The sequence below is a fragment of the Acinetobacter sp. YH1901134 genome, assembly GCF_013416965.1.
Lineage (GTDB): Bacteria > Pseudomonadota > Gammaproteobacteria > Pseudomonadales > Moraxellaceae > Acinetobacter > Acinetobacter amyesii.
Window position 1 is genome coordinate 1 of sequence record NZ_VPEW01000010.1, and the last position, 89,606, is coordinate 89,606.

The 89,606-nt window shown below is 41.2% G+C and carries 85 protein-coding genes, 4 tRNA genes and 1 pseudogene; 38 read left to right on the forward strand and 52 right to left on the reverse strand.

What is annotated here, in order from left to right; translation table 11 throughout:
• From FTV50_RS11325 to FTV50_RS11335, 3 genes are all read right to left on the reverse strand, one after another.
• The coding region (locus FTV50_RS11325) for a PIN domain-containing protein (protein ID WP_257223911.1) at positions 1 to 642 on the reverse strand (642 nt) is incomplete at its 3' end.
• 25 nt (positions 643 to 667) lie between these two features.
• Positions 668 to 1,669, reverse strand: coding sequence for a hypothetical protein (locus FTV50_RS11330; protein WP_180024467.1), 1,002 nt, complete (start codon positions 1,667 to 1,669; stop codon positions 668 to 670).
• A 132-nt stretch (positions 1,670 to 1,801) separates the two neighbouring features.
• Entirely contained in the window at positions 1,802 to 2,047 is a 246-nt protein-coding gene (locus tag FTV50_RS11335; RefSeq protein WP_180024468.1) for a SlyX family protein, read from the reverse strand.
• A gap of 34 nt (positions 2,048 to 2,081) precedes the next feature.
• On the opposite strand from FTV50_RS11335, the gene FTV50_RS11340 reads away from it, so the two are divergent.
• The 4 genes from FTV50_RS11340 (at position 2,082) to FTV50_RS11355 (ending at position 7,101) form a co-directional block, all read left to right on the forward strand.
• Entirely contained in the window at positions 2,082 to 3,986 is a 1,905-nt protein-coding gene (locus tag FTV50_RS11340) for an ATP-binding cassette domain-containing protein (RefSeq protein WP_078192744.1), read from the forward strand.
• 185 nt (positions 3,987 to 4,171) lie between these two features.
• Positions 4,172 to 4,933, forward strand: a complete 762-nt coding sequence (locus FTV50_RS11345) for a 3-oxoacyl-ACP reductase (RefSeq protein ID WP_180024469.1) — start codon at positions 4,172 to 4,174, stop codon at positions 4,931 to 4,933.
• An 87-nt stretch (positions 4,934 to 5,020) separates the two neighbouring features.
• Complete coding sequence (gene lpxL / locus FTV50_RS11350) at positions 5,021 to 5,956, forward strand: LpxL/LpxP family Kdo(2)-lipid IV(A) lauroyl/palmitoleoyl acyltransferase (protein WP_180024470.1); 936 nt, start codon at positions 5,021 to 5,023, stop codon at positions 5,954 to 5,956.
• 32 nt (positions 5,957 to 5,988) lie between these two features.
• Complete coding sequence (locus tag FTV50_RS11355; RefSeq protein ID WP_180010178.1) at positions 5,989 to 7,101, forward strand: glycosyltransferase family 4 protein; 1,113 nt, start codon at positions 5,989 to 5,991, stop codon at positions 7,099 to 7,101.
• Between the two features lie 179 nt (positions 7,102 to 7,280).
• Here FTV50_RS11355 and FTV50_RS11360 read toward each other — a convergent pair whose 3' ends face one another.
• Together FTV50_RS11360 and FTV50_RS11365 are read right to left on the reverse strand one after the other, a co-directional pair.
• Positions 7,281 to 7,586, reverse strand: a complete 306-nt coding sequence (locus FTV50_RS11360; protein ID WP_180024471.1) for a hypothetical protein — start codon at positions 7,584 to 7,586, stop codon at positions 7,281 to 7,283.
• A 370-nt stretch (positions 7,587 to 7,956) separates the two neighbouring features.
• Positions 7,957 to 9,084 carry an endonuclease/exonuclease/phosphatase family protein gene (locus tag FTV50_RS11365; RefSeq protein WP_180024472.1) on the reverse strand — a complete coding sequence of 376 codons (1,128 nt, stop codon included), beginning with the start codon at positions 9,082 to 9,084 and terminating at the stop codon, positions 7,957 to 7,959.
• Between the two features lie 185 nt (positions 9,085 to 9,269).
• Here FTV50_RS11365 and asd point away from each other — a divergent pair, with 185 nt between their 5' ends.
• The 5 genes from asd to truA all read left to right on the forward strand — a co-directional run bounded on the left by asd (position 9,270) and on the right by truA (position 15,168).
• Positions 9,270 to 10,388, forward strand: a complete 1,119-nt coding sequence (gene asd, locus FTV50_RS11370) for an aspartate-semialdehyde dehydrogenase (RefSeq protein WP_180005293.1) — start codon at positions 9,270 to 9,272, stop codon at positions 10,386 to 10,388.
• A gap of 143 nt (positions 10,389 to 10,531) precedes the next feature.
• Positions 10,532 to 11,956: a hypothetical protein gene (locus FTV50_RS11375; RefSeq protein ID WP_180024473.1), complete on the forward strand. Its 1,425-nt coding sequence runs from the start codon at positions 10,532 to 10,534 to the stop codon at positions 11,954 to 11,956.
• Between the two features lie 75 nt (positions 11,957 to 12,031).
• Positions 12,032 to 13,342, forward strand: a complete 1,311-nt coding sequence (locus tag FTV50_RS11380) for a fimbrial protein FimV (protein ID WP_180024474.1) — start codon at positions 12,032 to 12,034, stop codon at positions 13,340 to 13,342.
• Between the two features lie 49 nt (positions 13,343 to 13,391).
• On the forward strand, positions 13,392 to 14,354 hold the full coding sequence (locus FTV50_RS11385) for an asparaginase domain-containing protein (RefSeq protein WP_180024510.1): 963 nt from the start codon (positions 13,392 to 13,394) through the stop codon (positions 14,352 to 14,354).
• 16 nt (positions 14,355 to 14,370) lie between these two features.
• Positions 14,371 to 15,168, forward strand: coding sequence for a tRNA pseudouridine(38-40) synthase TruA (gene truA, locus FTV50_RS11390; RefSeq protein WP_078189716.1), 798 nt, complete (start codon positions 14,371 to 14,373; stop codon positions 15,166 to 15,168).
• A gap of 131 nt (positions 15,169 to 15,299) precedes the next feature.
• On the opposite strand, the gene FTV50_RS11395 is transcribed toward truA, so the two are convergent.
• On the reverse strand, positions 15,300 to 16,307 hold the full coding sequence (locus tag FTV50_RS11395; protein ID WP_078189717.1) for an AraC family transcriptional regulator: 1,008 nt from the start codon (positions 16,305 to 16,307) through the stop codon (positions 15,300 to 15,302).
• 231 nt (positions 16,308 to 16,538) lie between these two features.
• On the opposite strand from FTV50_RS11395, the gene infA reads away from it, so the two are divergent.
• The 3 genes from infA to FTV50_RS11410 all read left to right on the forward strand — a co-directional run bounded on the left by infA (position 16,539) and on the right by FTV50_RS11410 (position 17,844).
• Entirely contained in the window at positions 16,539 to 16,760 is a 222-nt protein-coding gene (gene infA, locus FTV50_RS11400; protein WP_001284370.1) for a translation initiation factor IF-1, read from the forward strand.
• 148 nt (positions 16,761 to 16,908) lie between these two features.
• Positions 16,909 to 17,283: a hypothetical protein gene (locus FTV50_RS11405; protein ID WP_078189718.1), complete on the forward strand. Its 375-nt coding sequence runs from the start codon at positions 16,909 to 16,911 to the stop codon at positions 17,281 to 17,283.
• Between the two features lie 114 nt (positions 17,284 to 17,397).
• Positions 17,398 to 17,844 carry a hypothetical protein gene (locus FTV50_RS11410; protein WP_257223912.1) on the forward strand — a complete coding sequence of 149 codons (447 nt, stop codon included), beginning with the start codon at positions 17,398 to 17,400 and terminating at the stop codon, positions 17,842 to 17,844.
• Between the two features lie 74 nt (positions 17,845 to 17,918).
• On the opposite strand, the gene leuB is transcribed toward FTV50_RS11410, so the two are convergent.
• The 4 genes from leuB to leuC form a co-directional block, all read right to left on the reverse strand.
• Positions 17,919 to 18,998 carry a 3-isopropylmalate dehydrogenase gene (leuB, locus tag FTV50_RS11415; protein WP_078189719.1) on the reverse strand — a complete coding sequence of 360 codons (1,080 nt, stop codon included), beginning with the start codon at positions 18,996 to 18,998 and terminating at the stop codon, positions 17,919 to 17,921.
• A 41-nt stretch (positions 18,999 to 19,039) separates the two neighbouring features.
• A complete protein-coding gene (locus tag FTV50_RS11420; protein WP_180024475.1) occupies positions 19,040 to 19,603 on the reverse strand; it encodes a hypothetical protein in 564 nt (187 codons plus the stop codon).
• Between the two features lie 109 nt (positions 19,604 to 19,712).
• Positions 19,713 to 20,363, reverse strand: coding sequence for a 3-isopropylmalate dehydratase small subunit (gene leuD / locus FTV50_RS11425; RefSeq protein ID WP_078189721.1), 651 nt, complete (start codon positions 20,361 to 20,363; stop codon positions 19,713 to 19,715).
• A 99-nt stretch (positions 20,364 to 20,462) separates the two neighbouring features.
• On the reverse strand, positions 20,463 to 21,911 hold the full coding sequence (gene leuC, locus FTV50_RS11430; RefSeq protein ID WP_180024476.1) for a 3-isopropylmalate dehydratase large subunit: 1,449 nt from the start codon (positions 21,909 to 21,911) through the stop codon (positions 20,463 to 20,465).
• A 356-nt stretch (positions 21,912 to 22,267) separates the two neighbouring features.
• Here leuC and FTV50_RS11435 point away from each other — a divergent pair, with 356 nt between their 5' ends.
• A complete protein-coding gene (locus FTV50_RS11435; protein WP_111884090.1) occupies positions 22,268 to 22,504 on the forward strand; it encodes a DUF2061 domain-containing protein in 237 nt (78 codons plus the stop codon).
• A 128-nt stretch (positions 22,505 to 22,632) separates the two neighbouring features.
• Here FTV50_RS11435 and FTV50_RS11440 read toward each other — a convergent pair whose 3' ends face one another.
• The gene (locus FTV50_RS11440; RefSeq protein ID WP_180024477.1) at positions 22,633 to 22,842 is read right to left on the reverse strand and encodes a hypothetical protein; all 210 of its coding nucleotides are present in this window, start codon (positions 22,840 to 22,842) and stop codon (positions 22,633 to 22,635) included.
• A gap of 469 nt (positions 22,843 to 23,311) precedes the next feature.
• Between FTV50_RS11440 and FTV50_RS11445 the strand changes: the two genes are divergently transcribed.
• On the forward strand, positions 23,312 to 24,175 hold the full coding sequence (locus FTV50_RS11445; RefSeq protein WP_078189725.1) for a LysR family transcriptional regulator: 864 nt from the start codon (positions 23,312 to 23,314) through the stop codon (positions 24,173 to 24,175).
• A gap of 619 nt (positions 24,176 to 24,794) precedes the next feature.
• Here FTV50_RS11445 and FTV50_RS11450 read toward each other — a convergent pair.
• The 3 genes from FTV50_RS11450 to FTV50_RS11460 form a co-directional block, all read right to left on the reverse strand.
• Entirely contained in the window at positions 24,795 to 25,037 is a 243-nt protein-coding gene (locus FTV50_RS11450) for a DUF2789 family protein (RefSeq protein ID WP_078189726.1), read from the reverse strand.
• 96 nt (positions 25,038 to 25,133) lie between these two features.
• Positions 25,134 to 25,607, reverse strand: a complete 474-nt coding sequence (locus FTV50_RS11455; RefSeq protein WP_180024478.1) for a DUF2628 domain-containing protein — start codon at positions 25,605 to 25,607, stop codon at positions 25,134 to 25,136.
• Positions 25,608 to 25,697: 90 nt separating this feature from the next.
• Entirely contained in the window at positions 25,698 to 26,354 is a 657-nt protein-coding gene (locus tag FTV50_RS11460; RefSeq protein WP_111884093.1) for an HAD family phosphatase, read from the reverse strand.
• 181 nt (positions 26,355 to 26,535) lie between these two features.
• On the opposite strand from FTV50_RS11460, the gene FTV50_RS11465 reads away from it, so the two are divergent.
• Together FTV50_RS11465 and ptsP are read left to right on the forward strand one after the other, a co-directional pair.
• Positions 26,536 to 27,015, forward strand: coding sequence for an RNA pyrophosphohydrolase (locus FTV50_RS11465; protein WP_180024479.1), 480 nt, complete (start codon positions 26,536 to 26,538; stop codon positions 27,013 to 27,015).
• Between the two features lie 77 nt (positions 27,016 to 27,092).
• Positions 27,093 to 29,387 (forward strand): phosphoenolpyruvate--protein phosphotransferase, encoded by a 2,295-nt coding sequence (gene ptsP / locus FTV50_RS11470; protein WP_180024480.1) that lies wholly within the window; start codon positions 27,093 to 27,095, stop codon positions 29,385 to 29,387.
• Between the two features lies 1 nt (position 29,388).
• Here ptsP and FTV50_RS11475 read toward each other — a convergent pair whose 3' ends face one another.
• Both FTV50_RS11475 and FTV50_RS11480 read right to left on the reverse strand, forming a co-directional pair.
• Positions 29,389 to 29,574: a hypothetical protein gene (locus tag FTV50_RS11475; protein ID WP_180024481.1), complete on the reverse strand. Its 186-nt coding sequence runs from the start codon at positions 29,572 to 29,574 to the stop codon at positions 29,389 to 29,391.
• A 193-nt stretch (positions 29,575 to 29,767) separates the two neighbouring features.
• A complete protein-coding gene (locus FTV50_RS11480) occupies positions 29,768 to 31,429 on the reverse strand; it encodes an acyl-CoA dehydrogenase family protein (protein WP_180024482.1) in 1,662 nt (553 codons plus the stop codon).
• A gap of 91 nt (positions 31,430 to 31,520) precedes the next feature.
• Here FTV50_RS11480 and FTV50_RS11485 point away from each other — a divergent pair, with 91 nt between their 5' ends.
• Positions 31,521 to 32,129, forward strand: a complete 609-nt coding sequence (locus tag FTV50_RS11485) for a TetR/AcrR family transcriptional regulator (protein ID WP_180024483.1) — start codon at positions 31,521 to 31,523, stop codon at positions 32,127 to 32,129.
• A gap of 488 nt (positions 32,130 to 32,617) precedes the next feature.
• Here the strand turns inward: FTV50_RS11485 and FTV50_RS16860 are convergent, their stop codons facing one another.
• Complete coding sequence (locus FTV50_RS16860) at positions 32,618 to 33,019, reverse strand: hypothetical protein (RefSeq protein ID WP_180024484.1); 402 nt, start codon at positions 33,017 to 33,019, stop codon at positions 32,618 to 32,620.
• A gap of 1,027 nt (positions 33,020 to 34,046) precedes the next feature.
• Here FTV50_RS16860 and FTV50_RS11495 point away from each other — a divergent pair.
• Positions 34,047 to 35,567: a catalase gene (locus FTV50_RS11495; protein WP_111884100.1), complete on the forward strand. Its 1,521-nt coding sequence runs from the start codon at positions 34,047 to 34,049 to the stop codon at positions 35,565 to 35,567.
• An 81-nt stretch (positions 35,568 to 35,648) separates the two neighbouring features.
• On the opposite strand, the gene FTV50_RS11500 is transcribed toward FTV50_RS11495, so the two are convergent.
• The 9 genes from FTV50_RS11500 to hcaE all read right to left on the reverse strand — a co-directional run bounded on the left by FTV50_RS11500 (position 35,649) and on the right by hcaE (position 44,577).
• Positions 35,649 to 36,704: an MBL fold metallo-hydrolase gene (locus FTV50_RS11500; RefSeq protein WP_180024485.1), complete on the reverse strand. Its 1,056-nt coding sequence runs from the start codon at positions 36,702 to 36,704 to the stop codon at positions 35,649 to 35,651.
• Between the two features lie 60 nt (positions 36,705 to 36,764).
• On the reverse strand, positions 36,765 to 37,706 hold the full coding sequence (locus FTV50_RS11505; protein WP_180024486.1) for a cation diffusion facilitator family transporter: 942 nt from the start codon (positions 37,704 to 37,706) through the stop codon (positions 36,765 to 36,767).
• A 230-nt stretch (positions 37,707 to 37,936) separates the two neighbouring features.
• Entirely contained in the window at positions 37,937 to 38,839 is a 903-nt protein-coding gene (locus tag FTV50_RS11510) for a DMT family transporter (RefSeq protein WP_180021141.1), read from the reverse strand.
• 433 nt (positions 38,840 to 39,272) lie between these two features.
• Positions 39,273 to 40,508, reverse strand: coding sequence for a 3-phenylpropionate/cinnamic acid dioxygenase ferredoxin--NAD(+) reductase subunit (gene hcaD, locus FTV50_RS11515; RefSeq protein WP_180024487.1), 1,236 nt, complete (start codon positions 40,506 to 40,508; stop codon positions 39,273 to 39,275).
• Between the two features lie 11 nt (positions 40,509 to 40,519).
• On the reverse strand, positions 40,520 to 41,482 hold the full coding sequence (locus tag FTV50_RS11520) for a 3-carboxyethylcatechol 2,3-dioxygenase (protein ID WP_180007135.1): 963 nt from the start codon (positions 41,480 to 41,482) through the stop codon (positions 40,520 to 40,522).
• A 65-nt stretch (positions 41,483 to 41,547) separates the two neighbouring features.
• Entirely contained in the window at positions 41,548 to 42,366 is an 819-nt protein-coding gene (hcaB, locus tag FTV50_RS11525; protein WP_078192772.1) for a 3-phenylpropionate-dihydrodiol/cinnamic acid-dihydrodiol dehydrogenase, read from the reverse strand.
• A 2-nt stretch (positions 42,367 to 42,368) separates the two neighbouring features.
• Positions 42,369 to 42,695 carry a 3-phenylpropionate/cinnamic acid dioxygenase ferredoxin subunit gene (hcaC, locus tag FTV50_RS11530; protein WP_067763933.1) on the reverse strand — a complete coding sequence of 109 codons (327 nt, stop codon included), beginning with the start codon at positions 42,693 to 42,695 and terminating at the stop codon, positions 42,369 to 42,371.
• Positions 42,695 to 43,213: a 3-phenylpropionate/cinnamic acid dioxygenase subunit beta gene (gene hcaF, locus FTV50_RS11535; protein ID WP_067763936.1), complete on the reverse strand. Its 519-nt coding sequence runs from the start codon at positions 43,211 to 43,213 to the stop codon at positions 42,695 to 42,697. The genes hcaC and hcaF overlap by 1 nt, the downstream gene beginning before the upstream one ends.
• Positions 43,210 to 44,577: a 3-phenylpropionate/cinnamic acid dioxygenase subunit alpha gene (hcaE, locus tag FTV50_RS11540; protein WP_078192774.1), complete on the reverse strand. Its 1,368-nt coding sequence runs from the start codon at positions 44,575 to 44,577 to the stop codon at positions 43,210 to 43,212. The genes hcaF and hcaE overlap by 4 nt, the downstream gene beginning before the upstream one ends.
• A 278-nt stretch (positions 44,578 to 44,855) precedes the next feature.
• Here hcaE and hcaR point away from each other — a divergent pair, with 278 nt between their 5' ends.
• Positions 44,856 to 45,761, forward strand: a complete 906-nt coding sequence (gene hcaR, locus FTV50_RS11545) for a DNA-binding transcriptional regulator HcaR (RefSeq protein WP_078192775.1) — start codon at positions 44,856 to 44,858, stop codon at positions 45,759 to 45,761.
• Between the two features lie 406 nt (positions 45,762 to 46,167).
• Here hcaR and FTV50_RS11550 read toward each other — a convergent pair whose 3' ends face one another.
• The 8 genes and pseudogenes from FTV50_RS11550 to FTV50_RS16865 form a co-directional block, all read right to left on the reverse strand.
• The gene (locus FTV50_RS11550; protein WP_078192776.1) at positions 46,168 to 47,025 is read right to left on the reverse strand and encodes an alpha/beta fold hydrolase; all 858 of its coding nucleotides are present in this window, start codon (positions 47,023 to 47,025) and stop codon (positions 46,168 to 46,170) included.
• A 294-nt stretch (positions 47,026 to 47,319) separates the two neighbouring features.
• Entirely contained in the window at positions 47,320 to 48,588 is a 1,269-nt protein-coding gene (locus tag FTV50_RS11555) for an OprD family outer membrane porin (RefSeq protein WP_180024488.1), read from the reverse strand.
• Between the two features lie 546 nt (positions 48,589 to 49,134).
• Positions 49,135 to 50,154, reverse strand: a complete 1,020-nt coding sequence (gene dmpG / locus FTV50_RS11560) for a 4-hydroxy-2-oxovalerate aldolase (protein ID WP_111884105.1) — start codon at positions 50,152 to 50,154, stop codon at positions 49,135 to 49,137.
• 11 nt (positions 50,155 to 50,165) lie between these two features.
• Positions 50,166 to 51,062: an acetaldehyde dehydrogenase (acetylating) gene (locus FTV50_RS11565; protein ID WP_180024489.1), complete on the reverse strand. Its 897-nt coding sequence runs from the start codon at positions 51,060 to 51,062 to the stop codon at positions 50,166 to 50,168.
• Positions 51,063 to 51,098: 36 nt separating this feature from the next.
• Positions 51,099 to 51,896 carry a 2-keto-4-pentenoate hydratase gene (gene mhpD, locus FTV50_RS11570; RefSeq protein WP_078189749.1) on the reverse strand — a complete coding sequence of 266 codons (798 nt, stop codon included), beginning with the start codon at positions 51,894 to 51,896 and terminating at the stop codon, positions 51,099 to 51,101.
• A 688-nt stretch (positions 51,897 to 52,584) separates the two neighbouring features.
• Positions 52,585 to 53,253, reverse strand: a complete 669-nt coding sequence (locus FTV50_RS11575; protein WP_180024490.1) for an HAD-IA family hydrolase — start codon at positions 53,251 to 53,253, stop codon at positions 52,585 to 52,587.
• Positions 53,254 to 53,404: 151 nt separating this feature from the next.
• Positions 53,405 to 54,376 carry an RluA family pseudouridine synthase gene (locus tag FTV50_RS11580; RefSeq protein WP_180024491.1) on the reverse strand — a complete coding sequence of 324 codons (972 nt, stop codon included), beginning with the start codon at positions 54,374 to 54,376 and terminating at the stop codon, positions 53,405 to 53,407.
• Between the two features lie 55 nt (positions 54,377 to 54,431).
• Positions 54,432 to 54,740, reverse strand: a pseudogene (locus FTV50_RS16865) (hypothetical protein).
• A gap of 394 nt (positions 54,741 to 55,134) precedes the next feature.
• On the opposite strand from FTV50_RS16865, the gene FTV50_RS11585 reads away from it, so the two are divergent.
• The 6 genes from FTV50_RS11585 (at position 55,135) to FTV50_RS11610 (ending at position 61,366) form a co-directional block, all read left to right on the forward strand.
• Entirely contained in the window at positions 55,135 to 58,563 is a 3,429-nt protein-coding gene (locus FTV50_RS11585; RefSeq protein ID WP_180024492.1) for an Rne/Rng family ribonuclease, read from the forward strand.
• A gap of 185 nt (positions 58,564 to 58,748) precedes the next feature.
• Entirely contained in the window at positions 58,749 to 60,590 is a 1,842-nt protein-coding gene (locus FTV50_RS11590; RefSeq protein ID WP_180024493.1) for a long-chain-acyl-CoA synthetase, read from the forward strand.
• A 140-nt stretch (positions 60,591 to 60,730) separates the two neighbouring features.
• A tRNA-Lys gene (locus tag FTV50_RS11595) sits at positions 60,731 to 60,806 on the forward strand.
• Between the two features lie 21 nt (positions 60,807 to 60,827).
• Positions 60,828 to 60,903, forward strand: a tRNA-Lys gene (locus FTV50_RS11600).
• A gap of 49 nt (positions 60,904 to 60,952) precedes the next feature.
• Positions 60,953 to 61,028 (forward strand) — tRNA-Lys (locus FTV50_RS11605).
• Between the two features lie 262 nt (positions 61,029 to 61,290).
• Positions 61,291 to 61,366, forward strand: a tRNA-Lys gene (locus tag FTV50_RS11610).
• 123 nt (positions 61,367 to 61,489) lie between these two features.
• Here the strand turns inward: FTV50_RS11610 and FTV50_RS11615 are convergent.
• The gene (locus FTV50_RS11615; protein ID WP_218950739.1) at positions 61,490 to 62,143 is read right to left on the reverse strand and encodes a hypothetical protein; all 654 of its coding nucleotides are present in this window, start codon (positions 62,141 to 62,143) and stop codon (positions 61,490 to 61,492) included.
• 300 nt (positions 62,144 to 62,443) lie between these two features.
• Here FTV50_RS11615 and FTV50_RS11620 point away from each other — a divergent pair, with 300 nt between their 5' ends.
• The gene (locus FTV50_RS11620; RefSeq protein ID WP_078189754.1) at positions 62,444 to 62,701 is read left to right on the forward strand and encodes a PspC domain-containing protein; all 258 of its coding nucleotides are present in this window, start codon (positions 62,444 to 62,446) and stop codon (positions 62,699 to 62,701) included.
• A gap of 118 nt (positions 62,702 to 62,819) precedes the next feature.
• On the opposite strand, the gene FTV50_RS11625 is transcribed toward FTV50_RS11620, so the two are convergent.
• Positions 62,820 to 63,926: an HPP family protein gene (locus FTV50_RS11625; protein ID WP_180024494.1), complete on the reverse strand. Its 1,107-nt coding sequence runs from the start codon at positions 63,924 to 63,926 to the stop codon at positions 62,820 to 62,822.
• A gap of 258 nt (positions 63,927 to 64,184) precedes the next feature.
• Complete coding sequence (locus FTV50_RS11630; protein WP_180024495.1) at positions 64,185 to 64,697, reverse strand: hypothetical protein; 513 nt, start codon at positions 64,695 to 64,697, stop codon at positions 64,185 to 64,187.
• Positions 64,698 to 64,897: 200 nt separating this feature from the next.
• Between FTV50_RS11630 and glyQ the strand changes: the two genes are divergently transcribed.
• From glyQ to FTV50_RS11670, 8 genes are all read left to right on the forward strand, one after another.
• A complete protein-coding gene (gene glyQ / locus FTV50_RS11635) occupies positions 64,898 to 65,881 on the forward strand; it encodes a glycine--tRNA ligase subunit alpha (RefSeq protein ID WP_078192785.1) in 984 nt (327 codons plus the stop codon).
• Positions 65,881 to 67,950 carry a glycine--tRNA ligase subunit beta gene (gene glyS, locus FTV50_RS11640; protein WP_180024496.1) on the forward strand — a complete coding sequence of 690 codons (2,070 nt, stop codon included), beginning with the start codon at positions 65,881 to 65,883 and terminating at the stop codon, positions 67,948 to 67,950. Before glyQ ends, glyS begins: the two co-directional genes overlap by 1 nt.
• A gap of 107 nt (positions 67,951 to 68,057) precedes the next feature.
• Entirely contained in the window at positions 68,058 to 68,531 is a 474-nt protein-coding gene (locus tag FTV50_RS11645; protein ID WP_180024497.1) for a hypothetical protein, read from the forward strand.
• A gap of 129 nt (positions 68,532 to 68,660) precedes the next feature.
• A complete protein-coding gene (locus FTV50_RS11650) occupies positions 68,661 to 69,611 on the forward strand; it encodes an HrgA protein (protein WP_180024512.1) in 951 nt (316 codons plus the stop codon).
• Positions 69,612 to 69,678: 67 nt separating this feature from the next.
• Positions 69,679 to 70,068 carry a hypothetical protein gene (locus FTV50_RS11655; RefSeq protein ID WP_180024498.1) on the forward strand — a complete coding sequence of 130 codons (390 nt, stop codon included), beginning with the start codon at positions 69,679 to 69,681 and terminating at the stop codon, positions 70,066 to 70,068.
• Between the two features lie 352 nt (positions 70,069 to 70,420).
• On the forward strand, positions 70,421 to 71,068 hold the full coding sequence (locus tag FTV50_RS11660; RefSeq protein ID WP_180024499.1) for a hypothetical protein: 648 nt from the start codon (positions 70,421 to 70,423) through the stop codon (positions 71,066 to 71,068).
• Positions 71,069 to 71,329: 261 nt separating this feature from the next.
• Positions 71,330 to 71,818 carry a hypothetical protein gene (locus FTV50_RS11665; protein WP_180024513.1) on the forward strand — a complete coding sequence of 163 codons (489 nt, stop codon included), beginning with the start codon at positions 71,330 to 71,332 and terminating at the stop codon, positions 71,816 to 71,818.
• A gap of 110 nt (positions 71,819 to 71,928) precedes the next feature.
• The gene (locus FTV50_RS11670) at positions 71,929 to 72,438 is read left to right on the forward strand and encodes a hypothetical protein (RefSeq protein ID WP_180024500.1); all 510 of its coding nucleotides are present in this window, start codon (positions 71,929 to 71,931) and stop codon (positions 72,436 to 72,438) included.
• A gap of 82 nt (positions 72,439 to 72,520) precedes the next feature.
• Here the strand turns inward: FTV50_RS11670 and FTV50_RS11675 are convergent, their stop codons facing one another.
• The 4 genes from FTV50_RS11675 to FTV50_RS11690 all read right to left on the reverse strand — a co-directional run bounded on the left by FTV50_RS11675 (position 72,521) and on the right by FTV50_RS11690 (position 75,641).
• Complete coding sequence (locus FTV50_RS11675; protein ID WP_180115917.1) at positions 72,521 to 72,901, reverse strand: hypothetical protein; 381 nt, start codon at positions 72,899 to 72,901, stop codon at positions 72,521 to 72,523.
• A 101-nt stretch (positions 72,902 to 73,002) separates the two neighbouring features.
• Positions 73,003 to 73,956: a 2-hydroxyacid dehydrogenase gene (locus FTV50_RS11680; RefSeq protein ID WP_180021166.1), complete on the reverse strand. Its 954-nt coding sequence runs from the start codon at positions 73,954 to 73,956 to the stop codon at positions 73,003 to 73,005.
• Between the two features lie 97 nt (positions 73,957 to 74,053).
• A complete protein-coding gene (locus FTV50_RS11685; RefSeq protein ID WP_078189765.1) occupies positions 74,054 to 74,245 on the reverse strand; it encodes a hypothetical protein in 192 nt (63 codons plus the stop codon).
• Between the two features lie 124 nt (positions 74,246 to 74,369).
• Positions 74,370 to 75,641 (reverse strand): alpha/beta fold hydrolase, encoded by a 1,272-nt coding sequence (locus FTV50_RS11690; RefSeq protein ID WP_180024514.1) that lies wholly within the window; start codon positions 75,639 to 75,641, stop codon positions 74,370 to 74,372.
• Positions 75,642 to 75,757: 116 nt separating this feature from the next.
• On the opposite strand from FTV50_RS11690, the gene FTV50_RS11695 reads away from it, so the two are divergent.
• A complete protein-coding gene (locus FTV50_RS11695) occupies positions 75,758 to 76,534 on the forward strand; it encodes a class I SAM-dependent methyltransferase (protein WP_180024502.1) in 777 nt (258 codons plus the stop codon).
• Between the two features lie 15 nt (positions 76,535 to 76,549).
• Positions 76,550 to 77,119: a hypothetical protein gene (locus FTV50_RS11700; RefSeq protein WP_180024515.1), complete on the forward strand. Its 570-nt coding sequence runs from the start codon at positions 76,550 to 76,552 to the stop codon at positions 77,117 to 77,119.
• A gap of 139 nt (positions 77,120 to 77,258) precedes the next feature.
• Here FTV50_RS11700 and FTV50_RS11705 read toward each other — a convergent pair whose 3' ends face one another.
• From FTV50_RS11705 to FTV50_RS11715, 3 genes are all read right to left on the reverse strand, one after another.
• Positions 77,259 to 77,669: a GFA family protein gene (locus FTV50_RS11705; RefSeq protein WP_180024503.1), complete on the reverse strand. Its 411-nt coding sequence runs from the start codon at positions 77,667 to 77,669 to the stop codon at positions 77,259 to 77,261.
• A 73-nt stretch (positions 77,670 to 77,742) separates the two neighbouring features.
• Positions 77,743 to 78,948, reverse strand: a complete 1,206-nt coding sequence (locus FTV50_RS11710) for a TIGR03862 family flavoprotein (RefSeq protein WP_180024504.1) — start codon at positions 78,946 to 78,948, stop codon at positions 77,743 to 77,745.
• A gap of 6 nt (positions 78,949 to 78,954) precedes the next feature.
• Positions 78,955 to 79,605 (reverse strand): SAM-dependent methyltransferase, encoded by a 651-nt coding sequence (locus FTV50_RS11715; protein ID WP_180024516.1) that lies wholly within the window; start codon positions 79,603 to 79,605, stop codon positions 78,955 to 78,957.
• Positions 79,606 to 79,689: 84 nt separating this feature from the next.
• Here FTV50_RS11715 and FTV50_RS11720 point away from each other — a divergent pair, with 84 nt between their 5' ends.
• Positions 79,690 to 79,875: a DNA gyrase inhibitor YacG gene (locus FTV50_RS11720; protein WP_067764029.1), complete on the forward strand. Its 186-nt coding sequence runs from the start codon at positions 79,690 to 79,692 to the stop codon at positions 79,873 to 79,875.
• Between the two features lie 100 nt (positions 79,876 to 79,975).
• On the opposite strand, the gene FTV50_RS11725 is transcribed toward FTV50_RS11720, so the two are convergent.
• From FTV50_RS11725 to FTV50_RS11745, 5 genes are all read right to left on the reverse strand, one after another.
• Complete coding sequence (locus FTV50_RS11725; RefSeq protein WP_180024505.1) at positions 79,976 to 80,620, reverse strand: MBL fold metallo-hydrolase; 645 nt, start codon at positions 80,618 to 80,620, stop codon at positions 79,976 to 79,978.
• Positions 80,621 to 80,640: 20 nt separating this feature from the next.
• The gene (gene hemH, locus FTV50_RS11730; protein WP_180024506.1) at positions 80,641 to 81,654 is read right to left on the reverse strand and encodes a ferrochelatase; all 1,014 of its coding nucleotides are present in this window, start codon (positions 81,652 to 81,654) and stop codon (positions 80,641 to 80,643) included.
• A gap of 65 nt (positions 81,655 to 81,719) precedes the next feature.
• Complete coding sequence (locus FTV50_RS11735) at positions 81,720 to 82,748, reverse strand: DUF4062 domain-containing protein (RefSeq protein WP_067764038.1); 1,029 nt, start codon at positions 82,746 to 82,748, stop codon at positions 81,720 to 81,722.
• A 121-nt stretch (positions 82,749 to 82,869) separates the two neighbouring features.
• Positions 82,870 to 83,754, reverse strand: coding sequence for a glutamate racemase (murI, locus tag FTV50_RS11740; protein ID WP_180024507.1), 885 nt, complete (start codon positions 83,752 to 83,754; stop codon positions 82,870 to 82,872).
• Between the two features lie 48 nt (positions 83,755 to 83,802).
• Positions 83,803 to 84,411 carry a DUF1285 domain-containing protein gene (locus tag FTV50_RS11745; protein ID WP_078192804.1) on the reverse strand — a complete coding sequence of 203 codons (609 nt, stop codon included), beginning with the start codon at positions 84,409 to 84,411 and terminating at the stop codon, positions 83,803 to 83,805.
• Positions 84,412 to 84,605: 194 nt separating this feature from the next.
• On the opposite strand from FTV50_RS11745, the gene FTV50_RS11750 reads away from it, so the two are divergent.
• On the forward strand, positions 84,606 to 86,318 hold the full coding sequence (locus tag FTV50_RS11750) for an electron transfer flavoprotein-ubiquinone oxidoreductase (RefSeq protein WP_067764047.1): 1,713 nt from the start codon (positions 84,606 to 84,608) through the stop codon (positions 86,316 to 86,318).
• A gap of 241 nt (positions 86,319 to 86,559) precedes the next feature.
• Here FTV50_RS11750 and FTV50_RS11755 read toward each other — a convergent pair whose 3' ends face one another.
• From FTV50_RS11755 to FTV50_RS16870, 3 genes are all read right to left on the reverse strand, one after another.
• Positions 86,560 to 86,952 (reverse strand): hypothetical protein, encoded by a 393-nt coding sequence (locus FTV50_RS11755; RefSeq protein ID WP_180024508.1) that lies wholly within the window; start codon positions 86,950 to 86,952, stop codon positions 86,560 to 86,562.
• A gap of 222 nt (positions 86,953 to 87,174) precedes the next feature.
• The gene (locus FTV50_RS11760) at positions 87,175 to 88,047 is read right to left on the reverse strand and encodes a hypothetical protein (protein ID WP_180024509.1); all 873 of its coding nucleotides are present in this window, start codon (positions 88,045 to 88,047) and stop codon (positions 87,175 to 87,177) included.
• Positions 88,048 to 88,087: 40 nt separating this feature from the next.
• Positions 88,088 to 89,606, reverse strand: a 1,519-nt coding sequence (locus FTV50_RS16870) for a DUF2345 domain-containing protein (protein WP_257223914.1), incomplete at its 5' end; no start/stop codon positions are given.

The window sequence follows — 89,606 nt, forward strand, 5'->3', positions numbered from 1 at the left end:
AGTTTGTTTATTTAATTTCAAAAACTTCTGCAAACTTGGATCTTGATAAAATATTTTACTATTATCCAAGCGGATAATTTTGTGTTTTTTTAATAACTCAACTAAAACCTTGGCAACATCATCACTCACTTTAAGTATAGCTTTAAGTGAGTTTAATAAACTTTCTAACTTTGCAGGTCTAGCTGCATTTTTTGTTAAATATTCACAATATTGAAAAATTAGCTCACCCACATTTTGCTCAGCTTTCACTTCGTTAATTACATGAGCAGAAACTAGCGGCTTTTCATGAATAATTTTAGCTTCAAATTTAGCTATTTTTAATAAATCAACAACATACCCCATGGAATGATCATTAGACATAACATCAAAACTAAATTCCTTAGCCGAAACTTGTGTAGAAAGTTGGCCTGCAATAAATGTTAGTCCAAAATCAGCTGCATCCTTCCCAATCTTTGGCATTTTTAATACTTTTAGTTTGCCATTCATAATAAATGGAGAGAGCTTAACTAAACCATCCAAGCTAAAACTTATTGGAGACTTGGCGTAAACTAAATAAATAGATGAGTATTGCTTTAAATAAGTTAGCAACTCATTTTCAGTTTTATGCAAATTTTCAATATCAAGTAATAATATTTTTTTCATAGCTCACCCATTTAATTATTTTATATTAATTCAGGAACATCTCGTGGCTATACAGCACTTCGTGACCATTCCAATAGATATATCCTTTTTCGATCAACTCTTTAAGTAATAATCGAACGTCAGATTGCGGGAACATTTGCTCCAATAAATCACGTAAGGCGTAGATATCTTTTGGTTTATCTGATTTTAATTCATGCAATTTTCGGATCACTTCCATTTGCACCGGGTCAATTTTATTGAAATTTTTAAATAAGCCTTGCTGTGCAGCCTGAATCATCGACGCCGTATCATCAGTATTTGAGGTTTGTTCTTCGAGTGAAGCAGTAAATGCATTCAGGTCTGTCTTTATCGGCAATGCTGTTTCAGCAGTCGTATTTAAATCTAGCTGCACCCATTGTTTGAGTACTTTTTTACGAATCGAAATCTGCTCATCAAAGCGTTTGACGATTTTTAGATTGATCAACATACCGACCAAATGCTGAGCTTTTTCGCTAGAGACTTGCAAAATATTCATCAGCGAGTTTTTCAGTTTATCCAAACTGTTGGGCTTGCCACTGAGTTTTTCCAGACCATCACAATAGTGTTTAATCAGTAATAAATCAGGTTTATTCCGAATGGTTTCTAGGTCAGGAATTTTATACTTCACTTTATGTGAAACTTCTTGTTCTGACTGAATTTGAATGAGATGTGCGCTGAGTCCAGAGCCATCCAATTGTTCCATCAGTAATTCAATATCAGGCATCGCTGAAATCACTTCAATATGCGCATCTGGATCCATCAAGGCCATCAGTTGCCCCACAATCACCGCATATTCAAATTCTTTTTGCGGCGTTTCTGGAATATCCAAAACCACCAATTGGCCACTCGCGATCCACCCTGCAATTTCAGTCAAATCTTCAAGTGCATATTCAAATTTTCCGCTACAGCTAAATACATACAAAGTACTGTAATGTTCAATGATATTGCGCAATAGATTTGCTGTGGGCGGGTTATTTTCCAAATCTAGCAGGACAACTTTTTGACTCATGAGATGAAATAATGGGTTTCGATCAGCAGATGCGGTGCATTAGACCTGTCACGCTGCAAAAGGTCAAATAAATTTACACCAATCCACAGCTTTGGCGCTGATTCGTCATCTGCCTGTCATTCAAAATCGACATTAATAATGCGGTGGGCGGTTGGTCATCGGGTCAAATGCCGCGATGCCTTCAGATAAATCTGCCGATTCAATACGACGATACAATATCTGCATTTGTTTCTTTAAATCAGCGATTTCGGCGTTTTGACGCGCAACTTGATCATTCAGTTGGTCAACTAAATCATCTAAAAATGCAATTCGGACTTGCAAATCTTCAATGGGTGCGGAAAATGACGCCTGTTCATCAAGATTTTGTTGTGTAGTCAATTTACACTCCTCATATAAGATTTCAGGAAACATTATGGCCTATATTACTTTAAGGGACGTCCAGCTTGCATTTGGCGGACCTTCCCTACTCGACGGCGCGAACTTCAGTTTAGAACGTGGCGAGCGAGTGTGTCTAATCGGTCGTAATGGTGAAGGTAAGTCTACTTTACTTAAACTGATTGAGGGAACTTTATTGCCAGATGGCGGTGAAGTTTCATTGCAAAATGGCATTACGATTTCAATGCTTGCTCAAGATGTACCCATGGATTCGGGCAAAGTTGCTGATATTGTTGCCGATGGTGCAGGTGAAGCTGCAACTGTTCTACGTGCTTATCATGAAGCCAGCGAAGCCTGCGTACTTGGTGATATGGACGCCTGTGAGCGCATGGGTAACCTACAACATCAGATGGATCAAATGGATGGCTGGTCACTTGAAACCAAGGTGAATGCTATCCTCAGTAAAATGGGCCTAGACCCAGAAGCTGACCTTGCAGATTTGTCTGGTGGTCGTAAGCGTCGTGTTTTATTGGCACGTGCTCTCTTGACGCAGCCCGACGTATTACTACTCGACGAACCGACCAACCATTTGGACGTTGAAAGTATTGAATGGCTCGAAAAATTCCTGCTTGATCAAAACAACTTAACCCTGTTGTTTATTTCGCATGACCGTTCATTTGTCGACAGCATCGCAACCCGTATTGTGGAACTTGACCGCGGTATTTTGCGTAGCTATGAAGGTAACTATTCACGTTACCTCGAACTCAAAGCTCAGCAAATGGAAGCGGAAGAAAAGCAAAATGCACTATTCGATAAAAAACTCGCTGAAGAAGAAGTATGGATTCGTCAGGGCATTAAAGCGCGTCGTACCCGTAACGAAGGTCGTGTTCGCGCCCTAAAAGCATTGCGTGAAGAGTCTAAAGCACGTCGTTCACAACAAGGCAAAGTGAGCATGGCAACGCAAGATGCGCAGCGCTCAGGTAAAGTGGTCTTTGAAATTGAAAACTTAGCTGTGCAATTTGGCAACAGTGCGCCAATCATCAAAGACTTCTCGGCACTGGTATTACGTGGTGACCGTATCGGCTTAGTCGGTGACAACGGTGTGGGTAAAACCACTCTTATCAAAGCTATTTTGGGTGAGCAAGAACATACTGGTACAGTAAAAACAGGTACACAGCTTGAAGTTGCTTACTTTGATCAGCTTCGAAATGCACTTGATCTTGAAAAATCAGTGAAAGATAACGTCTCTGAAGGCTCAGACCATGTCGATGTCAATGGTAGCCGTCGTCACATCTACAGTTATTTACAAGACTTCTTATTCTCTCCAGAACGTGCACGTACACCTGTTAAAGCACTGTCTGGGGGTGAGCGTAACCGTATTCTGTTGGCAAAGCTTCTACTAAAACCATCGAACCTTATCGTGATGGACGAACCGACCAACGACTTGGATATGGTGACGCTTGAACTGTTGGAAGAAATGCTCAGCGCTTACAAAGGCACACTGTTACTGATTTCGCATGACCGTGCCTTTATGGACAACGTGGTGACTTCGACTTGGGTATTTGATGGTAAAGGTCAAATCGATGAATACATCGGCGGTTACCAAGACTATTTGGAACAGCGTCCTGACCAAACTGTCGTGGATCAAAAAAGCGATGTGAAAAAAGCCATGGCTAAAGCCGAAGCAGCGGCTGCCGCTGCGGTGCCTAAAAAAGTCAAGCTCAGCTATAAAGACCAACGTGCCCTAGAACAACTGCCGACTGAAATTGAAGCATTGGAACAAGAGCAAGCTGAATTGTCTGAAAAATTAGCTGACGGTTCTTGGTTCATGACTGACGCCGATGCTGCGACCAAAGCATCACAGCGTCTAGCTGAAATTGATGACGAAATGCTAGAAAAAATGGAACGTTTAGATGAGCTAGAAACGCTCGCAAAAGGCTAAGCCTACAAATATTCCACACAGAAAAAGCCGTATTTCGATACGGCTTTTTTTTGTCATATGACTCGGCTGAATTATTAGATCGGATAACTCAGTTTCAAATTGGAGTATACAGCGTCTGTAAAGATGATTCCGCTAATGCGAAAAGCTTGCTATGGTGACGTTCAATATAAGATTGAGTCACGAGCATGCAAATTTCAGATCAAATTGTCTTGGTTACAGGAGGCGCACGTGGCCTCGGTTTGGCAATTAGCCAAACTTTAATAGCTGAAGGCGCACGCGTGGTCGTGAACTATCTATCCAGTCAAACTGCGGCAGAACAGTTGGCGACCGCATTTCCTCAGCAAGTGTTTGCCTATCAAGCAGATGTCACAGATAAAGCTCAAGTAGAACAGCTTTTTGCCGCAGCAGAAGCACATTTTGGTACCGCGATCACCTCTGTCGTGAATAATGCCCTCATCCATTTTCAATTTAATGGCGATGCCCGTCCTAAAATGGAAGAACTGACCGCACAGCACTTACAGCAACAATTTGGTGGAGCAGTCGTTGCTGCTCTCAACACCACTCAAGCGGCGCTTCCCAAGATGAAAGCACAGGGTTTTGGTCGCATTGTCAATATTGGTACCAACCTGGTACAAAACCCTGTCGTGCCTTACCACGACTACACTGCAGCAAAGGCAGCTCTGTTGGCCTTCACCCGCACAGCGGCGCATGAGCTGGGTGAGTTTGGGATTAACATCAATATGCTTTCAGGTGGCTTATTACAAAGCACCGATGCCAGTAAAGCCACACCCGATGCCGTGTTTGATTTAATCGCAGCATCGACACCTTTACGCACAGTGACCACGCCTGAAGAATTTGCGGCGGCCATCATGATGTTCTTGTCCCCTTACTCACGTGCAGTCACCGGGCAGAATTTGATTGTCGATGGCGGTTTAGTCAAAGGTTAAGTCTGATGCAGCATGAGGTTGAACTTTCTCTTTCAATTCAGCTTCATGCTAAACTGAACCCTATTTTTTAATCTTTGATTTAGCCCTATGAGTCAAAAGCCAACATATCAACCCGGAAAATTCCAATGGTCTTTCTTACTTCCTCAGTATTGGGGAATATGGATAGGGATTGTATTTCTTATGATTTTGGCGATTCTTCCATGGGCAATTCAGTATCGACTTGGGCAATTCCTCGGTTCTGTCGCATTTAACAATCTTAAGTCACGTCGTAAAACCACGATTCGCAACTTGGAAGTTTGCTTTCCTGAATGGACAGCAGAACAGGTTGAGGCCAATGCACGACAGGTTTTTATCGACCAAATGATTGGCATTTTTGAAACTTTAAATGCATGGTACAGCCCGCAGTGGTTCAAAAATCGGGTGCAAATCGAAGGCTTAGAGCATATTCAAAATGCACAAGCTGAAGGCAAAGGTATTTTGCTCCTCGGCACACATTCTACCCTGCTCGATGCAGGTGGCTATTTATGCGCACAGTTCTTTGAACCGGATGTGGTTTATCGTCCGCAAAATAATCCGCTGTTGGATATGTTGATTGTGCGTTGCCGTGCCACCATCTATGCCAACCAAATCGACCATGATGATATGCGTGGCTTGATTCGCAATCTGAAAAATGGCCATGCCATTTGGTACAGTCCCGATCAAGACTTTGGTTTAAAACAAGGGGTCATGGCACCATTTTTTGGTACTCCAGCAGCCACTGTTACTGCACATCGTCGCTTATTAAAAATTTCTAAAGCCGAGGCGATCCCATTGTATTTTTATCGCGATGGCGACATCAGCAACCCTCAATATCATGTGCTGATTGAACCTGCTTTGGACAATTTCCCGAGTGAAGATGAAGTTTCGGATGCTGTTCGAACCAATAAAATTATTGAAAATCAGCTACGAATCGCACCGACACAATACATGTGGTTCCATCGCCGTTTTAAAACCCGCCCACAAGGCTATGACAAAATCTATTGAGTTCAACTCAGCACATAAAAAAGAGAAATGCTATGAAAGTAATGCAGCTTTTACCTGAATTGAACAGTGGTGGTGTCGAGCGAGGAACCTTAGAAATAGCTCGTGCTTTAGTGACCGCCGGTCATGAGTCCTTAGTGGTTTCAAATGGTGGTCGCATGGTAACTCAATTGGAAGCTGAAGGTTCAACTCACCTCACGCTCGCAATCCATAAAAAAGCCTTATCAAGCTTATGGCAAATTCGTCCTCTACGTAAACTGATTGAGCAACATCAACCAGACATCGTGCATGTGCGCTCACGTGTCCCTGCGTGGCTCACGCATTTTGCCCTCAAAGGGATTCCTGCAAACAAGCGACCTCACCTGATTTCAACTGTACATGGTTTTTATTCGATTAATCGCTATAGTCAAATCATGACGCAGGCTGAAAAAGTCATTGCGGTCTCGGATAGTGTTGTCAAATACATCACGGACAACTACAAAAACTGTCCTACCAAGGACATTGTGCGTATTTATCGTGGCATTGACCCCGCTGCTTTTCCACATGGTTATCAACCCTCAGCACAGTGGCTCAATCAAACCCTAAAAGATTTCCCTGAACTAGAAAATAAGCGTCTGATTTGCTTACCAGGCCGTATCACCCGTTTGAAAGGTCATGAAACCCTGATCCATTTAATGGAACAGCTACAAACACAGTATCCCGACGTACATGCGGTGGTGGTCGGTGGTGCAGATCCGAAAAAAGCGGCTTATTTACAAGAAATGCAAGACAGTATTGCGGCTAAAGGGCTGAGTGATCGGATTACTTTTGTCGGTCATCGTTCAGATATCCGTGAATGGTTAGCTTTTAGCGATTTGGTTTTGTCTTTGTCGAGCCAAGCGGAAACCTTTGGACGGACAGTACTTGAAGCACTGTCTGTAGGTACACCTGTAATTGGTTGGAACCGTGGTGGCGTAGCTGAAATATTATCGAATGTCTATCCGCAAGGTTTAGTCACTGTCGATGATGAAACACAATTACTCGACACCTTAAAGTTGCATTTAGACCAACCACAACACGTGCAGCCTATCAGCATGTTTAGTTTAAAAGAGATGTGTGATCAGACTTTGGAGTTGTATACGCAAGTGGTCTCTCAGCATTCAGCTTGATTGACTACACGCCATAGATCTTTGCTGCTCAGGATGAAGCTCGGAAAATATTTTTAATTCGGCAACTCAATCATCATCTAGAAAAGATATTGTGCATTTCACAATATCTTTTTTTCTATTAGGATTTTTTAACTGGCGATTTAATCCTTCCATTTCGCCCTTCAATTTCGGGCTTCCACTTAGCCCTTCCATACACGGTATCGGGACATCAACCAAAGGATTAGCGGCAACAACATGACATTCAGAATATATTTCAAACTTTGCCCTATACGCCAATAACCTCTATCTAAAATATCATGGCGTGCATTAAACAATTCCAATCCCACTGCGACGACCACAACGGTCCAAATCGCATAATGTGATTTCAATTGGCGGTGGTGGCAAAAGGCCACAAAAAAGAACAGGATTAAGCCAAGATAAATGGAAAGTGCATCTGTCGATAAGTGTGTAATCTGCAATATTTTCTGGTGCCATTCGGACAGCATAGAATGCCTCGTACTTATATTTATTGGAAATTCATCTCTTTTTTCTTGGCACACTGTATAAAGAAATTGATCATAAGAAAAGCAAAAATATGTATATCACAAAAGCAAAACCCGAGTTCTGCATCCTGCAAAACTCGGGTCTATGAGGTTGTGCTTTCACAAGTATTCTTTTTATTTTTTTATTGGCTTTCCTTTCCTGCATCTGTTCCGTGATGCTTCCATCGGCTTCGTCTTCCTTAGTGGGATGTTCCGTTCCCAGTTCCATGTGCCGATGATCAAAGAATAAGTCAATACACTTGACCTGACCATTCGTCAGAAGCCGAAAGCTGTGTAAGCTATTTCTTACACTTTTCTCTTAAATCAAACAAAATCAAGGTATCTTCGTACCATCCTTATAATCATGGGCGATTTCATCGGTCACAATCTTCTCCTCTTTCTCAGCTTTTTCTATACCCTCCTGAATTGCCTCTTGCGCTTCTTGTTCATCTTCATCTGTTTGCTCTAATTCTTCTTGGATTTGCTCAAATACCCTGCCTGTTTGCAGCACCACATAGACTGGAAAATGGTCTGAACCGATATTGGGCAAGCGTTCCATATGTACCAAGGCAAAATCTGTACTATGAAAAATATGGTCGAGCGACCAACGCAGCAGTGGATAATTGGCATGAAAGGTATTTACGAAATGACGTCCAACACGCGGGTCTAAAAGCCCACTGATTCGTTGAAAGAGTCGTGTAGTACGTGACCATGCCACATCATTCAGGTCCCCCATAACGATGCAACTTTCATCTAAATCTTTAATCTGATCGCCCACAATCAGCAATTCTGCATCGCGTAAAGTTGAATCTTTGGCTTCTGTTGGACTTGGCGGTTTGGGATGTAAACAATACAGTTGAACCTGATTTCCTGATGCTAAGGTGACTCGGGTATGGATCGAAGGAATTTCATCACTGAGAATAAATTTGACTTCAGTTTCACTAAGTTCTAACTTGCTATACAAATGCATCCCATACAAATTATCCAAAGGTACGGGTACGCGATAAGGATAATCAGCTTCAATCACTGCCAATTCATTTTGCCAAGTTTGATCGGTTTCTAGCGTGAGTACTAAGTCAGGTTGATGCTTTTGTATTTGTGCCAATAATAAGTGATATTGAGTATTCGGCGTAAGTACATTTGAGACAATGATTGAAATTTGTTTCTGTTTATCTAACTGGTCTGATCGAACTTTTTTGACTTGTTTTTTCCAAATAAAGGTATAAGGCAAAACCATTTTTAATTGATATGCCAAGGCAGCAATCAACCCAATTAAAATGATTTCACGCGCCAAGTCCCATTCAGCATTCCATAAAATTAAGCCTATGAAGGCAAATATGCCCAAAGCCAAGATTTGCAGACGCGGAAAATCTGCACCACGAAACCACCATTCATCTCGTGGTATGAGTGACCAAAATGTCAACCAAATGACGAAGCCAGCCAGTATTTCAATCCAAATCATTACGCCTCCCTTATATTCTTTATTTTTTATTGATTCATAAATTTATATCAGTTTTGCATGTAACATAAACAAGATATATTGCACAATATTATTGGTGTTTTCATTATGTAGCGCTTGCAGTTATGCGCCCTTTTGGTACACTCGAACCCCCTTTTTATTTTTTTAACGCACCGAGGCAAAGTGACATGAAAGTAGGTCTGGTCGGTTGGCGCGGGATGGTTGGTTCCGTCCTTATGCAACGTATGGTTGAAGAAAACGATTTCGCTCATTTCGAACCGTTTTACTTTTCTACCAGTAATGCAGGTGGTGAAGCCCCTGCGTTTGGTGGTAAGACTGCCCCAGCACTTATGGATGCAACGGACATTGATAGTCTGAAGCAAATGGATGTCATTATCACCTGCCAAGGTGGCGATTATACGACTGAAGTTTTTCCTAAGCTTAAAGCTGAAAACTGGAATGGTTACTGGATCGATGCTGCATCGACTTTACGTATGGATGATGAAGCGATCATCGTACTTGACCCAGTAAACATGAACGTAATCAAAGACGGCTTAGTGAAAGGTACAAAAACCTTCGTGGGCGGTAACTGTACCGTTTCATTAATGTTAATGGGTTTAGGCGGTCTATTCCAAAATAATTTAGTGGAATGGGCAACCTCAATGACTTATCAAGCAGCATCTGGTGCAGGCGCGCAAAACATGCGTGAACTGATTTCAGGTATGGGCTACTTGTACAACAATACCAAAGACTTGCTGGATGACCCACGTTCACCAATTTTAGATATCGATTCTAAAATTGCACAGTTACAACGTGGCGAAGGTTTCCCATCTGCAAACTTCGGTGTGCCTTTAGCGGGTTCTCTCATTCCTTATATCGACAAACAGCTTGAAAGCGGTCAGTCGAAAGAAGAGTGGAAAGGTCAAGTTGAAACCAACAAGATCTTAGGCAACCAGCAAATCGTTCCAATCGATGGCCACTGTGTCCGTATCGGTGCGATGCGTTGTCACTCACAAGCATTGACTTTAAAACTTCGTAAAGATGTTCCACTGGATGAAATCGAAGATATCATCGCAAGTGCCAACGATTGGTCTAAAGTGGTTCCAAATACCCGTGAAGCGTCAATGACTGATTTGACTCCTGTTGCTGTAACAGGCACCTTGTCTGTTCCAGTTGGTCGTCTCCGTAAGCTCAACATGGGTAAAGAATACCTAGGTGCATTCACTGTAGGTGACCAATTGCTTTGGGGTGCTGCTGAACCTTTACGTCGTATGCTAAGAATTCTCATTGATTATAAAAATGCTTAAGCATTTTTAAGTCTCTGAACAGGAAGCCGATCACAATTGATCGGCTTTTTTATGTAACTGTCGTGTAAATATTTTACAATTCTTTGACAACTCGCTAATCTATAATTTTCGCCATGCGACATATATTCGAGCTAAAGATTAAGATGACCGTATATAACAAATTAAAGATCGCCATTTTAGCCGTTATTGCATCTCAAAACATTCAAGCGATCAGCATTGATCCTGTACAAGTCCAGTCAGCACCCGGGGAATTGCTGTACGCTGAGATTCATTTTCGCCACTCAAACACATCTGTGCCGCTCAATGCAAGTTTAGCCACGGCAGAGGATTTGTTGAGTATGGGTACAGGGCATCAACCACCGGGACATTTAAACTTCTTTACGCGTCGTGATGGTGCAGGCAACGGGGTAATTACCATTACCTCTTCGCGTCCAGTAACCGATGCAGAACTTAATTTTATTGTTAATATTAAAGAAGGGAATGCTTCACGCCTGCAACAAATTCGTACCCCATTAAAACGCAATCCAGCGCCGTCAAATGCGACTCAAACCCGTGCCAATGAGCGTGCTTTAACACCTGTCGTGATTGTAAATGAAAAAGAAATTGCCTTAAATTTACCTGTCAGCACACTGTATACCGCAAAAGCACCCGTAGCTGCAGAACAACCCTTATTACTCAGTACCAAAGCACCGCCAAAGTTAGCACAATTAGCAACGTCAACGCCTGTTGCGATTGAACCAGTCACGCATGTGCAAAATTATAGCGTTGCACCTGCGGAGCAAAATAGCGCAAGTACTTCATCAGGTTCTGAAACATCAATTTCGCAAGTTACAAAAACCAATTCGACCGGCTCTGTCAGTTCAGAAATGCAAGCTGCAACAGCATCAACTGCAAGATCTCAAGACCCATTGGCACAAAAATTTGCTGCGGAGCAGGCAGCACAAAAACGTGAAAATCCAACAACGACAACTCAAACAGCATCTACACCAAAACCAACAAGTACTGCAGCTGCATCAACAGCAACACCAGCGGCAAAATATGTGGTTCGCTCGAATGAAAGCCTTTGGGGGATTGCTTCACGTATTGCGACAGAACAAAACCGCCCTGTTTCTGAGGTCATGCAACAGATTAAAAACAGCAACGAACATGCATTCATTCAAGGCGATGTAAACCGTCTGCGCCGTGGTGCGGCCTTAAATCTGCATGGTATGCAGCAAGCAAAACAGCCTGTAAAAGTCTCTGCTGCAGAACTTGCCAAAGTGCCTTCGAAGCAGTCAGGCAAAACCAAATACCGCCTGAATCAAGCTGAAATGAGTCTGGTGGCAGAGAAAGCGCAAGATTCGACACAATCTTCTGCCAACAGTGCAGCAGAAAAGAATAAAACTTCGAAAGAGTTGTCATTAAAAGTTATGACATCTCGTGAAAAAACCGTTAAATTACAGAGAAACGTAACTCAATTAGAATTGGCGCTAAATCAAAAGGATCACAGAATTCAATTATTAAATGCTCGTCTTGCTCAACTGCAACAACAGTTGAAAGCTCAACAAGCAGATAAAAGAAGCCAATAAACTAAAACGTTACCAATCAAGATTTTATAGGGATGAGTGCAACTTTATATCGCTCTATCTCCAAGGGGTTAAAACATGCTGATTTATGTGATTCCATTAGTGATCTTAGTGATCGTATTGGTTTTTTTAAACAAACGCCAAAAAGGTCAAGAATCAGATAAAGCCAAACCGACATCCACTAAAACCAAGAAAACGGGTGTTTCGGCCAAAGCGACTCCGAAGAAAACTCAAGTGGTTGAAAGCAGTGTCATTGAAAAAAAATCAATGACGCCATTAACGACCGATGCTCGTGGCAAAATTGAAAAATTAATTGCGGAACGTAATTTCTTTTCTGCTGAAGCGCAAATCAATCAATCATTAAAACGTGATAACTCACAACATGAGTTATATCTATATCTATTAGATATTCACATTTTACAAAAAGACGAATTTGCCATCAGCCAATTGCTGAGCCATATTCGTTCACTTGAACTCGATGAAATTTTAGAACAAGCTGAAGCAAAAAAAGTAGAGTTTGAAAATTCTCAAAATGTAAAAGATGATGCCATTAACTTTGTATCACCGATCACTGAAGAGGCTCCCTCAAAAGCTCAAAATACCTCTGATTTTGATGCTTTAATGCAAAGTTCAACTGCTGCACCTGTTGAGCCCAAAGCAGCCGAAATTAAACCACTAGATTTTAATTTCACCACTGAAACACCTGCAAAAGCAGAAATTTCTTCCCCAGTTGAAAGTGCGCCTGCTGAAAAAATACAGCCGCTTGAATTTGACACGCTTTCAATTTCACCAGAACCTGCACTTGAAGCAACACCGAAAACCGAAGAGATTGCTCAGCCATCTCCTGCCGTTGAAGAAATCAAACCGATTGATTTTGTAATGGACTTTGCCCCAAGCACTGAAGCTGCGGCTGAAACCAAAACAGAAACTGTAGAAGAAAAAATCGAGCCTTTAGATTTTTCATTTACAACAGAAACATCGGTTGTAGAAGAAAACAAAGTTGAAGCTCCAACCTTAAACTTTGACTTAGGTGCTTTTGAAACAGCAAAAACAGAAGACGCGGTTGTCGCTCCTGCAACAGAGATTAACCTTGAGTCTACGCCTGAAGATAAACCTGCCGCACCTGCTTCAAGTGGTGTGAGTTTTGACATTAGCGGTTTAGGCACACCGTCAACCCCATCTGCTACAGACCAAAACGATCCATTGGTTCAATCTTTCCCTGAACTGGTTGAAGTCAATGAAATTGAATTGAATCTTGAATTGGCAGCGCAATACATCAAACTAGGTGCTTATGACGCTGCACGTGAAATTTTAACTGAAAAAGAGGCTGAGTTTTCTTCAGCTCAGCGTCAACAAGCAGATCAGTTACTGAATCAAATCGCATCTTAAGCAAAAGCGATTTAAACTAAAGCAGTCTTTCAAGGCTGCTTTTTTTATGATGAAAAAAATTGCTCTTATTTATATGGGTGGTACCTTCGGTTGTATCGGTGAGCCTTTAAGCCCCATGCCAGCGAATGCTTTTTTACCTAAATTACAGCATGTGCTGCCACTACACCTAAACATTGAATGTTTTGTTGCACCTGTCATTCGTGACAGTAGTGCCTGTACGGCGCCCGACTGGCTGGCACTGATCCAACAAATTCAAAGTTTACAATTACAAAAATTTCAGCATTTCGTGATTATTCATGGCACAGACACGCTTAGCTATGCTAGCGCTGTACTTGCGCACTTTATGGGGCAGTCTGCTCATATCGTGCTTACAGGCAGCCAATATCCGCTGTTTAATATAGCTGGTGACAACACCCGTGAATTTACCGATGCCATCGACAATTTAAATTTTGCATTGGAATCGGTACACCAATCGAGTGTTGGGGTTTATTTGGCCTTTCATCATCAACTGATGCATGCTCAATCCGCACTAAAAGTACATACAACCGATCTGAAAGCCTTTGATGGGCTGCCAGCCACACAGCCACTTTCAATGCTTACATCGCCTTATATTGTTCAAGCCAATGATTTAGACAAAGCGGCACATTTCAATTGCCTGAATTGGATGTGGCAACCGATAACAACTAATCTACACAATCAAAATTTAGCCGCCCTGCTTACACACACGCCAGATGTTTTAATTCTGCAAGGTTTTGGCACAGGCAACATTGCCGTTGATGCTGAGTTACTCAATGTCTTGAAGACTATACAACAAAAAAATTGCAAAATTATTTTAAGTACACAGGTTGTTCATGGCGGTATAGATCAACGCTATGCTGTGAGTGACTGGGTCAAAGACAGTGGAATATTACTGAGCAATTGTTTGGGTCATGCAGATCTTTATGCCAAATGTTTGAAAATGTATTTACAATACGGCAGTGCCGCAGACTGGACTGCGCATTGGAACGATTAAGTCATTTGAGGTAACTATGCAACGTTTTGCGATTGGGATTGAGTTTTGTGGCATGCAATACAAGGGCTGGCAAACTCAGCAACCGGGCGTACCAAGCGTGCAAGAAACCATTGAAACCGTCCTCAGTAAAGTAGCCAATGAGCCGATCATGTTGCATGGCGCTGGCCGAACAGATGCCGGCGTCCATGCAACCAATATGGTGGCACATTTCGATACTCAGGCGATTCGTCCCATTCGTGGATGGTTAATGGGCAGTAATAGCCAATTACCCCGTGATATTTCCATCCAATGGATTAAGGAAATGGATCAGGACTTCCATGCCCGCTTTAAGGCGCAAGCGCGCCGTTATCGCTATGTGGTCTATAATAATCCACAACGTCCAGCTTTATTACATAAGCAAGTGACTCATGTTTATGCCAAGCTAGATGTGCTAAAAATGCAACGTGCCGCGGCCAAATTTGAAGGCACTCATAATTTCGAAAGCTTCCGTGCCGCAGCCTGTCAGTCCAATCAGCCTGTTCGTCATGTCAGCCATTGCCGTCTGATCCAACACGGATGCTACTTGGTCTTAGATATTCAGGCCGATGGTTTTTTACATCATATGGTGCGTAACATCATGGGCTGTTTATTGGAAATTGGGCAAGGTATGTATGACGTTGACCATATTGACGATATTTTTGCTGCTGAAGATCGTAAAGCAGCAGGTGTCACCGCACCACCCGATGGACTATATTTTATCCATGCAGACTATCCAGCTCAGTTTGAACTTCCTCAAGTTCCGTTAGGACCACATTGGCTAAATATGCCTGAATAAACAATCCCTCCCAACCTCACTTTCACAGTGGGAGGAGTGTCATTTTCTCCATTATTGCTAAGCTTTAAAATGAAAGTCCCCCTTTGAAAAAGGGGGGATTCTGTTTAGGGAATACTTTTAAATGTTCAACGTTAACGCTGCTTTCGTTTACGATATTCCACAGGCGTTTCATTGGTCCAGCGTTTAAATGCACGATAGAACGTACTTGGTTCAGAAAAACCCGTTAAGTACACAATGCGCTCCACACTTTCATTGGTATTGGCCAATAATTTTTTAGCCAAACGACAGCGATAGTCTGACAAAATTTGCTGAAAACTGGTATTGGCTTCTGACAACTGAGTCCGTAAACGACGCGGGGTAATGTTGAGCTGCGCAGCGACCGTTTCAAGCGTGGTTTCACCACTTTCTAGCGTTGAACCAATAGCACGGCGAACTTCACCGACCAAATCATAACGCGCCAACTCCTGAAGTTTTTCAATCGCCAACTGCTCATGCAATTGTAATAACTCAGGTTCTGCCTGCCACAATTGATACTCTAAAATAGCCGGATCAAAATACAATCGGGTTTCTTTCTGCCCTAAGCTCACAGGGCATTCATAAACACGGAAATACTCATCATCTGGCGCGCCCTGACTAAAGTTAAAGTCGATATAAATCGGCTGAAAACGCCCTTCAGTAATAAACTTAAAGAAACGCAAAACACCGGACATCGCGCATTCAGAAAAATGACGATTCACGATATTTTCTGCCCAAGGCTGATGACCATTGGTCAAATAGCAGCGGTCATCTTCAATCACCAATTGCGCATGAAAGGCATCGCTAATTAGGCGTTGATAGGCCAAAGCCCGCTTTAAACCTTCACCGAAATTCTCAGATGAAATAAATAAGTGTTCAATCACCTGCCCTCGATATAAAGGCAAATGCTCTCCCAGATGCAAACCAATATCAGGATCCTTACTGACTTCTTCTGCAGCCACCCAGAATGCAAATTGTGCATTCAATGGGGTACGGTCATTGGTTTCAACCTGATTTAATGCCACACCCGCTTTTGTTAAAATTTCTTCTGTTGGCAATCCGGCACGACGAATCGCTTGATACCCTAAACGCAACACAACAGATGCATCAGTTAGCTGACCCACTCCAGAACCTTCCTTGTATGTACTTCATTTATACCTAAAAAGATTGATTTTAGATTAACTGCGATTGACCAAACTGACAACAGTTACTGCACATTTTTTGTTGAAAATATTTAACTAAATTGTTCGCTTATTTTACTGACAGTCGATCAGTTCAAAGCCTTTTACGGCTTGTATTCTGAAAAAAAATTGACTATAATTTGCGCCTTGCTAATTTATTCATTCAGGTAGGCTATGGCCAATAAAGAGGAACTCATCGAGTTCGAAGGCGTTGTCACCGAGACGCTTCCTAATACTATGTTCCGTGTACGTTTAGAAAACGGTCATGAAGTGATTGCTCACATCTCTGGCAAAATGCGTAAACACTATATCCGTATTTTGACTGGCGACAGTGTTAAAGTAGAAATGACACCTTATGATTTGACTAAGGGTCGTATCACTTACCGTGCGCGCTAAGTTTTAGCGAAGCGAAAAAGCCACTTTATCAGTGGCTTTTTTTGTATTTATTTCAATATAATGATAAAAATTGACTGCAAATTTGCTTTACAGTTTAAAAACATAAAAATTCGATTATAAAATTCAAAATATAAGGACATAAAATCATATGAAACATCTAGGATTAGTCGGTGCTATCTTTTGTGTTGCTTGCGCCACGACAGGCCAAAAGCAACTCAATCAATCCCTACAACACTATATTGGACAGCCAGCTGATCAAGTTCGTAAAGAGCTCAACTTGAGTCAATTGGGCTATAAAGTGATGGGAGCACCCGTACAAAGCAACGAAAAACTTAGCTATACCATTTTACGCTCGATGCCAATCCCGATTGGTACACCAAATATCGGCACCAGTATAGCCATGGGCGCCCCTATCCCAACGCCGTCTAAAGGTGGTGTCACTGTCGATATGGAATGTAAAATCGAGTTCAAATTACGCAATCAAATAGTTGAATCCATTGACTATGTTGGCAGAGCTTGTTGATCCTGCATGAGAATCCTAGAGGCTAATCTTGCTCGGATGACCGTGTATCAAATGACTACAGTGTTATACAGACCGAACTGACTAAACTGAATTTATTTCGTGAGGAACTGACCCATGGAATTTATTTTAGAACATCAGGTTTACATAGATCAGCGTTTTATTCGCCCAATATTGAGCATGGGATGCGTTCTAAGCATTGTATGGTTGGCTGGTTGTACCACGACATCAACAATATCCTCCGTTGAACGTGAACGCTATTTAGCCTCATTTATTGGTCAATCGAGCCAAACGATTCAAGCAGAACTTAATCTCAGCAAACTCGGCTATCAAAGAACCTCTCCCGTAGAGGTCAGTTCAGACTACCTTCGTTATCGTGTTACACGCCCGATCAGTATTCCTTTACCGATGGCGGAAAATCCTGCGATGCGCATGGGCAGCGGCGCTGCTGTGCCGATTCCCAGTGGAAATACACGCTATGAGGTTGAATTAAACTGCCTTATTCAATTTCGCATAAAGCATAATATTGCAACTGATGTCCGATTAACTGGTCGCACCTGTTAGCGCATCAATTCTAGGATTGATAATTTCTAGGCACAAAAAAACGCAGCATAAACGCTGCGTTTTTTGATTCGCCATTAGTTCAATGCAGAAACTACAGCTTGACCCATTTCAACAGTACCGACTTGAGTACTGCCTTCTGACATGATGTCACCTGTACGTAAACCTTGATCTAAGACATTACCTACTGCATCTTCAATCGCTTTTGCCGCCGCTTCTTCACGGAAGGTATAACGTAGCATCATAGCAACAGACAGAATTGTAGCTAATGGGTTCGCAATGTTTTGACCTGCGATGTCTGGCGCTGAACCGTGGCAAGGCTCATACATACCTTTACCATTTTCATCTAAAGAAGCCGATGGCAACATGCCGATAGAACCGGTTAACATCGCCGCTTCATCAGACAAGATATCGCCGAACAAGTTACCAGTCACGATCACATCAAACTGTTTTGGCGCACGGACCAATTGCATGGCAGCATTGTCAACATACATATGAGACAAGTTAATTTCAGGATACTGCTCTTCTTTTAACGCAGTTACAGTTTGTTTCCAAAGCTCAGTCACTTCTAGTACGTTGGCTTTATCCACTGAACATACCTTACCACCACGTAAGTTCGCCATTTCAAAAGCAACTTTGGCAATACGCTTGATTTCAGATTCAGCATATACGTCAGTATTGAAACCTTGTTTTTCGCCGTTTTCGAGTTCACGAATACCACGTGGTTGACCGAAATAGATCCCGCCAGTTAACTCACGTACGATCAAAATATCCAAACCTGCTACGATTTCAGGTTTTAAGCTCGACGCATCTGCAAGCTGCGGATAAAGAATTGCTGGACGTAAATTGGCAAATAAATTTAATTCTGAACGAATTTTTAATAGGCCACGTTCTGGACGAATTGAACGCTCAATGGTATCCCACTTAGGACCACCCACTGCACCCAATAAAATCGCATCAGCAGTCTTCGCTTGTGCTGCTGTTACATCTGGATAAGGTGAACCGTGCGCATCGATCGCTGCACCACCTAAAAGACCTTGTTCCCAAGTCAAACCTAAGTTGAATTTCTCGTTTACACGTGTCAGCACTTGTTCAGCCGCTTTCACGATTTCAGGACCAATACCATCACCTGGTAAAATCAAAATATGTTTTGACATGAGTCTTTCCATTTATACGCTGGCTTGATTACCAGTCAGATTTAAAGTTTCTTTTCTACAAACTCACCAAGTCCTGTGAGGACATTGTACGGTCGGCAGAAACGTCGAATCGTTTTTGCACCTTGCTTTAAGTCTACACAGAGCGGATCAGGCGCAGATTTATCCAGTAAACTGCCTCTGTTTTTTGAACGCTCACGGTACATTTTAAAGGTGTACTCGTGTTTGGACCTAAAGTTGTGAATGACATGCAAGCGCTCTGCTTTTTCCTGAGAAATTGGATAATAGCGAATCACGACTTCATGCTGACCTGAAGGTACGGACAAATACAAAGGATTAGGCTCAGACAATGAACGACCATTCAACCGTACAATGCCTGCTTTAATCGCAGCACGTTGTACATGTTGATTATTTGGATCAACCACTTGTATTTGATCAAAACGCTCAAATTCACAGTGCGCTGTACCTGCACAGTAAATCAAAGCATTATTGTTTGTACTTTCAGTTTCTTTCACATTTTTAATGCGTGCCGTGTCAAAGCTTTGACAGGCAGAGAGCGTTGCAAACAGCGCTCCCGTTACAACCAGCTGACCGAAGAACTTTTTCATTTTTCGAACCCAACCTGATAAATTCTGGCTAACGTATAAATTTTGTTTCGCCTGATATTAACAAGACTTAAGCCGACTGACTACTAAGAAGTTCTACAGTGACACTGACTTAAGCTTTAATTTCTGCAAATACCCAAGGGCGAGATGCTTTGGTTTTTTCTTCATAAGCACGGATATCATCGGCTGCTTGTAAAGTTAAACCGATATCATCCAAGCCATTCAATAGGCAGTGTTTACGAAATGGATCGACTTCAAATGTAAATGCTTCACCACTCGGTGTACGTACTTCTTGCGCAGCCAAATCAATGGTTAATTGATAGCCTTCAGATGCAGCACATTCTTTAAATAACTGATCGACGATCTCTTCAGACAAGATCACTGGCAACATGCCATTTTTAAAGCTGTTATTAAAAAAAATGTCCGCATAGCTTGGTGCAATGACAGTACGGAAACCATATTCTTCTAATGCCCAAGGCGCATGCTCACGGCTCGAACCACAACCAAAGTTTGCACGAGAGATCAAAATCGACGCACCTTGATAACGTGGTTTGTTCAATTCGAAATCTGGGTTAATTGGACGTTTTGAAATGTCTTGACCTAAATAGCCTTCATCCAAATAGCGCAACTCATCAAATAAGTTGGCACCAAAGCCTGTACGCTTAATAGATTTCAAAAACTGTTTTGGAATAATTAAATCTGTATCTACATTGGCACGGTCTAATGGTGCAACGATACCTTGTTCAACGGTATATTTTTTCATGTTAATTTCTCACTGAATCCGTGACCTCTCCCTAACCCTCTCCTAAAAGGAGAGGGAACTCCTTCTCCCTTAGGGAGAAGGTTGGGATGAGGGCTTAAACTAGAATGTACGCACATCCACAAAGTGACCTGCAATAGCCGCAGCTGCTGCCATTGCTGGACTTACCAAATGCGTGCGACCACCATTACCTTGACGACCTTCAAAGTTACGGTTAGAAGTCGAAGCACAATGCTCACCCGGTTGCAATTTGTCGGCATTCATTGCCAAACACATTGAGCAACCCGGCTCACGCCATTCAAAGCCTGCTTCAATTAAGATTTTATCTAAGCCTTCTGCTTCTGCTTGTGCTTTGACTAAACCTGAACCCGGTACCACCATGGCTTGCTTAATCGATGCCGCCACTTTTTTACCTTTGACCACTTCAGCCGCTGCACGAATATCTTCGATGCGTGAGTTGGTACATGAACCAATAAATACACGGTCTAATTGAATATCAGCCAATGCCTGACCCGCTTCTAAGCCCATGTAGTTGTATGCACGTGTCCAGTCATTACGCTGTACGTCATCTTTAGCTTGTTCTAAAGTTGGCACTGCTTGAGATACAGGAATCACCATCTCAGGAGAAGTCCCCCAAGACACTTGTGGCTCAATCTCTTCACCTTGCAACACCACAACAGTATCAAAATGCGCGCCTTCATCAGACACTAAAGTCTTCCAATATTCTACTGCAGCATCCCACTGTTCGCCCTTCGGTGCATATGGACGGTCTTTTACATAGGCAATGGTTTTGTCATCGACAGCCACCATACCCACGCGCGCGCCACCTTCGATCGCCATGTTACACACCGTCATACGACCTTCGATCGACATATCACGGAATACTTGACCACCAAACTCAATTGCGTGACCTGTACCACCTGCCGTACCGATTTTACCGATAATTGCTAAAACCACGTCTTTAGGAGTTACGCCTTGACCCAAGTGACCGTCAACACGCACCAACATGTTCTTCATTTTCTTTTGAACTAAGCATTGAGTCGCCAACACATGTTCAACTTCAGATGTGCCGATACCATGAGCCAAGCAACCAAATGCACCATGCGTTGCAGTATGTGAGTCACCACACACCACGGTCATACCCGGCAACGTTAAACCTTGTTCAGGCCCAACTACATGTGCAATACCTTGACGCACATCATTGATGTCAAACTGGGCAACATTAAAAGTTTTACAGTTGTCATCTAAAGTTTGCACTTGGATACGTGAGGTATCATCTTCAATACCCGCAATACCTTCAGCACGCTCCTTAGTAGAAGTAGGTACGTTATGGTCTGGCGTTGCCACGTTTGCGCTTAAACGCCATGGTTTACGACCTGCAAGTTGTAGACCTTCAAAAGCTTGTGGAGAAGTCACTTCATGCAATAAATGACGATCGATATACAATAATGAAGAGCCATCATCTCGTTGTTTTACTAGATGGTCATCCCACAATTTGTCATACAAGGTTTTTTTTGTTTGGGTTTCCGCTTTTTGGGTTTCGCCTGCCATGTCGATTTGCTCCACTGGACTGGGTAAATTCTTTCGTTAAATCGATTATAACCACGTATTCACATAAATCTAATTTATCATTTTTATTAGTTTAAAAACTTATTGGAATGATATTTAACTGCTGATTTCCGCTGCATTTTAAAGACCATTAATGCGTTTAAAACACGCTCACTTCAATACTTTCAGCAGATGAAACTTTAGAATTTTCTCCGACTTTTTGATCGCTTTCTGCCATTTTTAAACAGTGATTTAGAAATTCAATGATCATAAATTGAATTTTCTCTTTTACATTGCAAATAAGAATCATTATTATTAACTCATTGCCAAGATTTATCAATTTAACAAGGAGCATTCTCATGGCACACATTAACAAGTTCGTCGAAAATAATCAGCGCATGTTCAAAAAAACCTTGAGCTATTACATCATGCATATCACGGTTGCGATGTTGGTTGGTTATTACGTGACAGGCAGTATTGCAATGGCCATTACATTAAGTTTACTTGAACCAACTGTTCAAGCGGTTGCCTTTTTCTTCCATGAAAAAGTCTGGGAAAAGAAAGATAAAGCTGTAGAGGAAAATATCCCCGCTTAATCCAATCCTGCTCCTTGTAAAAAACCACCATAACGGTGGTTTTTTTAATGACCTTAAAACGTTCTTTTACTCTATCCACTTTAACTTTCTATTCATTTCATCCTATAGATTCAATTGTAGACAGAACATCAAAGCTTGGTTTTTTGCTGTAAGGCCAGCTGATCATGCGCCTCAACCAATTGTTCTATCGCAAGAATCAGTTTGTTTTTTGCCGCATTACACTCCGCTGCTGCACGGTTTTCGTCGTCTTCATCATCTGCGATTTCATATATCGCACAGCGCTTTTCGACTGTCCCTTCAAAAATATCCAATAAATTTTTAATGTGTTTAATATCCATCGCCTTCTCCCTGTGAGGTACAACATTGCTAATCGATGCAGCCATGACTGTACCTGTTGCTATAATTATTCACTGAAAAGTATGTTCCCCAAGCCATCAAAACTTGAGTTCATTTTTTTGTTTTAGTTCAATACTGAATTAAAAAGAAACGTCATCGCTCCTCTTTAATTCAAACGGTTGAATTACTTTCCAGCCCTGTATTTTTTATATTATGCATAACTCTGGTTTCGGTTTAAAAAATAACTTTGTAACAGCGCATTTGAGCTGAAAATGTCACAGCCCAATCTTAAATCATGCAGTGACCAAGTACTCAAATAACACTATTGAACCCTGAAAATCCCCTCAGATTTAAAGCGTCATCTGGCTTGAACGCCTAGTTTTAAATCAAAAGATACAACTTTTCCTTTGATTTATTCTTAAAATATTATAACAATGAGACTACGCATAAAAATTCTTTATAGGAATGAAGATGAATCTCGCAGCCTTTGAAGCCTTTGTAAAAGTCATGGAAACTGGTTCGATCTCTTTGGCAGCAGATCAGCTCTTCATTACGCAACCTGCTGTGACCAAGCGTATTCACAGTTTAGAAGAATACTTCGGTGTCAAACTTTTTGAATCCGCGGGTCGTGGTGTTCAAGCGACGCATGCGGCAAACTCTCTCTTGCCAAAAGTAAAAAGCTGGCTGAATGAATTGGGTGATATTCACCATACGCTCAGCCATGAGCAAGGTCAGGTTCAAGGTAAACTGAAAATTGGTACCAGCCATCATATCGGCTTACACCATTTACCGGCGCATTTGCGTCAATATGTACAACAGTTTCCAGAAGTGACCTTAGATGTACACTTTGTTGATTCTGAACAAGCCCATGAGCAAGTTTTAGCTGGCGACTTAGAGTTGGCTTTTTTGACTTTACCGCCACAAGGTGACAGCCGTTTAAAATACATCACGACATGGAATGATCCATTGGTATTCGTGGTTGCGCCTTTCCATCCTTTGGCGCAAGTTGAACATTTAACCTTAGAAGATTTGATCCAATACCCAAGTCTTTTACCTGCGGCGCAAACCTATACCAGTCAAATTACTTTGGCTGAGTTTGAAAAGTATGGCCTGAAGCCCAAAGTCACCATGAGCAATAACTCACTTGAGTCGATTCGCATGTTGGTTTCAATTGGTCTCGGTTGGTCAGTCCTTCCTAAAACATTATTGAACCAAGATTTAAAACAACTGAATTTACCTTCAAACATGAATCGTCAATTGGGCATGGTATGGCACCCAGGCCGTACTCAGTCACTTGCTGCACAAAAGCTGGTTGAATTGATGAAACACATCTAATTCATTTTTTTGCCTACAAAATTCAATTATTAATCAAGCCACCGCTATGGTGGCTTTTTATATTCATCTGTTTAAGCATCTAGAAAAAGCGAATGATTTGATTAGCCAAGTGTTGAACAGTCCTTGTTGAATAGTCATCATATACAATGCAGTGACCTTCAAATCTGCCATCAATATTTGTAGCTTGGCTCAAGGTCAGCAATAGATGCTCTTACTTATTGTGAAAGTTCAACCTCTTTTCACTGATGTTATACAGTAACATCAGAAGTGCAATTTGATTCAAATATAAGAACGATACGCGGCAAGGTCATCCGCAAGTGTTTGAGATAGGACTACTTCTCATCAAAAATGTTTTTGCGATACTTTGAATAATTAGACGGTAGTAAACGAGTTTTGCGGATGACAATGGTTTTGGGTACTTTTGCCGAAACAAAAGTACCTCCAGCCGAAGGCCAATCAATTTATTCAATTCCTAGATGTAAGACTTCGTTGAATAGACTTAAAAATCATTTTAAAAACACGAAATAACTTTTACGTACGTAATATCAGTTTTTCAGTAAAAATGGGATCGCCTATTTCAGCCGATCCCATTAAAAAAACCAAGGAAGACCCGTCAGTTTTACTTCGTCAACGAATCTTCATGTAATGATTCATTCAATTGATCGACAATAATCGCCCATTCACCATCTGACTTAATTTTTTCGGCCAAGAACTGACGCTGAGCATCTGTCCAATAGTCTGCTTCGGTAATTTTAGTTTGGGCACTGAGTTGATGCGTCACGATAAATAAAGCAATCGCGTCTTCACTCGAATCTAAACCCAGTTGTTCAAATAGATGAGTCATGCGTGGACGTACACTCATTGTCATTCTCCGTGTTAAAACTTATTGTTTATGGATACAAAATTATTCTGTTTTAAGGATATAACACGGAACGGACACGCACTCAATTACAGAATTCTACAGCGGTGAAAATTGAATAAAAGGCAAACTGAGCATAATCATCACGACAGATTGAATAAATACCAACAACAAAGGCAGTCCCCAGTTTACTCCGCCTTCTTCAGCAAACACCTGCTCACTATATTTCGGCTGCTGCATATAGGCTTTGGTCTTTTGCACAGCAAAATCGCTATAAAGCCGCTTTCCGATCCCAGCGAGTATGACGTTAGGAATCAATGACAGCCCCATCAAGACTTGTTCAGGCACACCGATGATGAGCGCCAACATGCTAATCAAAAAACCAACCGCAAAGAATAAGAAGAAATAGCGATACATCTTCCGATAGAGTAACCAATAGGGCCCAAAAATTAGCCCAGCCCAACTCAGGCTACTGTGCTGCCCACCTTGTTGTTCCATGAACTTTAAATAAGAATGAGCACGTGGCCCTATAAAGATTTGAATTAAATGTTTAAAAGAAGTTTCTGTCTGCATATGGAGCGATAGTTCAAATAAGTGAGCCGAAGTTTAATCAAAATGAGACCGAATAAAAAAGCATCTAATGATGCTTTTTTATGTTTATCTTTAGGCTTGAATTGACCAGTCTTGTATGTCCCAACCTTGTTCTTTTGCTAGGACTTCTAAACGGTCATCAGGGTTGATTGCAAAGGCATGATCGGCATATTCCAACAGGAAACGGTCATTAATCGAATCTGAATAGGCCCAAGACTCAGTCACATCACGACCTTCTAGCCATTGATTCAAACGGACTAATTTGCCCTTTTGATAGCACGGAGTATTGATCACTTTACCCGTATATTTACCATCCACAACTTCGGCATTGGTCGCAATAATTTCAGTAATACCAAATTCACGAAAAATCGGTGCAGTAATAAAATCAGACGTTGCGGTGATCCCGACCAATTGATGCCCTGCATCTTGATGGCGCTGAATGGCAGCAAAGCCCTCTGGACGCATTTGCGCACGAATAACTTTTTTCATAAACAACTGATGTAACTCAGTTAAGTAGGCATTATCATGTTGGGTTAAAAACTCAAATACAAATTCGTTATAGGCAATCGGGTCAAGCTGGCCTTTTTTATAATCATCATAAAATTTGTCATTCATGGCACGATGACGAATTGGATCAACCAAGCCTTCATTGACCAAAAACTCCCCCCAAGAATGGTCTGAGTCGGTATTTAATAAGGTGTGATCAAGGTCAAACAGTGCCAATTTCATGAAAATACTCGTAAAAGCTGAAATTTAAGAAAAAAATTGTAAATCTATCTCCGCTAGTCGATAGAAATTCGTTAAGATCATAACAATTTTAACATTTTTACACTTTGCTTTTTCGAGATGGACACAGAAATAAACGTCCCCGTGAGCAAAGTCATAAATTACACAATATTTAGGTAGCCAAATGATCGATTCAGAAGGTTTCCGACCCAACGTCGGGATCATTTTGGCAAACGACATTGGACAAGTTTTATGGGCAAAGCGCATTGGTCACAATGCCTGGCAATTTCCACAAGGAGGTATCCAACATGGAGAAACCCCCGAACAGGCACTTTACCGTGAGCTGAGAGAAGAAGTTGGCTTACTGCCCGAACACGTCCAGGTGATAGCACAAACCCAAGGGTGGTTGCGCTATCGTTTGCCACATCGGTATATACGTACGGATTCAGACCCCGTTTGTATTGGTCAAAAGCAAAAGTGGTTTTTATTGAAACTGACAGCTTCAGCACAGCATATTCAGCTGGATTTGTCAGATCCACCTGAGTTTGATCAATGGCAATGGGTCAGCTACTGGTACCCATTGGGACAAGTGGTGAATTTTAAACGCGATGTATATCGTAAAGCCATGGTGGAACTTTGCAGTCAGCTTCCACAAAAGCCGTAAAAATTTGCTGAATGGATGCAGATTTTTAGGATGAGTGTTGTTATAAATAAAGCAGAATAAATTTTGGAGCAGACACGATGTCGAACATGCAGCTGGATACATTAAGACGCATAGTCCAAGAGATTAATGCGTCAGCCAGTTTGCATGAATCTTTAGACATAATGGTCAATCAAGTGGCAGAAGCCATGCATGTGGATGTCTGCTCAATCTACTTGCTTGATGAACGAAACCATCGTTATTTACTGATGGCTTCTAAGGGTTTAAACCCTGAAGCCGTTGGGCATGTCTCTTTGCATACCAGTGAAGGTTTGGTCGGCTTAGTTGGACAACGTGAAGAAATCGTCAACTTAGACAATGCTCCCAAACACGAACGCTTTATGTATCTGCCAGAAACCGGGGAAGAAATTTACAATTCCTTCCTCGGTGTTCCGGTAATGTATCGCCGTAAAGTTATGGGTGTCTTGGTGGTTCAAAACAAAGAACCTCAAGACTTTAGCGAAGCTGCCGAATCCTTCCTCGTGACCCTATGCGCTCAACTTTCAGGGGTGATTGCCCATGCACATGCCGTCGGCAATATCGAAGTCTTTCGTAAGCCGAATAATCTGCCAGCGTACAAAACCTTCCAAGGCATTTCAGGTTCAGGCGGTATTGCCCTAGGTCGGGCAGTTATCCTATATCCACCTGCTGACTTGGCGTCAGTCCCTGATCGTGAAGCCGATGACATTAGTGAGGAACTCGAATTACTCGACAATGCCATAGACGCAGTTCGCCAAGAAATTCAGTCGCTTGATGAAAAAATGCAAGATGCCCTCATGGCTGAAGAACGGGCATTATTTAGCGTGTTCTTACGGATGCTCGATGCCAATGCCCTCCCCGCGGAAATCAAAAGTGAAATTCGCGACGGTAACTGGGCACAAGGTGCTGTTCGCATTGTCATTGATAAACACATTGCGCTCTTTGCACAAATGGAAGATGACTATCTCCGTGAACGTGTTTCAGATTTAAAAGATCTAGGGCGTCGTATCTTGGCCTTTTTGCAAGAAGCAGATGCTAGTCACCGTGAAATCACCGATGAAAGTATTTTAATTGGTGAGGAAATTTCTACAGCTGCTTTGGTTGAACTCCCAGTCGATAAAATCGCAGCGATTGTGACCACTGAAGGTGCCATGAACTCACACATGGTGATTGTAGCGCGTGCTCTCGGCATTCCTACTGTAGTCGGCGTGACTGAACTGCCGATTAACACCCTCGATGATGTTGAAATGATCGTCGATGCACATCAAGGTCGTGTATTCATCAATCCCCCTCGTCGTTTACGCACACGTTATAAAGAAATTCAAAAAGAAGAAGAGCAAATTGCCAAAGACCTAAAACAATACGAAACCAAAGATGCCATCACCCCAGATGGTGTTGCAGTTCGATTGTTTGTAAATACCGGCTTGATGATCGATGTGGTTCGCGGTGTACAACGTGGTGCCAAAGGTGTCGGCCTATATCGTTCTGAAATTCCATTTATGCTGCGTGATCGCTTCCCAGGTGAAGAAGAACAACGGGCGATTTACCGTCAACAGCTCAGTCATTTTGCCAATAAACCAGTGGTGATGCGTACCCTCGATATTGGTGCAGATAAAGACCTGCCTTATTTCTCGATTGAAGAAGAAAACTCTGCACTGGGTTGGCGTGGGATTCGCTTTACCCTTGATCATCCTGAGATTTTTTCAGCCCAAATTCGTGCAATGCTCAAAGCCAGTATTGGCCTGAACAACTTGCATATTTTGCTGCCGATGGTGACCAGTGTCAGCGAAGTCGAAGAAGCGTTGTATTTGCTCGATCGTGACTGGCAAGCGGTGCAAGAAGAAGAACAGGTGAAAATTACTAAACCCAAAATCGGCATCATGGTCGAAGTGCCGAGTGTGCTATTACAGATCGATGAATTTGCTGAATTGGTTGACTTCTTCTCAGTGGGATCAAACGATTTAACCCAATATTTACTTGCGGTTGACCGTAATAACCCACGTGTTGCCAATGTCTATTCACACTCACACCCAGCCGTCCTTCGTGCGCTGACTCGTTTGGTGCAAGAATGTCATAAATACGACAAGCCGATTAGTATTTGTGGGGAAATGGCTGGTGATCCACTCACCGCTATTTTATTGATGGCAATGGGCTTTAATACCCTATCGATGAGTTCGAGTAATATCCTGAAAGTTCGTAAAGCCATCTGCCATGTGCCGATGCCAGATGCAAAAGAGCTCTTGGATCGTGCCTTAAGCATGAATAATCCACTGATGGTGAAAAGCTTAATGGAGTATTACTTTAAGACTCATGGTCTAGGTGATATGGTGAAATCAGCGACACGAATAGTCAGTTAAATTATAAAAATACAGACCAATAAAAAGGGAGATAATCATTCGAATATCCCCCTTTTTTGTGCTTTGCATAGCCACGTTTTGCATTTTTCTTTCGATCTACAAAAGTTTGGCTTTTGTTAAAATCATTCATGTGTTTTGCCACGAAGTTGCGAACTTCAACTTCTGGCAGGACTTTTTTCTTTGCCATTTGCATTCACCTTTTGCCTATACAGCACCTTCGTGCTGTAGTGCATATATTGGTCTATTTTTAGATTTTTTCAAGCACTTTCCTATGGCTTTTTGATACAGCGTCGTTAGTCCCATGTCCATAAAAAATTGTTTTCCCACATTATTCCCGTCTCCAAAACCCTCTCCCATTAAGAGAGGGAAATACATTGTATTTAACTTGCGAAAGCCCGTTCCAACAAACGCTCTACATCGACCATTTTGGCATCCAACATCCCCACCACTTGCCCGTGTTTAGCGCTATAACGGCTTTGAATAAAACCATTTGCTACATAATCAGGCGCATAGCGTTTCAATAACACCGCTTGTGCAAGTACCGTTAAACGACTGACCAAACTGCGCCCCATAAATTGTAAATCTTCAGGCGATTGATGGAACAACCTGAACAAGTCCTGCAATTCTGTTTGCAAGCTTTCATCTGTACTTACTGTACTGGCCAAATCTTTAAACAGCACCTCAATAGATTCAGGATCACGCCCAATCGCGCGCAGCACATCTAGGCACATAACATTGCCTGAACCTTCCCAAATGGTATTCACAGGTGCTTCTTTAAAAATGCGCGCCATGATGCCGTTATCGACATAGCCATTACCACCAAAGACTTCCATCATCTCACCAGTTAGTTCGACTGCACGTTTACAAATCCAAAACTTAGCTGCTGGGGTCATAATGCGTTTCCATGCCACAGACAAGGCATCATCTGATTCATAGCACTGCGCCAAATGGAAACTGAGCTGCGTCGCTGCTTCACTCTCTAAAGCCAAATCTGCCAAAACTGCACGCATTAAGGGTTGTTCAATCAAATGTTTACCAAAAGCCTGACGCTGACGGGTATAGGCAATGCATTGCACCAAAGCTTGACGCAGCATGGCGCTCGAACCGACCGAACAGGTCAGACGGGTGTAATTCGCCATTTCAATAATGGTTGGAATGCCACGCCCTGCCTCACCAATCATAATGCCCCACGCATTTTTGAATTCGACTTCCGAGCTTGAATTACTGCGGTTACCGACTTTTTCTTTTAGGCGTTGCACCTGAATATTATTCTTCGTGCCATCTTCCAACCAACGTGGCACAAAGAAACAAGCCAAGCCATCTTGTTCGGTTTTTGCCACCACCAAATGCGCATCACACATTGGTGCAGAGAAAAACCATTTATGCCCTGTCAGCAAATAAGCTTTGCCTCGTCCTGTTTCTGCCATAGGCACAGCTATAGTTTCATTAGCACGTACATCTGAACCGCCCTGCTTTTCAGTCATGCCCATACCGAGCCAAATCGACTTTTTCTGCGCAATCGGTACATCGCGTTCATCATATTCAGTCGATAGTAGTTTCTCTCCAATTTTGGCCCACAGTTCAGGTTCACGCTGAATGAGTGGAATACTGCCGAGTGTCATTGAATTTGGACATAAATTGCCGCACTCGACCTGACCTGCTAAATAAAAACGTGCTGCCCATTCCACCCATTTTGCCTTGGAATTTGGCTGATTAAATGGATGTGCATGGGTATCAAACTGGCGGTTGAGTCCCATCCATTTATGCCATGAAGGATGAAACTCGATAAAGTCAGTACGGCGGCCTCGCGCATCGAAGGCATGTAAAATTGGGGTATGTTTGTTGGCTAAAGCCCCATGCTGAAAGTATTCACTCGAACCTGCCACTTTGCCCATTTCGCATAAAGTCGGCTGATCATGGCTGCTGCAGCGTTTTAAGATTTCATGTAAAACCGTATCGCTTGAAAATAGATTGTAGTTTTCTAGTTCATCAAATTGGTTGCTGATTTGATGCGTCATCCATGGCTGTTCTAATGTATTCATCGTCTATATTTTCCACTTGTTCTTGTTGGCTTTTCATTTCAGTATAGAGAAAATTTAAAGCATAGACGTTCGGTTTTCAGCGCTTAACAATATGAAGAATTCAGCCATTCAGATACGGCGTAAGCCTCGTCAATCACGTGCAAAGCTCACCCAAGAAGCCTTACAGGAAAGTTTTGTTCGGCTTTTGCATGAGCGCCCTGCCGACAAAATTACCATTCGTGAAATTACCGACCTTGCAGGCGTTGGCTTAGGGACATTTTATGAATATTTTTCTAAGAAGGAAGATTTGATTGCGCTAACCATTCATTTGCATGTGAAACACAATGCCGAACAGATGAAAACTTATGCACAATCGCTGATCAAGTTATCCACAGATTTGGATTTTCAAGAGTATTTACAGCAAATCATCCACTTTCAAATTGAGCAAATTCAAGCGCAGCAGTTTTTATGGTCCCAGGTGTTTTTATTGGAACGGCGGATTTCAGATATTGAAAGTTACCGTAAAAGTTATGTCATGATGGTGCAAATGTGGCAACACATGCTTAAGCCTTTTATAAATAACGAGGAAAAGCTCAAGCCAATGGCTTTAAATATACAAAGAGTGTGTTATGGCTTTGTGTCGCAAAGCTTGTTGATCGTACCCAACTTTACTGAATGGGATGAATTAAAGCGAGATATAATTCATATGTTGCGCGATTAGACTTCGCGGACAAGTCTAATGACGTTTCAAATGCATCGGTGAATAAAATAAAGTCATGTTATTTACAAAAAAACCGGCTCTTAAACCAGTTATTTTAGATATTTAGGAAATTCATTTTTACGGTAGAAGAAAATCATTCATCACTTGGTTCATCCTTCAATAAAAGTGCTTTAGAAGTTAAGCTTTTATTGCCAGCTTACTTATCTCATTTATACGCCTTTGCAATGCTGGCCAGTTGTAAGCTCTTTAAAAATTCAGCCGTATATTTTGGACTATGGCCTAATGCACCCCGAGGATAGCCATTTGGGATCGCCTGATAACTACTGGCAATTTTTTATTTGCACATTTTCTCGTAATAACTTTGAGTACCAAGGTGATCAACAAATGGTCTGCGGCGCCTTAAACAAACATCAGTGTTACGGTTAGGGTCATATATTCAATCGACTGCCGTTTTAAATAGCTTAGGGATGGCCTTAAGTCTGAATTTTTTAAAAGATTGGCTGAGGTGCTTGTTTTAACTCAGTTTGTAGTTCTGACAAACAGCGTTTACGGGCCTGATTTAATAAAGACCGCATATCTGGACTAACCAGTTGATTTACATTGATCGATGGATCTGCTGCGGCTGCTCCCAACAACACGATTGGGAAAAATGCCGCTACATTGGTATCTGGATTTGGATTGGTTTCTACGTATTCAGCAATACATTCATATTGATAACCACCCGGTGCCAAGGGTATTGCAGCTTTAAGATTCAATTCAAGCGCATCTTTTTGTCCCTGAGCTGCAACCGCAATCACAGCTGCACCACCTTGACTATGCCCCATCACCATCCAGTCTTTATTAAATTGCCACGGCTTCCAAGAATGCAGTGCATGTACAGAATCCACCACATTATAAACTTAACTGACTACATTCATATGAGGGTGCAGTTTTGGCTTACCCAGTCCTTATAATCTGTTGCAACCACTACATAGCCATGCCTCAAACAACTGTCGATTGCATCATCTATGACTAGTTGCAAACTATATACAGGCCCATTGTATAATCACTTGAAGGAGCACTTGTATCAGCCACACAGTCGTGCCATGTGCTCATGCCAATACGTTCCAGTCTTGTTTAAGTGCTTATCCTTTTGGGCGTAAAATATATCCCGAGATCAAAATGGGTTCGCCATTACCCCCCAACTACGATATGCAATCATGTAAGGTTACCTTGTATGTTGATATGATGTAGGAATCGATTCACGCTGGAGTGACAACACCTGACCTGACAACAATAAAGATAGGTGTGCCAACTAGCATCACCCCATAAAAATTTATTTACAATTTTCTAAAACAACTTAGACCACTTGCCAATATTTCTTCAGCTATATTTTTAGCTTATTTTAAGTATTAAATAATGTCTTTAATGTTGAAAAACTCTCCAATATTAATAGCTCAAAAATGTCTTTCATTAACTAGAATCAGCTAAGAAAACCTATATTAAGGCCAAAATCCATAATAAAAATATGGATTTAATTAGTTCGTCCTCTTCTACCTATCATAGCAACATATTTGAGTTTAATTCATGGATAAAATATTAAAACAAAATATATAAATAAATAATATAAATTCAATAACTTAATCAATCGAATTAACCATTTATACAAAACTATTTTTCCATTTGTCAAAAGCCACAGAAAGCTTTAGAGTCAATAAGTATATAAAGATTTTTAAGCTTTTAACGGCTACAGTTTTATGACTTATCTTCGATTGATTGCTGCTTGAAAAATTTTAGAATGAGAGAAAAACTGTTGTCACATTGTCACTTTAAAATGAATTAACAAAACGGTTAATGTCATGTGCTGTTGAGCGTGTTATCAATTTAAAGGTTATAACTCCCAACTTTAATACATGATTATAATAATGGAGATACTCAATGAGCGACGACGTTAAAAAATGTCCTGTCACCCACCTAACAACTGATGCTGGTGCTCCTGTTGTAGATAATCAGAACAGTATGACGGCAGGTGCACGTGGTCCTTTGCTTGCCCAAGACCTATGGCTTAATGAAAAACTCGGTAATTTCGTTCGTGAAGTAATTCCAGAGCGTCGTATGCATGCCAAAGGTTCTGGTGCTTTCGGTACGTTTACCGTGACCAACGATATTACCCAATATACCCGCGCTAAAATTTTCTCAGAAGTTGGTAAAAAAACTGAACTTTTTGCTCGTTTCTCTACCGTAGCGGGTGAGCGTGGTGCTGCAGATGCAGAACGCGATATTCGTGGTTTTGCCCTTAAATTCTATACTGAAGAAGGTAACTGGGATTTAGTTGGTAATAACACCCCTGTCTTCTTCCTACGTGATGCTCGTAAATTCCCTGACTTAAATAAAGCAGTGAAACGCGATCCTAAAACCAATAAGCGTAGTGCAACTAATAACTGGGATTTTTGGACTTTACTACCTGAAGCTCTACACCAAGTTACTATTGTGATGTCTGACCGCGGTATTCCAGATGGTTACCGTCATATGCATGGTTTTGGTAGCCATACTTTCAGTTTTATTAATGCCAATAATGAACGCTTCTGGGTTAAATTCCACATGCGCACTCAACAAGGCATTAAAAACTTAACCGATGCTGAAGCTGAAGCGATTATTGCCAAAGACCGTGAAAGCTCACAAACCGATCTGTTCAATGCAATTGAACGCGGCGATTTTCCAAAATGGAAAATGTACGTTCAAATCATGCCTGAACTTGATGCAGAAAAAGTACCTTATCACCCATTTGATTTAACCAAAGTATGGCCTAAAGGCGACTATCCGTTGATTGAAGTGGGTGAATTCGAACTCAACCGTAACCCTGAAAACTATTTCCAAGATGTTGAACAAGCCGCTTTTGCACCAAGTAACTTGGTGCCGGGCATTAGTTTTTCACCTGACCGTATGCTGCAAGCGCGTTTATTCAACTATGCTGATGCTGCACGTTATCGCGTGGGTGTAAACCATTACCAAATTCCTGTAAATGCACCACGTTGCCCTGTTCATTCCAACCGTCGTGATGGTCAAGGCCGTATGGATGGTAACTATGGTGCAACACCGCATTATGAACCAAACAGCTTCAGCCAATGGCAAGAGCAACCACAATACAAAGAACCACCATTGAAAATTACTGGTGATGCTGACTTGTGGGATTATCGTGAAGATGACAGCGACTATTTCAGTCAACCACGTGCATTATTCAACTTAATGAATGATGAACAAAAACAAGCATTGTTTAATAACACTGCTGGCGCAATGGGCGATGCACTCGACTTCATTAAATACCGTCATATCCGTAACTGTTACGCATGTGATCCAGCTTATGGTGAAGGTGTTGCAAAAGCATTAGGCTTAACTGTAGCGGATGCGCAAGCTGCTCGTGCAACTGATCCAGCTCAAGGTAATCCAGGCTTGCTTTAAGTTTTATCTTTGAATAAAAAAACCACCTTTTAAGGTGGTTTTTTCTTGGCATTAAATATTCCAATTACCTTCTATTAATCCTTAAACAATCAATTTTTTGCCTTCATGCATGGTTAAAAATGGATTCATTAACTTTGATGTTTTTCGCATTGCATGATGTAAGTCATGTTCAGGTTGGTCTCTAGCTTCATCAGTCAACTGGAAAGTCCGATAATGCATTGCCAATGAACATTTTGACTGTAAATCTTTATGCGCCTGAAAAGCTTCTTCGGGATTCATGTGCAAATATTTCATTAAACGACGTGGCTCATAAGCTCCAATCGGTAATAACGCTACTCGGGGTGCACCTAAGCGTGTATGGATTTGTTTGAAATGTGCGGCATAACCCGTATCTCCAGCAAAGAAGAAATGTCCTGTACTATGCACGATGGAAAAACCTCCCCATAAGGCATGATTTTGATCTCGCCAACCACGACCTGAACCATGCTGTGCAGGCGTATAAACGATACGCAAATCTTCAAACATTTCCGATTGCCACCAATCAAGTTCAATGACATTGAAATGTGTGGGTAAATAATAAGCATTGCCTAAACCAGTATAAATCGGCATAGCGAATTGTTCATGTAACCAATTCAAGGTTGCTAAATCCATATGATCATAATGATTATGGCTTAGTAAAACCCCATGAATTGTAGGTAATTCTTCTAAGGCAATTCCTGCAGGACAAGCACGTCGTGGTCCAGTCCCTTGACGTGGGCCTGCATACTCCGCCCATACAGGATCGGTCAAAAAATTATATGGCCCAATTTGAATCAAGACCGTCGCATGTCCGACAAACCAAACCAACCAATCATCCATTTTAGCCAATGGCCGATTGTGTGGAATGCTACGCGAAGAAGCAAAAAACTGTTGGTATTCTTGCTCACGATCTACTTTCCATGTATCGCTTTTACGCGTCATGATCCATTTCAGCATATCTTTACGCGTAAACGCATCTGGATTTTGAAGGGTATTAAAGAATTTTTCCCCATTAAAATGGTCAGTTGCCAGATAATCAAATACAGGCTTCGTCCACGTATGTTTCATACAGCTTTTAGTACTGATTTGAAACTGTGCTGATTGAGTTTTTTGATTCATGTGTATTTAAAATTCATTCACTATGCTGACAAACCTTGCAAAGTATTTAACCTCGCAGACCTATTGATCAAGACGACCTTTCATGCGCTCAAGCCAAACCTTCCGAGATTGAGGCTTGACAAAGAGTGCCACAATTTCAGGATGAAGCTGTTTAATTTGTGCTTCAATTCTGTTGACACAAGCTTCTATATCATCTGACGTTAAATTATCTTTAAACTCAAGACTCAAAGATGCCAAAACTTGATGTGCACCCATCTGCTCTGTTAACACCCCATTGGCAGAATGCACTGCTGAATCTTGCTCTGCAACCATCAAGACATTATGCCTCAATTGTGGGTCAGCAGTTTCTCCCATGAGCAATCCTTTAGTCTCACGTGCAAGTAAAATTGCTGAAATAGCGAGTACAACCCCAATTAGAATTGATGCCAGACCATCAAGCATTGGCATATTCAGCGCGTGTGATAAATAGATACCGATCAGGGCAATAAACAGACCAATCAGCGCTGCTGAATCTTCAAATAACACGGTAAATGTCGTCGGATCTTTACTGCGTCGAAATGCTTCAAAATAGCCCTGTTTCCCTTTGATTTTACGAAATGCTTTCAATGCCACAAACCAAGAGGTCCCTTCACACAAAATCGCAATACCTAATACGATATAGTTAATCATCGGATTTTGCATTTCTTCGGGGTGATAAATATGACTAATCCCTTGATAAATCGACACGATCGCACCCAAAGCAAAGACCATCAACGCCACAATAAAAGCCCAAAAATACAGCTCTCTCCCATAGCCAAACGGATGGCGTGCATTTGCTGGCTGCTGCGATTTTTTCATACCGTAGAGCAGTAAGATTTCATTTAAAGTATCAACCACAGAGTGAATAGCTTCACTCAACATGGCCGAACTATTCGTGATATAGGCAGCGACAAACTTCACCAGTGCAATCGCTAAATTGCCGAAGAGCGCTGCATATACCACGATTTTGTTAGATTCAGACATTTAAAATTGTCCTAAATTTATTTTTATCAAACAGATCTATTTGATTTTATAGCTCATTCCATAGTACTCAAACTGACTGTAGCTGTTGTTTGTTATTTTGTTGTTTTTACACCAACTGTCGATTGTTTCGACAATGCCATCATGTTCAATGTGAAACACGCTCTTTAGCGCAAAGGTATAGAAAAAAAAGGAAGCCGCAGCTTCCTTATAATTCTGTAGATGTACACGGTTCAACGTACTTTATTAAAATATTGCTCGCGCCACTCTTTCCAAAAGTACATCACAATACCAAACATCACGACCACGATTCCAACAAAGGCATTGGAGCTAATATGTTCACTGTTCAACGTCGCTCCCAAAACCAATGCTATGACAGGTGTCATCACATTACTGAGTGACACCGTTGATGCCGCCAAACGTTTGATCAGCCAGAAGTAACACAGCATTGCCACAATAGATGACATGATCATGGTAAAGACAAAACCTATCATGGCACGGCCACTTGGCAATTCGGTTGGAAAATGCTGCCAAATAAATGGAATGATGAGTACCGAACCCAAGGCAGAAACAATCAGAGAACCTGTTGCCTGAGACATCGGTTTTAACGGTGCGTTAATCTGTTTCACCCAAAAAATCGAACTGATATATGACACCATACTGATTAGCATCAGTACAACGCCAATTGGATTGACTTTGCTATCAGCAGAATCTGCAAAGACAAAAGTTAGACCACCCACTGCAACCGCCATGCCCAACCACTGCAAAGCGACCAATTTATGTGTTTTTAAAATTACATGGCCAATCAAACCGGCAATTAAGGGTGAAAAACCAAAAATCAGTGCCATTAAACCAGAGGTGAGATAATTGGCTGCCAGATAAATAAATAACTGTGCGCCAATCAAATTCAAACTCCCTGCCACATAACTTTTTAATGAGGTTTCATCAAACGGCAAAGGATCACGCATCAATTTCAACAAAAACAGCGCAATAATAGATGCACCGAAGTAACGGATAATCAACACCCACATCGGATGTATTTCCTGTACACTCCACACAATCGCGAGCGGCGTCGTCGCCCAAATCAGTACCAAAAGAGCATATATACTTGCCGTCAGCGGCAGTGAAGATTTCATTTCATTCTCAAATTTGATTGTTCTAACGACTTAACCTGAAACCCACTATTCAGATCTGGAACTACTCGTAAGACCAGTAACTAATAAAGTTTAAGACCAATTATTGCTCTCCACTTTATCAACTAAATTGGAGGCGGTATGAATGCCACCGATCGTTTGGGGTATATGGACTTCTCCTCAAACGATCAATAATCTCCCCTAGCCCCTCTTTAAAAAAGAGGGTAACCATCCAAAAGAAATCCATTCTTCACAAAGACTACTCCCTCCTTTGAAAAAGGAGGGCTGGGGAGGATTAAAACCGTTGAATAGATCTACATAAGCTAAAACTATATACATGGACTACAAAATAGCTTTATAAGTGCGATGCTAAAACTAAAGACATAAAAAAAACAGACCTACGTTACCGCAAGTCTGCTCATCTTAGACATTCAGCTTACTTTACAAGTTTACGTAAATCTTGGCTTAAATCTAAATATTTATCCGCTTCAAACGCTGCATTCTTGCTAATCAATTTTTTCAAATGACGCATCTCTTTTGCAGCATTCACCGTAATACCACCAACAATGACACCGTCAGTTACACCAAACAATACAAATGAAGACTCAGCCGCCAATTCAGGATTAACTTCGCCACGTGCAATCCATTCGCTTGCAGCCATATCACCCACAAATTGATAGTTGATATTCAATTGATCTGTCCAGAACCACGCTGGATTTGGGGTTGGATGTTCAACACCCATTACATGACGAGCAAAGATACCTGCTTGAAGATTGGCATTTTCCCAAGTTTCGACACGACGGTGGTTACCACAGTCACGAAGCTGAGTCGCAACATCACCCGCTGCATAAATATCTGGATGTGAAGTTTGGCAGTTATCATTCACTTTAATAGCAAAATCAACGTCTAAACCTGCATCAACCGCAAGTTGAGCATTTGGCACAATGCCAATACCATAGATCACTGCATCGGCACGAAGTTCTTCACCGCCTTCAAGCGTGATCACCACTTCTTCACCATCAAGCTTACAGTCAGCAATAGAAGTCGAAAGACGAACATCTACACCTGCAAGACGTTGTTGAGCCAATAAGAATTCGCTCAATACGCGTGGAGATGAACGCCCCATCACCATTGGACCCATTTCAATCACGGTCACGATACAGTCTTTAGAACGTGCTGAAGATGCAAGCTCAAGACCAATCACACCACCGCCGATCAATACAATACGGCGACCCGCTTGTAATACAGGCACCAATGCTTGTGAATCTTCAAGGTTACGTAAGGTATAAACGTGTTTACCCAAAGCATCGAAATTCGGTAAACGGCGTGCTGCACCACCGGTTGCTAGAAGCAACTTGTCAAATGCAACAATTTCGCCATTTTTCAGTTCAACTGTTTTCGCATCGCTATGGATTTTCACAACGCCATTGCCACGAATATGTTCAACACCGAGTTCTGCCAATTTTTCTTCTGACAGAATTTCGATTTTGGTCTCTTCAGGTTTTAGAATTACGTCTTTAGACAAAGGCGGACGTTCATAAGGAAGATGTGTTTCATCACCCACCAAAATGATTTTGCCTTCATACTTGTTCGCACGGAGTTCTAAAATGGCGCTAGCACCAGCTTGACCAGCTCCAACAATAACGATGGTTTCGATACCATTTTGGCTCATGGGTTTGTTCCTTATTTCAATTCTGCAGATACGATGCCGAAGCCCGCAATCCACTCACTAATATCTTCGTAGCAATGTGTTGTCATGTCGTATTCGCCCACTTCATGTAGTGCAGCAAAAGCAGCCATCCAAGAACGAACTTCTTGACCGCCACGACCGCCTTCAACACGAATTTCAGCTTCAGTCATCGCTTCAATGGCAGCAAAGTCAGCTTTGGCGAAAGTATCAAGCAATGCACGATCCCATTCTGGGTTTAAAGGCACTGCGACAGAAGTATCACCCGCTGCGAGTTTTTGACCGACAGCAATGATTTTGCCTTGACGTGTATTACGTGCCTCTTCAGTTGGATTACGACCTGCAATCAGGAACTCTTCCACTTCTGGTGGAACTGAACCCATTTGCGGCGTTGGTGGATCATGAGACAAACCACCTGTACCCAAAACAAGTACACGTTCATTCTCTAAGTTCAATGATTTAATGAACTGACCGACTGCACGACCCAAAGCGACTGTACGCTTGGTTGTTGGCATCGGTGCAGCTGCACCATTGATAAAAATTGGAATCGTTGGATAACGATCAAGCTTGCCACCACAAAGGAAATGTAATGGTTGAGTCACACCGTGGTCTGCCTGCATACGATAAGAGTATGCAACATCGACACCTTCATCCAATACGCGACGAACCAGACTAATTGCTGTTTCTTCAGGCACATTAATGTGGTCATTGTCTTTACCATAATCCCAATCACCTGCTGCTTTGGCACGAATACCGACGCAGAAAGATGGCATGAGGTCATAGAAGAAACCATTGAAATGGTCTGGACCAAAAGTAATGATCAATGTTGGATTATAGTCTTCAACTTCTTTAGCGAGTTTGGCAAAAGTTTCGCGAACTTTTTCCTCTTTGTATTTCTCTTGCGGAGAAGCGAATTCCATTAGGGGACTGTGCGATGCACAAATAAGTTTAACGGCCATGGGTGACTCCTAAACGGAAGGCAGCCAAGACGGCTGCCGAGTAAGTCCTTTACGTATTTGGCGAATTAAATCTCGTCAAAGAAGCCAGCACGTGGTTGACGTAAACCACGGATACCCAGACCACATTCAGCATTAATTAAAACACCAGTTAATGGGCGGTTGTTTTGACGAGAAGCCAATAACACGTATGAACCAGTCATATCTTCAGGTTCGGGTAAGAAATTGAGCGGCATGCCGCGTGCAATCTTCTCAGGATCACGTGCATCGAGTAGACCGAGGTTTTCTTGGCCTAAAGACGCAGCGCCTTTGATGTTGACATTCATACCCGACGGAGCAACAGCGTTCACTCGTACTTTAGGCGCAAGCTCGTAGGCTAATTCTTTCATGATCCCAACGCCAGCATGCTTAGACGCTGTGTATACAGGGCCTCCGCCTGCCGAATACAGTGCTGAGTTAGACAAAGTAAATATGATAGAACCTTCCGAAGCTATCAATGCATCAAGTGCAGCTTTGGCACCTAAGATGAGAGATTTGGTGTTAATACCCATAATCTCATCAAAAGCTTTTTCCAGCTGTTCACCCGATGTATTGACGATATCTGCGTAATGATCCCAGATACCTGCGTTTCCGACGAAACAGTCAAGTTTGCCATAATGTTCTACAGTTGCTTGAACTGCACGAACATTATCCTCATAGCTGGCTACATCTCCTGCGATCGCAAGCACGCGGTCACCAAAATGTTCTTTCAATGCATCAACTTTCGATTGAGAACGTTGAAGAACAGCAACTTGTGCACCTTCTTCTAAGAAACGTTCAACCAATGCCCAGCCTAAGCCTGAACCACCACCGGTAATAAGTGCAACTTCGCCTTGTAGCCAACCCATGATTACTCTCCTGCCATCTCTACGTATAAAGCACCATCTTCAACAATCACTGGGAATGTCTTGATAGGATCTGTTGCTGGTAAGCATAATGCTTGACCAGTTTTCAAACAGAATCGAGCCGAATGAAGTGGACATTCAACAGTGCCATCATCTTCAAGGTAACCTTCAGACATTGAAGCATTACCATGTGAACAACGGTCGTTCATCGCGAAAAATTCGCCATTGTTGTTGAATACTGCAAGCGCATCGATACCGTTAACGCCGCAATCTACTTTCAATGCTTCGCCTTCGTCTAATTCGTCAACTTGGCAAACAAAAATCTTATTCATTAGAAGAACACGCTCAGGTTATGTGAGTTGTAAGTCACCTGATCAAGGGTAATCTTACGGTTGAAGATTTCGAAACCTTGCTCAGTGTCAACTTTGCGGATCTTGTCGTGACGCTTACCACAGTAGATTGTTACATCTTTCTCTTTCTGGGTGCGGTACAACAAGTACGTTACGTAAACGTCGTATTCGCCTTCAACTTCAGTCGCTTCAACAATCACATTTGAAACCATGTGTGTTGTACGTGAAGGAGGTTCTTCAGCCCAAGCCATACCTGTCTCTAAACGAGCTACACGGCGTTCCAACAAATCTTTAGTATCATTAAATACCCAAGTTGTTGGCGGCTCAATCGAACGACGACGGTCACGTGTTTGCGCGTTTGGTGTTGTGCGTAACGTATAAGAAATATCTTCCGCTAATACAGCTAACCAATCGCGGAACTTCCAATCGTCAAGCAATTTTGCTTCACGATAAAGAAACTGACTAATTTGGTGATGGAGTTCTAAACTAATTTGACTCATTTCATAAGCTCCTTCTCATATTCGTCAGCCGCAGCTTCAACGTCTTCCCATTTTTCATGAATCAATAGGTCAGCCCAACGACGGTACATACCACGTGCAGCTGTTTCTGAGAAAATGTAGTTGGTGATACCAGGGATACCATCTTCACGTACTTTCTCGTTACCTTTACCCATTTCCATAATGAGTTTGTTTTGACGGGCTTTATAACCACGTAAAACTTTTTGAATTTCAATCCAGTTCTCAGAGTCATCTTGCTCAAGGAAACCAGCAGGACCGAAGGCACGTGTTGCAGAACGTTCAAATGCTGCTTGTACATCTTCTGGCGCGTCCGCATCACAGATACAGAATGCCCATACTTCAGTCTTGTTTGGACCACGTGGGTGCCATACACGAAGCGTTGCAGTACCGTTCAACCAAGATAGTGTTGGGAACATGGTGTTGTGACCAGCAAGACGCAGTGCACGAGTTTCACCTAGGCGTTCCTTCACTTCTTCATACGTTTCACGGAAGTAGTTTGCTACTTCACCATCCACCCATACGTTTGCGTCTGGTTTCTCAGTGAAGAAGAAGCCTGAACCGTGACCACGTGAACCGTATTGAATCGCGTCTTTGGCAGTTTCCCAAACTGGACGGGCAGTTTGTGCAGCACCTAATTTCTTAGAAGATTCATCATCTGGTTTAGCACCAAGCACCTGAATCGCAGATGCATGAGAGAACAACGCGTGGTATTGGTCAGAAGCGAACTGTTCAGCTGCAAATTTCCAGTTACAGTCGATTTCCCATTTGTGTACACCACCAACGATCACAGTACCACCTTCACGACGGTCTACAACGCCGTCCAGGTACCAAGCGATATCGCCCATGTATTCTTCTAGATCTGGAGTTGTTTCATCCCAGCAGCCGAATACTAAGCCTTTGTATGATTTAACGCGGTTAACTTCTACCAGACCCCATTGCTCTTTACATGCACCATGTGGGTAAGCACGATCTTCAAGCGGGATATCTTTTAGAGAACCGTCAATACCGTATGACCAGCCGTGGTATGGGCAAGTGAACGCACGTGTATTACCACAGTCCGCGAAGCTCACACGCATAGAGCGGTGACGACATTGGTTTAAGAATGCTTTGATTGAGCCATCTTTTTGACGTGCCACGATGATTGGATCTTCACCCATATAGGTATTGAAGAAATCGCCGGCTTTAGGAATTTGGCTCTCATGGCATAGGAATAACCATGTACGACCGAACACACGTTCTAATTCAAGTTCGTAAATGTCTGGATCGGTATAGATAGATGGCGTGATACGTCCATTTTGTGCATCGACTAAAGCATCGATTTCGCGCACATCAATTTTTCCACTCATGAAAAGCTCTCCTGTGACCATAAGGCACAAAGTAATAGACTCAACTTTTCAACGATGATGGATTTTAGAGCGATATTCGGGAAATATTTATTTTGTTTTAATTAAGAGATTTTATGGATTATTACGGTAGATTTTTTTTATAGTATTTTTTTTAAATTATCGAGAACACCATTTATTTCGTGAATGGCAAAATAATCCTCACGCAATAGTTGTTTATAGATTATACTGAACAAACTTCTAAGTAAGACATTTTTTGGATTACTCCACGGGTTGATTATATGGAATTACGACACTTACGCTACTTCATTACTGTTGCTGAAGAACTCAATTTCAGTAAAGCTGCGTTAAAACTTTATACTGCTCAACCTTCTTTAAGCCAACAAATTAAAGATCTTGAAGAAGATGTCGGCGTAAAATTGTTACACCGGACTAAACGCAAAGTTGAGCTCACAGAAGAAGGTGCCGTATTTCTAGAACAAGCACGTTTGACACTAGCTCAAGCAGACAAGGCCGTAGCGATGGCACGTCAGGTTTCACAAGCCAAACAACAGATGCTACGGATTGGTTTTGTGCCTGTCGCAGAGATGAAAATCTTCCCTTATGTACTGCCTAATCTACGTGTTCAAAACCCAGAACTCAAAATTGAATTACTTAGTTTAAATAATCGCGATCAGATGAAATTGCTACAAAAAGGTGAACTAGATATCACTTTTACTCGCAATAACTTTCATAGCGACGAAATTGAAAGTCAGTTTGTACTACGTGAACCATTGATCTTTATTTTACCCAAAGATCACCCTTTAGCGAAGTACGAACGTATTCCAGTTAAAGCATTGAACGGTATTGATTTTATCATTCCTGCACGCGAACAATCAGGCACATTGCATGAAGCCATTTTAGACTTTGCTTCAAACCATGGCGTTCAATTTAATATCGTGCAAAAAGCCGACAATATCCTGTTTAACATTAACTCCATCGGCATGGGTTTAGGCTGCACGATCCTACCGGGATACATCGCGCCATTGACCATGAACAATACTGTGATTCGTCCTTTAGATGTCGAATTACCGTATCTAGACCTGTACGTAAGTTACCGAAAAACGGCGAGTTCTGTGGCTGTAGATAAATTCCTTGAACTGCTAACCAAAGTTTTTTATCTCGATATCAATCGCGAACAGCGTTAATTTTCGCCAAGTCATAATTTATAGATATAGCACCATTATTTTTGAAATAAATAATGGTGCTTTTTTTATGGCTAAAAAGTCGCTTTTTTAATCGTTTAAATGTTTTAATCGACGCATTTTATCTATCATGCATATCGACTTGATGGAAAATAACTTATAAATTTTAGTTTAGACATTGATAAAAATTGCTAAAAATAGCCGATTTACAACTTAAGTCTAATAAATAATTCCCCTTCCCCAACCATTTAGATGAGCTTATTTTATGCCTTTTTACTGATTTAGACCGTACACTGTCGACCTTTTAATGAGAATAATACTCATTTAAAGTATTTCTTTCAAAAGATTTATATAAAAAAAAGGATGGCAAAACCATCCTTTTTTTGAATTTCATGTCAGTGACAAGAAATTACACACCACGCGCTTTTAAATAATCTTTAATCACGGTGTTGAATTCTTCTGCTTTTTCAACTTGTGACCAATGACCACATTGGCTAAAGATATGCGCATCAGCATGAGGAACGGTATTCAAAATATCCCACGTACGAGATACAGGAATCACCACGTCTTGTACACCGTGAATCAACAATACTGGCACAGTAATGTCTTTCATTTTTTCGAAGTCGAGTGGGAATTCGAAACGGTCACGGTCGCGTGCGCCAACAACATCCATCAAACGATTTGATGCATAGTCATTTGCAGCAGATGCAAAACGTACTTTTACCAATTCATCTGTGATCAAGTCTTTGTTTACAACAAACATAGACAAGGTTTTCTTGATGCCTTCTTCGGTTAATACAGGGTTCGCATGTGCTTTAAGTGCTGCAGTTTGTTTCGCGCCGCCTGTACCCATAGACACGATACCCAATACACGTTCTGGATAGTCCAAAGCCATTTGGAATGCTAACCAGCCACCGAGTGAGTTACCCACTAACCAAGTTTTTTCAATACCTAGGGCATCTAACGTACGTACAGCGTGATCAACCCAAGCACGGATACCATAAGCAGTATTCGGTGCAACAACAGTTTGACCATAACCAATCGTATCGATAGCGATACAACGTGCTTGTTCACCAATTTGTGGAAGGTTTAACCACCAGTTTGCAGCAGCAGATACACCTGTACCTGAACCGTGTAAAAATAGAATTGGTGTGCCTTCACCCACTTCGTGGTAATGCGTTAATTCGCCTTCAGCAGTTTCAATCCATTTATCTTCTAAACCAAAGAATGAATCAGTTGTATAGTCAGGAATCTGAACAGTGCTCATACATGCTCCTCGTATTGCGTAGAGCTTATGTTTCAATCCATAACGGATTTAAACACAAGGGGGACTCTTTTGGATTTTGTGGTTTTTACAGTCTCATATTACCTGTTCAGCCACTGCTAACTGATACATATTTACGATCATAAACAACAAATAGACTATAATTTAAGTTGTTGTTTTTTAAATATATAACTCAAAAATATATCCATAAAATCTTTGAGGTATTTCTTTTTTAAATAACCCAGCAAATAAAAAGGGAAGCAATGAATCCACTTCCCTCTTTTTTATCCTGAGAAATTAGAACTTATAGGTATAAGTTGTCGCGACACGGTACTCTTGCAAGTCAGATTTGTAATCGAAATCGGCATCGATATACATTGCCTGGAAGCCTAAGCCCTTCAACTTACCTTCAGGCACGGTGTAGTTCACAATTAAGTTCAATTCATCTGACTTCTGATCTTTAAGACCAGCAATTTCTGCATCTGAACCTGTGAAATACACAGCAGTTGTATTTAAGCCTTTCACACCCATTTCTGAGAAATCATAGCCATAAGTAAAGCCCCATGATTTTTCATTTTTTGCAGTAAATGTTGCTATACCCCAGTTGACTAAGTACGGCTGCGGCACCCATCCACCCAGTGTTGGGAATGCATTATCACCAAACATTTGTTGATAACTCAAACCAAAGGTATGCGAACCGTAATTCACTTTCGCACCAACCGATAACGCTTGGTTATCAATTTCGCCATATAGTTTGTCACCCGAATCCGAGTTATCAAAGTAACGAATATGGCTATCCAGTTTGGCTTTGTCACCTAACTTGGTTTTATAGTTCGCGCCGACATATTGCTGTGTGTAAATGTCTTGAACATCGGCATACCAATAGCTACCACCAATTTCAGGTGTAAATTGATGGTCAATACCCGCAATATACATTCCATCAGAAGTTGGCCCAAGATCATAATGACCTATGGTGCCATCTGGTAATCTTTTACCTGGAGCGAACATTGATAAATCACGGAATTGGTTGTCATAACGGTTATTGATCCCGTCAATGTATGCCAAAGTTAACTTAGTATCTTTAATCTCTTTCGATTCTAACCATGCACCGCTATAAGTCGTCATTAACTGACGTGATGGATCGAAAACCAACACTGGAGACACTGGTAATAACTCACCCACTTTCAACTCAGTTTCAGATACTTTGGCTTTCAGGGTCACGCCCACTTTACCAAAGTTATCTTTTGATTCTTTACCATCGTGCGGCAAGATCCAGTCTGGGTTTTTATCACGTGCATTAAGTTTAAATGCATGTTGAACCAAAAGGTCAGCACCCACTTGAATACCTGCACCAATATCTTGATACCCTGACTTGGCATCCAAAGTCACACCCTGTGACCATGAACCCCAGTTACCCGCCGGATTTTCTTTAATTTGACGGTCTAAGTAGAAGTTTTTAAATTTCAATTGTACTTGGCTGTCGTCAACAAAGTCCGCATAAGTTGCAGATGTTCCTAATGTTGCTGTCGCAGCAAGAATTGCTATCCATAAATTTTGACGACGCATGGCTTATTCCCAGTGATCAAATTAAGCTATGACATCATCATGCTCAACAATACCTTGGAAAAAAATCCGACTACAGTATTAAGGTTTATCAGGCTTTTGTACGACTTGAACTTTGGAAGTTATTTCTGGTTATTTTCCTTAGAGATTAAAACAATAACTCTTTTTTATCATTTAGAACAACTGATTAAATTAACCCCATGTTTTATTAACATAAAATTTAAAGTTTTTTATTATTTGCAATTACATGCGCTGTATTAATTGCTTTTAAGTTTAATCAAAGTTTTCTAATGAGATTTATCCTCATTTAATTTATAAAATTTAGCTATGACATGATATTTAATTTATATAATCATCAACAACTTAAAGTTAAATTTTACTACTATGGCTGCTCGAAATCAGCCATTGGTTCGTAAGACATTTCTTATTTCAATCCGCTTTCCATGCCTCAAATCAATCTCAACGTAATCTCAAGCCCATCTCAAACCAAAACAGCCACTTCAGACATAAAAAAAGCGCCCATTTCGGGCGCTTTTTTTTTAAAGCAAATTAAGCATTGGCTTCTTTTGCTTTAGACATGGTCAACGCTAGGTCTTCGATCATATCTTCCTGACCACCAACCGTACCACGACGACCAAGCTCAAGAAGAATTTCACGCGCAGACACGCCATATTTCGCTTCAGCACGTTTAGCAAATAACAAGAATGAAGAGTAAACACCTGCATAACCTAAAGTTGCTGCATCACGGTCAGCACGGATCTGATGTGTCATCATTGGAATGATTAAATCTTCCGCAACATCTTGAACTTTAAACAAGTCCACACCTGTCTCCATTTGCATACGGTTGGCAACCGCAACAAACAATTCAAGTGGAGTATTACCTGCACCTGCACCTAAACCTGCAGAAGCTAAATCGACACGCGTTGCACCAGCTTGAACCGCTGAAACAGAGTTCGCAACACCCATACCTAAGTTATGGTGACCGTGGAAACCGATTTCGATCTCTGAAGCCAGGTTGGCACGTAAAATACCCACGCGGTCAGTCACGTCTTGAGGCAACATATAACCAGCAGAGTCAGTCACATAAATACAGTTTGCACCGTATGACACCATTTTGCTGGCTTCTTCCAAAAGTTTTTCAGGAGTTGCCATGTGCGCCATCATCAAGAAGCCCACAGTGTCCATGCCAAGTTTACGTGCAGCAGTAATGTGCTGTTCAGAAACGTCAGCTTCAGTTGAGTGCGTTGCAACACGAATGGTTGCTACACCAACATCATGTGCCATTTTCAAATGGTCAACCGTACCAATACCAGGAAGTAAAAGTGCAGATACTTTCGCCTGTTTCAGGTTTGGAATCACCGCTTTTAGGTATTCTTCATCGGTTGCTGCTGCAAAACCATAGTTCACAGAGTTACCGCCTAAGCCGTCACCATGCGTAACTTCGATTAAAGGTACACCTGCATCATCCAAAGCAGTTGCAATGGCAACCATTTGTTCAGGTGTAGTTTGATGGCGCATAGGATGCATACCATCACGTAAAGTCATATCATTAATAATAATCTTAGACATTTTGGTATTCCTTAAGCTTCAGCAGTGTTTAATACGCGTTCTGCAAACATTTCTGCAGTACGTGCAGCTGCCGCAGTCATAATGTCGAGGTTACCTGCATATTTAGGAAGATAATCACCTAAACCTTCAACTTCTAAGAAGATTGAAACACGGTTACCGTCAAATACAGGACCATTTACAAGTTTGTAACCTGGTACATATTTTTGAACTTCAAGAATCATCGCATGTACAGATTCAGTGATTGCTGCTTGATCTGGTTCACCTTCAACAAGACAGTGAACAGTATCACGCATCATCAGTGGTGGCTCAGCAGGGTTAATGATGATGATCGCTTTACCTTGTTTCGCACCGCCCACTTTTTCAATAGCGCCAGCAGTCGTACGAGTAAATTCATCAATGTTTTTACGTGTACCTGGACCCACAGATTTTGTTGATACTGTTGCAATGATTTCGCCGTATTCAACAGGCTGAACTCGTGAAATCGCAGCAACCATAGGAATCGTTGCCTGACCACCACATGTCACCATGTTGACGTTCGGAACTTCACCGGCATCCAATAACGCTTCTAAGTTTACTGGTGGTACGCAGAATGGACCGATTGCAGCAGGTGTTAAGTCAATCATTAACACGCCAAGTTCATTCAATTTACGGCTGTTTTCAGCATGAACATAAGCAGAAGTTGCATCAAATGCGATTTTAATGTCGTCTTCAATTACGTGTGGAAGTAAACCGTCTACGCCTTCGGCAGTGGTTTTCAAACCCATTTTTGCAGCGCGAGCCAAACCTTCAGACGTTGGGTCAATACCGACCATCCATACTGGTTCTAAAAATTCGCTGCGTTGAAGTTTGTAAAGCAAGTCAGTACCAATGTTCCCTGGACCGATCAATGCACATTTAATCTTTTTCATGAATGTGTACTCTTAAAAATTCCGTAAAACCCAAGCTTATTTCGCTGCAAATGCTGCAGTCACAGAACCAAAGCCTTCAATTTCAACTTTGAATTCATCACCAGGATTTGCCACAACCATTGGGCCTAAGGCACCGGTCAATACGATGTCACCTGCAAGCAATGGACGACCACGACGAACCATTTCGTCAGCCAACCACACTGCTGCATTTAATGGGTTAGAAAGACACGCTTTACCCACACCTTGTGAAACCACTTCTTCACCACGAGTCATGACCATTTTGCAATTTACAAGGTCAAGATCTGCAAGTTTTACAGGCTTAGAACCCAGTACAAAACCTGCTGAAGATGCGTTATCTGCCACAGTATCAATCAACGAGATTTTCCAGTTTTCGATACGGCTATCAACCACTTCAATGGCAGGCAGTGCATATTCAGTTGCACTAATAATGTCTGCATAGGTGTGTTTTTCTTTGGTCAAGTCTTGGTTAATCACCAAAGCAATTTCTGCTTCAACTTTTGGCTGAATCAATAAACCAGCAGGGATTTCTTCACCATCGCCATACGCCATGTCAGCAAACAACATACCGAAGTCAGGTTGATCAACGCCTAACTGCGCTTGTACAACTTTTGAAGTTAAGCCAATTTTACGACCTACAAGGCGACGACCTTCTGCCACCGCACGTTTGGTATTCACTTCTTGAACGGCATAAGCAATATCTACATCAGCACTTTCACCACCAAGTTGTGGACGGATCGGTGCAATCGCAGCCTGATTTACTTCCGCATCGCGTAATGCTTGCGCAACTGATTCAACAACAGCAGAATTCGACATCAATGTTTCCTTAAACTGCAAAAATTGGATGCACAACGTGTTTCATCCCGATTACCATCAAAATCAAAGTGATGAAAGTCATGTCAGGATTCGCCTAAAGCATTTCACTTGACATACTACACGTTATGTTTAGATGCATTTAGCATCGAGATTTTAGAAAGTGAATACCAATACTTATTTTATTTATGACTATAGCTATTAGCTATAAATTAATCATTATTTATTATTAATATTCAAAAACTTAAGTCAAAATAATTAAATAAAATTCACTATTTTTTTCGCCCTTAAATCTGAATCTCTACTAAAAAACTTGGCTTATACGACTAAAAGATAAGACTAAAAGATTATTTTAGCGTCGGGCCAGCTTTTACACATAGGTGTTCAATTTCATATGATTTAGTTTAATAAATTGGAAATTTAAAAATAAATCAATAAACAACAATAAGATAAAACCAAAAATTCAAACAAAAAATCTATTCCAGCTTGTGGTAAAAGGCCAAATAGTTGCGCTCAACTTTTTAAGGTAAATTTGCTAGAAGACTGCTTGTTATTGTAGAAAAATCTAGTGTTATTACTTTTTTAAATAATTGAATTTACTCATTTCATCAAGTAGAGCTTGCGTTACTATTCATTTGGTAACAAAAAGGTGAAAACAAATTTCACCCTTTTTACTCGTTTGTATCTAAAACTATACAGCTAGACGTAATTTCACGTGTTCTAGTAGAAATTCAGTCAAATCACCTACGCTATGTGCAATATGTAAGGGTTGAAAACACTGGAGTGTTTCTACAGTATGCACTCCATAGCTCACGCCTACACGTGGCATCTGAATATTGAGGGCCATTTCTAAATCATAAGATGTGTCACCGACCATAATAGCTTGATCAGGACGCAGCCCTGTTTCCGCCAAAATTTCTGCCAACATTAATGGATCTGGCTTAGATTTGGTTTCACTGGCTGCTCGGGTCGCACAAAATAGCTCATGACTTTGCGTTTGAGCCAAAACACGGTCTAGACCTTTACGGCTTTTCCCCGTTGCAACAGCCAATTGTAGACCGGCATCACGTAATTCCTGCAACATATCAGCCACACCTTCAAACCATATATCACCTTTGGAATGTGCCACATAGTGATCGGCATAACTTTGCAAAATGTCGCTGTGTAATTCGGGAACCGTCGGAAATAACCGCTGTGCGACTTCCGGCAGACCTAAACCAATAATACTTTTCGCATCAGCATCGGTCAGCGGCTGTGAATATTGATCTGCTGCAAATTTTAAACTCGCTACAATTTGACCCACAGAATCAAATAAAGTGCCATCCCAATCGAAAATGACTAGTTTTACAGCTGAGTTCATACGTTTTCCTAGATTTGATTCAGTGTTTGGTAATTCAGATTCTGGAGTGCATCAATTTATTTACCTCACCCCGGCCCTCTCCTTAAAGGAGAGGGAGAAAGAAAACTTACGAAGCAGTCCTGCTCAGGGAGAGAAGTCTCGTATTTAAAACTTACTCGTCATCTTCCGAAGACTTCACCACTTTGTCGGCTTTTTGCGCGCGTAGCTGCGCCACAAGGCTTTGCATATCTTCTGGCAATGGCGCTTCAATGGTTTGGTAACCCGGAATTTCTAAACGCATAGCATGCAGACATAAACGACGTGGCTTTGGACCACGGTATTCAGTTTCATGACCGTATTTTTCATCGCCCACCAATGGATGACCAATACTTAAACCATGTACACGGATCTGATGGGTACGGCCCGAAAGTGGAGACGCATACACCAATGTGGCATGCATAAAACGCTCTTTCACGTTCCACAGCGTCTTCGACTCTTTACCTTCTTTAGGTGATACACGAACACGACGCTCGCCATTTGCCAGTTCGTAACGATGCAAAGGCTGATCAATGAGCTGCTTATCCAAACTCACCACACCTTTCACCACAGCAGCATAAGTTTTTTGGATTTTGTGCTCACGTAACATGTCTTGCAGGCTTTTTAACACACTACGTTTTTTCGAAATCATTACCAACCCAGAAGTGTCGCGGTCAATTCGGTGAATCAGCTCAAGGTATTTCTTCCCTGTTGCGGCACGTAAGCCTTCGATCAAGCCATACGCCACACCACTACCGCCGTGAACAGCAATACCAGAAGGTTTGTTTACCACCATTAAGCCTTCATCTTCGTACACCACACGGCTCAGTAAACTTTGTGCCACTTTGTCCGATACGGGAACCGCAGACTCATTTTTTTGTTCATAACGAATTGGAGCAACTCGAACTTGGTCACCAATATTGAGTTTGGTTTCCGCTTTGACGCGTTTTTTATTGACGCGGACTTGGCTTTCACGAATCAGACGATAAATGCGACTTTTAGGCACACCTTTCAGACGACTAAACAGGAAATTATCAATACGTTGACCCGCCTGATGCTCGTCCACTTCAAACCAGGTGACGCTTTGCCATTCTTGCGTAGAATTCATACAGTTACTGTGACCTAAAAAAATACTAAAATTGATTAAAAATTGATCATTTAAGCTATACTTTTCGCAAGAAACATAAGCTTAGCCCATAGGCAGATGATGCAAGGTTTGATATAGTCAGCGCACGGAAACCACCGTAACTGAGTAAAAGTTGATTCATTTCAGTATTTACTGTCATTGAACTTTCAAGCAATTACTCATTTAGCTCGGAAAGGTCCCAAAAGAATTATGCCGACGCCGAAGGCTTATTATATCGGCAAAACTGCAAACTGTTGCGTTTAATTGTGCCGTAGGTACATAAAACAGTTTGCCCCAAAAAAATATGTGCCAACCAAGGTTGGTTTTTAAACGTAAACTGATACACATCAGACCAGTCGCTCCCTGGAAATCGTGTTCAGGCCACAACGTTTGATGCATTGGATCTGCACAGTTTGTAAAGGTACGATGATAATTCCGTATCAAGACGCTCTATCAGATATGAATGGATGCTCTTCGAGCAATGTGACAGTGAAAGTTACTCACATCCAATGCACCGTTTGTCCGCCAGTGAAACGCGTTCAGGTGACTTTAATCGTTTAAAAGATTGAAGCCGTATTGCCATCATCAATACGTGAATCAAAAACCGTTGCCCACCCAAAGAAGGTCGGTACACATGCACAGATGATGTTTTTCGATCTGTGCAACTTGATCCATGCTATCTGATGCTCGCTACGAGTCAGGCGATGTTCTTCTGTGTATCACTATTAGGTGTTACACCCATGAAACGTATGTTGATTAATGCAACACATGCCGAAGAAATTCGCGTTGCACTTGTCACTGGTCAGCGTCTTTACGATTTTGACTTAGAGAATCGTACCCGTGAACAAAAAAAATCGAATATCTATAAAGGTCATGTGACTCGCGTAGAGCCGTCTTTAGAAGCTGTATTTGTTGAATACGGTGCAGGTCGTCAAGGCTTCTTGTCGATGCGCGAAATTGCTAACTCTTATTACAAAGCAGATCCTCGCCAAACTTCAAACATCCGCGAATTGATCACTGAAGGCACTGAGCTTTTAGTTCAAGTGGAAAAAGAAGAACGTGGTAATAAAGGTGCTGCCCTTTCTACATTTATCTCACTTGCTGGTCGTTATTTGGTCTTGATGCCAAACAACCCGAAAGGTGGCGGTATTAGCCGTCAAATTTCAGGTTCAGTTCGTGAAGAATTGAAAGAAATGTTGGCGTCTTTAAATGTCCCTCGTGGCATGAGCGTGATTGTACGTACTGCAGGTATTGGTCGTTCTCAAGAAGAACTCCAACTTGACCTTCAACACTTGCTGGACCTTTGGGCACAAATCCAAAGCACATCAAGTTCTGGTCCATCACCAATGTTGGTTCACCAAGAAGCCGGTGTGGTTACACGTGCGATCCGTGACTATTTACGTGATGATGTTGCTGAAATTTTAATTGACTCTGAGCAAGCGTATAACGAAGCCTATAACTTTGTTAAAGCGGTGATGCCACGTCAAATCGACAAATTAAAAACCTATACGTTAAATGAACCGTTATTTGCTCATTTTGGTATTGAAAGTCAAATCCAAACTGCCTATGAACGTGAAGTAAAACTTCCTTCTGGTGGTTCAATTGTGATTGACCAAACTGAAGCATTAGTTTCAATTGATATTAACTCTGCAAAATCAACACGTGGTAGCGACGTAGAAGATACAGCGCTCAATACCAACCTTGAAGCTGCTGAAGAAATCGCTCGCCAATTACGTTTACGTGATATCGGTGGTTTGGTTGTGATCGACTTCATCGACATGACCAAAGACCGTAACCAACGTATGGTTGAAGCTAAACTTCGTGAAGCAACACAAAGTGACCGTGCACGTATCCAATTCGGTCAACTGTCACGCTTTGGTTTGATGGAAATGAGCCGTCAACGCTTACGTCCATCGCTTGAAGAAGCCACTGGTTATGTGTGCCCACGCTGTCATGGCACAGGTATGGTACGTGACCTACGTTCTTTATCACTTTCAATTATGCGTAAAGTGGAAGAAATTGCGCTACGCGAACGTCATGGTGAAGTTCAAGTTGAAGTGCCTGTTGAAATTGCTGCATTCTTATTGAATGAAAAGCGTCACAGCCTTGTATATCTTGAACAAACTTCAAATGTTCGTGTGACTGTACTTCCACACCCTCACCTAGAAACACCACATTACGAAATTTCGTATAACCCTGAAGGTTTTGCACCTACAAGCTATGAACGCACTGAAGCGACACGTTCTAGCGAAAAAGAATTGGGTTACGAAGCATCTGAATGGCATTTAGGTGAAGAACAGGCCGCTGCTGCTCAGCAACAAGCACCTGTACAACAACAAGAAAAAGGCCACAAAAAGAATAAGCAACAATCCGTTGCTGCTCAACAAGCACCTGCACAAGTTGCCGCTCCTGCAGCATCATCTAGTCCATGTGCATGGTTAGAAAACTTATTTGTTCAAAAACAAGCTGCAACCGTTGACCAGTCGCGTACTGCAAACAATGCCGCTGCTGCAATTGAACAAATGGTAAATAGCGGTGCTGCAAGCCGTGGCCAGTTTGGTCAAATTACCCCTGCATCGGCAGCGCCTGTTGTTGTCGTAGACAATAATGCTTACCTTGCGCCTTCTTCTGTTGTGCACAAACAAGAACGTGACAGCCATTCAGAAAAAGCTGACCGTGAAGAAAAACGTCACAACAAAAAGCGTACTAAGCATAAAGAACCACGTGAACAAGAAGCTCAACCGCATCAAGTTCATGAAGAAGTGTTACAACCTTCACGTCAAGATCGTCAAGAGCAGCGCAATAACGAAGCACGTCAAAACGAACGCCAAGAGCAACGTTCTGAACGTCAAGAACCGCGCCAAGACAACCGTCAAGACCAACGTGAAAACCGTCGTAACTCACGCCGTCAACATAACAATGAACAAGTACAGCACGATGTTCAAAATAATGAGCAACCGCAGTCTGTTCCACGTCGTGACCGCAACAACCAACAACGTCCAAATCGCCCAAATCGCCACCGCGATCAAAGCGTATTGAACGAGCAAGTGATTGCTCAGGAAGTTGCAACTGAGCAACAATCTGAAAACCGCAATCAACGTCAACCTAAAGTTGAAGTTGTTGATGCACCACGTCAAGACGTGATACCAACAGCACTTGTAGTAAATGTTGATCAAGCTCAAAGCGAAATCGTAGCGCTAAATACTGCCCCAGCAGTTGAAAAACCTGTAGAAACCCCAGTAGTCCAAAAAGCCGCTGTCGTTGAAGCAGAAAAAGTGGAAAAACCTGCGACTGAAACAAAAGAAGTAGGACATAAACCACAGCATGCTCAGCAAAAACCGTCTCGTGCAAGCAATGACCCACGTCAACGCCGCCGCGAACAACGTGCAGCTCGCGCTCAACAAGCACAGGCTCCGAAAATTTCGCCATCTCAAGTGCCGACACTGGGTCAATACACTGTAAGCAGCTTGATTAAGCATGTATACGGTGAAGACTGCTCAGTACTGATTGAGCAATTTGGCTTAATTCCAACATTCAACCGTGCATTGCAAAAATTCACGGAAGAATATGCCGCGACTTTGACTGCACCTGCAGCTGAAGCAGCTGTAGAGAAAAAGCCTGTCACTCGTGATGTTCAAGTTACAAAAGCTGCACCTGAAGCTGAACCAGCGCCAATGTTGGATTTGACACCACCAAAGCCTGTGTCAGATAAACGTGTTGCTAATGACCCACGTGAGCGTCGTCGCCTTGCTAAACTTGCCGCTGAACAAGCGAAACAAGACCAAGCAAAAGCACATGCTGAGGTGGAAGCTACGCCTGTCGCAGACACTACTATTGAGGCGCCTGTAGTTGCAGAAGCTAAAGCTGCTACAGTTGAAGCCAATGTATCCGACGTTGCAGGTCAAACTGAAGCACCTGAACCCGTTCAAGCTGAAGTACTGACACCCGTTCAAGCTGAACTGGATGTGAGTGCGCAGCCTGAAAAGACGGAAGAAGTGTCTGAAGCTCCTACTAAACCAGTAGAAGAAAAAGCTCAAGCCGTTGAAGCGGAAAAGAAAGTTGAGGTTCCTGTAGACGAGAACTCGGCCGCTGAAGGTGAAAAACCTGCACGCCCTCGTCGTCCTCGCGGTCGTCCACCGAAAAAAGCAAACACCGCAACTGAGCAGTAATTTGCTATTTTGCAGGTGAATAAAAAAATCCAGTCATTTCGGTGACTGGTTTTTTTTTGATACTTTTGTCAAATTAGGTTGATTGCACTAGATCGAAACGATTAAAAGACAATTGTAGAATTTGCTGCAAATTTCATTGCAAAGAAATAGACCGTATCGGATTACGAAAAATAAATAGGATTCACATGAGCCAAACTACACAACACGACCTTATTGGGATTGCTGATGTTGCAGCAAAAATTCCCGCGTTCATTAGCAAAGTACCCAACCTGTTGAGTGGTCTAAAGCAAGCCTATTTACGTACCCCAAATACTTCCGCAGGCTTGGGAATTGCATTTGAAAAAGCCGTAAAGCGTAATCCTAAAGGTTATGCGCTTTACTTTGAAGAGCAAAAATATACCTATAACGAACTCAATGAATGGGCCAATCAAATTGGTCACTATTACCTAGCACTCGGTGCAAAAAAAGGCGATGTGATTGCAGTGATGATCGAGAACCGATCTGAACTCGTGGCAACCATCGTGGCATTAGCCAAAATTGGCGTCACCAGTGCCTTGGTCAACACCTCACAAGTCGGCAAAGTCCTGACACACAGCATCAACTTAGTGAACCCAATTGCGGTAATTGTGGGCGAAGAATGCCGTCAAGCTGTAGAAAAGATTCGTGATGATCTCAGTGTGGCTGCAGATCGTTTACATTGGTTCGCAGATCAATCCACTCGTGTAGATGCTGGTCAAGCACCGAAAGGCTTCTTAAACCTTGCAGAAGCGATTGATGAATTTCCAAAGTTCAACACACCCACCACTGCAAGTGTAAAAGGCAAAGACGGCCTATTTTATATCTACACCTCTGGGACAACAGGCTTACCTAAAGCGGTGATTTTCACCAACAGCCGTTGGACTTTGGCTTATGGAACTTATGGTCACGTTCTCAATCTAAATAAAGATGATGTGATGTACGTAACTTTGCCGCTCTATCACGCTACAGGCACTGTGGTTTGTTGGTGTGGGGTGATTGCCGGTAGCGCCACGCTTGCCCTGCGTCGCAAGTTTTCAACTTCATCGTTTTGGAAAGATGTACAAAAATTTGATGCGTCAGCCATTGGCTATGTGGGCGAACTTTGCCGTTATTTGATGGATGCCCCACATTCAGACCTTGAAAAAGGCCATCGTGTGAAAAAAATGATTGGTAACGGCATGCGACCAAACATTTGGGATAAGTTTAAAGAACGCTTTGGGGTTGAGGAAGTCCTTGAACTCTATGCTTCAAGTGAAGGCAACGTTGGCTTTAGTAATGTGTTTAACTTCGACAATACCGTTGGTTTTTCACCAACGCCTTATGCGATTATTCAGTTTGATAAAGAAAAAAATGAAGCTGTACATGATGCTAAAGGTCGCTGCATTAAAGTGAAAAAAGGCGAAGTCGGCTTACTCATTGGTAAAATTACCCGTCGCTCACCTTTTGATGGCTATACCGACACGGAAAAAAACAAATCCGTCATTATGAAAGATGTATTCAAACATGGTGACTCATACTTCAACACAGGTGACTTGGTTCGTGACATTGGCTTCCGTCATGCACAATTTGTCGACCGTCTAGGCGATACTTTCCGCTGGAAAGGTGAAAACGTCTCAACCACTGAAGTTGAAAACATGGTGAGTGAGTACGATAAAATTGCTGAAGCTGTGGTTTATGGCGTAGAAATTCCAGATACCAATGGCCGTGCAGGTATGGCTGCCATCACGCTCACCGATGGTGCCGAACTCAACGAACAAGATTGTAGTGAAATGGTTCTGCAATTTAAAAAATGCTTACCCGCTTATGCCGTGCCAGTATTTTTACGTGTACAGAAAAAAGTCGAAACCACAGGCACATTTAAATACCAAAAAAACAAGCTGAAAGAACAAGCTTTTGATCCTAAGCAAACTGATGAACGTTTATTGGTATTGCTGCCAAATGCAACTGCTTACTGTGATTTAACTCCTGAAATTTATGCCAATATTCAGGCATATAAATACCGTTTTTAAGCAAATAGCGCTCATTTTAGCGACAGATATCCGCTAAAATGAGCTACTTTGTTGTATTTATAATCAAACACAAGCAAGTTTATGAATTTTTACTTGCGCTTGAAGCAGATCTTGCTACAATACGCACCATCAAGCGAAATGGGTCGTTAGCTCAGTTGGTAGAGCAGTAGACTTTTAATCTATTGGTCCCGCGTTCGAGTCGCGGACGACCCACCATTTCCTTCGATACCACAAGATGGGTCGTTAGCTCAGTTGGTAGAGCAGTAGACTTTTAATCTATTGGTCCCGCGTTCGAGTCGCGGACGACCCACCATCTTTCTAAAATGCCAGTTTTAGATTACAATCTTGTGCATACCCCCTAAGGGTCGTTAGCTCAGTTGGTAGAGCAGTAGACTTTTAATCTATTGGTCCCGCGTTCGAGTCGCGGACGACCCACCATTCTTTCTTAGGGCTTCTTTCTTCCGGCAGTTGAAGAAAAAGAAACCTGCAGGTTCCGACCAAGACAAACCATCACCATTACTGGTTTTGATTCGCCATTCTCGAAATTTTGCTATAGCGATGTTGCGAAGTATCATTCTTGTCTTGCTAGATGAAGTATTTGACCTGAAAAATTTTAGATAACAAATATTCCCTAGTATTCAAAATTACGCGCTTCGTTTATCTTGCTAAAATTTTAAAATGCTCTTTTAAAATTTTCCCAGGGTTGTTAGCTCAGTTGGTAGAGCAGTAGACTCTTAATCTATTGGTCGTGGGTTCGAACCCCACACAACCCACCAATTCTATGTCGTATTAATAATTCAATTTTTTATAAGCTAGTTGCATTCGATTAGCCAAGATTTGCGAATTTCACGCCGACGCTCAAACGCAATTTATAATTTTATTTACTTCATTCGCAGTATTTAATTTGGGTCTTTCACCAAGGTATAGGCATGTTGCGGCTGAGGATAACCCTTGGAAAATAATTCCTGATTTCGATCAACTTCACCTTGACGAATTTTGTCTAAATCCATGGTGATTTTATTTTCATTAATCACGTGATAATAAAAATTCACGCCTTCTTTTCGATGAACCACCAGCTCGGTATGTGCTTCATTGACACTCCACGTATCCTTACGGTATTTCACATTAATGCCTGGCGTATTGGTTTTTTCAGCAAACACTTTACCAATTTGAATAATACTGCGGTGTACCGTGCCATCTGGCAATAAGTTAAGAATGAACTCCGCATCGCCTTCTGGGCATGGAATAAAACTGTCATCGCATTTTACTTTGGCATGAAAACGTCCAATAAAAATTTTGGCATGCTCAGGAACAGGAGCTGACTTTATGTCATCGTCATTCGGCAATGTCGCCTGCCCTGCCACTTGGGTTAATTTTTTTCCATGATCTTGCTTCGCTTGAACTTCCGATGCGATAGCTGATGCTGAACTTTCACCCTTATCCGCTGCGGGTTGAGGCGTTGGACTACAACCACTAAAAGAGAGGCTGAACACTCCTGCAAACACTGAAAGATATGCAAATTTCATCAAAAAAGGTGAAGCCGATGTTTTCATATAATGTGCCAAGACCAATCATTCATTGGTTTTTTCAGTTCTTGCTGACTTAATATTGTAATCAAATAATCAACGCTGTATACATATATTTGCGATATATGTTAATCATATCTCATTGTTATCGTTGATATTTAATTAATACTCAAGCTATTTTAAAGGCAAACTAATCAAACCAATTCTTCAAATTACATAACTTTACTTAATTTTTTTTCTGCACCCTTTAAATCGCAAAGCTTGTCACCATTTCTATAATATGAATTTGGAAATATTCAAATTTATTCTTTTTTGAAGGAGACCTGAATGGCCAATGTTGGTTTATATCGCTCAAACCGCTCTAACATGATTGCTGGTGTGATGGGGGGTATTGCTGAACGTTTTGGTTGGAACGCAAATTTACTGCGTATTATTTTTATCTTTGTATCATGCTTAAGCGCAGCCTTTCCCGGTATTTTGGTGTACTTGGTTTTATGGTTAGTCATGCCTAAAGCACAAGATAACTTTTTCCGTACCAATGGCTATTCAGACCCTATTCGTACTGTGAATGATGACAGACGTTAAAATCCTTTGACCCAGTTTGGTCGCTACGGTTTCTCCCCCAAGATTCCGTAGCTTTTTTTTGCCTACATATTGGCAAAGCCATATTTAAGTCTGATGAATTTAAATCAAAGTTTAAGGCTTAAGATTTTGTTTGCTGATTTAGCTGTTGATATAAGGCGGCAATCATATCGGCACGGCTAATCATTCCCACCAACCGTTTTTGCTCAACGACTGGAATATAATTAAAAGATCTTTCCACAAAATACGGCACTAAATCTTGAATGGGTTGATCCGGCTGCACGGTCACCACTTTGGGATTCATAATTTGATAAACGTGATTTTCCCAACTGGCTTTGGGGTCTGCGGCACGTTTAAACCATTCCACTACATCATATAAAGCCAAATTTCCCACCAAGCGATCCAAATCACTCACCACAGGCAAACTCATCAAATTGACTTGTTTAAACTTTTCCAATGCTGACTGAATATCATCTTCTGCACGCAGGGTAATCACTTGCTGACTCATGATGTCACGACAATGAAACTGGCTTAGGCCACGACGACTGGCTAATTGCTGTGCTTCTAAAATAATTTTTTGTAAGTCATATTCACTAATATCAAGCAACTGACTTTGCTGTTCTAAGACTTGCTGAATATCCGCTGGCTGAATCGACACTTTTTGTGTCGGTGTTGGATCTGTCGTCCGAGTATTGACTTGTGCTTTTTGTGGATACTGCTTGCCTAGTAATCGGTTATAAATGATAGCAACCACCATCAAGAGGACCGAATTTAAAAGGACTGGATAAAAAAGAAAGGCATAGCCTAAATCATGGACTGTCTCTCCGCCCAATACCGCTGTAATCGCCACGGCTCCACTTGGTGGATGCAATGAGTCTGTGGTCATCATTAAGATAATCGCTAATGCAACCGCGATACTAAATGCTTCGGTTAAATTAGGAATAAACATCGCACACGTCACGCCAATCAAGGCCGCAAGACTATTACCGACTACCATATTCCACGGCTGTGCCAATGGGCTGGCAGGTACAGCAAAGAGCAGTACGGACGATGCGCCCATCGGGGCGATATACCACGCATTTAAGTCATCTAGCGCCAGCCAACTGATCAGTGAAGAAATACTCAGGCCCAGCAAAGCACCTACCCCACACAGGATGCGGTCTTTTAAAGGCAGAACTTTAAAGTTGGGTTTAAGCGTATTGAGCCAAGCTGATTTTGCGTGAAACACGAGATACCTTGTTTGTTGTTTTGCGAGATGTGGCAATTATAAAGCCATGCAAGCAATAAGATGTATTCAACTTACATCTTTATCTTATAAATTTTACTTTTGATTCTTTTGAATGATGTATACGCCGCTTACTTGCGTAGTTTTATCCCAAGAAATGAGCCTAAAATTCTCATTATATGTTACTGATAATTAAAATAAAAAATCTATCAGCGCTCACATCTGTACTCACTAAAACAAAGGAACATTTAGGCGGTCAGCTTATTCATCTTGATCAATTAAATCTTCACTGCCATAAATAATTTTCTGAGCTGTTTCATCATACACAATAGGAAACCATTCATAATAAGCCGAAGGGATTCGTTCAACTCGAATACGTCCAATCACATAATTATGCCCACCCAATAAATCAACAGTGAATCGAGCTGGACGAGCGATAATTAGCTGTGAATTATGATCAATGACGAGCTCAGTTTTTCCCTGTTCTACAGCGGTGGTAAACCGTCCGTGAATAGGTGAGTCAAAAGCCATTCCTCTTGTGACTTTTCGCGTCCCCTGCTGACCATTGACCTCAAGCAAAAGACCTTCGCTCATTTGATACTTTGAGCTGACCACTAACTGCTGTTTAATCAAATTCTTACATTCCGCGTTGCAAGAATTTGTAATAGTCGCAATTTTTGAAGCGTGAAGTGATGAATCTGAATACAAAGCTACAGGCGTCGTACTACAGGCAGATAGCACCATACTTATCACAATAAAAGACTTCTTAAACATTGTTATCGCTCATCATTCAATTTATTCATCCACTTTATGCCACAAGTAACTTCGTTTTTATTCTGTACAATAGGAAAATATAAAATTCTGCGCATCATTAAAACATCAAAGCTTGATTCAAGAATGATTAACCCTTTGCCACACACCCCCAAAATCCTTATAATTGAGCACAATTTTTATCTAATTTTAAGTGGATGACCATGAGTCGCGCCATATCGCATATTGATACCTTCCAAGGCTTAATTCTTGCCTTACAAAACTACTGGGCTGAACAAGGTTGTGTAGTGTTACAACCTTACGATATGGAAATGGGTGCAGGTACTTTCCACACTGCAACTTTCCTACGTGCTTTAGGCCCTGAAACTTGGAACGCGGCTTATGTTCAGCCTTCTCGTCGTCCTAAAGATGGCCGTTATGGTGAGAACCCGAATCGTCTACAACACTACTACCAGTTCCAAGTCGTGTTGAAGCCAAACCCAGACAACATCCAACAGTTGTACTTAGATTCATTAAAAGCCATTGGTATTGATACCCTTGTTCACGACATTCGTTTCGTAGAAGACAACTGGGAATCTCCAACACTTGGCGCATGGGGCTTAGGTTGGGAAGTTTGGTTAAACGGCATGGAAGTGACTCAGTTCACTTACTTCCAACAAGTCGGTGGCGTTGAATGCTACCCAGTGACTGGCGAAATCACTTACGGTCTTGAACGTTTAGCAATGTACCTTCAAGGCGTAGATTCAGTTTACGACTTGGTTTGGACGAAAGGTCAATTTGGTACAGTGACTTACGGCGATGTATTCCATCAAAATGAAGTTGAGCAATCTACCTATAACTTTGAATATGCCAACGTTGAAAAAATGTTTGAGCTATTTGATTTCTACGAAGCTGAAGCAACTCGCTTGATGGAAGCTGAACTTCCTCTGCCTGCCTATGAACAAGTAATCAAAGCATCACATAGCTTTAACTTGTTAGACGCGCGTGGTGCAATTTCGGTGACTGAACGTCAGCGTTATATTTTACGTGTACGTACATTGGCGCGTGCGATTGCACAGAGCTATGTCGCTGCGCGTGCGAAGCTTGGCTTCCCAATGGCAGAACCTGCTTTACGTGATGAAGTATTAGCTCAGTTAAAAGCACAAGTTGAAGCGGAAGCAAAAGTTGAATCTAAGGAGAGCAAATAATGTCTAAACATACAGTATTGTTCGAATTAGGCTGCGAAGAACTTCCACCAAAAAGCTTAAAAAAATTACGTGATGCGCTACATGCAGAAACGTTAAAAGGCTTAAAAGACGCAGGTCTTGCATTTGATGCGATTGAAGCTTATGCAGCACCACGTCGCCTTGCACTTAAAATTGTGAATGTTGATGCAGCGCAAGCCGACACTCAAAAACGTTTCGACGGCCCTGCAAAACAAGCAGCGTTTGATGCCGAAGGCAAACCGACTAAAGCACTTGAAGGCTTTATGCGCGGTCAAGGCATTACGGTTGATCAAGTTTCAACTTTCCAAGCAGGTAAAGTTGAAAAAGTGTGCTACTTAAAAGATGTGAAAGGTCAAAGCCTTGATGTGCTTTTACCACAAATTTTACAACACGCTTTAGATAACCTACCTATCGCAAAACGCATGCGTTCTGCTGCAAGCCGTACTGAGTTTGTACGTCCTGTAAAATGGGTTGTTTTGTTGAAAGACAGTGATGTAATTGAAGCAACCATTCAGGATCACCAAGCAGGTAACGTGACTTATGGTCACCGTTTCCATGCTCCTGAAGCAATTACACTTGCAAATGCCGATGCTTATCTTGATGCCCTGCGTACTGCAAAAGTGATTGCAAACTTTGAAGAGCGCCAAGCCATCATCGACCAACAAGTCAAAACTTTGGCTGATGAAGTAAATGCCATTGCGATTGTCCCTGCGGACTTACGTGACGAAGTAACAGCATTGGTTGAATGGCCAGTTGCGCTTCGTGCAAGCTTTGAAGAACGCTTCCTTGCTGTTCCTCAAGAAGCACTCATCACGACGATGCAGGACAACCAAAAATATTTCTGCTTAGTGAATAGCGACAATAAACTTCAACCTTACTTCATTACAGTATCAAACATTGAGTCGAAAGACCCGACACAAATTATTGAAGGTAACGAAAAAGTTGTACGTCCACGTTTGTCAGATGCTGAATTCTTCTTCTTACAAGATCAAAAGCAACCACTTGCATCTCGTAAAGAGAAACTTGCAAATATGGTATTCCAAGCTGAATTGGGTACCCTTTGGAACAAGTCTGAACGTATTGCTAAATTGGCTGTGGCTTTGTCGGCTATCACAGGTGCGAACCCTGCAGATGCTGAAAAAGCTGCGCTACTTGCGAAGTGCGACTTAACTTCTGAACTTGTGGGTGAATTCCCTGAGCTTCAAGGTATTGCGGGTACTTACTATGCACGCATTGAAGGCGAAAATGATGAAGTCGCTGAATCTTTAGGTGAGCAATACTTGCCTAAGTTCGCGGGTGATGTGTTACCAAGAACCAAGACAGGTACAACGCTTGCGCTTGCAGACCGTTTAGATACTTTGACTGGTATTTTCGGTATTGGTCAAGCGCCGACAGGTTCTAAAGACCCGTTTGCACTTCGTCGTTCTGCGATTGGTATTTTGCGTCTAGTGACTGAAAACGAGCTTGATGTGTCGATTGAAGACCTAATTAAACTTGCACTTGCTGCTTATGGCGATGTATTGAAAGACCACGATAAAACTTTGGCGGAAGCAGTTGCATTCCTTGAAGGTCGTTACCGTGCAAAATACGAAGACCAAGGCGTGGCTGTAGATGTGATTCAAGCTGTTCAAGCACTTTCTCCAAAATCGCCACTTGATTTTGATAAACGTGTAAATGCGGTAAATCATTTCCGTGACTTACCTGAAGCTGCTGCACTTGCCGCTGCAAACAAACGTGTTGCAAACATTCTTGCAAAAGAAGCTGCACCTGAAGGCGCTGTGGTTGAAGCGAACTTGGTTGAAGATGCTGAAAAAGCATTGTTCGCTGAACTTGCAAAAATCACACCTGTAGTTGAGCCGTTATTTGCTGCGAAGGACTACACTGCTGCCCTTTCTGCACTTGCTGCACTTCGTGCGCCAGTCGATGCATTCTTTGACGGTGTAATGGTGATGGCAGATGATGCTGACCTAAAAGCGAACCGTTTACGTATGCTTGCACAGCTTCGTGACTTGTTCACGAAAGTGGCTGATATTTCGGTACTTCAACACTAAGTTTAAGTATTCATTAAAAACCCGCTTTAGAGCGGGTTTTTTTATGCTGTTTGAAATCTAGGTAGAATCCTGTTAGAAATAGCGGAATTTTTTGATAAGAACAATATATGAAAAGTATTACAGTCAATCATCCTTACCGCCCAGATCTCTATCTTTTTATCTTACATGCAGTCCTGATGGCATGCAGCTTTTACCTTTGGAAGGTTTATCCATACATTCCAACCAAGCCAGATATGGGTGCTTTATTCTTTTTGATTATTTCTGTTTTGGGTGGATTTATTGGAATCGTCATCATTGCGGTAAGTTTGCCCAGATTAGACCGCTCTGTGCCTTACTTAACGCTTTCAAAATTTGTTTTAAGTTTGGTGTATTGGTTGTCGAGCACAACCATTTTCGTTTTATTTGGCAGTACTAAATTTATATTCAATAACCCCCTTGTGCTATTTGTCTTTGTTTTTCTATTTTTTAGCAGTCTGTATTTTTCAATAATTCGTGTTGCAGATATTCGTAAAAAAGATTGGCTGATTATGGGTGGTGTATTAGGTGGACTAGTGTTGTTGTTCTTTTTGCCGAAGATTTGATGAAAATATTGAGTGGTTCAAGGTCATGACTTTTTTATGATATTTCGATATTGCAGCATGTAAGACTTAATTGCTTGTAAAACAAATAAAACCTCGTTATAAATTAGTGGGGTATTTATTTTTGAAAATATAATGAAGTTATCACAACCACAAAAAGTCGCAGAATTTTTAAAAGCACACCCAAATCAAAAATTTAATTCTCGTGAAATAGCAGAAGCTATTATAAAAATATATCCAGAAGATTATGAAGTAAAACGATCTAATGATAGATTTTATTCAGAAGCTGATTTTATTCAACAAATCGTCCGTGAAATTAGCAGTACAGCAAAAACTAATATTCAAAAAATTTCACCAAATATCCATATACGGGATCAACCAAGACCTAGAGTTTTTTGGTTTAACCCCTCTGAAGTCTATGAATCACAGCTCCAGCTTAATAATGTGATGGATTCGCATGCTATAGATATTGAAAAAGAATTACCAATTAAAGATGATCGACTATCTGAACATGATCTCTACCCTATTTTAATAGAGTTTTTAAATTCTGAACTTGATTTATATTGTCTTAGAATAGATGAAAAACGCTCTAAGAACTCTCGAGGGCAAAATGGTAATCAATGGTTACACCCTGATATTGTTGCAATGCAAGCACTAGATGACCATTGGCATGATCTTATAAAGACTTGCGTAAAAAATAGCTCAGGGCAAAATGTAAAATTATGGTCTTTTGAAGTTAAAAAAGAGCTAAATAGCTCAAATGTTAGAAGTAGTTTTTTCCAAGCCGTCAGTAATTCTAGTTGGGCAAATGAAGGTTATTTGGTAGCAACTGCAATTTCTACAAATGAAGTCGAAGAGGAACTTCGCATGCTTTCTGCACTTCACGGAATTGGTGTAATCATTTTAATTCCTGAAAATCCAACTGAAAGTGAAATTTTTCTTCCTGCTCGACGAAGACAAGAAGTAGATTGGCAGTCTATAAATCGCATATTAAGTGAAAATTCAGATTTTAAAAACTTTATCGAATTAGTCTCAATTTATTACCAAACGGGCCGTATTCGAAAACACGATTGGAATAGATAGCCCATCTAGCCAACTCACTTCCATTTCCCTATACTCGACTAAACAACACTCAACAAGAATGAAACTTATGAAATTGAAAGCATTCCTTTTGACTGGTCTTGCAGGTCTAACACTTTCTGCATGTACATCTGCACCAACGATTCCACAACTTGAAACAGGTGTATTACAAGAAGTACAAAACATTGATGTCTACCCAGATACCAAGGATAACAAAGCAAAACTGACTAAATTTGTAGATAAATGCGTGATTGAATTTACAGGCAATTTAGAAGAAGCAAAATCGGTTGAACAATGGTCATTTAAAGGCTTAACCCTAATTTCAGGTGGTACAGCAACCTTTGCCAAAGATGGTACAAGTTCAGCGCACAATTTTGATTTAAATGCGGCGGATGTACAAAAGAACTTCCTTGCATTACGCGGTCATTTTGCAAAAGATGCACTTACACAATGTGAATAAATAATAAAAACCATATCTCCAAAATGGAGGTATGGTTTCATTTTTCCGTGAATCTTGAACAAGAAGCTGTTCAAACCCATAATTTTTACTCATGAAAATCGTAACTAGAACCACACCACAGCAACGCTCAAAACACATATAAACCACTGTATTTTCATAAAATTACAATAATGCATTAACTTAACCATGTTTCCACATTTCAAACTTTCGCGTATCTGAGCTGTTATCGCATTGTGTGACTTATCGCACAAAACCACTTTTTGCTTTTTTTTACTCTTAAGATGTCCTCTGCTCCAAAAGCGCAAATGCTGAGTGCAACAGCAGCGTTCAATAAAAGAGGACAATTGCAAAGATGAAACCTTTATTTAAAACAACACTGATCACCGCAGCATTATTCGCAACCACCCCACTATTTGCCAATACAACAGCATCAGTGGAAGCTAAAGTAGATGCTCAACAACCGAGTGTTCTACAAAATTTAAAACAAGACATTAATCAATCTGCACATAAAGCAGGTGATAAAATTGAAAAAGGTGTCGATAAGACCAAAACATTCACTCAAGAAAAATGGCAAGACACCAAAGAATTTAGTGCAGACAAAAAGCAAGATGCCAAAGACAAATGGGCTGAACTAAAACAGTCTAAAGATGAAAAGTCAGATGCAGCGAAAGCCAAGATCGATGCCAAGGCTGAGCAAAATAAAGCTAAGCTTGATAAGCGCAAAGCACAGCTCGACGAAAAAGCTGCAAAAGACAAAGCAAAACTCGATGAACGTAAAAGCAATGTCGACAACAAAGTTGATCAAACCAAGAGCTATTTAGGTGAAAAAGCTCAGGAAGGTCGCCAATTTGCCAGTGAAAAATGGCAACAAACCAAAGCGAATTTCCAAAAAGGTCAAGAAGCCAATGTGAGTGGCAGTAGCAATGTACAGTTGCAAACGCCTATCGCACAAGCTGAAGTCCATAGCTCACATGAAGCCAGCTTAGGTGCTCACAAATAAATAAACTGGCTTTCATACCCTCTCCTCCATAGAGTTGGCTCACCCTTCGGTGGGCCTTTTTTTGCCTTAAGCCAAATACAAACGTGTACAAAGCTGTCATTTGCTGTATTGATTTTGCTACGGCAAGTTTTTTTCGCTGCAATTTTTCCTATAATGCGTTAAAACCATTCATCAGATAGAAAATCTATAAAATTCAGAGGTGAAGCTGTGAAGATTTCATTAAAAGCAACGTTATGCCTAAGCTTAATATTCACGACACCCATGCTTTGGGCACAAGAAAACACAACAGCGCAAAGTACTGAGCAACAAGCGAAAAAACCTGTGAGCCCTTATGGCGATAATCCAAATTTATTGCATGTGTGGGCCTATAAAGCCCAAGAAGGCGTGGTCGGTGCTGCTAAAAATATTGGTGAAATGACTGAACGCGGAATTTCTAAAATTAAGCCTTCGGTTGACCAAGCTTGGGACAATACGAAAACTGCTACTCAAAATACAGTGCAACAGGTTGATCAGGGCGCACAGCAAGCCACTCAAAACGTCAATGAAAAATTGAAACAAACCCGTGAAAATATTACAGGTAAAACTAGCCAACCTGCGCCCATTAGCCAACAGTCGTTGAGTGAACCGTCTTCAGGCAATACAATCAATACGGCTCCGAGCAACAATGCGGGGCAAAATAACAATCAATATCCTCAAAGTAGCTATCCTTCGAGTTCGACGTCTACAACCTATCCTGTGACTGATTTATAATTTAACAGTACATTTAAAAGCTCAACTTTGGTTGGGCTTTTTTAAAACCAAAATTGAATGCTTTTGGTCTTTGGCCTATGTCTATAAAAACAATGAATTAATGAGAAAAAATGCGAATTTTATTTGGTATCTTGCTCGGTATTCTGCTCTGCGTTGGCTCTGTGATTGGCTTACAACGTTTTCCACAATTGTTGAAAAGTTATCCACAGTTGCAGACTATTTTTCCCCAATTGTACGATTCATACCAATATAACCATGATGCCGAAGGTAAATTATTACAAACCTTAGAAATGCTAGATGACGAAGAATACAAATCGACTGAAGGCAATGAAGCAACACTGTATCAACTCGATGATCAATGCAAAATAAACCTCTATGTTTTTGGTGAATCCAATCAATCCCTAACAAGTTTCTATTTTCACAATGATCAGATTTTACGTGCCTATGAGACAAATTTGATCTACCCAAATGGTGGCTTTAATCCTGTACCCAATACCAAAGAGCCTTTTAAACTCGAAAAAAGTTATTTACGAATCATGATGCCAAACAGTATCAAGACTGAACTTGAATTTGAGCGGATCAAAAATCATTTCAATGCTAAATTTTTGAAAAATTGCTAGAAGCTTCCTTTACATATTCTCTAAGATCTACCTAGCGAATAGGTGAATTTCATCAACTCAAATTTAGCTATTAAATTAAGCATTAAGGAGCAGGTTTGAGATATCGCCTACGTACAAACGATGCTGTACAGATTTGAATAAGCATCAACAGGCAAAATGGATAGTCAACCCAGACTGATAAACGATCAATATGCGCAACCTCTCCAAAGACGGAAAAATAGACCTGTCCCACAATAATAGGCACTACAACAAGCCATAGCCCCCAGTACCAATAGCGATTTAAAAAATCAATAAGCGCCAAGACGAAATGCGCAATAAAAAATACCGAAACCAGCACAACTTGTAAGGTCGGCATGAATTTATGAACTTCAAAATCAGGATTCTGGAATAAATAATTTTCACTGATATTTAGTACATAACTGTACCATGCCCAAGTAATGCATGCGGTAAAGAGAATCAGCATGCAAAATATTCTTAAACTTTTTTTATTGGCAAGATCGACTTGCATAGACATCCCTATTTATATGGAGCATTGTTCAAAAATAATGTTCCTTAAACTCGATTTTAATTGACCTGTCGAATGACCATTCCCGCTTTAAAGGCTTCTACATTTTCCACCAATTGCTGCACAATGCGTTGTCGCGCATCGACGCTTCCCCATGCACTATGTGGGGTAATAATTAAATTTGGAATACTTGGGTCAAGCAGCACATTACCCTGCTTGGGTGGCTCAACCGTCAAGACATCGGTTGCTGCGCCTGCGATCGTCCCTAATTTTAATGCCTCGGCTAATGCCGATTCATTAACCACACCACCTCGTGCACAATTGATCACAAAGGCCGATGCTTTCATTTGAGCCAAGCTTTCATGATTGAGTAAATCACGGGTTTCCTCTGTTAAAGGGCAATGCAAACTCAGAAAATCAACCTGCGCTAACATCTCAGAAAAGGCCACTCGTTCAGCCGCCATGGGGCGATTCGGTAGTGCACCAATCATAATTTTCATGCCAAAAGCTTTAGCCAAATGGGCCACGGCTTGCCCCAATTCGCCATAGCCGACAATCCCCAAAGTCTTACCAGCCAGCTCAATAATTGGAAAATCTAGTAAGCAGAACTGATCTGCTTTTTGCCAATCTCCCTGTTGGACCGCCCGATCATACTGTCGAAATGATGTCGCCAAGTTCAACATTAACATCAAGGTATGCTGTGCCACCGCAGCGGTGCCATAAGCTTGGCAATTACACACCACGATGCCTTGTTGCTGTGCGTGTACAAGGTCAACGTTATTGGTGCCAGTGGCAGAAATTAAGATCAGTTTTAATTGCGGATTGAGCTGCATGTGCTCAGCATTGATGTGTACTTTATTGCTGATAATCACATCAGCCCCTTGTATGCGCTGAGCAACCTCTGCAGCCGTTGTTGCGGGATAGAGCGTCAAGTCATCAAACTGTGCTTCTAGTCCGCTAAAATCTAAGTCCTGTTTATCTAGAGACTGATAATCTAGAAATACCGCTTTCATGGCTGCTTCCCTTCTGGCCGATTATAAAAATTCGATTGTGGATGATTAAAACCTGTGATGCACCAAAGTGCAATCGAACAGCATATAAAAAAACCCGCTATTTCGCGGGTTTATCGAGATGATGTTGCAATGAATTTCGAATTTTGAGTATGACATAAATGGTCAGTATCGTAAGTAACAACATACTGCTGCTAAAAATCAGTATGCTTGAACTAACCCCCTGTGCATAGGCTGAACCCATGGTCAGCACTAAGATGAATAATACAGCAAGCATCTGTGTTGAATGCATACTGATACCCCTCATATTCCTCATGATGTTTTAGGTAGTATGATTGTTTTTTATACTACCTTTCTCTCATCATAATCTCTTCCTACAAATTAGCAAGCTTTGGATTTTCAACCCAATGTCGAGCTTAAATCTGTTCTGGCTGCACCACGAACTGGCAAGATGCATCGGCATTTTCCACAAAGAAGACTTGACCAAATTCATCACTACTCAAACGCAGTTCTTTATAGTTCAGCGTGTAATAGCCCACATATTTCTGCATTAAAATCGGATGCATACCAGTCGCAAGCTCATCTTGAGCTAAGACCAATTTCATTACCTGACGGTCATTCATCACCACCATGTAACGCTCATCTTGGACTTGTACGTATACCAGGCCTGTGCCCTTCGGCTGCAAAGGAATCAAAAACTTGTGATTCAGCGCAATCACACCGGCTGCATAGCTTTCAATTTTTTGGCTAATCACATTAAACACTAAACCATGTTCAAACTGGTCGAGTAGCAGGCTACGATTTTCCTGTGGTAAAAAGGTCGTGATTCCTAACTTTTGTAGATCTTGCTCACTGACTTGTTTGTTATTAAACAATACCCGTAATAAGGTCTGTTTTTGTTTGGCATCAAAAAATTGAGGGTCAAGCTGAAACGAATTGCTTTTTAAAATTTCACCCAAGGCATCACGATGGCGTGTCAGTAAATTTTCGATGACTTTTCGATAGTAGAATTTACTGTTTTTCTTAACCCGACGCATTTTTTGATAAAAATACGGTGCATCAAATGGATGTCTCAAGAAATCATTTAACAGTTCTGAACTCGCCAATACCGCAATGGCATCATGCCCTGTGAACGGCAGATGCAACACATGCACATGCGGAATTAAGGCCTGTAGTTTTTCAAAATGCGCGCGATCTTCTGGACAATAAGGATCATACACCACGATATATTCACGTGTAGTCGATACGTCTTCAGCAAGTACCCGCATATTGGCATGCAAATTAGGTTGAAAGAACATGCCATAGCGTGTATCGACAATGTCTTCAGGGTCTATGGAGTACTGTGGCACCATGCTGACCACACGCTGAAAACCAAATAAATTGGCATACTTAATGGCCGCATAGCCGCCCATGGAACCACCATAAGCAATTCGCAACTCAAATTGCTCGAGGATCGGCTTGATGGCTTGATACATCGGTTGCATTGATGATGCTGGAAACCACGATTTTTGTTTCGGCATCACACCGATCACATTAAAATCATATTTTTGCAAAGACTTCTCGGCATTGATGCTCAAGCCCTTGGCACGGGTAATCAAATCACCGAAGGAGAAAATAAGCTCACGAGAACTGCCAGGCTGAAAAATGACACGAATTTGATCATCTTCAAAAATGATGTGCTTTTCCATTGTACTTTGCTCCAGTCCTTGTTGCGTCACGCTTTTCCTTCCTTGTTGCATTCAAAGTTTATCTTGTTCCGAATATGCTATTTTATAGAGGCCATACAGATTAAAAAGTGCAGAATATGACACATTCAATACATCCTGCCGCACAACAAGGCTTTAGCTCAGCAGCTGAACTCTATCAACAAGCCCGCCCTGACTACCCGATTGAAATCAGTGCGTGGCTACAACAACATTTAGCTTTAGCCCCTCAAGCCCATCTGGTGGACTTAGGCTCAGGTACAGGCAAATTTCTCGAGTATATTCGCCCACTCAGTGAAAATATCACCGCGATCGAACCTGTGCATGAAATGCTGCAACAATTGCAGAAAAAACATCCGCATATTGCAACTTTAGCCGCCCAAAGTGATCAGATTCCACTGCATGATCATTCTGTAGCCGCGGTATTTTGTGCCCAATCATTTCATTGGTTTGCCACCCCTGAAACCCTCAATGAAATCAGTCGTATCTTAGTTCCCAATGGTGATCTTGTTTTGATTTGGAACCAGCGTGATATTCAAGTCAATTGGGTCAAACAACTCGCTGATGTCTTGAGTGAACTCGAAGGTGACACACCACGTTATCATAGTGGGCAATGGCAAAAAGTGTTTGAGCAGCAGCAAGTGTTCAAATTAATTGCCGAAACCACCTTTCAACAATTGCATCATGGTACAGTAGAACACGTGGTTTCCAAACGATTATTGTCCACCAGTTTTATTGCAGCGTTAAGCACGGATGAACAACAAAAACTGAAACAACAATTTGAAAATATCGTGGCTGAATCAACCCAAAAGACTGCACAGGATTTCATTGATTTTCCGTATATCACGCATGTCTATATCTTTAGAAAAACACATTAGGACACGATTATGCTCATGCCTATCTCTTTTAAAAAATTCAGTGTCGTCTTCTTCATGGGTACGGTGCTAGGACTCACTGCATGTGAAAAATCATCTAAAACGGTAGAACAAAATAGTGAAATTAGTTCCGACGATCAAATCATGAAAGAGCTAAATAGTGATCCTATTAAAAACTTTGCCAAGACCCCAGATGATCTACACGACCTCACGCTTCTGACGCAATATGACGAGAGCTTTAGTCAAATTAGCGATGAGATGGAAGATGAGCTGATGAAACTGCGTGAGGAAGGCAAACTCACTGATGAATTTGCTACACAGCGTAAGCGTGACAACATCCAGTCAGCACTGAATATGCTCAAAGAACTCGAAATGAAAACTGAGCAAGGCCGTTATATTCAAGGCTTGATGTATCAGTACTGGGACAATCAATCACAAATTTATCGTGAGAAAAATCAAGCAGCCGATGGCGAGTTAAAAAATCCTAGTGACAGTGTCAAAGGTCTCGGTCAGTTTATTCATGCTCAAGAACAATTGGGACATTGGCAGGAACAATATCCTGAACTACAAAAAACTCGACAACCCTAATCATCCACCCTGTTGCAATCTATTTACCGAAATTCAACGTGGATGAATGAGAAGGTGACACGAGCTAAAAGACACAACATAAACTCAACTTCAAGGGCACATCCATGCCCTTGAAGTGATTGCTCAATCTTGATTTAAGCTATGGTCGTTCAGCATATTGTGGTAAATCACCTGCAATATCATCCCATTCTGCTTTGGATGCGACAAAGATATGACAGGTCGGTTTCTGCGTCAGAGGCGTGTCTAAAGTGCCTATTCGTAGACGGTAATAATCCGGCGTTTCAGCCTTTATACTGATGATCGGCGAACCACACTCACTACAAAAACAACGCTGTGTGGTTGGTGAAGATTGAAACTTTTTCAATACCTGTTCACCCGACACAATTTTGAAATCTGCTTTGGCTATTGGGGCATTGGTTGCATAGGCTGTTCCATTGGCTTTTCTGCACCGAGAACAATGGCATTGCATGATCTCACCGATCGGACCATTAATTTCATAGCAGACCGCTCCACACAAGCAGCTTCCGGTATATTGTTCTTGTACGCGCATAGTGGTCTTTCTTAGAAGAATTTCATCTCAAAATATCACAACTCCTCAGCAAGATTGTGACAATTTGAAGCGCTTAGCTCTGCAAAGAAACCAGATAGTTTTGAACCCCTTCACCCGCTGCTCGACCGGTTGCAAGGCATGCTGTTAGCAAATAGCCTCCTGTAGGCGCATCCCAATCCAACATTTCTCCGCAGACAAATACAAAAGGATTGCTCTTCAATTGTAAGCCATCATTTAGGACTGAACGCTTCACACCACCTGCGCAGCTAATCGCCTCATCTATCGGGCGAAATCCATCAAGTTGAATATTTAAGTGTTTAATTTTCGCAGCAAGTAAGGCAGGTTCATGCCACAAAGATTTATCCACCAGTTCACGGACCAGTGCAGCTTTCGCCACATCTAAACCGGCTTTACGCCAAACATTGGTTAAAGATTGCTTTTTCGAAGGCTGTAATTTCTTAGCCAATTGTTCAACACTTTGATCTGGCAATAAGTCCAAAGTCAGCTGCATGGGCTGAGCAGATTTCACTTGTTGACGCAAAGCACGACCTTGTTTGTAGATCAATCCACTTTCCAGTCCATAGTGTGAAATGATGATATCACCTTGGGTCGGCTCGGCTTGCTCGACCCATGCATTGACTCGCTTTAAAGGCTGTCCAAACACAGGCTGCATGAACTTCGACCAAACGCGTTCCACGCCTGCATTACTGGCCTGAAAAGCTTCAATGCTCTCAGGCTGTAGCCATTTTTGCCATGCGCCATCACTGCCTAAACATGACCAAGACACAGCCCCACACGCCATAATAATCGCATCAAAGCCAAGCGCTTGATTTGATCCATCAACAAGGTTTTGAATTGTCAGCTGATTGGACTGTAAGTCCAAAACTTGATGTCGATAATGAAACTGTACCCCGTCTAGACTAAGACGTTTTAACCATGAACGCAGTAAAGGCGCAGCTTTCATTTCAATAGGAAAGACCCGACCCGATGAACCAATATAGGTTTCAATGCCCAACCCCTTCATCCATTGTTGAATCCATGCTGCATCCCACTGCTTAACCCATGGACTCAGCCATTCCACTTGATCATAGCGCTGCACAAATTGTTCAACGGGTTCTGCATGCGAAATATTCAGCCCCGTCTTGCCAGCCATTAAAAATTTACGGGCTGCCGATGGTTTTTGCTCATAAACATGAATGTCATAGTCAAATTGGCTAAGCACTTCCGCCGCCATCAATCCCGCAGGACCTGCCCCAATGATTGCAATACGCTGAGTCATGCCCAATTATTCCGCAGATGCTTCAGTGGGTTGCTTACCTTGTAGCGGCTGAAAATCATCAAAACGTGTGGTGTAATCTACAGGCTTGGTAATGATTAACTGCTGACAGAGTTCACCACGTTCTAGATATTTAATCTCAAAGTGTGTACGTGCTGAAGTCTCTGCAATGCGTTCTTTGACAAAAGGTAGCTTCCAAACATCAATTAACTGCTGCTGCGCTTCCTCAATATATTCAGGAATATTACTCGCCACAGTAATCTGACCACCCGGCTGCAAACGCGACAATAAAAATTCAAAAAACGGCATATTTAACCAGCGCTGTGCAGGATTATGCGGTTCAGGGTTGGGATACAAAATAAAGAATTGCTGTACTTGCGCAGGATGTAAGGCATGTACTACCCAAGGCAATGCATCAGCATGAATTGGAGTTAAATTGCTTTGCCCTTCAATTTGATGCTGTTTTTGCATCGCAACAAATTTTTCACGGGTACGCTCTACTGCGATCAGCTGAAATTCAGGATGTTGTGCAGTGAATAATAAGGCGTGTTTTCCTTTGCCTGCACCAATTTCCACACATATTGGAGTTGGCTGAATGGACTGAAAATTACGGGGAGCTCGCATACGCTGCGCTTGAAATTGACGAATAGGCATAAACAGATCAAACTAAACAGAACCGCATAAGTCTAACAACTGCGACTGTTTTTGCCTAATTGAATCATCCATTTTCGCTGGAGTTGCACCATGCCAACCACCATGAACTGCCCTCGCTGTGGCAAACTCACCACATGGGAAGACAATGAATACCGCCCATTCTGCTCAGATCGCTGCAAATTGATTGATCTTGGTGCTTGGGCCAATGACGAATATCGCCTGCCAACCCAAGATGCACCTCAAGCTGATGGTGGCCGTGAGGAAGATCAGTTCTAAATACGTTTAGCTCAAATTTAAATATAAAAAAGTTCCAATAAAAAAGGTCTAACCATGTAGACCTTTTTTTATTTTACCCAATCAAGTTAAAGCGTATTGCTTAACCCGCTTTACTTGCAACAAAAGGATTGTGCTGCTTTTCATAACCAATGGTACTCATTGGCCCATGCCCAGAAATAAACTGAGTATCGTCAGGTAAACTAAAGCATTCGCGTTGAATCGAGTCTAATAGCTGCTGATGATTGCCACGCGGAAAGTCAGTACGGCCGATAGAACCTTTAAATAAAACATCACCCGTCCATAACACACCATATTTAGCGTTATAGAACATGACGTGGCCTGGGGTATGCCCCGGTGCAAAACGAACTTCAAACTCTTCTGCACCCAGCTTCAAGGTTTCACCGCCTTCCAACCATTGGGTCACATGGACATTTTCAGGGATCGGGAAACCGTATTTCGCAGAAACCTCCTGAATCATGTCCAACCAAAACGCATCTTCTTTATGCGGACCAATCACCGGAACATTCCAAGCTTGGGTTAATGCCCCAACCGCACCCGCATGGTCTAAATGGCCATGCGTTAACCACAAGGCTTTGACCGTTAAACCGAGCGCTTCAACTTCGGCTTTTAATTTTTCCGGCTCTCCCCCTGCATCAATCAAGACCGCTTCTTTCGACTCAGAGTCCCAAACAATGGAACAGTTTTGTTGAAATGCCGTGACGGGCACGATTTTAACTTGCAACATAGGGCGACAACCTCAAGGCGTTAATGGGCTAATGTTTGCTTTAAGGCATCAAGATTAGCTTGAAGTAACAAATTGAGCAATCCAACATGATCATCCCGCGCATTTAATGCGGGAATATAACCATATTCGCCACCTCCTGCTGCTTGGAAAATTTCAGCATTTTGCAGCGCCAACTCTTCTAGCGTTTCCAAACAATCCGCTGAAAATGCTGGGCTCATGACCTGTACCGATTTCACGCCTTGTTTGCCCCATGCTTCCAAGGTGGCATCAGTATAAGGCTTCACCCACTCTTGCTTACCAAAACGCGATTGGAAACTAATTTCATACTGTTCAGCAGTTAAACCCAAGGCTTTTGCAACCAAATGCCCAGTCACACGGCAACGATCTGCATAGGGATCACCTTTATCGGCATAAGGCTGTGGAATACCGTGGAATGACATCAATAATTTATCTGGCACACCATGTTTAGCTTGATAATCACGCACACTTTGCGCCAAGGCCTGTATAAACACAGGATGCTGGTAATAGTCACGAATAATGCTCAGACCCGGTAAATTACGCTGCTGTGGAATCCATTTAGCAATCGCATCGTATAAAGGTGCCGTAGATGTTGCTGAATACTGTGGAAACAACGGAAATAATAGAATGTGGTCTTGAGGCTGCTCAGCCAATTGCGCTAAAGCGGCAGAAATCCCTGGATTACCATAAGTCATTGCAGGAATCACATTCAGTTCAAATTCTGGATATTTTGCTGTGAGATGCTGTTTTACTGCGGCGACTTGCTCAAATAAAATTTCGCGCATGGGCGAATCATTACCCCAAACCATGTCATAAGCATGTGCAACACGTTTAGGGCGAAATGGCAAAATAAACAAACGTAGAATGATTTGCCATATCGGTTTCGGGATTTCAATCACTCGCTGATCTGACAAAAACTGTTGCAGAAAACGACGCACTGCGGGCACAGTTGGCGCATCAGGCGTACCTAGATTCGCCAGAATAATGGTGACTTTAGCTTTCTCGAGAGGCAACATTACGCTTTTTCCATCAATTTGAATGACGCTAATGTAGCAGCTTTTAATCCATTTAATAAAATAGATTAATATGCAGATTTAAATTGAAAAACTCGATCATTATCAAGCAAATTACTTTCTAGTAATTTTTGACCTTTACTGGTCACTTGCCACAACATCCGCTGACGATCATCTCGGCCATTGGGCACAATCCAGTCATTCTGCCGCATCTGACTTTTAATGCTGTGTAAAGCACGAATATTCACTTGTGCCCGTGCAACCGCATGAGCACGTGGCATCTCAATACGTGCATCATCCAAACCTGTTTCATTCAAAAACTCATTCATTCGTTTAGAGAAGAATTCTTCAGGGGTTGGATTAACAAAGGTTGCGCCTAAAATCGACAAGAGCTGCGCCCACGTCATTTTCTTCTGTACTTTTAATTCTTTGAAATTACCATCTTGATAAGCGTGCATGCGGTATTCAAATGAAAATAGTTCATGCATCGACACTTTTGGTAAAGATAGGAATGGATCAACTTCGCGTTTTCCAGACTCTGTTTCGAGTTGAACTAACTGGGCTTTTAAACGATCAATTTCATCATGTAAAGCTTGAGTATTCTGTGGACGCACCCAACCTGTAACAGGATAGCGTTCTAGCATTTGTGGCATGTTCAATCGAACTGCCATTTCTAAATCACGCAAACTACGATAGGTAAAAACTTGATCGACTTCATTTTGTAATAGTTTTCTAAATTCTTTAAATTTTTCACGAAGTTCAGGTTTAGCATCATGTAACGCATCATCACGTGAATCTGGATCATCATGCATAAACACAATGACAGGTTTTTGCTTGGTCACCGCATAGATGTATTCAAGGTGCATATAGCCCACACCAGACACAGACTGCTCACCGTATTGACTACCCAATAAAATCATCACATAGTCACAATCGTCAATTTGACGACGTGCAAAAGCAGTGCTCAATGGTGTGCGTTGTTCTAGCCCCCATGAGAAAAACCCCATTCCCACAAGCGTCTGAGCCAAAATGATCCGTTCTGGCTGCATTTCGCTACCAGATGTGGAAATGAATACTTGATAACGCTTATCGAGCATTAGTGATCCTCTCCCGCTGCATAACGCACTCAGCATCGAATTGATCTTAGCTGGAAAATGCGACATGACTACCCCAATAAAAAACTAATTTTTTCATTTAACGTTGTCCAAAATGACTGATTTAGTCTTCTGAACTTATAAGTCCGATGTTGGCAATGTTCCAAGAAATATCATCTTGAATCAGGCGCGCCACAACCGGTTTTAAATTTTCCGCATTATTGCCACTGACATAGCACTCTATACGCAAACAATTTTCTCTTTTCTGATCAAATAATAACTCATTTTTAATCAAAATTCGGGCTGTTTGTCGTGCAACTGCAAAACCTGAGTCAATTAATGTCAGCTTCTGACCAAAAATATACTGAATTGCCGATTTTAGGAAGGGGTAATGTGTACATCCAAGCACTAAAAAATCTGCACCTTGATTTACAACTGGCTGTAAAACATCAGTTAATGTGTTAAGACAAGCCTCACTCATCTGCGCACCCGCTTCTACAAAGGGTACTAATTCCAAACTGGTAACAGTCAGAACATTGACCCCTGCCGGCTCAGCAAAACGATGCATCACATCTTTAATCAACTTTCCCCGAAATGTCGCAGGGGTTGCAAGAACAGCCACTGTTTTACTTTTTGTTTGCAGAACGGCAGGTTTTAACGCCGGAACTAAACCAATAATGGGGAAGTTCTCCCCATAATGTTCACGCAAATAATCCAAACTAAAAGCAGATGCCGTGTTACATGCCACGACAGCGACTTTACAGCCTTGGCGGTATAACCACTCTATGGCATGTGCAGTCAACTCACGTATATTTTGATCATCACGTGGCCCATAGGGTACATGTGCAGTATCGGCATAATACACAATGCGTTCATTCGGCAAGTAGCGCGCAATTTCTAAAGCCACAGATAGGCCACCAATCCCCGAATCAAATAAACCGATCGGTGCATCTGCGCCAGCTTTCGGCATGGGTACATCCAGTGGGTAAATGGGGTGAATGGCGGTCATAGGGTCACTTATATATTGTTCAGAATGACAAGGTGGAAAGCTTAAACCTCAGGTGCCTAATTGCAAGCGCAAATCACCACTTTGTAACACTAAAATGGATTCACCTTTTTCATTTTCAAGCAGTTCACCCATCTCAACCAAATGAAAGAATGCGGCACGCTGGATCAGTGCATTAATTCCAAAACGCACATGTACATAAGGGCGCAATTCACCTTGATATTCACGCATAAAAATAGGATGTTCATCATCCACAACAATCACGTCTTGTGTTGTGGTTGTAAACTGGATATAGCGCTTGTTTTCTAGCTCAAGCGTATCGACTTGATTAACAAATAAAGGTTCATCTTCTACCTGTATTTCAATTTGTTCCACAGGGGTTTTTAAATAGAATTTCCCATCTTCTTTCCAAAGCACGGTTGAGAACAGATCAATGAGTGCTTGCCGCTTGATCAATTGACCATCGTGCCACCATTCTCCATTGGCTAAAACCTTCAAATCCATTGCACCACAATGCTTTGGATGCCATTGATCTAATGGAGGGATTGACCTTTTGTGACCGGACTGTCCATCTTTTAAGTATTGTGCAATGTTCATTAAATTTCTATCATCCCTATTAATGAATTTTTTCGTCGGGTTTTCGTTCAATTGCTGCTTCATCCGCCTAATAAATACCTTAGTGACGGAAAAATAATATGATTCAGCCAATTGGCTAGAACTCGGTTTAAAACTATACTAGCCCACAATATCAAAGACACGATAGAAAAATTGTGTCTGGGCATTAAGAACACTCATGGCAGCACCATTTAAATGAATTGAATGGATGCCACCTTCCGAAATATGAGGAGTCCTACATGGAACACATCGAACGTGAATCGATGGAGTTTGACGTAGTTATCGTCGGTGCAGGTCCTGCCGGCCTATCTGCTGCGATTAAAATTCGTCAACTTGCAATTGAAAATAACCTAAACGATCTGTCCGTTTGTGTCGTGGAAAAGGGCTCCGAAGTAGGTGCGCATATTCTATCGGGTGCTGTGCTTGAACCCCGCGCGATGAATGAATTGTTCCCAGATTGGAAAGAACAAGGCGCACCGTTAAATGTGCCTGTGACTGAAGATAAAACCTTCTTCTTATTGTCTGATGAAAAATCACAAGAAGCACCGCATTGGATGGTGCCAAAAACCATGCATAACGATGGCAACTATGTTATTTCGTTAGGTAACGTGGTTCGCTGGTTAGGTGCTAAAGCTGAAGAATTAGAAGTGTCTATTTTCCCAGGCTTTGCAGCATCTGAAATCCTTTACCATGAAGATGGTACTGTGAAAGGTATTCAGACTGGTGACATGGGCATTGGTAAAGATGGCGAACCAACGCATAACTTTACTCCTGGCTATGAACTTCATGCCAAATACACATTATTTGCTGAAGGCTGTCGTGGTCACTTAGGTAAACGTCTGATTGCTCAGTTCAACTTAGATAAGGATGCTGATCCGCAACATTACGGTATTGGTATTAAAGAACTTTGGGAAATCGATCCTGCTAAGCACAAACCAGGTTTGGTGATGCACGGTGCAGGTTGGCCTTTAAGTGAAACAGGTTCTTCAGGCGGTTGGTGGTTATACCACGCTGAAAACAACCAAGTGACGTTGGGTATGATCGTTGACTTGTCATACACCAATCCACACATGTATCCATTTATGGAAATGCAGCGTTGGAAAACACATCCACTGATCAAGCAATATCTTGAGGGTGGTAAACGTATTTCTTATGGCGCACGTGCGGTTGTAAAAGGTGGCTTCAACTCACTACCTAAATTCACTTTCCCAGGTGGTAGCTTAATTGGTGATGACGCAGGTTTCCTAAACTTTGCGAAAATCAAAGGCTCTCATACAGCAATGAAATCAGGCATGCTGTGCGGTGAAGCTGTATTTGAAGCGATTGCTGCTGGTGTGGAAAAAGGTGGTGACCTTGCCATTGCACGTGTAACTGAAGGTGAAGACTTCTTCGCTAAAGAGTTAACTGCGTACACAGACAAGTTCAATAACAGTTGGTTGAAAGAAGAGTTATATAACTCTCGTAACTTCGGCCCTGCTATGCATAAGTTTGGTCAATGGATGGGTGGTGCGTTCAACTTTGTTGATCAAAACATCTTTAAAGTGCCATTCACACTGCATGACTTACAGCCAGACTTCAGCGCTTTAAAAACTGTCGATGCTGCGAACTTCAAACCGAATTACCCAAAACCAGATGGTAAAATTACATTTGACCGTTTGTCTTCAGTATTCGTATCGAATACCGTTCACGAAGAGAACCAACCTGCTCACTTGAAACTGACAGATGCTTCTATTCCAGTAAATGTGAACTTACCAAAATGGGATGAGCCTGCTCAGCGCTACTGTCCTGCTGGTGTTTATGAAATTATGGAAGAGAATGACGGTTCTAAACGTTTCCAAATTAACGCGGCCAACTGTGTACACTGTAAAACGTGTGACATCAAAGATCCGTCTCAAAACATTACTTGGGTAACACCTGAGGGTGGCGGTGGTCCTAATTACCCTAACATGTAATTAGTACCCGAACATGTAATCTCTCTTGAGATAAAAATAAACCCGCTTAGGCGGGTTTATTTTTTAATATACAATCACACTCTTTAAATAAATATTATTACAAAAAAACTAATTCTTATAAAAAATGAATTTCATAAGTATTTCATTTAAAATAATTATCAATGTATTATTTTATATCCACTAGATTTAGATATTTTATAAATAATTAAAAGAAATAATCTCACTAAGCCTAAATACAAATTTAAATTTCATCTGTATAGTAATATAATTTTTTAGACCCTTCTATTTTATAATAATTAATTTTAATATCTCTAGACTTTTCCATATTACAAAGCTTACTTACAACTTCATCTCCTCCACCGTACATTGTAACTTCCTTATTTTCGATCAGAAAATTAAACGATGTAGGCTCTTCATAATTTCGATGAATTTTTTCCAACTTATATTTTAAGGTTAGATCTTTTATCTTAGAAAAATCAGTACTATTAAATGGAAAAATCCCCCTATTACACCCCCCTAAAAAAAGCGCTTGTTTATTTTTCTCGTATAAATATGCTATTTTTTCGTCATCAGCATATACATGCGAGCTAATGAGCACTATAAATAACAATCTAAAAACACCAACAAAATTCATCATAGCTCAATTTATTTATTAAAAATAAAATACATAATTTTTTTAAAATCAAACCCACTAAATAAAATTAAAAAATCAATATCAACAAAAACCATTGCAAGAAAGTTTAAATAATTAAAAAATCAGAATAAAATTCCACCTACAAAATTATTACTTCAAACATTAAAAATACAATTCCCCTGCACAAAAAAATGTGAAAAAAACAAATATACGACATGCAATTCATTTAGAATAAATAAATTCATTCAAACTAGTTAAATAATGAAAATCACCTGCAATAATACTTGGCGATAGCACTCTAAGATCCATAACAACATAATATTTTAGCTCTGCATCATCTATAATTTTTTGATATTCTTCTAGCTTATCCATTTCATTTTTATCTAACTTGAAATGAATACTTTTTTTCATTTTCCCAGGTAATATTAGATTGTTTAATAAATCCTCATTTTTCTCTATCAAATTATATTTATTCAAACTAAATTTAAAAGATGCATTCAAACCATCCCTAATCACTAAATTTGATATTATTTTACTTCTTCTATTTTCATTACTCACCTCCCAATCATTAACCCCAGTGATTAATATATCTTGCCCAGATAAATTCTCAAATATCAATTCTAAAACATAATCAGATTCACTTTTTTTTATTTTAGTAATAATTTTAAACCCTATTTCCATTTTACTTTCACTGGAATTAATAAAATTTATTTTTTTTTCATTAAACCATTTTAAAACTTCCTGCCCATTACTGTCTTTTGAATTAAAAAGTATTGAAGAAACAGTATTCTCACCTGAAATTTCAAAAAATCTAAAATTTAGCTTCTTATCTTTACTACTTTTGACATCATATTTTTTATTAAGCAAGAAAATTTTTTTTCCATATTTGTCATAATCTTCAGCCTCTTTTTCGGTTAAGCTTTTAACAATCAAACCGACTCCGTTTATTTTATTATTTTTACTACCTATTCTATCTACTGTAGAATTTTTCAAATAAAATTCTTTACCATTATTAGCCCAAAATTTTTCTATAAGAGGATTACCCCAATAATTTGGATATGTACTCGTGTAAAACTCTTGATTATTTTTCGCCATTGATATAGTACTCATAAATAAAATTGAAACCATTATAAATTTAAGATTTAACATCCCAATTAATCCCTGTTTCTTTTTCAAACCAATCTCGAATTTGATGCAGATAATATTCATGCATTTGTGGATTTTTAATTAAAGTTCCTTCACCCATTAAATTATTTTTTGAATTTCTTTTCCAAAAATCTGCAGGCTCTGCAATCTTAAGATCTATTTGATATGGTGGATTACTTGTAGCTAAAGTATATCTTTGATTTACTGCTCCCCCATAAGCAAAATACTCATCTGGCCAATTAAATAAATGACCAGATTCATGCGCATGTATATTATTCGACATCCAACTTGGCTCAAATTTCCAACATCCGAAGTCATATTGTTGAAAATCAGTTAATGAAGTTGAGTTTTCAATAAATTCATAAATTTGATAGTAATCAGTTACCTGTTTTTTCGATGCTTCGTATTCTGCTGTAGCATTTATAGACCAATTACTTGAATCCGCACGTGTACTTAATTTGTATATATTAACCTCATGACCATCTTGTGCTTCTACAACTTCCAACCAAACTGGAACTTTACACGTACATTTTGATTGAGCACAGTTTTTCGGATATAAATAAAAATTATTTTTATTTAAAATTTTCTCAATTTCAGATTTAGCTTTATTAAAGTCAAACCAATCTTTATATGGAATTTCTATATCCTCAAAAGAAAACATGGAATTTTGCAAATCTAAGCTAGAATCATATGGTAATTCTACTTCTATACCACTTTTATTAGTAACTATCTGGTTATTATTGTCAACTAAGACACGCTTTTTTCCTTTAAAAGATATCTTTGTTGTTACTGTTAAGAGGTTTTTAAGTGGATCAAACTTAATATCAAATGGTTGGCTTATCTCTGAATAATCATAAAATTTGACTTTATACCTCTTTGAATTTTCATAATAGTCAACATAACCATCTTCTAAAGTTTCATTTTTTTCTATACCTATTGATATTAAATTTCCGTTTTCATCCGTATCTACAATTTTCCCAGAAAGAGCTTCTGGTAGATAATCAACTATACTAATTGGTTTTAATAAAGATGAACAACTATTTCCATGTAATGCTGAATCATTCAACGCCGTGGATGACTCAGCATTAGATATATATTCGGTATTTGAATTTGATTGTTTTAACCTTATAGGACATTCGCTCACTGAATTTTCTTTGATTTTCAGTGCAGGTAAATTTACATTCAAAGTGGGAATCTTGTTCCCTCCCACAAACTTATGCTGCCCCGCCTTCACTTCAAACTTACCGCTAGTAGTAGGCAATACACCTCCACTACTAATCTCAATCTGACTACCACCCGCAACTAAAACAATTTTTTTGCTCGCTTTGATTTCAACTTTATCTTCCGTGGAAATAATTTGAATACCTTTTCGGGCAATCAAATCTGCCCCATCTCCTTGGGCTTGGATTTCAACTTTGCCTTTGCCTGCATAAGCTCTTAATCCCTCTTGTGCTGCAAATAGACTGATCTTGCTTTGTGCATGGGCAATTAAGGATTTTTGACTGCTG

Bases quoted from the DNA above. Each gene is read 5' to 3' on its own strand.
- FTV50_RS11380 (WP_180024474.1), top strand. From the start codon at position 12,032: ATGCTGATTTATGTGATTCCATTAGTGATCTTAGTGATCGTATTGGTT.
- glyQ (WP_078192785.1), top strand. From the start codon at position 64,898: ATGAGTCGCGCCATATCGCATATTGATACCTTCCAAGGCTTAATTCTT.
- hcaR (WP_078192775.1), top strand. From the start codon at position 44,856: ATGGAATTACGACACTTACGCTACTTCATTACTGTTGCTGAAGAACTC.
- FTV50_RS11615 (WP_218950739.1), bottom strand. From the start codon at position 62,143: ATGAAAACATCGGCTTCACCTTTTTTGATGAAATTTGCATATCTTTCA.
- hcaC (WP_067763933.1), bottom strand. From the start codon at position 42,695: ATGAATAAGATTTTTGTTTGCCAAGTTGACGAATTAGACGAAGGCGAA.
- FTV50_RS11355 (WP_180010178.1), top strand. From the start codon at position 5,989: ATGAAAGTAATGCAGCTTTTACCTGAATTGAACAGTGGTGGTGTCGAG.
- FTV50_RS11420 (WP_180024475.1), bottom strand. From the start codon at position 19,603: ATGAAAAAGTTCTTCGGTCAGCTGGTTGTAACGGGAGCGCTGTTTGCA.
- truA (WP_078189716.1), top strand. From the start codon at position 14,371: ATGCAACGTTTTGCGATTGGGATTGAGTTTTGTGGCATGCAATACAAG.
- FTV50_RS11500 (WP_180024485.1), bottom strand. From the start codon at position 36,704: ATGAATCAAAAAACTCAATCAGCACAGTTTCAAATCAGTACTAAAAGC.
- FTV50_RS11340 (WP_078192744.1), top strand. From the start codon at position 2,082: ATGGCCTATATTACTTTAAGGGACGTCCAGCTTGCATTTGGCGGACCT.
- FTV50_RS11445 (WP_078189725.1), top strand. From the start codon at position 23,312: ATGAATCTCGCAGCCTTTGAAGCCTTTGTAAAAGTCATGGAAACTGGT.
- mhpD (WP_078189749.1), bottom strand. From the start codon at position 51,896: ATGTCGAATTCTGCTGTTGTTGAATCAGTTGCGCAAGCATTACGCGAT.
- dmpG (WP_111884105.1), bottom strand. From the start codon at position 50,154: ATGTCTAAGATTATTATTAATGATATGACTTTACGTGATGGTATGCAT.
- hcaE (WP_078192774.1), bottom strand. From the start codon at position 44,577: ATGAGTGGAAAAATTGATGTGCGCGAAATCGATGCTTTAGTCGATGCA.
- FTV50_RS11630 (WP_180024495.1), bottom strand. From the start codon at position 64,697: ATGTTTAAGAAGTCTTTTATTGTGATAAGTATGGTGCTATCTGCCTGT.
- FTV50_RS11645 (WP_180024497.1), top strand. From the start codon at position 68,058: ATGAAAAGTATTACAGTCAATCATCCTTACCGCCCAGATCTCTATCTT.
- hcaB (WP_078192772.1), bottom strand. From the start codon at position 42,366: ATGGGTTGGCTACAAGGCGAAGTTGCACTTATTACCGGTGGTGGTTCA.
- FTV50_RS11745 (WP_078192804.1), bottom strand. From the start codon at position 84,411: ATGAAGCAGCAATTGAACGAAAACCCGACGAAAAAATTCATTAATAGG.
- FTV50_RS11510 (WP_180021141.1), bottom strand. From the start codon at position 38,839: ATGAAATCTTCACTGCCGCTGACGGCAAGTATATATGCTCTTTTGGTA.
- FTV50_RS11590 (WP_180024493.1), top strand. From the start codon at position 58,749: ATGAGCCAAACTACACAACACGACCTTATTGGGATTGCTGATGTTGCA.
- FTV50_RS11760 (WP_180024509.1), bottom strand. From the start codon at position 88,047: ATGGCGAAAAATAATCAAGAGTTTTACACGAGTACATATCCAAATTAT.
- FTV50_RS11345 (WP_180024469.1), top strand. From the start codon at position 4,172: ATGCAAATTTCAGATCAAATTGTCTTGGTTACAGGAGGCGCACGTGGC.
- FTV50_RS11750 (WP_067764047.1), top strand. From the start codon at position 84,606: ATGGAACACATCGAACGTGAATCGATGGAGTTTGACGTAGTTATCGTC.
- FTV50_RS11565 (WP_180024489.1), bottom strand. From the start codon at position 51,062: ATGAAAAAGATTAAATGTGCATTGATCGGTCCAGGGAACATTGGTACT.
- FTV50_RS11695 (WP_180024502.1), top strand. From the start codon at position 75,758: ATGACACATTCAATACATCCTGCCGCACAACAAGGCTTTAGCTCAGCA.
- FTV50_RS11620 (WP_078189754.1), top strand. From the start codon at position 62,444: ATGGCCAATGTTGGTTTATATCGCTCAAACCGCTCTAACATGATTGCT.
- FTV50_RS11410 (WP_257223912.1), top strand. From the start codon at position 17,398: ATGGAATTTATTTTAGAACATCAGGTTTACATAGATCAGCGTTTTATT.
- FTV50_RS11555 (WP_180024488.1), bottom strand. From the start codon at position 48,588: ATGCGTCGTCAAAATTTATGGATAGCAATTCTTGCTGCGACAGCAACA.
- asd (WP_180005293.1), top strand. From the start codon at position 9,270: ATGAAAGTAGGTCTGGTCGGTTGGCGCGGGATGGTTGGTTCCGTCCTT.
- FTV50_RS11655 (WP_180024498.1), top strand. From the start codon at position 69,679: ATGAAATTGAAAGCATTCCTTTTGACTGGTCTTGCAGGTCTAACACTT.
- glyS (WP_180024496.1), top strand. From the start codon at position 65,881: ATGTCTAAACATACAGTATTGTTCGAATTAGGCTGCGAAGAACTTCCA.
- hemH (WP_180024506.1), bottom strand. From the start codon at position 81,654: ATGTTGCCTCTCGAGAAAGCTAAAGTCACCATTATTCTGGCGAATCTA.
- hcaF (WP_067763936.1), bottom strand. From the start codon at position 43,213: ATGAGTCAAATTAGTTTAGAACTCCATCACCAAATTAGTCAGTTTCTT.
- FTV50_RS11690 (WP_180024514.1), bottom strand. From the start codon at position 75,641: ATGGAAAAGCACATCATTTTTGAAGATGATCAAATTCGTGTCATTTTT.
- FTV50_RS11700 (WP_180024515.1), top strand. From the start codon at position 76,550: ATGCCTATCTCTTTTAAAAAATTCAGTGTCGTCTTCTTCATGGGTACG.
- FTV50_RS11450 (WP_078189726.1), bottom strand. From the start codon at position 25,037: ATGAGTGTACGTCCACGCATGACTCATCTATTTGAACAACTGGGTTTA.
- ptsP (WP_180024480.1), top strand. From the start codon at position 27,093: ATGTCGAACATGCAGCTGGATACATTAAGACGCATAGTCCAAGAGATT.
- FTV50_RS11405 (WP_078189718.1), top strand. From the start codon at position 16,909: ATGAAACATCTAGGATTAGTCGGTGCTATCTTTTGTGTTGCTTGCGCC.
- FTV50_RS11755 (WP_180024508.1), bottom strand. From the start codon at position 86,952: ATGAATTTTGTTGGTGTTTTTAGATTGTTATTTATAGTGCTCATTAGC.
- infA (WP_001284370.1), top strand. From the start codon at position 16,539: ATGGCCAATAAAGAGGAACTCATCGAGTTCGAAGGCGTTGTCACCGAG.
- FTV50_RS11385 (WP_180024510.1), top strand. From the start codon at position 13,392: ATGAAAAAAATTGCTCTTATTTATATGGGTGGTACCTTCGGTTGTATC.
- FTV50_RS11580 (WP_180024491.1), bottom strand. From the start codon at position 54,376: ATGAATTCTACGCAAGAATGGCAAAGCGTCACCTGGTTTGAAGTGGAC.
- FTV50_RS11670 (WP_180024500.1), top strand. From the start codon at position 71,929: ATGCGAATTTTATTTGGTATCTTGCTCGGTATTCTGCTCTGCGTTGGC.
- FTV50_RS11480 (WP_180024482.1), bottom strand. From the start codon at position 31,429: ATGAATACATTAGAACAGCCATGGATGACGCATCAAATCAGCAACCAA.
- FTV50_RS11475 (WP_180024481.1), bottom strand. From the start codon at position 29,574: ATGGCAAAGAAAAAAGTCCTGCCAGAAGTTGAAGTTCGCAACTTCGTG.
- FTV50_RS11435 (WP_111884090.1), top strand. From the start codon at position 22,268: ATGGCACACATTAACAAGTTCGTCGAAAATAATCAGCGCATGTTCAAA.
- FTV50_RS11720 (WP_067764029.1), top strand. From the start codon at position 79,690: ATGCCAACCACCATGAACTGCCCTCGCTGTGGCAAACTCACCACATGG.
- murI (WP_180024507.1), bottom strand. From the start codon at position 83,754: ATGACCGCCATTCACCCCATTTACCCACTGGATGTACCCATGCCGAAA.
- FTV50_RS11330 (WP_180024467.1), bottom strand. From the start codon at position 1,669: ATGAGTCAAAAAGTTGTCCTGCTAGATTTGGAAAATAACCCGCCCACA.
- FTV50_RS11685 (WP_078189765.1), bottom strand. From the start codon at position 74,245: ATGCATTCAACACAGATGCTTGCTGTATTATTCATCTTAGTGCTGACC.
- FTV50_RS11710 (WP_180024504.1), bottom strand. From the start codon at position 78,948: ATGACTCAGCGTATTGCAATCATTGGGGCAGGTCCTGCGGGATTGATG.
- FTV50_RS11460 (WP_111884093.1), bottom strand. From the start codon at position 26,354: ATGAAATTGGCACTGTTTGACCTTGATCACACCTTATTAAATACCGAC.
- leuC (WP_180024476.1), bottom strand. From the start codon at position 21,911: ATGGCAGGCGAAACCCAAAAAGCGGAAACCCAAACAAAAAAAACCTTG.
- FTV50_RS11485 (WP_180024483.1), top strand. From the start codon at position 31,521: ATGAAGAATTCAGCCATTCAGATACGGCGTAAGCCTCGTCAATCACGT.
- FTV50_RS11665 (WP_180024513.1), top strand. From the start codon at position 71,330: ATGCTTTGGGCACAAGAAAACACAACAGCGCAAAGTACTGAGCAACAA.
- FTV50_RS11585 (WP_180024492.1), top strand. From the start codon at position 55,135: ATGAAACGTATGTTGATTAATGCAACACATGCCGAAGAAATTCGCGTT.
- FTV50_RS11375 (WP_180024473.1), top strand. From the start codon at position 10,532: ATGACCGTATATAACAAATTAAAGATCGCCATTTTAGCCGTTATTGCA.
- FTV50_RS11505 (WP_180024486.1), bottom strand. From the start codon at position 37,706: ATGTCTGAATCTAACAAAATCGTGGTATATGCAGCGCTCTTCGGCAAT.
- hcaD (WP_180024487.1), bottom strand. From the start codon at position 40,508: ATGAGCCAAAATGGTATCGAAACCATCGTTATTGTTGGAGCTGGTCAA.
- leuB (WP_078189719.1), bottom strand. From the start codon at position 18,998: ATGTCAAAACATATTTTGATTTTACCAGGTGATGGTATTGGTCCTGAA.
- FTV50_RS11440 (WP_180024477.1), bottom strand. From the start codon at position 22,842: ATGGATATTAAACACATTAAAAATTTATTGGATATTTTTGAAGGGACA.
- FTV50_RS11360 (WP_180024471.1), bottom strand. From the start codon at position 7,586: ATGCTGTCCGAATGGCACCAGAAAATATTGCAGATTACACACTTATCG.
- FTV50_RS11365 (WP_180024472.1), bottom strand. From the start codon at position 9,084: ATGATTTGGATTGAAATACTGGCTGGCTTCGTCATTTGGTTGACATTT.
- leuD (WP_078189721.1), bottom strand. From the start codon at position 20,363: ATGAAAAAATATACCGTTGAACAAGGTATCGTTGCACCATTAGACCGT.
- FTV50_RS11575 (WP_180024490.1), bottom strand. From the start codon at position 53,253: ATGAACTCAGCTGTAAAACTAGTCATTTTCGATTGGGATGGCACTTTA.
- FTV50_RS11455 (WP_180024478.1), bottom strand. From the start codon at position 25,607: ATGCAGACAGAAACTTCTTTTAAACATTTAATTCAAATCTTTATAGGG.
- FTV50_RS11725 (WP_180024505.1), bottom strand. From the start codon at position 80,620: ATGTTGCAAGTTAAAATCGTGCCCGTCACGGCATTTCAACAAAACTGT.
- FTV50_RS11675 (WP_180115917.1), bottom strand. From the start codon at position 72,901: ATGCTGATTCTCTTTACCGCATGCATTACTTGGGCATGGTACAGTTAT.
- FTV50_RS11465 (WP_180024479.1), top strand. From the start codon at position 26,536: ATGATCGATTCAGAAGGTTTCCGACCCAACGTCGGGATCATTTTGGCA.
- FTV50_RS11550 (WP_078192776.1), bottom strand. From the start codon at position 47,025: ATGAGCACTGTTCAGATTCCTGACTATACAACTGATTCATTCTTTGGT.
- FTV50_RS11705 (WP_180024503.1), bottom strand. From the start codon at position 77,669: ATGCGCGTACAAGAACAATATACCGGAAGCTGCTTGTGTGGAGCGGTC.
- FTV50_RS11735 (WP_067764038.1), bottom strand. From the start codon at position 82,748: ATGCTCGATAAGCGTTATCAAGTATTCATTTCCACATCTGGTAGCGAA.
- lpxL (WP_180024470.1), top strand. From the start codon at position 5,021: ATGAGTCAAAAGCCAACATATCAACCCGGAAAATTCCAATGGTCTTTC.
- FTV50_RS11495 (WP_111884100.1), top strand. From the start codon at position 34,047: ATGAGCGACGACGTTAAAAAATGTCCTGTCACCCACCTAACAACTGAT.
- FTV50_RS11680 (WP_180021166.1), bottom strand. From the start codon at position 73,956: ATGAAAGCGGTATTTCTAGATTATCAGTCTCTAGATAAACAGGACTTA.
- FTV50_RS11520 (WP_180007135.1), bottom strand. From the start codon at position 41,482: ATGGCCGTTAAACTTATTTGTGCATCGCACAGTCCCCTAATGGAATTC.
- FTV50_RS11660 (WP_180024499.1), top strand. From the start codon at position 70,421: ATGAAACCTTTATTTAAAACAACACTGATCACCGCAGCATTATTCGCA.